The sequence below is a fragment of the Paraburkholderia sp. GAS333 genome (genome assembly GCF_050435665.1).
Classification (GTDB): Bacteria; Pseudomonadota; Gammaproteobacteria; order Burkholderiales; family Burkholderiaceae; genus Paraburkholderia; species Paraburkholderia fungorum_A.
This window is the reverse complement of record NZ_JBNDKS010000004.1, coordinates 57,672-173,014: the sequence shown is the minus strand read 5'-3', so window position 1 is coordinate 173,014 and position 115,343 is coordinate 57,672. Positions and strand designations below refer to the sequence as shown.

The following is a 115,343-nucleotide window of genomic DNA, read 5'->3' as shown; positions in this document are numbered from 1 at the left end:
TGAATCTGGCTACAACTGGAGCTATCCTATTCGAACCACCGATTTATCAATAGACGTCCCTGCCTCTGTCGACCCATTTGACACACGCATCCTTGATGGGCAGAAACTTCGAGCTCTCCCCCACAACGAACAGGTACATCTAGTCGAATCATTAATTTGCCTAAGAAATACAGAAATGAGCCTTATCTTTATCCTCGCACTACATACAGGTGCAAGGATTCAGACCATCCTGACAATGCGCGTGTCGCATTTCGAAACCGCGCCAGAGCTATTTGCGGGTGATGACATCCGCCTTAAAGCTGGACTAGGTACATCGATTGATACGAAGAAAGAAAAGCGAGGCACGATTCACTTGCCTCTTTGGCTATACGAGACGTTGCACACCTATGCGCTCAGCGAGCGCGCTCGCAAGCGCAGAAGCCGTGCGACCGATGGTGACCATAGCGAGCAACTTCTATTTCTTAGCCGAAGCGGAACGATGTTTTATCAACCACGAAACACAAGACATCGCTCCATCAGTCCACATACAGTCCGACATTTAAAAACGGGACAAGCGGTACGGCAATTCATTAAGGAAAAGCTCTTACCCGAGATGAGAAAACGTCTCTGCGACGACAGCTATACGTTCAAATTTCATGACCTCAGAGCAACATTCGGCCGAAATTTTCTGGAGGCATTACAACCTGCAATCCAGAGAGGTGAAACATCCCAATCCACAGTATTAGACTTCTTGCGACAGTTGCTGTGGCACTCGAGCGTCACTATCACGGTTCGATACCTTAAAGGGAGCACAGGCGCCGCGGCTCTGAAAGCAGCACAGGAAGGCTGGAATCAAGAACTCAACAACCTGGCAAAACAGGCCTTCAATTCTTCCGTAGCTAACGATGCCAATTCTTGAAGATATTGATATGCCCTTAGCAAAAGGAACTATCCTTTTGCATCCTGAGAGAGCCTTGCTAGTCTTTGAAGGCATAAATCACCGAATTTTCATTGGACAACTTTGCTATCTGGCTCGAAATACATCTTCACCAGCACGAAAAAAACAGACATTTGATGAAGATAGCTTAAGCCAAGAGCGAATCACTGCCGTTCGACGAATTATTTGCATACTCAGCGATGAACTCGAAATCAACTATCTACGGCCAATTACCGTACGGAATCACGCACAGAAAATCATCGAATTCTTGAATTGGTCTGATAACAATGAAAAATCTTCAGTGCTTTGTGACGAGGCCGAAACAGAAGTAGCTCTATCAATCTACTTCAAATTACTGAATAGAGAAGTCAAGGTAGGACTAAGAAAAACAAATGGCACATCAGATACACAAAGCACTCTCAAGAATTTTTTTACTCTATTTTTCGAAAATGAAGATTTCGGCGCCGACTTGCAGCCAACAAAGAGAGACGCTCGCGACACAAAAAACTCTGAGATTCCTAGAGCACATGACCAGGGCATTGTAATTTATTGGTGTCAGACATGGTATAAAGTCATCACGGATTTATTGCTCGAATTCAAATCATATCCAATTTCAATCAAAAGCGCTCCGGGTCACCCCGACATTGTCATACATCCGCTCTATTATAATGAGGATGCCAATATAGTTAGCGGATGGGATTTTAAGAAATGTGAAGTAAAAAGTATTAAAACGCTGACCCTAGAGTACGAAGAAAATCAGGGATTTAACCCTCTCCTTCAAGCGAAAAACAGTCGGGCATCCGCCATCGCGATGCTTAGAGAGGCAAACAGCAATAGAAATTCTTCAATTCGGATGTTCCATTCCGCCATCGCGATATACTGCTTTGCGGCGTTGTTTTTTATAGAGCTTGCGATGAATCTTGCGCAGTTCCTTGAGCTTCCATGGAGCAATGAATTAGAGACCAATATAGATTCTGGTCAGATATTGAAACAGTCACTCCGCCGCATAAAATATCGAGCAAAAGGTCGACTGGTTAGCTTTGATGTTTCATTGCAATTCATCCCTTCTCTGAAATTATTCCTTAAACTTCGAAAATACATCCTCGGCGGAAAAAAATTTCCATACCTTCTTGTGATGCTAGGCCGAGATAACAGGCCGACCAAGCTCAACCGGGATATGTTCAAGATGTTGGAGCAACGCCTACGCGAGTTCGGTATTACGTTGCCCCATATAACATCTAGGCAGTGGCGAGCCACAAAAACCCATTGGGTTGCTCGTAATTATGGAATTCCAGTGGCCGTCGATATGGCACAGCACTCGCTCGCAGTGGCGCTGAAGAGCTACTCAAGTGGTACCGATACCGAGCACAAATCCGAGATGGGGGTTCTTTACGATGCTATTGACCAAATCATTACTCGACCAAGATACAGCGAAACCGGCGGCAAGGAAAATGGCATAGGTATTTGTAAAAGTTTCAAACAACCCGAGAAAATAATTGACAACCCGCCGGTCACGCCAGATTGCAACTCAACAGAAGGATGTTTGTTTTGCAACAAACATCGTGCTTTTTCCGATGAAGTCGATATACGGAAAATTTTAAGTTGCAGATTTTGCGTTCGGTTAGTCAGCAACAGAGTTCGCTCGATGGAGCACTATGAGGAAACTTATAGCCCAATTATACGACGGCTTGATTTTCTCATCGAGGAACTGCGGAAGCGCGAACCTGCACTTGTTGCAAAAGTGCAGGAAGAAGTGGAGACGACGGGAGAGTTGGACCCTTTTTGGAGTAACAAACTAGAAATGCTCATTGAACTAGGACTAGCATGAAAAATAATACAATCAACAAAAACATATTGCGCACGCCATCTGCGAGCGATGAGAGCTGGCGAAAAATTTCAGATGAATCCTGTGCAACAATTGACGAAAAAGGTCGTCCGAGGTCATTATTTGGCGAATCAATTTGGAACATCGAAGCATATGGAAACTACCGGGCGATTAGTTTTTTATATTTTACTCAACTTACACCGCTCGGCACAGATGATTCGATTTATCGCGCATCCGCGATTCAAGTTAAACAAGTAATGTTTTTCTTGATTAACGACAATGGCCCGAGCGGCGTGGCCCCAAGTACGCTTCGTGAGAAGTTAGGCGCAATCAGAGATTTTTGCATTTTTTCTGCTTTTCGTGGACAAACTCTGTATGAAGCGATGGGTGATATTGACTCAATAAAAGATTTTGCATCAATCCCGGGAGTCGAAAACAAATGCAGCAGATTGCATAAAATATTTAAAGATTTATCAATCTTAGGGAAGGACCACACTGGCGTTGAAATACCATTCAAACAAGCGCAAAAAATTTTTGTTAATAAAATAAATCAGAAAAAGGAATCCCGACAATTCGCGGTTATCCCCACCAGAATATACAGCAAGATTCTTTCGATTTGCAATATAGAGTTAGATATCATTGAAGCGGCTGCATCCGACTTGGTTTCACAAATCAAACATGTTCGGTTAAATAAACAACCAAATTCCCTAGCGTCAGACGTACTGGTCGAGCTTTTCAATTATCATCAACAACCAATTACAACGAAGGGTTTATTTAGGGTTATAGGGGAAGTAAAAAATGTTCTGCAGATTTTGATTTTGGCTTACACAGGCATGCGCCACGATGAGGTCGACAGTCTTCCTTACGATTGTCTGAAAGTTGAGCCCCTCGATGGCGTCGTTCATTACATCGTTGAGGGCGTTAGCTCAAAAACTAAAGGCCGGAACATCCGCCGCGCCCGTTGGGTCACCAGTCGCTCAGGCGCTCGCGCAATAACAATCGCGAAGCTCATTTCGTCTGAAACTCACAGTCATTTTGGAAGTACCAAATTCTCTGATTCCATTGACGGTTCACACCTTCTTTTCTGTCGCTCTGGTCTATCTCGTTCAACCTATTTCGCCAATTTACCTCAGACTGGAATGGACCGTTATCTCGACGCACTATGCGCGCGCGCCGAGCTTGTCATCACGAAGGAAGATGTCATCGAACTTAAGCGTATCGATTTCTTTCGTGCATGGGATTCTGAAAAGGAGTTTTCCGTTGGAGCAGCGTGGCCCTTCACAAGGCATCAACTGCGACGCACACTTGCGGTGTATGCCCACCGAAGTGGACTGGTCACGCTCGATACATTGAAGCGCCAATTGCACCATCTAACAAATGAGATGGCGATGTATTACACCAACGGCTCGGCTTTCGCCGAAAATTTCATCGGTGAAATTGAGGACCATTTCGCCTTCGAATGGCGAAGCGCACTGGCAGGAGCACAGTTTCTCGGTTACACGATAAACGTTCTACAGTCAGAAGAGAAACTGTCTGGTGGACATGCGAAATGGGTTCAAAGTAACGCGGTAAAAACCTCACCTGTCTCGGTTTATTCGAGGGAAGAGGCACGACGGATGTTTAAGGAGGGATTGCTTGCTCATCAAGATACACCTCTAGGCGGATGTGCGAGCACCACTCCCTGCAAGATGCCACCGCTAGAGTGGTTACAGCTCGAATGCCTAAAGAAAGATTGCAAGCACCTCATTATTCACCTCTCTCGCTTGCAGCGCGTTGCGAAAGCACAAAAAGCGCGTGTAGAAGCGCTGCTCAAACATTCACCCGACTCCGTCGAGTACCGAATTGAATCCGAAACGCTTGAGACACTCCTCAACGTCGAAGCAAAAATTCTTTCGGAGGGGCAAGCATGAGGTCCTCACTTGACGACTACTTCGCCGCGCTCGACCGGCTTAGGGCACGGAAGGCAAAGATAAACAACGACACGGTCGCCATCGAGGCCGGGCGCAAGAAGGGAAGTATCAAAAAATCGCGCCCGCAGTTCGCCGCCTTGATTTCAGCCATAGAACAGGCTAACCAAGAGATGCAGTTGGTCAATGATGATGGGGCTATGCGACTTGAGGAGCTGAAGGGGAAAATCGAAGAACTGCGCCTACGCTACGAGGCAGCAATCTCGCGCGAAATATCGCTACTACGACAGGTTCGAGAGCTAAAAACAGAACTCGTCAATCTAAGAGGCGGGAGCGTTGTTCCGATTCGCAGTAGATGACTACGAACATTGGCATACTTCGAAAGTGCAGTTCTCTCTGCGCAGAGGGGCCCGCGAACCACTGGGTAACGCGACACTGGTAGTGAAGCTCAATGATGTATCACTACGAGGCCGGGATAGCAAAATAGTGCATCTTTTTGAATGGACATGCCGTGCGTGCTTACGTCCATTTTTTGTGCCAAACAGGTGGACAACTCCAAAAACCTAACTCATTGATATGCAAGAAATTCCAACTGTCCATTTCGTACGTACTTGTGCATATACGAACAGTTGATGATCGCGTTCGTCGTGCCCAACGTGGTCGCGTGAGTCGTGAAGCCGCCCGACAACGCACCCGCAAAAATCTCGCACATCGCCGCAAGGCCGAATCCCTTGTGACCGCCGAACGGCGTCAGCGAACCGAACGGCGCTTCGTGCATGACTTTCGGATCGCGGGTCGGCATGCCTTCGTGATCGATCAGCGAGCCGGGGGGCACCTCTTTGTGCTGGTTGTACGCGACCCGCGTCTTGCCGTAGGCGACCGTGCTGGTCGCAAAGTCGAGCACGAGCGGCGGCTTTCCGGGGCGCGGATAAGCCGCGCAAAACGGATTCGTGCCGATGCGCCGGTCCACACCGCCGAACGGCGCAACCAGCGGATCGCCCGCCACGTTGACGAAGTGAAACGACACGAGACCGGCGCGCGCGCACTGCTCGGCCCAATGCCCGATGCGGCCGATGTGATGCGCGCCGCGCAAGCCGACCGCGCAAATACCGAGCCGTTTCGCGCGTTCGATGCCCTGCTCCATCGCCTCGAACGCGACCACCTGACCGAAGCCCTTGCCGCCTTCGACGCTCAGCACCGCACCTGCGTCTTTCACGACCTCGGCATGCAGGTTCAGTTTCAACTCGCCGTCGGCCAGCGACGCGACATAGCGCGGCGTCATGCCCACGCCGTGCGAGTCGTGACCGGTCAGATTCGCCGCCACCAGATGATCCGCGACCAGCGCCGCCTCGCGCGGCGTGCTGCCGGCCTTCTCCCAGATCGCCTCGATATAGGCGTGCAGTCGATCGGCTGGAATCCGGGGCGTGGCGGGCTGAGCAGTCGCGCGGGTGGTCATTCGGTCGGTCATTCGGCGTGTTGAAGTTGGCGTGTCAGTTGAAGTTGCGGACGGGAAACAAAACCTCCTCGCGACTTCAAAAACTCACGGCGCGGCGGCGATCACCTCGGCCACCGCTGCCGTCAGCTTCTTGCCGTACGGCACGTGCAGGAACTCGTTCGGCCCGTGCGCGTTCGACTTCGGCCCAAGCACGCCGCACACCATGAATTGCGACTTCGGGAAGCCCGCCTTCAACACGTTCATCAACGGGATCGTGCCGCCTTGGCCCATGTAGGCGACGTCCGCGCCGTAGTGCTGGCGCGACGCGTCGTTCAGCGCGGTGGCGAGCCACGGCGCGAGGTCAGGCGCGCTCCAGCCGCTAGCCGCGCCCGCGTCGGGCCTGAACGTCACCTTCGCGTTGTACGGCGGATCGACTTCGAGCAGCGCCTTCAGTTCGGCGACGGCCTTCTCCGCTTCGATCGTCGGCGGCAGACGCAGCGACAGCTTGAACGCGGTACGCGGACGCAGCACGTTGCCCGCATCGGCGAGCGCGGGCAAACCCGCCGCCCCCGTCACCGACAACGACGGGCGCCACGTCGAATTCAGCAGCGCCTCTTTCGGATCGGTCGTGGTGGGCAGGACCTGACCGCCATCCTGACCGCACGCCCACGGCAGTTTCTTCCAGACGTCGTCGCCGAGAATCTGCGCGGTGGCTTCCGCTTCACGCAGACGGTCGGCGGGGATCGGGCAATGAAAACCCTTCGGCAACAACGTGCCGTTCGCGGCGTCTTCGAGACGATCGAAAAGTTGACGCATGATGCGGAAGCTCGACGGCGCAATACCGCCATAGCCGCCCGAGTGAATGCCTTCGTCGAGCACGTGAACTTCGAGATCGCCGGCGACCAGGCCGCGCAGCGACGTGGTGAGCCACAGTTGATCGTAATTGCCCGCGCCCGAATCGAGACACACGACGAGGCCGACGTTGCCGAGCCGGTCGCGCAACACGTCGACGTAGGGCAGCAAGTCGTAGCTGCCCGACTCTTCGCAGGTTTCGATCAGACCGACGCAGCGCGGACGCTCGACACCTTGCGCGTCCAGCGCGGCGAGCGCGGTGATGCTCGCGTAGATTGCGTAGCCGTCGTCCGCGCCGCCGCGGCCGTACAGCTTGTCGTTTTCGAGCTTCGGCGTCCACGGGCCGAGGTCGTTGCGCCAGCCGTCGAATTCCGGCTGCTTGTCGAGGTGACCGTACAGTACGATCGTTTCGTCGCTACCCGAACGCGTGGCGGGCGTTTCGAAAAAGATCACCGGCGTGCGGCCCGGCAAACGAATGACTTCGAGCTTCAGACCGCGCACGGATTGCTGTTCGGCCCATTGCGCGGCGTCGGTGATCACGCGCTCCAGGTAGCCATGCTTGACCCACTCAGGATCGAACGCCGGGCTCTTGGCCGGCACCGCGATGTAGTCCGTCAGCGCGGGCACGATCTCGTCGTTCCACTTGCGGTCTACGAATTCGCGTAGCTTGTCCGGGTTGATGCGCTGGGCCTGCTGGGTCGTATCGTCGGAGATCATGATGGCGTCCGTGGGGGATCGGGTCAGTCGAAACGATCATGATAGTCTGGATGCGGGATCGGCTGAACCCCCTGCCATATATCCGGGCTGGCGGAGGGGCTGCTGGCTTGGGATAGCGTGCGCGGCGGCGGTGCCTGACAATGCGCCCTTCGAAGCCGCGCAATTGACACCGGTTCGCGCGACAATCGGAGCATCTTTCACACATCGGGAGCGGTTTCATGAGCGGCAACATCATCGTTCAGGCTATCGCCGCCGTGCTCGCGCTAACGCTGTATTTTCTGCCGGCCATACTCGCCGACCGTCGCCAGCGCCATGACGTGCTGACGCTGGCGCTGTTCAACGCGTGCCTCGGCTGGACCGTGTTCGGCTGGCTGCTCGCGCTCTACTGGTCGCTGCAACCGAATCCGCCGAAGAACGTCGCGGGCGAAGTCGTGCAGACGCGGAAAATCGTGCGGATGCGGGCGTTTTCGTCCGCCTTGATGGCGCGCGTGCAACGTCGCGAGGCGACGCGGGACCATCCGGAAAATTAAGCGAGTTGCGGCGGGCGCTGCATGGGGCAAGCAGCAAACGGCATGCGGCAAAACACGCGCAAAAAAAAGCCGGCCGAGTAACCGGCCGGCCAGGACAAAGATCGGGTTTAAGCGTGTTGCGCGGATTATCGGACCACTTCGCCGTACAAGCTGTCAGGCAGCCCGGCCTACGCGATTCCACAGCACGGAACCAGCCGGAATGGACCGGGGCTCAGCGCGCATGTTGGCGGGCGCGAACATCTCGCGGCGCAGTTCGCCGTGTTCGTCGAACCACTCGCAAATCAGCCAGTCGCCGGGGTTGAGCGCAACCGGACCTGCATAGGTCACGGTCATGCGCGGGCCTCCCTCCTTCAACGTAACGACGTCGCCGACGTTAAAGCGTGCGGCTGGCGGTGTCTCGAATGCGTCAATGGTAGCGGTCAGCATAATTACCCCCTACGGAACCGTTGAGCTTTATTAAGTCATTGCACCGGGTTTCTCGACTTTAGCCCTACTGAAGGAAAACTCTAAAAGTTCGCCAAGATTAACAATTGAATTTATTCGCAGCAAGCGCTTTTTATAGATACCGTTTTCAGATTCACGGGAATAACGATCCAGCCGAAGCTGCACGAGTTGAAACCAGGAAAATCCCTGAATAATCCGCCAGATGCGGCTATGTGCGGCACCGCACGATCGCCAAGCCTGCCGTATGCACGCTGTCACCCAAGGTGGAAAGCGCGCCCGGTTTCTTCATATCCAAACTCCCGGAAAACCGTAGGGTTTATTCCCGGCCATCTAAAATTGAAACTTACCTATGAACAGCCGACTCATCGGTAAATACGTGGCGCTTAATTATGTTTTTGTTTAAACCGGATAATATTTTCCGCAATGCAACCACTGAAAACGATTACGGTCCGGTTATTTTTCAAACGGCTTGCGTGGCGCGACGCAACACAAATTGCTGATGCCGAACCAGTAGCACGCTCAAACCAATACATATAAACATCAGCAACGCGTTGATTGCGAGGCTCACCTGAAAGCCGTGGGCATACGCGGCAGGCGCGGTACTGCCGCCAATCGCGCCGAAGAACGCGCCGCTGATCGCCGCCGTGCCGAACGCCGAGCCGATCTGCAAGGTCGACGACACCACACCCGAGGCCAGCCCCGCCTTTTCCGGCACGACTTCCAGCAAGACGATGCGCATGATCGACGGCAGCAGCAGGCCGTGGCCGACGCCTGCGCACAACAGCCCGCAGTAAAACAGCAGGTCCGGGGACACGGTCTGGGTCGAGGCCCAGCCGGTCACGGCGAAGCCGACTGTCATCATCGAGAAGCCCAGCGTCAGGACGTGGCTGCCAATCCGTTTGACCACCGCCGGCGATGTCAGCGGCCCGAGCACAAAACCGATCGCAAACGGCATGATCGCGATACCTGACGCAAGCGGCGTCCAGTGCAGACCGGTCTGCAGGAAAATCCCATAGGTCAGGAAAAACGCGCTGTTGCAGTAAAACAGGAACGCGAGCACAAGACCCAACGCGAAGGCCCGGTTGCGGAACAATTTCAGATCGACCAGCGGATGACCACCGCCGCGTTCGACCCGACGCTCGGTCGCCACGAACAGCGCGAACACAGGCACCGCGAGTGCGAACATCACGAAGGTCCACGTCGGCCAGCCGGCTTCGCGGCCGTGCGTCATCGGATAGATGACGAGCAGCAATACCGCCGACAGCAACGCCACGCCTTTCAGATCCACACCCGTGCTTGTCGCGGGCTGGTTCTCCGGCACGAACTTCCATGTACCGATGAACGCCGCGATGCCGATCGGGATGTTGATCAGGAAGATGATCCGCCAGTCGAGTCCGAATGGGTGGTATGTGATCAACGCGCCGCCGCCGAGTTGACCGACGATCGACGACAAGCCGAACACGAAGCCATACAGGCTCATCACTTTGGTTTGCTGATGCAGCGGCACCACCGCGCGGATGGTCGCGAGCACCTGCGGCGCCATCACGGCGGCCGCGATGCCCTGCACGATCCGCGAAATCACCAGCATGTGGCCGCTGGTCGCGAAACCGCACAGCGCCGACGCAACCACGAACGCCGCCATGCCGGTCATGAACATGCGGCGCCGGCCGAACAGATCGCCGAGACGCCCGCCGGTGATCAGCAGCACCGCATAGGCCGATGCGTACGCGGACACCACGAGTTGCAATTGCGCGTCGGTGGCGTTCAGGCCGGTGTGAATCGAAGGCAGCGCGAGGTTGACGATGAAGTAATCGAGCGGCGCGAGGAATGCGCCGACGAACAGTACGGCAAGCGCGAGCCCTTGCCGCTCGAAGCGAGGCACGGCCCTTTCCACGTGCTTTTCCGCCGATCGCGCCATGCCCGCAGCGACCGCGCCCGGACAGGTCGCCACGCCTGCCGTCGCGTCGGCGGGTCCAACGAATGCCGCCGCAGCGGACTTGAGGGATTCGTCTTTCATGACCGATCGTTCAAAAATTCGACAAAAAAATTTAGACGAGGGCGCGCATTGCGACGTCGACTATTCCGATTAACGCATCTTCCTTGTGGGCGACCCGCCCTAACACGCGCAGACCCTGCATCACGCACAGCAGGAAATCGCCGACCGCTTTTTCGTCGAGCGTCGAATTGAATGCGCCGCTCGCCTGCCCGCGTATCACCGATGCCGCGAGCAACGTGGCCATGCGACGCTGGATCGCGGCGACGCGCGTGCGTAATTCTTCGTCGCCGGGCTGCATTTCCAGCGTGGTATTCGTGATGAAACAGCTACGCTCGCCGGTCAGCGCGCAAGCGACTTTCGCGTAGTGCAGCAAGGCGTTTCGTAGCGACTCTTCGGCCGGCACCGGCGCGTTCAGCCGTTCGGCCAGGCGCGCGACCGAACCTTCCGCATAGTGATCCAGCGCGGCGAGCATGATGCCGTGTTTGTCGCCGAATACGCCGTACAGGCTGCCGCGCAACAGGCCCGTGGCTTTGCACAGGTCGTCGATCGACGTGGCGTGGTAGCCATGGTTCCAGAACACCTGGCTCGCGCTGGTCAATACCGTGGCGGTATCGAACTCGCGCGGGCGCCCACGGGAACACACTTCACCCGCTTTCTTGGTGGATTGCTTTGGATTGCCAGATTGCTTCATGTGACGGATATTATGACTAACCGTTCAAGAAAGCAAGGGCGGGAGTTTGATACGGTACCCGCGAGGAAGTGTGGCCGTTGCGTAAACCGTTGATTGTCGGCCCGAAAAAATGGCTCACGTCGATCCATTTGTTTGCCGACGAAACGCCCCGTCCAGGCGTCCGCTAATGCAGTCAGCTGAAATAAAAACCGGCGACGGAGATAACCCCGCCGCCGGCTTCATCAAACTTGCGTCAACTCAAAAGCGCCTCAGGTTTCGAGTTTCGCATCCATCGTGATCGTCGCGTTGAGCACCTTCGACACCGGACAACCCGCTTTCGCGTCCGCGGTGGCTTTTTCAAAAGCAGCCTTGTCGCCGCCCGGAATTTTCACTGCCACGTCGAGATGCACCGCCGTGATCGAAAAGCCGCCGCCGTCCTTGTCGAGCGTGACGGTTGCGGTCGTGCCGATACGCTCCGGCGTGATGCCGGCCTTGCCCAGTTCCGCCGACAACGCCATCGAGAAACAGCCCGCGTGCGCAGCCGCAATCAGCTCTTCCGGATTCGTGCCGATGCCGTCCGCGAAGCGGGTCGAGAACGAGTACTGGGTTTCCTTGAGGACCCCGCTGTCGGTGGAAATCGAGCCCTTGCCGTCCTGCAGGCCGCCTTGCCAGACTGCTGATGCCTTGCGCTTCATCGCTCTCTCCTGTTAATGCCCTGCTTCGCGCGCAGCACGACGACGAATTGACACCCACCGCAACAGCCACGCCCCGGATGGTTTGCGGTTGGGCATCGGTCGCGAGTTCCTGCGCGGCGCCGCAGATGCGGGCGTGGACCGAACTCCATCATAGGCGCTTCCCCATGCCGGCGTGATGACGGTGAGCCAAACGTCGGCAAGGAAAATTACCCAAATCGATTAAACCTAAAAACGTAACAATCATTTCGAAAAAAGTTGCTTTATACCTTACCTTACAGAAAATAAACTGAATTCATCGGATCGGGAAACATGATTCAAACCGGTTCCATCAACAATCTAATTCTGGAGGTCATCATGAAATCACTTATTTCAGCCGTTCTGGTTGCGTCGACTCTGGTCGTTCCGGCTATCTCGTTTGCGCAGCAGGCCAACGCGCCGCTGACTCGCGCTCAGGTGCGCGCCGAAATCGTTACGGCGCAAAAAGCGGGCCTCCTGTATCAGAACGACACGCAATATCCGAAGGCCGTCCCGCAAAACGGCGCAGCGGTGCTTGCTTCGGCACAGGGTTCGCAGGATGTGGGCGGCGTGAACGCGGGTTCGTCGGAATCGGGCGCGTCGGCTTCGGTGCAACACGGTCCGCTGTCGATTTATCGCGGTCACTGATGCGCGCCGTGGCCTGGTAAGTGACAGGTCAGCCGCGCAGGTTGCGGCTTGAGTGGACGGGTCGCTGAAGATGGTTGAAGCGGGTGATGTCACTACTGCACCCTGAAGCGCTCCGGTTGCCGAGTTTTTTTTGCAACCGGGGCGCTTTTATTTTGCGCACTGCGTATCTGCGCGTTGAGTCGATAACCCGGAGTCGCAGCGAAGTAGAAATAACGGCGCGGTTTGAAAGAACTCCATCCAGATCAGACGCAATGCCCGACACGGCACTCCCGCGCGTCCGGTCATTCGGTGAATGGCAAACTCTGCTGCCCGATGGCCCGCATGTCGAACACGTTCAACGTCATCGCCACCAGCGCGTAGTAGCCCAGCAGGCCGACCAGGTTGATCACCACCTGATGCCCGAAACGATCTACAGCCTTCGCATACGTCGCGTCCGACACGCGTTTCGTGTCATACAGTTCGCTTGCGAAATCGTGGATCAACGCGTCGTCGGCATCTGCGAAAGTGGGACGGTGCCCCTGACGGATCGCCTCCGCGTCCTCCTCGGGGACACCGGCTTCGAGTGCGATCGGATAGTGAATGTGCCATTCCGCCTGCGCCTGCCAGCGCGCCGCCGTCACCAGAATCGCCAGTTCCGACAGACGCAGCGGCAGGCCAGTCCGATAGCGGCAAAACGCGCCGAGACGCTGTGCCTGCTGCGCCAGCTCCGGGCTATGAATCCAGCCGAGAAACGGCCCATTCAGATTGCCGCGCGGACCGGACAGAATTTCGTCCAGCACGGCCTGCTGTTCGGGTGTGGCGCCGGAGATGTCGAAGTGAGGCAAACGCGGGGTCATGATCGTGCTCCTGCTCGCGATAAACGACGTGTTCAGATTAACCGGCTGCTCAAAGGCCAGCGAGCGCACCGTCGATTGCATCGGCAAGCCGGCTGACGATCTCGTCGATATCGCGCGCGGTGCAGATGAACGGCGGCGCCAGCAGTACGTGATCGCCGACCTTGCCATCGACGGTGCCGCCCATCGGATACACCATCAGGCCGCGCGCGAACGCTTCACGACGAATCGCCGCATGCAGTTTCAGACCCGCGTCGAACGGGGTTTTGCTCGCGCGGTCCCTGACCAGCTCTACGCCGACGAACAGCCCGCGCCCACGCACATCGCCGATATGCGGATGCTGCGCGTAATGCTCGCGCAGTCGTCCGCGCAACTGCTCGCCGCGTGCCTGCACGTTTGCCAGCAGTTTCTCTTCATCGATCACGCGCTGCACTTCAAGCGCCGCCGCGCAGGCGGTAGCGTGGCCGATATACGTATGCCCGTGCTGAAAAAAGCCCGATCCGCCGACGATCGCCCGATAGATCCGGTCGCTCACCAGCGTCGCGCCGATCGGCTGATAACCCGCGCCGAGCCCCTTCGCGATGGTCAGGATATCGGGCGCCACGCCGTCTTCTTCGCACGCGAACAGATAGCCGGTGCGGCCCATGCCCGACATGATTTCATCGAGAATCAGCAGCACACCGTAGCGGTCGCACACCGCGCGAATCTTGCGGAGGTACTCGCGCACCGGCGGCACTGCGCCGGCCGTCGCACCGACTACCGTTTCCGCGACGAACGCTGCGACCGTGTCCGCGCCGAGTTCGAGAATCTTCTGCTCGAGTTCATCGGCGAGACGCTGTGCGAACGCCTCTTCGGTTTCGTCGGCGCGTTGCTCGCGATACGCGTAACACGGGCTCACGTGATGCGCTTCGATCAGGATCGGCAGAAACGGCTCGCGACGCCATGCGTTGCCGCCGATCGCCAGCGCCCCCAGCGTATTGCCGTGATAGCTCTGCCGACGCGCGATAAAGTGCCGGCGCTGCGTTTGCCCCGTCTCGACGAAATACTGGCGCGCGAGCTTCAGCGCGGCCTCGATCGCTTCCGATCCGCCCGACACGAAGTACACATGCTCCAGCCCTTGCGGCGCGCGCGAAACCAGATAGTCGGCGAGTTCCTCGGCGGGTTCGGTCGTGAAAAACGAAGTGTGCGCGTACGGCAGCTGTTGCGCCTGCCGTTTGATCGCGTCGATCACACGCTGGTTGCTGTGGCCGAGACACGAAACGGCCGCGCCGCCGGATGCGTCGATGTAACGCTTGCCGGTCGAGTCGACGATTTCGATGCCGTCGCCTGCAACGGCCACAGGCAACGTCTGCTTCGGCGAACGATGAAAAACAGTGGACATGATGGGCTATTCCTTATTGTTTCGGGTCGCGCTGAGGCCGGGCAATGAAGGTGTCGAACGCACATTGCTGCTGGCGGAATACGTTCATCGACACCCCTGCTTCGCCAATGTCGAAGAGCGCGGTGGCGAGCGTGTTTTCGTCGTCGGGATCGAGCGGATCGTCGCGGTAGATCGGCAAGCCTGTTGGCGCGCGATCGTGCAGCACGTCGAGCAATGCCGCAGGTTGCAACGACGTGGCGAGCGCGAGCGCTGGCAGCAATGCCTCCACTCGCAATTGCCGGTCACGCGACGAATCCGTGACGATTTGCGCTTCCGCTTCGCAGCCGGGATGAATCATGTGATTCGCGTGACCGGAGAGCCGCGAGACGCGCTGCACCGAACACCGCTGCGTGGTCGCTTCGACGCTGAACAAACGCGCGTCGCCCGCACAACCTAGCGTGTGATGAAAACCGCTCGCCGACGGCACCGTACGCAGGATTCGCAATGCTTCGTCGAGCGAGGCTGCGTCGAGCACGGCGCGCGCGAGGATCATCCTGGGCACGCCGACGCGTGGCATGCGGATACGCAGATTGTTGATCGCCTGCGCAATGCCAGCGCGATTGGCGGCGAAGGTATGACCCGGCAACGAACCGGGATAGTAGAAACTGACGAAACCGGGTTTGCCGACAGGCTGCACGTCGACCATCGCACAGCGCTCGCGCAGAAACGGATCGCCGTCTTCGTTGTGCGCGATGAAAAGTGCGGTAGCGTTGGTTTCAGCCGCCGCCAGTGTCGTGCAGCCGTCCGGCGCGTTGTGGATCAACTCGCCACGGCAATTCCACAAAAACACATCTTCCGCCGACCACTCCAGACCTGCCGCCATGCCATCGAGTTCGGCCAGTAAGGCTGGAAACTGCACATGTGCCGCCTCGCGCATTTTCTGCACGAAAGGATCGCCGCGCCAAGACCGCACCGCGCGCCACGCGCGGCTTTGCTCCATGTAATCGGCGAATACCGGCCGCGCGATTGCGCCGAGCCGGTAGCCGATTTCATACGGCTCGCCGATCACCTGAAAAAGATTCAAATCCTGCTTCGACGTCACGACTCGCACCCAATCAACAATCGGTACATATTTATACGTCAAAACAACATTTGTTGTCAAATCACGCGATGCGACTCCAAACGATGACACCGCTGATTTCAAGCCGGATCGTCTGAAGGTCTAAACGGAAAGACTCAAGGCACGTACGCGCCCTTCGCGTGCAACGACTGTTCGGCAATGGCAAGCTGCTCGACCGCGCCCGCGCCTTCGAGCGCAAGCAGATGCGCGACCAGCGATTCGGCGATCGCGGTTGCCGCCACCAGCGACGGAAAAAACGAAGGACTCTCGTGCGAGAAGATCAACACCTTGTCGGCGTTCAGCGCGATCGGGGAGACCGCGCTATCCGTGATCGCGATCAGCTTGCTGCCCTTTTCAAGCGCGGCCTCGGCGACCCGCGCCGCTTCGACTGAATATGGCGCGAAGCTGACAACAATTGTTGCGCTGTCTCGCTCGACGGTGCGCAGTTGCATTTCGAGCGTACCAGCCTCGCCGTTGAGCAGCGACACCGATGGCCGGAACAGCCGGTAGCCGTACACGAGGCCGAAAGCCACCGCATAACACGACCGGAACCCGGCCACGTGCACATGCGATGCGCGCCGCAACAGACGCGCGGCTTCGACGATCACGCGACCATTGTGCGCGGCCGTGACATCGAGATTATGTTGCTGCGCAACGAGCAGATCGTTCGCCAATGCGTCTTTCGATTTGACCAGCGAACGCGCGCGGCTCGTAAGCGGTTCGGGCCGCGTACGCACGCGCGCGACGAACAGGTTGCGCAACTCGTTCCAGCCGGGAAAACCCAGTTGCTGGGACAGACGCACCAGCGAAGCCGGTTGCACCTGGGCGCGCTCGGCGACCTTGCGCATGGACGAGACCGCGACCTCGTCGGGATGATCGAGCAGGAAACCCGCTCCCATCTGGAACTGCGGACTCAGTTCGGCAAAGCGTGCCCGGATCAGGGCGGCGAGCTGGTCAAAACTGTCTGGCATGCGATGGTCCGGACGAGCCGTCGATATGGATGACAACAAATGTTACCACCGGGTCTGGTGGGGTCAACAGGTGGGAAAAACGCTGGTGGTGAGAGGTAAACGAAAGCTGGTTTGCGACAAACAAAGTTGATCTTGCCTTTTGATGCAATTAAAACTGGTCTGGCAACTCGCCTGCAGATCACAGCTCCTTGTGCGATAAGGTATTCGAGCCAACTCTATTCTGCGTTGCGGATGCGTTTTCTAGCGTTGAAAAACCTACGAGCGTCTTTTTAGAAAACCTTCGCATGCCGGATAAAAACATGGTTCTTTAAAAATCAAACTCTAAGAAAAAATTTAATCAAACATATCTGATCTTGAGATATCCAGCTTGCAAATAATTCTGGCATGCCTCGCGTGCCCGTCAAAGCGGCTCCGGGTGCGCCTCCGCCTAAACCTGTGACGCTCGCAGTCGCTGTACTTTCAGACGCGGACTCGATCTCCTGACGTAGCGCTTGCGCTGCCTTGCGCGCAACAGTCTGCTCCTCGTTGACGAGATCGGCTATCGGCCTGTTGACCTGATTCGCAATAATCCTGACATCAAAACTAAGCTTCGATGAATGAGGCGACGTGTTCGGCGACGGCGTGGGAGCAGCTGTGTGGTTCGAGCGTCTACTGCGTCACGTAGTCGTGGTGCACATCGAAGAATCGTCATATCAGTTGGCTGCTTCACTTGGCTCTGTTGCCAGTTTCGAGATGACATCCAGCACGCCTGTCTGGAGCCAGACGGATGGCACGAGGAACCCTCGATGGTCAAGCCGGTAGACCAAAGAAAAGCTGTTGAAAGAGTGGCTGGACCCGGCGAGCGCCTTCGCGACTGGCTGCGACGTCGATGGCGGCGCGACTGTCGAGGAGGGAGTATGCGGGCAATGCAGGAAGGTCAATGCATCTTGGGGGCGTCCCAGATGAACTCCGCAATAGCGGTCACGGACGATCGCCGCCTGGCGCGGGAGAGAGCAACCGGTAGAACGTAGTTCAAGCGGCGCCCCGGGGGCGGGCGGTAGGTGCGATGCTAGACATCAGGTCCGTCCCCAGAAGGGTTAGCTTCCAAGCGTTGCCATACAGGACGGTGGTCAAGCTGCAGGATACTGGGCGCACCGATAAACCGGCTTTTATCACCGGTCGAGCTGGTGGGAGCGGATCTGCCGGGCTCGCTCACTTCAGCAGATTTTCGGGGCGCCTCGATCGCACGGCCAAGGCTCATTCACCGAAAGGGAAATCAACGTCAACTTGCAGATGCAACGTTCGTTCGCGCAGTTGCGCGAGTTGGAGGGCGGCCATTGCCGACGGCTGCCTTCCGAGACAGGTACGGCGTAGAGAGTGCTTTGCCAACATTCGTCGCTCAAGTGCGGTCGATATCGGCTTTCCGCAATGGCGAATGGGTCTGTGGGCAAGTTCCCGCCCCTCGACTGGAACGTACAACGGTCATTGGACCGTTCAGTTCTGTTTGAAACCAGTCCGTTGCTCAACCAGTACATATAGGCCGAAGCGGACACTGAGAACGGCAGGCAGCTACGTCGGCAGTGTGGCTGAAGGCAGTCGGTGGCATGGTCAGGTCAGGCAGCCAAATTGCCGCTATTTCAATGAATGAACTCACCCTTCCGACCCACAATTGTCATTCAACACAATAACGCTTGATGTCAGCAACTTGACTATAACGGTCACTCGCAGGGGTACGTCTGCGGACATGTTTGCCCACTACAGTTGCCGCAGCGCGGTCGCTATCCACCGATCTTTTTCGCGCGCCGTTTTATGCACCCTAAAAAACACAAATTTTTATTCGTATCCGGTGGAGTGGTAACTAAACCAGGCTATCAATCCACCGCCACAAGTCAGTGACAAATCGATGCCTTCACCGCGAGCAGCGCCGGCCTACTTAGGCACAAGATAGTGCTGAGGAGAGTCCCCAGTCGCTTGCCGGAACATGGCGATAAAAGCGCTGGATGTACTGTAGCCAAGGTCGGCCGCCACTTTCGCGACAGTCTGCCCGTTCGCAAGCCGGGTGATGGCCTCCGCGACCCTCAACTGCCGCTGCCACAGACCATACGTCAGCCCAGTTTCCTCGCGAAAACGGTTCGCTAGCGTGCGCCCGGTGGCGCCGAATTTCTCGCCCCACACATCGAGCGATTGATTGCTGGCCGGATCGTTCAGCAAGTGCGCGCAGATTTCCAGCAGACGCTCGTCGCGGGGGAGCGGAATTCCGCTTTCGGGCAGCGCAGGCTGCTCAGCGAGGATTTCAAGTAGTAACGATGCAGCACGAGCCGCGCGACTGTCCGGACTGTACTCTCCCCCGCCCTCACTCACCAGAATTGCCAACTCGCGCAATAGCGGGGTAATTGCAATGATGGTCGGCTTTGTCCAGGACCATGGGAACAACTCAGGTTCGATATATACATTGCAAAGCTCGGACTTTCCCACTGCGTGCAATTCGTGGTCGACATAGGACGGAAGCCAGATCGCACGCGACGGCGGCAACGTCCACGTGCGTGTCGGCGTCAGCATCCGCACGACACCGCGAATCGAAAACGCCAACTGGCCGTAGGAATGCTGATGCCAGACCGAAACGTCCTTATGTTCATAGCGGGAAACCGCAGCAAATACGGGCCGCGAGATGCGCTCCCGGCTTCTTGGATACTGCCTTACAAGGAACTCTTTCACGGTTTATTCCGCTTGGCCGACAAAATTCGCTATGGTAGCTCAAAATGGAATAAATGCTTCGAAAACTCACTACTTCATTTCAACCTATCGGGACCGCGAGCCGCTATCCTCTCGTACGGTCGCCAAGGCGCCATGGTCGCCTCAATAGTTAATGGTTCTCATTACATATCTGTGCGCCAATCATGGTGTCAAGTCGGCATAGCGTACGAAGGCGGCTTGAGGCCTTCTCCGTCGTCATGCGAGGTAGCGGGGCGTCGGGGCTGAGCCCATCGATAAAAACAAAATTGTTCCTACAAACAAAGCTCGTTTCAGTGGAGGGTCGTCGCAATGAGCCGACTCATTTTGATATTGAAAATCTGTAGGACGGGGAATGAAAAACAGGAAAGTTGGGCAATCGCGGGGCAATAAGGGCAGGCGGTATGGGCTGACGGCGAGCGCGCTCGCGGCAGGCATCGCGTTCACGGCAGCAGCTCACGCGCAATCGGGTGATACGTCGACCACGCCAGCCTCACAGGCGGCACAGCCAGCGGCGGCAACATCGGCTCAGGCTTCGGCCGCCCCTACCCTGCCGGCCATCAAAGTGAGCGCGGATCAGGACAAACTCGCGCAGGCGGTCAATCCGGCGACCACGGTTGGTTCGAAAATACCGTTGAGTCAGCGCGAAATCCCGCAGTCAGTCACGGTGATTCCCCAGGAGCAGATCCAGCAGCAAAGCATGCGAACGCTCGACGACGCGATGACCTATGCGCCCGGCGTCACCGTCTTTCATGGCGACTCCGACCGGTCGAACTATTACGCTCGCGGATTCCCGGTCGACACCTGGCTGCTGGACGGCGTGCCCACCACGCAGAACCTGGCATCGATTGCCCCCAGCCTCGTGATGTATGACCGCGTCGAGGTGCTGACCGGTCCGGATGGCCTGCTGAACGGTTTCGGCAGTCCCGGCGGCTCGATCAACCTGGTGCGCAAGCGCGCGCCGTCGACGTTCAGCGCCAACGCGGAACTCTATGGCGGTACCAGTAGCCATCTGGGTGCGGATGTCGATATCGGCGGTCCCATCAATGCAGCGGGAACCTTGCGCGGCCGGGTCGTGGCCAGCGAAAACTATCAGGACCTGTTGCAGGACTCGACCTGGCAGCGCAACAAATCGGTGTACGGCACGCTCGAAGCGGACCTCACGCGCGACACGACGGTTCGGGTCGGCGCGAGTTACGACCGGACCGACAAGAAAGCGTCCTGGAACGGCGATCCGGTCTATGACAACTACTCGCCCGTGCCAGTGTCCCGTTCTGCCTATTTCGGTGCGCCATGGAATCACGCCTCGTCGGATATCGTCACGGCATTCGCCGGCGTCGAGCAAAAGCTCGGCGGCGGCTGGAAAGCGAATCTCGACTTCAACTATCTCGAGAACCGCTACTCGCTGATCAACGAGACCTTGCTCACCACTGTCAGTCCGGACAACCAGGTGACGTTCAGTTCGGATAAGTTCAGGTTCGACGATCAACAGGAGTCGATCAACCTGATGGCGAACGGGCCGTTCACGCTGTTCGGACGCGAGCACCATTTGACGGTCGGCGCCAGTTATGAAAGAGAGAGCCTGAAGCAGACCAATTACTATTGTGGCGACAGCGACAACGCGCTGCTCGGCAGCTCGGGGAATTTCTGCGAGTTCACCGGCAGCCTCTATTCGGATCTCTCCGCCGAGCCGGCATTCGATGGTCCTGTCTATGGACGCACCACGGTGACGAATCAGTATGGTCTCTATGGCAACGCGCGCATCAGCCTGCTCGATCCGTTGACGCTGGTGCTCGGTCTGCGCGGAACGTGGTGGAACGAAACCTACACGCCCAACGCATCGGAGAATCCGTTTGGCGATACCGTCACGCATAGCAGCATTACGGGCAAGATCACGCCTTACGCGGGGCTGATCTACGACATCGACGATCACCACTCGGTCTACGCGAGCTACACGTCGATCTTCGTCCCGCAAACGGAAACGGATGCATCGGGAAACATTATCAAGCCGATCGAAGGCGAACAATATGAAGTCGGCGTGAAGGGTGACTATATGCACGGTCGCCTGAACACTTCGCTGGCCCTGTTCCAGTTGACGGAGAGAAACCGCGGCATGGCTGATCCGCGTTACCCGGATCAAGGTTTCTATATCGCAACGGGCAAGGCGCGCAGCCGTGGCGTCGAAATGACGGCAACCGGCTATGTCACGCCGAACTGGTCGGTATTCGCGGGGTACACCTATACGGATACCTATTACATGGACTCCAGCTCCAACCCCGACTACATCGGTTTCTCGGCCATTTCACCAAAGCATCTGCTGAAGCTGTGGACCAACTATCGTCTGCCGGGCGAGTTCAACAAGTTCTCGGTAGGCGGCGGGACGGTGGTGTCGAGTGGCATTAGCGCGACGGACGGTACGGGAACGGTTGCCCAGGGCGGACACGCAACGGTGGATCTGCGGCTTGGCTATCAGATCAACAAGAACCTGTCCGCGGCGATCAACGTGACGAATCTTTTCGACCGCCGCTATTACGAATCCATCGCGAGTACCGGGAGTCTTTTCTACGGCGATCGCCGCCAGGTGTTGTTTACTTTGCGGGCCGCCCTGTGATGCAAGCTTGAGTCCAGGGCAGCGTGGATGTACTGGCTGAACCCGTCGTATCGCTTTGCCCTGCCTGATGCGCAACCAGGCAGGGCTTTTCTGCTTGATTGACTGCATGGCGTGAGTGGACATCGAATCGTAGATGAAGTGCATCAATGAAATGGGAGTCCTGAAATTGACGAGGCGCGATGTATTGCGCGCGCTGATGCTGTCGGCGGCATCACCTGGCGTCTGGGCTATGCCGCCGGCACGGCCGGCCGCTGCGGGCATTCGTGTCGCGACGCCCGACCGGATCGGCACCGAGACGTTGCTGTCGCTCGGCGTCTCGCCGGTAGCGGTCGGCTCGCAGGGAATTTATGCCGCTATCGGTGGAACGCCGGCGCTACCGCCTGGCGTGATGGATGTGGGCTACCCTTTCGAGCCCAATCTGGAGATACTCCGCGAGCTTCGGCCCGAGCTGATCGTTATCGAAGCAATGAGCGCGAGTCTTAAGGGCGTACTCGAACAGGTCGCGCCAGTGTTGGTGATGGAGATTTACACCGGCAGCGGCCGCGCGGATTTTGTCGAACACGCCAGCGCAGAGATGTTTCGCGTGGCGCAGCGTATCGGACGAATCGACGCCGCGCGGAAGTACCGGCAATGGACAGACAAGCGCCTCGAAACTATCCGCGACCGGATGCGTGGCGACGCGAAGCGACCCGTGCTGATCGCACAACTCGATCCGTCGGGACGAAGCATTCTGCTGTATGCGCGTAACAGCGTGTCCAGTGACGTGTTGCAGCGGATCGGCTTCGAGAATGCGTGGACGGGGCACACGAACGCCTACGGTTGCGCGCAGATCGGACTTGATCGTCTGGCGACCGTGCCCGAGGCCGACCTGCTGTTTATCGACTACGGCGAACAGACTCAGGCCGCTATGGCGCAACTGTCACAAAGCCCAATCTGGAGCCGTCTACCGATGGTGCGCGAGCGCCGAGTCTATCCGATCGCGCTTTTCGACCCGATGGGCGCATTGCCGACAGCGGTCCAGTTCGCAGAGCACTTTCAGGCTGCGATGCTCGCACGGGGGCACGCATGATGAGCGCCACGACCGGAAGTCGATACGCTGCCGCGCGCTTGCTACGACCCGCTTATGTCGTCCTGATTCTGATGACGCTCGCGGCGTGGCTCGCAGCCGTCGATCTTGCGCGTAACGTACCTGTCGCGCAGTGGGCCACGCTGTTCGCGTTTAAAGAGGCAGACGACCTGCGCGTGCTGACAGCGCAGTATTCGTTCCTCCCGCGCTGCGTCGTCTGTCTGATTGGCGGCGGCATGCTCGGGCTGTCCGGCGCGATCCTTCAGCACGTACTGCGCAATCCGCTCGCCGATCCGACGACGCTGGGCGTATCGGCAGGGGCCAGCCTGTCGCTCGTCATCATCTCGCTGTGGTTTCCCGCGCTGCTCGTCCATGGACAGGAAGGGGTGGCGCTGATCGGTGCACTGGCGGGGCTCGGTATCGTGATGTCGATTGCGTGGCGGCACGCGTTCTCGTCGATCGGCGTCATCCTGGGCGGATTGCTCGTCACGCTGTCGGCAGGCGCAGCCACTTCCGTGCTGATGCTGTTCTTCGGCGAAGACCTTGTGTCCGTTTTTCTCTGGCAAAGCGGCAGCCTGTACCAGAGCGGCTGGACGACAGCCGCCCATCTCCTCAAGGAGTGGCTCGCGGGCGTGCTGGTCGTGGCTTTGATCAGCCGTCCTCTCGCCGTGCTGGAACTGGGAGACGAAAGCGCGCGCAGCATCGGACTATCGCCCCGCCTGATTCGCGTGGCGGCGTTGGTAGTGGCGTCTGCGCTGGCTGGCGCTGTCGTGAGTTCGGTCGGGATGATCGGCTTCGTCGGCCTGACCGGACCGTGGCTTGCGCGGCTCAGCGGCGCGAGGAGATTGCGGCAGCGACTGGTCTGGGCGTCCCTCGTCTCGGCCGCGTTGCTCTGGCTGGCCGATGGCTGCGTGCAAGTGTGGAGCACGCCCGGCAATGAACTTCCGACTGGCTCGGTGACGGCTCTCGTCGGCGCGCCGCTGCTGCTTGTCATGATGCGTAGCCTGCGTGAAACCGCGCCGTCGTCAACCGGGCCGATGCCTTCGTCGCGCATCGTGCGGCGGCACGGCGGAATCTGGGCCATCGCGGGCGTCGGTACGCTGATCGCGCTGATCGTGACGGCTGCGTCGTTCAATCGCAGCGTGAGCGGCTGGGGCTGGGACACCTGGTCACACGTCCGCTTCATGTTTCCTTTGCGCGGTCCGCGGATCGGTGGGGCAGCAGCGGCGGGCGGCCTGCTGGGTCTCGCAGGCGTGCTGATGCAGCGCATGACGGGCAATCCGATGGCGAGCCCGGAGATCATCGGTGTGTCGTCCGGCGCGTCGCTCGGCATGATCGTGCTGATGTTCGTCATGCCAGGCTCCGCTCAAGGAATGCAGATTGCCGCCGCCAGTTGCGGCGCAGCGCTGGCGACTGCCGCCGTGTTCGCGGTGGCCTGGCGTCGCGCGCTGTCGCCCGAACGGCTGCTGCTGACCGGCGTGATGACAACGACCGTGCTCGGCGGCATCGTGTCCGTGCTGATGGCAAGCGGCGATCCCCGTACCTTGTTTCTCACTGCATGGATGTCCGGCTCGACCTATCCCGTGCAGGCGCAGGCCGCGTTGCTTGCGCTGGCCCTGCTTCTGTTTGTCGCTGCGTCGATTCCGTTTATCGCGCGGCCCATGGACATACTGATGGTGGGCGAGCCGGCGGCGCTTTCCGTTGGCGTCGATGTCCGCCGCTACCGGGCATGGATGCTCGCGCTATGTGCAGTCACGACCGGCGCGGCCACGGTGATCGTCGGCCCCATTTCGTTTATCGGCCTGATGGCGCCACACATGGCAAGGATGGCCGGTTTCAGACACAGCGCGACCCAGGCATGGGGCGCGGCGCTGCTCGGCTCCGCATTACTGGTTCTCGCCGACTGGCTGGGCCGGAACCTGCTGTTTCCGAACCAGGTGCCGGCGGGACTGCTGGCCATGTTTGTCGGCGGTCCCTATTTCCTGATCCTCTTATGGAAGCAGAAATGATCTCCGCTGCCTATGATCTTCCGCTCGACGCCGACGTTGAGCGCCGTTTGCCCACGGACCACGCCGTATTCGCGCTCGATAATGTCGGGTTCTCAATACAAGGGCGTCCGCTGGTCGAGGGGCTTTCGTTGTCGTTGTATGCGCGGCGCGTGACGGGACTGATTGGACACAACGGATCGGGCAAGTCCACGCTGGTCCGGATGCTCGCCCGGCAACTGCGTCCCACGCACGGCGCGATCCATTTCTGTGGACGCAAGCTGGAAAACTGGCCCATCCGCGAGCTCGCACGTAGGCTCGCGTATCTTCCGCAAACACCGCCTCCCGCGTGCGGGATGCTGGTTCGCGAGCTGGTCGCGTTTGGCCGGTACCCGTGGCGTGGGCCGTTAGGCCGGTTTAGCGTGACAGACTGGAACAAAGTGGACGACGCGATGCACGCCACCGATGTCTGCCGTTTCGCCGATCAGCAGGTGGACACGCTGTCCGGCGGCGAGCGGCAGCGCGTCTGGCTCGCGATGCTGATCGCTCAGGATGCCGAGTGCCTGCTGCTGGACGAGCCGACCTCGGCGCTGGACGTAGCGCATCAGGTCGACGTGCTGTCCCTCATCAGGACACTCGCGACGGAACGCGGGCTCGGCGTGATCGTGGTGCTGCACGATATCAACATGGCCGCGCGCTACTGTGACGAACTCGTCGCCCTGCGCAACGGGCGGCTGATTGCACAAGGCACGCCTCAGCAAATCGTCACGGCCGGGCAGTTGCACACCATTTATGGCGTCACGATGGGCGTGATGCCGCACCCGGACACCGGCGAGCCATTGAGTTTCGTCCGCTAAGACCGCCGGGGCCGCGTCGACACTTCATACCAATCACAAAAAAATCGTCAGGAATCTCGATGAGAGAAGATCAGGCTTCAATGCCGTCCCCCAGCTTTGCAAGCGAGACATTCCGGCTGCTGCGTCCGTTCTGGCCCATCATGCTGCTGGCGACCACGCTCGGCGTGGTCGGCGGACTCTGCACCGCATGGCTGCTGGCTGTCGTCAATGACGGCCTGCACGCGCCAGGCGTCATCAGCCCCAAAATGATCGCGACGTACGCGGGCCTGTGCGTCGTCACGCTGTCGTGCAATGCTACCGCCGGCATCGTGAACAGCATGATCGGACAGAAGATCATCGCCGCGCTGCGCAAGGACATCTCGGCGCGGATCGTCTGCGCGCCCATCGCCGCGATCGAGCGCTACCGTATGCACCGGCTGCTCTCCACGCTCAACAGCGATGTCGAAACAGTCAGCGCAGTGACGTTCAGTTTTCCCAGCTATGCCGTCGCTTTCGCGGTCACGCTCGGCTGTGTCGTCTACATGATCGCGCTGTCGCCCGTGCTATCCACTCTCGCGGCGGCGGCGATTATTGCGGGCACGCTGATCAACCAGTACGCAATCACGAAATGGCAGCAGCACTACAAGGGCGTGCGCACCGCACAGGATGAACTCCAGAAGCAATACCAGGCGATCACGGAAGGTGCGAAGGAACTGCGACTTAACCGCGAGCGCCGCCTGAGCGTGTATGGCGCGCGTCTTTCTGGCGCCGCCGACCGGGTCGCCGATCTGAAGATTCGCGCAATGCGTCTGTTTTATGGCGCCAACTCCACAAGCGCGACGCTGTTTTTTATCGTCATCGGACTAATCCTTTTGTGTCAGCAGCGACTCGGGTCGCCGGCCAGCGTGGTCAGCGGCTTCGTGATCGTGCTGTTGTACGTGCGCGGGCCGGTCGAAGTCCTCGCAGGCAGTCTGCCGCTGTTGAGTCAGGCGAAAATCTCCTTTCAGCGCGTCGCCGAATTGAGTGCGCAGTTCACCAACCGCGAGACACGTCTGCTGGAAAGCACCGCGGCCAAACCACTGCCCGAGATCCGGACAATCGAACTGGACGGCGCGACGTGGGCCTTTCCGCAAGCCGAGGGACAACCCCTTTTTCAACTGGGGCCGCTGGATCTGCAAATCCAAAAAGGCGAGACGCTGTTTGTGATCGGCGAGAACGGCAGCGGCAAGACTACGCTAATCAAGCTGCTTCTGGGCCTGTATGCGCCCGAACAGGGTCAGTTGCTTCTGAACGGTGAGCCGGTGCAGGCCGACGCGATGGATGACTACCGGCAGCTTTTCTCAGCCGTGTTTTCCGACTATTACCTGTTCGATGATCTGGTCGTGCAAGACCCGGCCTTGCTGGCGCGCGCCTCGACGTACCTCGAACAGTTCGAGATTGCTCACAAGGTTCAGATCAAGGATAAGGCGTTCTCGACCGTCGATCTGTCGACTGGGCAGCGCAAGCGTCTTGCGCTTATTCACGCGATGCTGGAACAACGGCCTGTCATGATGTTCGATGAATGGGCCGCCGATCAGGACCCGACCTTCCGGCGCGTGTTTTATACCGAGTTCCTGCCGGAGTTGAAAAGGCAAGGCAAGACGCTAATTGTTGTGTCTCACGATGACCGCTACTTTGATATGGCGGACAGGCTAATTCGCCTCGAAAGCGGGAGAATTGCGCAGCTGCCTGAAGCGCCATTGCACTCTTATGCAGATCGCGCCGGGCGTGGCGGCAGGTGGGCTGATGTCGGCGAATAACATCTAACCCCTTTTGCATTTTATGAGGCCGGGTTGGTATGGCGGTATTTCAGCGCTAATCGGCGATCTGGTGACATACAAGGTCTCGGAAACTTATATTTTGAGTTCCAACACTGGCACCGCAAGTCTCGTATCGCATGAGCCGCCCTCGCTCGCACATCAACTTTCCAGCCGCTAATATCATGCGACGTCCGATTGAGAACTCAAAGCGGATGTCTGAATGTCGATTCATGCTGAATGCTGAGCGGCCGCTGATGGCCGACAGATATCGGATTTTTGACCGCTGGCAAGCTGGCAAGCTGGCAAGCTGCAGCAACGTTGCGGGAGCCTGCGATGAAGCCGGACACAACTCTGGTGAGTCTGAACATGCGTGAACTGGACAGGCTGAAGGTCATTCAGGCTTCAACGAAGGTCGCTAATTCATCTGCATACCGATCGCCCATGGTGTTTGGCTCGGAGGATGATGCTTCTCGCTCCCTGAACCAGGCGGAACCGGAAATAGATGTCTCGACGTAGCTTCTATGCCGCGGGATCGCTCCGCCGGATCCATTCTGAACCCGGACGAGACTCAGCCACGCAGCAAATGCGCGACGTGACCAAGAGGAGAGCTCAGCGTTAGCCCCGAAATTCAGAGCTACTGTGCCTTCTTCTAGCCTCTCCGCGACCAAACCACCGGAAACAAAGGACTTTCCATCTGTGCCCCTTCTCGCAGGGTTTCGACGAGGCCAGGAAACTCCGGCGATGTGCGCCATTTCCGCGGTGCATGACGGATATCGTCGCCAATGAAGCGGACCGAAAACGCACGGCGCCGCGACGCCCCGCCGACGCCGCCCGACGCGTGCAGCGTCAGCATGTTGAAGCACACCATATCGCCGGGTTCGAGCGCCCAGCCGATGATCGGAAACGCGTCCCGATTTGCTTCGATATCCGGGAGGTCGGCGAGGCTTCCTTCCGGAAACCACTTCGCCTGATTGTCCATGAACGTGCGCGGCATCAACCAGGGTCCGAGATGCGAACCTGCGACAAATTCGAGCCGCGACGCGTGGGCGACCGGATCCACTGGAATCCACATGCTGACGTTGTCGCCGCCGCTGATGTTGTAGTACGGCTGGTCCTGATGCCAGGGTGTACGTTGCCGCGTGTTCGGTTCCTTCACCAGCAGATGATCGTGATATAGACGCACCGTTTCGCTGCCCGTCAATGCAGCGGCGACCGCGGGCGCGGCCGAGTCGAAAATGAAGCGGCGGTATGCATCGATTTCCGACCAGTTGCAGAAATCTTCGAAGAACCAGCCGGGGTCGTCGGGACGGCTAGCCACTTTCGCACGCGGACTCGGCGAAGCGATATTGCACTCGATGCCGGCGCGCAACAGCTCGATCTCGTCGGCGGTGAATATCTGCCGGACACACACTGCGCCATCGCGGCGAAAATCGTCGATCAGCTGCGGCGTGACCGCGCGCGCGATGCGCTCGTTCAAAGACTCAGCCATTGTTTTTCTCCTCCTGAAATAACGTGGCCCAGCGGTTCAATCGCCGAAGATATTGAAATTGAAGTATTTCGCGGCGACTTTCTGATAAACGCCGTCCTGCCGGATCGCCACGATCGACTGATTGATCTGCGTCTCGAGTGCAGTATCGCCCTTGCGCAAGCCGATCGCGACATCGCCCGCCACACGGCTGTCGCCAACCGGCTTGCCGACGAGCGCGAAGCCCGCGCCACGCGGAGTCTTCAGAAAACCGAAATCCGCCTGCACGGCTGCCTGGAACGCCGCATCGATCCGGTGCGTCACCAGATCCTGATAGATCTGATCCTGCGTCTGATACGCGACCACCGTCACGTTTTTAGGCGCCCATTCGGCGTTCGCGTAACTTTCCTGCGTCGAGCCCTGCACCACGCCCACGCGTTTGCCCTGCAGCGCCTGCGCCGTCGGTTGAAGACTCGAACCCGCAACGGCAATCAGCGCCGAGCTGCTCATGTACAGGCGATCGCTGAAGTCGATCTGCTGACGGCGCGTCGGTGTTGCCGACATCGCCGACAGGATCGCGTCGAACTTGCGAGCCTTCAGCGCGGGAATCATGCCGTCGAAATTCTGCTCGATCCATACGCACTTCTTGTGCAATTGCGCGCACAACGCGTTGCCGAGATCGATATCGAAGCCGACATACGATCCGTCCGGCGCTTTCGATTCGAACGGCGGATAACTCGGATCGACGCCGAAGCGCAGCGTTTGCGGATCTTGCGCATGCGCGGCGAACGACGCCATTGTCAGCGCGCAGAGGGTTAAGTAGATCGCTTTTTTCATGGCATTCCCGGTGGGGTCGTGTCGAAAGTAAATGGGCATCCATTTGCCTGCGGCGCCCGATGGCAATCAGCGCAACAAACTGGACAATGCAGGCCTACGGCTCAGACGAGAAAGTGCTCGACCAGTTCGACCCAGTAGCGTGCGCCGGTCATCAGAATGCTGTCGTTGAAATCGTATCCCGCGTTATGAAGCATGCAACTGCGTTCGCCTTCGCCGTTGCCGATGATCAGATAACAGCCTGGGCATTGCTGAAGAAACCACGCAAAATCTTCGCTGCCGGTGAACGGCTCTACATCGTTAAGCACAGCGTCGGCGCCGAACACTTCGAGCGCGACATCAAGAGCGAAACGTGTCATGTCCGCGTCGTTGACGAGCAGCGGATAACTACGCTCGTAGTTCAGCTCGGCGTGCGCGCCGTACACGGCGGCCTGCGCATGAATCACTTCGATAATGCGGCGCTCCAGCGTTTCGCGCACCTCCGCGCGCAATGCGCGCACGGAAATCTTCATATGCGCTTCGCCAGGAATCACGTTCGACACTTCGCCCGCGTGAATCGAGCCGACCGTGATCACCGCCATGTCGAGTGGCGCGACGTTGCGCGACACGATGGTCTGCAACGCGAATACGATCGCCGCACACACCACGACAGGATCGACGCTCTTGTGCGGCATCGCGCCGTGACCGCCGTGCCCCGTTACGCGCACCGTCACCTGATCCGCCGACGCCATGAACGGCCCGGCGCGAAAACCAAGCTTGCCGGCCGGGAATCCCGGCATGTTGTGCATCGCGAACACTGCGTCGCACGGATGCTGTTTCAGCACGCCCTCTTCCAGCATGCGGCGCGCGCCCGCCAGTCCTTCTTCCGCGGGCTGGAAAATCAGGTTCAGCGTGCCGTTGAAGTTGCGCGTTGCGCCAGATGCGCGGCGGCGGCAAGTAGCATCGCGGTATGGCCGTCGTGACCGCATGCGTGCATCTTGCCGGGATGCACACTGGCGTACGGCAAACCGGTTTTCTCGGTGACCGGCAGCGCGTCCATGTCGGCGCGCAATCCGATATTGCGAGCGCCATCGCCTGCCTTCAGCGTGCCGACGAGACCGGTCGCGCCAAATCCGCGTTCGACGCTGTAGCCCCATTGCGTGAGGCGCTCCGCGATCAGATCGCTGGTCATGAACTCTTCGTAGCCGAGTTCGGGATGCGCATGGATCCGCTGGCGCAGCGCAATCATCTCGTCGCCGCGGGCGAGAATATCGGGAGTAGAGGTCATTCGCGCTGGGTCGCCTTGTTTCGAAAAGTGAACACGTAGCGCTAACGTAGCCTGTCAGAAAAAGGTCCGGGAGAGCTAGAATCGTGAACGCGTCAACCAAAAGTGAACACTTCGTCGCCGAAGGTTCGGCGTGCGGCGTGCCGCCTGCGCGCCCGGGCGTGCAGGTCGTCTGGCTGCCGCCGGATCCTGTTCAAGGAAAAGCATGAAACTGCACCACCTGCGAACCCTCGTCGCGATCGCCGAAGCTGGCGGCGTGCGTGGCGCGGCGCGCGCGTTGAACGCGTCGCCGGCTGCGATCACCAAGAATCTGCGGCAGCTCGAAGAAAGCGTGCAGATGTCGCTGGTTACCCGGACTTCGTCCGGTGTGACGCTCACTGAGAGTGGCCAGACGTTGCTGGTTCATGCGCGGCTGATGGTCGGTCAGCTCGCGCGTGCGCAGGAAGCAATGGATACGTTGCGCGGTGTCACGCACGGCAAACTCACGATCGCGGTGACGCCATGGATCGCGATGACGTTCCTGCCAGACGCCGTGACGCGCTTCTGCGAGCGTATGCCGAACATCCGCCTCGAATTTTTCGAGGGGTTGCTGTCCAATGCGAATCCGCGTTTGCGCGACGGCAGCCTCGATCTGTTCATTGGCCGCCCGACGCCGGGCGCATCGGGCACAGAATTCGACTGCCGCCTGCTGTTTTCGTCGACGTGTGCGTTGGTCACACGCGACCGGCATCCGCTCGCGAACGCCCGCTCGCTCGCTGATCTGGTCGATCTCGACTGGCTGTTGACGTGGGATCCGGAGACCGACACGCCCGGCTCCAACTCGATGTTCCACCGCTACAACGTCGCGACGCCGCGCAAGATTCACGTCACACATTCGTTGTCCATCGCGCTGTCGTTGCTTAGGAAAACGGATATGGTCAGCGTGTTTCCGTGGCCGCTGGTCGAGGTGACAGCGGCTCGCGAAGGACTGTGCGCAATCCCGCTGAGAGAGGACGTCGAAGACGCGATGGTTGGTGTGATTTACCGTAGCGGCCATCCGCTGAGCGCCGCGTCGACGTGCTTTCTGAATTGCATGATCGAGACGATTCGAGAGGGCGTCGCATCGACATCATCGGAGACGCAGCACGTTCTGCGATCGGTGGAATTGTTGATCTGATTTCGACCTGGCCTTGCCGACCCAAGTCTTTGACACGTGTGCAGTTGCTGTGTCACAGCGTCGATGCAAGGTCGCGGATCGACTCGCGCAGGACAAGTCCGGTGACGTGGCGATGCATACCCTGGTTCGCGTTCACGTCGGCAGCCGCCTTACTGCCCCAGGTAGGACTGAGCCGGGTATGTCAGACGTCCTGCGGCGCCGACCGGATCTCGCAGTCAAATAAGCGGGCATGTCTACACGCTTACAGGTGTTGATCATTTGAGAAATTGCGAATGGGTTTTGTCGACGGCGGATTCAACAGGTCGATGCAACATCTGAAATCTGCGTGAGCAGCGGAGAGGTTGCAAATCAACCATCGGGCCTTCTGGGGCAGGATGTCCCCGGCGGCTTCGAATTGCAGCCACTGCCACGTGCGCGTCGATCATTTTCTTCATGGCCCATTCCTGCCGATCAGGGATGAACGCCGCCGGCCAGGCCTGCCGTTCAGGCCTCGCCACCGTGAGACAGTTTCCGACTTCTTTTCAGCGGTTCAGCCAGCCGTGATATCGAATGTCTCGCTTATAGCCGACAAATGAGAACTCAAGAGCCAAGTCGACCTGTTAAAGCACTGACCGGAACGCTCGACTGCAACAGCAAACTCCTCTCATCAGACGTCAACAAGTAGTCCGGTCAGTCATACAGATCAGGCCACAGCACTTAGTTTCTTGAAATATACAGCATTGCTGTATATTATCGTCATGCGCTCTCCTGCGGGAGTCGACGAATTTCCAAGGTAGTTAAGGACTGGCATGTACACCAACGACCCCAAAGCTGTTGTCAAGCGATTCAATTACGAAGTAATCCGCGACGGCAATCGAGAAAGCTTCGAAGCACTCATGGCACCCGACTTCGTCAACTGGTCTGCGCCAAGTGAAGCGACGCGAGGCGCCGAAACCATGTGGGCGACATTTGCTTCGGTGTTGCGCCCAGCAATCGCGGGCCTGGAGGTCCGCATCCATGAGCAACTTTGCGACGGCGATAAGGTCACGACGCGAAAGTCGATCTCCGGCAAGCATGTTGGGACGCTGCTTGGCGCGGCGGCCACCGGCGAAAATATTTCCATCGACGTAATCGATATCGTCCGTATTCGGGACGGACAATACGTCGAACATTGGGGCGTGAATACGCTTGCAGCTGTCGTTGCGCGACTTCACAAACAGTGAGTGCACCCAACATGAGTCGAAGTGACGTCTCAACCGTCCGCGCCGATGACCCCGCATTCCTGGGCGAGTCAATTCGCGATGTCGTGAGCCGCCTCGTTAAGGTTGTCCGCGCGCAGAGTGGCACGCACTCGAACGCGCAGAACGAGACACTTTCGCTGCTGGAGCGGTCCGGCCCTGTCAGTATTTCAGCCTTGGCCGTGGCGAGGTCGGTGACACATCAAACGATGCGGCTGGTCGTCATGAAACTGGTCGAACAAGGGGTGGTAATCCTGCAACAGGACGCTGAAGACCGCCGCGCTTACGTCGTGGACCTGACCGACCAGGGACGCGCACAGATTGCGCATGACCGGTCTGCACGTTCGCAATGGCTGACAGAGCAACTGATAAAAAAGACGAGTCGTGAAGAGCGCGCGGCATTGGCAGTTGCCGTTCGAACCCTTCACAAGCTGGTTGACTGATCCGACCTCGCGGCGACTCCGTTGGAGCTAACCCGAAGTTGCCGGAGAGTTGGAAACAGGAGATGACAAGGAAGGTTGCTAGCAGCGATGACCGGTAGGTCGATACGGCAACCAGGATAGTCCGTCTGGCAGGGCGAAGAAATCATCCAGCGATTCAAAGGGACGCCGATGCACATTTGAGCTATAAAACGACAAGACGTCCTCCATATTTCGTAGAGCTTGTCGAGACTCGCGAGCCATTACCTCGATTGGATTGCAGGTCGGATCGCGGAAAAACATGGTTGCCCATTAATCTGGCTTGCCATCGAAACGTATCGTGGGTCATGTTCAGACGCGCGAGGCTCGACTCGCTCAAGATGAGCAATGTCGGCTCGCACGAGTGCCGACGCTCTCTCACTAGTCGAGCTCTCTCAAACTATCGTGCATGATCTCGATACGCTGCAAGTGATTACTGCCGTGCTCGAGCAGTCGCTGCGCAACCAGCGAGCAGATCAGATTCACGACTGCCGTCAGACCAATCAGGCTATCGAACAGCATCAGGCCGTCGGTCTGGCATCGGATAACCCATCGCGCCAGTTTCGCCGGTTTTCCCGCAATCACGTCGGACATGTAAAGGATGGGAACGCCCGCCTGCGCCAGCGCCGTAGCGATATGGCCGACAGCGGGCAGCCAAAAGCGTTGTTCGACGGTGTCGATGAACTTCACAACGACCGGCCGTCGAAAATGCACGGTTCGACGGATGTCGGCGATGTGAGCTGGGTCACGCCGACCGTGCAGTGCATGACGGCGTGCTTCGCTTTTGGGACGTCACCGCATTCGTGGCAGTGGGTCTCGCAAGGCAAAAGTGCACTGGCGCACAAGGGGATGACGCTGGCCGCGAAAACGATGGCCGCCACCGCACTCGAGCTATATACGAACCCTCTGCTGCTCGCGGCCGCGCGAACTGAGCTGATGGAGGGTCTGGCCGAATAGCTGTATGTGTGCCCGATCCCGGCAGAGGTGCAACCGCCGGTTCCCGGACGTGCCGCCTGATTTTGTAGGGCTGTCAAACCTCCCTCAATTTATCGGCGGAGTATCAGGCTCGGCAGCAAATGCGGGCCCACGTCGGCGGGCCCGCTCGATCTCGACGTGGAGGTCACGGGCGTGGTGGACAATCACACAGGAGGAGCATGGGGAGGCCGAATTCCGATGGGATTGTCCGTGTGGCTGCGCACCGGCGGCATCGACATTGCGGTGTGCTCGATCCGCACGCAGCTAATCGAACGCGATTCGCTGACAGGGCTGGGCATCGATCTCGACGGCAAGCGCCTCATCGTCGTGAAGTCCAGCAACCACTATCAGACCGGATTCCGGCCTGGATCGGACGCGCTCTGGCATGTGAATTCGCCGGGCGCGTTGCCCTCAGACTTCTCTTCCCTTCCCTACACGAAGCGCGATACGAACTACTACCCGCGCGTCCAGAATCCATGGGCGGAAGACGGCACGCCGCCCACCATTCTGTTCGGAGGCAAGACGGTGACGGCGAACTGACACCTGTTGCTCTGCACGGTCGTATTTTGTCCCGCTAAGCTATGCCCTTGGCAATGAGAATAGAGGGCGCTTGTGAAGTTGAGACAACTCGATTCGCTGCGTGCGGTCGCCGAGGCCGGCAGTCTTCATGAAGCCGCCCGGCGCCTGTTCCTGACGCAACCGGCAATCAGCCGCTCCATCCGCGAGCTGGAAGTCGAACTGGGCATGCAATTGCTCACCCGATCGGCGAATGGCGCCACGTTGACGCCATTCGCCCACCAGGTGCTGAAACGCGCGCTCGTCGTCCAGCGGGAAATCGGTCGCATCGCGGAAGATGCGCAGACAGCGCGTGGGGAACTCGGTGGCCGCCTGACGCTCGCGATCACCCCTCCTGCCTCTACCCGTGCGCTCGCCGACTCCCTGCTCGAACTCACGAACGCGCGCCCGGACGTCAAACTCGAAGTGATCGAATGGCGTGGCGCAAACATCTCGGACGGACTGCGAAACGGCACGATCGATGTAGCGATTTTCACGCAATATGGCGAACCTAAAAACGCGGCGTTCGAATGGACCAGGCTGTACGAGCTCGACGTGCAATTGACGATTGGGGCTTCATACCTGGGTAGCGAGTCTTTATCGATCGAGCAGATTCACGCGCTGCCGTGGCTTTTGCTCGATTCCCCGACCGATGAATCGAGCTTCGTGGCAACGCTATTCGGCGAGTACGGTATGCCGCCGCCGGAGCGGATAACGCGGTGTTCCTCGATGAACCTATACCTCGAACTGTCGATGCAGATGCAGGCGGTCGCGGTCTTTACGTCGCTGGCTACGCCGCTGCTATCGCAGCGTGCAAACGAGGGCATGCTCAAACTACTGCGGCTGACCGAGCCGACGCCGAAGGTCGGCATGTACCTCGCCTACTCCAGCGAGGAACTGCTGACCGCGACCGCCGAGGATTTCATCCGGCGCCTGCGCGCCAAGCTCGATGGCCGCGACGCGGGCCGCTTGCCGGCTGGCATTCCGTACGACGACAACCGGGTTAGCGCTCGCTAGTCACGAGATTGCCGTCATTTGCAGAGCGGCCGACAAGAACGTTGGCGCGCGGATGAGGCCATCTCGCACGATGCACAGGACATATGCCACGAGGCGATACCGCAGCACGCGCGGTATCGCCCAATCGACAGCGAGCGGCGATCATCGCATCACCGGCGGTAACGCCGCCCGATGGTGGCGCCACGCCGACCGACAACGTAGCGGGCCACACGACTCAGCGGCGCGGCCCTCTATACCGCGCTTGCGACGACCTGTGCCGTGGCGGCTGACAAGGTCCACCCCAGATGCCCGTGCCCGGTGTTATAGAACACGCCAGGCCGTTTGCCTCGTCCCACCTTGGGCAACATGCTCGGCATCATCGGCCGCAGACCTGCCCACGGAATGACGCGCGAAGTCGACACCTCGGGAAAATGCCGACGCGTCCAGTCCACCAGCGGAGCAATCCGGTCCGAACGAATGTCGCGGTTAAAGCCGTTGATTTCAGCCGTACCGGCCACCCGAAAACGATCCGCACCGAGCCGGCTCGTGACAATCTTCGCGCTATCGTCAAGCAGACTCACCCATGGCGCGCGCTGCTGACTCGTCTCGTCGTCGAGACAGACGGTGATCGAGTAGCCCTTCACGGGGTAGATATTCACGTGGTCCCCTAGCATCGACGCAAACTCGCGGCTCTTCACACCCGCACACACCACGATCCGTTCGAACGTGAAGCACTGTGACTCGCCTTCGAGATTGACCATTAGCGAGAAGCGTCTGTCAGCGGCTGGCTCGATCGACGTGATCTCCGCGTCGTAGTGAAATTCGACGCCCTTCCGCGCGCATGCTTCAGCAAGGCCGCGCGTGAATTTGTGAATATCACCGGTCGAATCAGACGGGGTAAAGAAGCCACCGAAGAAGTCGCCATGCAGCGTAGGTTCGATTCGTTGCAGTTCACTTGCGCTCACCGCGCTGCGGTCGAGTCCACCTTCGCGCAGCATTTCGTTGACCTTGCTGGCGGCGTCGAATTCCTTTTGCGTCTTGTAGATATGCAGAATGCCGCGCCGCTCCAGATCGAAGTCGATGCCTTCTTTTTCGGCGATCGAAAACAGATGCTCTCGTGCGGCGATCGCGAGCCGTACGGTTTCGACCGTGTTGGCGCGGTAATGCGGAATCTGCCGCAGGAACTCGCCCATCCACGAATACTTGTGCCATGTGGGCGTGGGGTTGAGCAATAGCGGCGCGTCGCGCGTAAGCATCCAGCGCAACCCTTTTATGACGGTGGCGGCACTGTTCCAGACTTCCGCATTACTCGCAGACAACTGACCGCCATTCGCGAACGAAGTCTCCATCGCCGCATAGCGATGGCGTTCGAATACGGTGACGTGGTGGCCGAGCTGCGCGAGGGCGTGAGCCGTGGTGACGCCGGTAATGCCGGCGCCGATGATGGCGATTCGTGACATGACATGGTCCAGAGTAGTTGAGCATCACCGGTGTCGATTTCATATCGAAACCGGCGCTGATGCCCCATCTGTCCATGTACCTGAGAGTTTCTTCCCAGCGTTTTTTCGACGGCATGCGAGCCGTGGAAGCCGGGAATCCCCTTCGGTGGGCGCGCATGGCACCGCTCTCCAGATGTTCTCGCGGTGCGGTCCTTTTGCCTGAGAGTTTCCGGGGCGGTTGCTCCGTCGGCGTCGTCACGGCCTCTGACGATCTCTCCCGCACTGCATGACTGAACGGTTCGACAATACCGTGTCAAATTTTTTACCGCAAGTATTTCGTGGATCGCAATGCGTGCGCGGTGCTCATGTCTGCGCATTGAAATCACCGGATCGCCAACCGGTATTCCCAAGATTGATCGATCGCGTTTCCAGGATTGGCGTGAGTACACCCTTCAATGTCGAGGCGATGGTCGTCACCTCGCGATGCGCACTGAGTCATCATTCTTTCATGGGTTCACTCCAAATTTACACCCTTAAGTGGGTCAGTTCTGCGTGAACATCAACAGTCCGACTTGCTGGAAAAAGAGCCTCAGCGTCGACGACAGTTATCGGAAGGATTGCAGTCACTTGAGTGACTTCGTGTCGTCAATGCTGAATGGCGGAAATTGGCCGACTGCTATACGACCAAAGGCTCATTGTGACCAGGTGAATCGAGGTCCAATAATAAAAAAAGCAGTGAGACCAGTAAGCCAGAGTTCGACTCTGCATCGCGACGGCGTTCATTAGCGAATGAACTGAAAACCGGCTCCTGCCGAGGGCGACAGTTTGCTTCGTTTACTGCCCCATTTCGCTTGCTGCCCTGCAACGCGTCATCGCTTTCTGATCGTGTTGCCTCGAGTATGAGTCTGGACGAATGCGGTCACCAGTCTCTGACAAACCCGCCTACAAAAATCCGCATACCGTCTGACAGTGTGTTCAGTTGGGAGAACCAGCCATGTATCGGTGGACCAAGAGACTGGTGCGAGCGCTCTGCCTGGCGCTCGCCGCGATACTGATGATGGGTTCGATCGATGCAGTCGCCCAGGACCAGGCGGCGAAACCCACATTTAAACCCGAGGAAATCGAAGCACTGGTTGCACCGATCGCCCTTTATCCGGACTCCGTGCTGTCGCAGGTACTGATGGCCTCGACTTATCCGCTGGAGATCGTGCACGCCGCGCGCTGGGTCAAGGCCAATCCGAAACTCAAGGGCGATGAGGCGGTGAAAGCGGTACAGGACCAGTCGTGGGATGTCAGTGTGAAATCACTGGTCGCATTTCCGCAGGTGCTCGAACCGATGAACGACAAACTCGACTGGACCCAGAAGCTTGGCGACGCATTCCTCGCCCAGGAGAAGGACGTCCTCGCTGCCGTGCAGCGCTTGCGCGCGCGGGCGCAGGAATCGGGCAACCTGAAGTCCAATGAGCAACAGAACGTCAGCGTCGAGCCAGCGCCGGCGGGCGCCCAGGCAACGCAGACGATCGTGAAGATCGAACCGGCGAATCCGCAAGTCATCTACGTGCCGGCCTACAACCCGACTGTCGTGTACGGCACATGGAGCTATCCAAGCTATCCGCCGTACTACTGGCCGCCGGCACCCGCCTATTACCCCGGGGCCGCGCTCGCCACGGGCCTCGCCTGGGGCGTCGGACTGGCCGCCGCAGGCGCCATCTTCGGCAACTGCAACTGGGGCGGCGGCGACGTCAATATCAACGTCAACAAGGCCGCCAATATCGATCGCAATTTCGATCGCAGCAAGGTTCAGGGCGGCAAGTGGCAGCATGATGCAAGCCATCGCCAGGGGGTTGCCTATCGCGACAATGCGTCTCGTGAAAAATATTCGAGAAACGTCTCCGGCTCCGATGCACGGGGTGATTTCCGTGGTCGAAATGGCGACGCGGGTGATCGGGGTGATCGCGGTAACGCAGGCAATCGCGGAAACGGACGCGATAACGGTGGCGTGGGCGATCGCAACAATGGCGGTGCAGGCGATCGCAACGGCGGTCGGGGTAACGCCGGGGTCAGCGACCGCGCGAGTACACGAAACAACGCAGGCGGAGCCAACCGCAACGGTGGCGCAAACCAGGCCGGCATAGCTGACCGTGCCGGTGGCGGCAACGCAGCCGGCAACGGAAACCGGGCCGGCGCAGCCAACAATGCCAGCGTCGGCAATCGCTCCGCGGCGTCCGCACGGCCCAGTACCGGAGGCGGCAACCGCGACGGAGCCTTCCAGGGTGTCGGCGGCGGTGGCCGTTCACAGCAGGACTTCAACCGCGGCCGATCCAGCGCGCAGTCGTCGAATTTCAGCCGGCCGAGTGGTGGCGGCGGTGGCATGCGGGCGGGTGGCGGTGGCGGACGCGGCAGGCGCTAAGGAGACATCAGCATGAAGTCATCACTACGATCTCTGGCGGGCCGCCTGATCTCGCTCGGCGCCGGAGCCGCGCTTGTTCTGACGCTCTGCGTCGGCGCACCCGGTACGGCCTACGCGCAGAAGCACTTCGAATCGCCCCAGGAAGCGATGACCGCATTTGGCAACGCGGTCGCCGGCAGCGACGAAGCAGGCCTGAAGGTCTTGCTCGGCGACCGGTTTCGCGACCTCATTCCGCCGGTCGGTTCGGACATTCGCAGCCGCTTCCTGACCGCCTGGGAGGACTCGCACACGATTCAGACTGTCGACGACGACCATGCCGACATCGCCGTCGGCAACGATGGTTGGACACTCCCCATCCCTTTGGTGAAATCGGCGCAAGGCTGGCATTTCGACACGCGCGCCGGCGTCGAGGAGATGCGCCTGCGCCGCATTGGGCGCAACGAGCTGGCCGTCATCCAGACGATGCTGGCCGTCTACGATGCGCAGCGCGAATACGCGCAAGTGGATCACGACGGCAGCGGCGTCCTCGCTTATGCCAGGAAGTTATCGAGTTCGCCCGGCAAACGGGACGGCCTCTACTGGCCCACCGGCCCGGACGATCCGCCAAGCCCGTTAGGGGTCGCATTCGCCAGCGCGGGCTCGCGTCAGGCCGATCACGCCGGCTACTACGGCTACCACTTCAAGCTGCTTACCTCGCAAGGCCCACACGCCCCCGGAGGCGCGTACGACTATGTCGTGAACGGCAAGCTGTTTGGCGGTTTCGCCGTCGTCGCGTGGCCCGTTCGTTACGCGGATACCGGCATCAAGAGCTTCATGGTCAGTCACGATGGACAGGTCTACGAGCGGGACCTCGGACCCGACGGTGCAGCGAAGGCGGAGGCCATGCAATCCTTCGATCCCGGTCCGGGCTGGGTAAAGGTTTCACCTTGACGCGCGCCCTGCTCGCCGTCGCATGTAGCGCCCAGTTCGTTTTGTCGGCCTGCGCTGACTACGCCGCACCCGCCGGCACCGTGGTCATGACACCGGCCAGCTTTGATCGCTCGTTTTCCGCTGCGGCCGGGGCCATGCGTGACGAGGGGCTGGCCATCACGGTCCAGGATCCGGCGCGTGGCGTGGTGGTGGGCAACAGCAACGGCAGCGTCGTGATGGCCAGCATCAGTCAGCAGGCCGATGGCAGCGTGCAGGTGCGCTTCGACGCCAGTGACTCACGCGACCCGATCCTGCTGCAGCGCATCTCACGAAATTACGATCGGCGGATGGGTCGATGAGTGCGCGGCGTCTCGACGCGCCAGAGGAGTAACCGCCCCCTTAGCCTGCGAATACTGGTCCAGCGAGTCGCGCCCCATGAAGCCCGACTCATTCCTCGCGCAGTCAATCCCCAAAAAATGAGGAGCAACCATGCAGCGCGAAGTTCTGCTTGATCCGATCGATCGGGTATCCGAAATACTGTTTGGTCTGATCATGGCAGTCACGATCGTCGGCTCCGCGTCGATCGCCTCCACGTCGGCGACGCCTGGGCAAGTCGCGACCGTTGCGGCGCTAGGCTGCAACATCGCGTGGGGCCTGGTGGATGCGGTGATGTACCTGTTACGCACGGCGACGGAGCGATCGCGTCTGCGGAACCTGGGCTATCAGGTCATCCAGTCCGACAAGGAAGCCGCACGCGATATCATCAAAACAACCCTGCCCGACTATGTACGCGCGATCGTCGGCGAAACAGAGATTGAAGTCATGCGCAGCCGGATCCACACCCTGCCGCCCAATGGCCGCCTCACGCTCGAACCACGGGACTTTCTCGAGGCCCTGGGCATCTTCCTGCTGGTGGTCATCGCCACCTTCCCCGTCGTCCTGCCCTTTCTGATGCTGCGCTCCACGCCGCTGGCACTGCTCTCATCGCGTGTGATCGCGATCAGCATGCTGTTCATTCTCGGCTTCGCACTGGGACGGTACGCGGGTTATCGCGCCCCGCTATACACCGGACTGGCGATGGCCGCTCTCGGCATTGCGCTGGTTGCGGCGGTCATTGCGCTCGGCGGATAGTGCGAACGTGGTGGCAGCACATGGACACCAACACACGGGCGCTCCGCACTGTACGTGCGGTGCAGCGCGCCCTCCCGGAGTCGAACACCAGCGCATGACCGAAGGACCACCCCCTCACAAATTCATCCGCGTCACCTTGGTGCCGTTGAGCGACGCGTCGGCCATCAGCCCGGTATTCGTCAGCACGAGGGCGACGACCTGAGAGGATGCCGACGTGCTGTCGATCGTACCGTTCGCGCCGACCTTGATGACCGACACGGCGGCGTCCCCGCCAACCGACCACCCGGCGGCGTTACGGAACGAATCGAGCTTGTCACGCGTCATGAACATGAAAATGATGGCCGTCGACTGCGCTCCTGCCTGAAATCCAAAAGAAGCCGCCGCCGTGCTGTAGTAGCCGACTGTCGCGCCGCCCACACGCAACGCGCCTTCGCCATACGCCGCCCCGACGATGAAGGCCGCCTTCTTCACATCCGGAAACACCAGAATGCCTTGGGCCTTCGCCGCGAGTTCGTGAGAACCCTGGACCGTCGAGAAAAGCCGGCTGAGCGTGCCGTCGACACTCGCGTCGATCGCCTGACGCTTCGACGCATCGGTTTGCGCGCTGTCGCCGCTGCCCGACGTCGTGGTGCAACCGGCGAGCATCAATCCGCCAGCGATGCCGGCCACCGCTGCCTCAATGACGAAATTCCTTCTGTTCACGATCCACCTCCAGTGAGTTTCCGAGGTGCGTCCCCGGGTGAGCAAGTCTTGCGGTTGCCTCGTTCGATCCGTGTTCGGACTGAGCGGCCATCGCTGTGGGCGATACGGCGAGCCGCATCGCGTCGTGCCGCAACGGAGTGATTCAACGGAACCGCACGTCGCCAAAGCCGATGCGTACGTCTGGATTGCCACATATCCCCGGCTCACTTGCCGCCTTCTTTCCCTGGCCTGAGAAAGAACACGAAACCGGCGATGCCGATTACCATCGCAAACACACCGAATTCGGCGAGCTTCGGCCGTTCGTACAACAGCCCCCGGATCGACGAGGCAAGCCCTCCCAGCGTCACGAACACGGCAATCGCCGCCAGAACGATCCTGCCTTCCACGCGGGCCATAACGGGTTCTCCTGCCTCACACGCTACAGGACCCGGTTCTTGTCCAGCTTCTTGCCGGTCGCCGCGTTGTAGCGCTCGACATAGTCGGACAGCAGCGAGCGAATCGCGCGGCCGATCTTCCGGTAATCCGATTCGTTAAGATTGGCGAGCGACACCCGCCCGGACGGATGCGGCGTGCCGAAACCACGTCCCGGTAACAGCACCACGCGCGCTTCTCTGGCGAGCCTGAAAAGCAGTTCGGCCGGCTCGGTGTGCTTCAGCAGCCATTCGACGAAATCGCGGCCATAGGCGCGTTCGCCAAGAAATTCCATGTCGAGAATCGGGTAGTAATCGACCTGATTCACGTCATCGTCGTCGAACGAAATGCCGATTTCTTCATAGAGCGCACGCTTGCGGTTGCGAATCAGCTTCTTCAGCGCGCGCTTGTACGCGTCGGGCGTATCCATCAACGAAAACAGCGAGAACAGCACCATCTGCACCTGCTGCGGCGTCGACAGACCCGCTGTGTGATTCAGTGCGACGGTGCGGCTGTCTGCCACCAATCGGTCGATGAACTTGAGCTTGTCCGGTTCGGTCGTGATCGATTCATAGCGGTGATGCAACTGCTTTTTCGCGTCTTTCGGCAACTCGCCGATCAACCTGTCCAGCACGTTGTCGCGATGAGTGGCGATTGCGCCGAGCCGCCAGCCCGTTGCGCCGAAGTACTTCGAATACGAGTACACGAGAATGGTGTTCTTCGGCGCCAGCGCGAACAGCGAAACGAAGTCGTCGGCGAACGTGCCGTAGACGTCGTCGGTCAGGAGAATCAGGTCCGGCCGCTCTTTAACGATACTGGCAATGTAGTCGAGACTTTCGTCGCTGATTCGAACCGACGGCGGATTGCTCGGATTGACCAGGAAGAACGCTTTCACCGCAGGATCACGCAGCTTGTCGAGTTCCTTGTTCGAGTACTGCCAGTTTTTCTCGACGCCCGCATTCAGTTCGACGACTTTCAACTGATAGTCGTTCAGGCGCGGTATCTCGATGTACGGTGTAAAGATCGGCATGCCGAGCGCAATCGTGTCGCCCGGTTTGATCAGGAAGTTCTCGCGCATCGTGTTGAAGATATACGTCATCGCGGCGGTGCCCCCTTCGACCGCGAACACGTCGAACTCGCCAACGAACGGATGATTGCCGATCATTTCGCGGCGCAGATACTGCCCGACGATGAGTTCAGAGAGCTTCAACATCCGGTCCGGCACCGGGTAGTTCGATGCCAGAATGCCCTCGCACATCTCGTAGAGAAAATCGTCGGCCGAAAGACCGAGTTGATCGCGCACATAAGACACAGCGCTCGCGAGAAAGTCAACGCCCGGCACCCCTTTATTGCCGCGCAAAAACAGTTCGAAGCGCTCGATCAGTCCGTCGCGCCGGGGGAAGCCGCCAAGGCCCTCAGGCATATACGCGAACGACCGCTCCGCCTCCTGCATCGCAAACAGGCCGAGTTGCCAGAATCCGTGGCGCGGTATGGTGGCGAGGAAGTTCGGATTACCGCGACCGGCGTTGAGCATGGAAAAGTTCGCGGCCCGCTCCACCGCGCCGCCGCCCGCGGCCTTGATCAATTCGTCTTTCAACTCGAACGGACTCAGCGCCGCGAGGCTCGCGGCATGTTCCGATTCCGATTTATCCCGCTTGGCCATGTGCTCTCTCCAGTATGAAGTTGACCGGCAACGCGCGGTCGATTGCAAAGCGCCGGACTAGGCCAGAATCATCACGATCACCATGCCCCAGATCGTGAGGAGCGTATTGCCGACTGCGTACGTGACGGTGTATCCCAACCCGGGTATCTGGCTTTCTGCCGCGTCGCAGACCATGCCCAATGCAGCGGTGGTGGTTCTTGCGCCCGCGCACACACCGAGCAGGATGGCCGGATGAAACTTGAATACATAACGCCCGATGAACATGCCGAGGATCAGCGGAAGCGTGGTAGCGACGATGCCCCAGATAAACAGACCGACCCCAAGACGCTGCAGCCCCGCGACGAATCCAGGCCCCGCCGTCAGACCGACAACTGCAATGAACACGTTCAGACCGACCGAGTTCATGAACCACACAGTCGGTTCCGGGATCCGGCCGAACGTGGGGCGGATAGCTCTCAGCCAGCCGAAGATCAGACCGGCGATCAACGCGCCGCCCGCTGTCGACAGCGTGATCGGAATGCCCGCGACGTTGATCACAATGGCACCGATCATCGCGCCGACGGTGATCGCGAGACTCACGAAAGCCACATCTGTTGCGCTGGTCGGACGGTCCAGCACACCCATTACTTTCGCGGCTGCGCTGGTGTCCTGAGTTCGTCCGACGATCGTGATCGTGTCGCCGCGATGCAGCTTCGTGCTGGGCAGAACGGGAATCTGTGTTTCCGTCGGTCCGCGCTTGATTTTTCGAAGGAAGACGCCACGCGACAGCGGCATCGCAGCCAGTTCGACCAAGGTCTTGCCGTCCACTTCCTTGCTGGTGACGTAGACGTCCACGCCTTCTGCGGGTACGGCGAGCAGTTCGGGGTCGTCCACTTCCACGGCCTTGACCTCGCGAACCGTGCCGGAATGATCGCCGGTAGCAGGCACTGTTCTGCCAGCGGCGCCGAGCACGGAAACCAGCTGGTCGCGAGGACCGGCGATCGCCACCACGTCGTCGGCTTGCAGTACCTGGTCGAGCGTGGCGTCCTGGATCGTGCTGCCGCGTCGGATCCGTTCAATGAACAGTCGGTTGCCTGCGGGCTGAAGCGCTTCCACCTGGCTCACGTTCAGGCCGCAAACCGGGGCGTCCGGCAGCACGCGATACGCGCGCAGCTCATACCGGTGCCATGCCTGGTCTGCACCGCCCATCTCCTTCGTGGCGCCGAGACTTGCTTCGTATTCCTTGCAGGCGGCCACCAGGTCGATGCGCAGCAGTCTCGGCCCGAGCGTCGCGAGAATCAGCGCCGAGCCGACCGTGCCGAAAATGTACGAGATGGCGTAGGCGGTCGGCATCGCATCGAGCATGGCTTTGGTCTGGTCCGCCGGTAGTCCGAGCCGGTTGATGGCATCCGTCGCGAGTCCCATTGAAGCCGAAATGGTTTGCGAACCCGCGAACAGCCCCGCTGCCGAGCCGAGATCGTAGCCGGCCACCTTCGCCGCCAGAACCGCTGCCCCCAACGACAGCACGCATTGCACGACGGCGAACAGCGCCTGCGGCAAGCCGTCCTTGGCAATGCCGCGGACGAATTGCGGCCCCACGCCATAGCCGACGGCGAAAAGAAAAATCAGGAAGAAGATGGACTTGACGTTAGGCGAGACGGTGATGTTGAGCTGCCCGATGACAACCGCCGCCAGTAAGGTCCCGGTGACCGCGCCCAGACTGAAGCCCCTGAAACTTTTTCCGCCCACCCAGTAGCCGATGGCAAGCGAGAGGAAAATAGCAATCTCGGGATACCGTTGAAGCGTTCCAGTGATCCATGCCATTGTCGCCCTCTTCTACGGTTCGCCCGTCGACACCGATGTGCGGGCAGGTGTGTTGTCGATCCATCACGGCCGCGAACCCACGCCAGGAGATTTGCAAGGTGTCAGCGGCGGTCTCTCTGACTCAATACAATGGTTCTTCTGCCCGCTTCGAACAATACGACCTTGGTCCCATGAATCGAACGCACCTGTTGCAGGGCTTGCAGCGAGCCTCGGACGATGGCAAATCGCAGCGTCACAGGTTATGGCCCGAGGTTATTGCCTGAGAATCTTCCAGGGTCCACTGCCCTGTTTGCACACCGTCGGTGTCCAGGTCTGGGTCTGGCCCCTGGCGATCGCGACAAGCGTCGCGGCGCGGCAAGTGCGATCGCCCTGCTTCGAGGTATCGTGCGGTGTCACCGTGCCGTGAATCGATACGGAATTGCCGGTGCCCGCATTGCTCCATGTCAGCGACTCGCCATCCTTCTTGGTTTCGAGCGCCACCTGACCCGCGTCGTTGAGCGCTCTGCGATCGGCCTCTCTCATGTAGCTGATGGGCGTGTGCCTCAGGAAATTCAGGTTGCTCGCATGGCATGGAATCACGGCAATCAGCAACGCGATGGCCACGAACGATTGCGGGAACATCTGGACGAACGGGTCGGTATGCAAGCGCATAGCTCATCTCCATTGATAGCTGATCCGGTCACGCGCCCCGGCCCCGACCGTCAGGTCGCGTCGTTGACGAGCCATCGGCGCCGACAGGAGCGCAACCATCGAGCGGGAGGGAATACGTTGCGCCATCCGCACTCTGCACGATCGGCGGAGTCCGAATCTGTCACGCGGGATTCATGGATCAACGTAGCGCCTCGCATGGGAAGCAGACTCGATTGAGATACGGGCGAGATACTGGCGCGATACGGGCGCAATACGGGCGCACGCCGTCCGGCGATCCGGTCGATGCCGTCCTGTGGCCACTCCGTTCAGTCTCAAGCGTAGTCAGCGACCTGCGCGATTCACATCGGACCTTGGTCCTAGGTTTTTTCGACACGGCTGTGCCCCAAAACCGTCCGCTCTGGCCTCCTGCCGGATCGCACATACGACCTTGGTCCGATTGCGTCCGGCCTGCCCCCACGCAATGATGAAAGTGAACATCACCACGGCGCACGCACCGCACCCTGCGCAAGATCAGGACGGGATGCTACGGTCCACCCAGAGCTGAAGTTCGCGCGTGCCGCCACGCCTCGAGGGCGCAAATAGCGGTCCACCTGGGCGAAGGATCACGCAAGGAGTCGCTGTGAACATCACCTTGACAAAGTATCTCTTCGTCGCCGCTGTCGCCGGTTCGATGTCAGTCGACGGCCTGGCGCAAGGCAAACCCATTGCCTACCCCGCGAAGGGACAAAGCCAGCAAAAGCAGCAGCAGGATGACGGCGCCTGCTATTCATGGTCAAAAAGCCAGACCGGCGTAGACCCCGCTGCGGTGGCCAACGCGCCGCCTCCTCCATCCGGACCGGCGGTCGGCGGCGGGGAGCGTCTGCAGGGCGCCGCACGTGGCGCGGCGGGCGGCGCGGTGATCGGCGCGATCGCGGGCGACGCGGGCAAAGGCGCCGCGATTGGCGCCACGACCGGGACCGTGGTCGGCGGCTCTCGCGCGCGCCAGAACCGGCGCGCGGCCGCTGCGTCGAACCAGGCGCAGAGCCAGGGCGCGATGGATACCTTCAACCGTGCCTACGCCGCGTGTATGGAAGGTCGCGGCTACACGATCAAATGAACGACGACGCACCTGGGCATTCAAGGAGAGCAGCATGAGAAGCAGCGCGAATAGCGGCAAACTCATCCTCATGGCGGCAGTCGTGTGTCTGACGAGCGCCGTCTTCGCGCAGACAGCGCCCGACATCAAGACGACGAGCACGCCAGGCAAAGTCTCCGTGGCCGGCACGCTCAAGACGACCTCGACAATCGTCGGGATCGAACCGGCCACGCGAACCGTGTGGCTGAAAGACCCCAAAGGCAAGGTTGTCGAAGTCGTGGTCGGCGACGAGGCCCGCAACTTCGAGCAGCTCAAGATCGGCGACGTGGTCAAGGCAGAATATTCGCAGGCCATTACCGTCACGCTGAAGAAAGGAGGCGGCGCCGCGTCCGCGAACGAAAATCAGACGTTGGAACGCGCGCCGATGGGCGCCAAACCCGGCGGCGCAGCGAGCCGGGAAGTGACGATCATGGCCAACGTCACGGCTGTCAATCACCAGACCGGTGCGATGACGCTCAAAGGTCCGCAAGGCAATTCGCTGGATGTCGTCGTGGAAGATCCCGAGCAACTCAAACTGATCAGGAAAGGAGATCAGTTGGAGGTGGTCTACCACGAGGCCCTTGCGATTTCCGTCGAACCGCAAGCGAAATAGCCGCGCAGCGGGGGCAGCCATTCGTACTCGGCCTGCACCCCGCCAACCCATTCGCCGAACCTCGCGAACTACGATTCGTCGCGATCCGGCATCAACAATGCGGTGATCACGCGGCTCTTCCAGTACAGGTTGTGAACACGCGTCTGAAGTACCCGCAAGCGGTCCGCGGGGATGTCGTCGAAAATCACCATTGCGGCAGGCCTCGAACCTGCGCCGGGAATACGCCGGATCGAGCTGAACTGGGGAAATCCATACCGGATCAGGAACTCGCCGATTTCCTCGTCGGCGACACTTTCTTCCACGTTTCCAAGCAGTAGTTCAGCCATGATCCTGACTCCTCGACTGTCGCAATCGCTTCATTCCCGATGAAACAAACAGGCGCGTATCCAACTCGCGCCACGCCACAAGCGGTAGCGATCGCGCTCCTTGGTACGCCCTTTCCCACTTTCCACGTAACGAAGACGATCACATCGCCGCGTGCCGGACTCGCAGGACAGCAGGCTTCACAGAGACCGCGGCGCTGCACGCCATATCACTGGACCGGAGCCGAATCCACCGCCGCCGCGATATCGCGGCTGACCGCCGCCAGCGCCCGGTCGTGCGCGGCGATCAACGGCGCGAAGCCCGGCTCCGCTACCGGCTCATGAACCACCGAGCGGCCCGTTACCGCGCGACCCTTGCCAGGTGCCCGCACGACCCACTGCACGTCGACGGTCACATCCCGCCCCGGGACGGACTCGAAGCGCATCACGTCGATCCGCACATGCCATACGCCGAGCGGATCGTGGGTCGCGTCGTACACCGATATCTGCGGCGAGTCGAGCAGCACGGCAAGATTCGCGGCGATCACGCGGCCAATGTCGCTGCTCAACGGTTGCGCCCACCGCGCAAATTCGTTGATGGCGACCTCGCCATCGCCGACCCGCGTCACGATCTGCGGACGATTCACTGTCTCCGGTATCGTCACCGGACCGACCACCGCAACCACCGGCCGGGCCGTACCGGAAGAAGTCAGCGAAGGGGCCGGGTCCAGCGTATAGAAACTGGCCGGCGGCGACTTGCATCCCCCGAGAGCGGCGCCGACGAGTGTCATGACAAAACATGCCGTCGCAGACTTCATGGCGTGTCCTCCGGCTTGCCGCGGACCAGCGCTTCAGGATGCCGCGCCAGGTAGTCGGCCAGCGTGCGCAATGTCGCGGCAGTGCGGGTCATTTCCTGCATGGCCTGCTCAGTCGATTGCTGCAGGGACGAATCCGGCTGCAGCATGCTGTTCGCGGAATCCAGCGTGGTTTGCGCCGAGTTGAGCGTGCTCTGGGCCTTGGGCACGACCTCGGAATTGATCTGCGAGATCAGCGCGTTGGTCGTGCGCAGCGTGGTGCGCGCATCGTTGCCGATGCCCTCGAACGGAATGCTATTGAGCTTGGTCAGCAGCCGCGTGACCGAGTCCTGAATCGATTGAAGCGTGCGCGGAATAGCGGGCAATTCAGGCGGCGACGCGGTCCAGTCGATGGCCGCTTTGGGTGCATCCGGGAAGTAATCCAGCGCAATGTAAAGCTGCCCCGTCAGAGGATTGCCGCTCTTGAGCTGAAAGCGGAAGCCGTGCTCTACCAGATAGTTCGCGATCCCGCGCGGATCGTCACTGATACGTCCGCCTGCGTGACCTTTCTGATAGCGCGACGTAAAGCGTTCCGGATAGATTTCTATTTCGACGGGAATGCTGAAACGATTGTGCGCCTCGTCGAAGCGCGTATAGATCGCCGTCACTTCTCCAATCACCACGCCGCGAAAATCGACCGGCGCACCCACCGTCAAACCGCGCACCGAATCCAGAAAATTGACCACATATCGATCGACGATCCGGTCGTGCTTCTTCATCGCGTCGGCACGCGTGTCGTATAGGCGGAACTGCGTATCGGGCGTGGCGGCCGTCTCGTTCTGCAAGCCGGTGGCCGACTCGGGCGGCGACTCGAATGCCACCCCGCCGATGATGATCGACACGATCGACTGGGATTCGACCCGCAGCCCGTTCGTATCGAACGCCATGTCCACGCCGCTGGCATGCCAGAAGCGCGTATCCGTTTTCACAAACTGGTCGTACGGCGCATTGACGAACACCTTCAGCGTGACACCGCGCCCGTCCGGGTCCAACTTGTAGGAGGCGATCTGGCCGACCCGCAGCCGGCGGAAATAGACTGGCGTGCCCACATCCAGCGAGCCGAGCCCCGTCGACTTCAGCGTGAACTCGCGCCCCGGCACGTCGCTGGCAAAGACCGGCGGCTCTTCGAGTCCGACGAAATCACGACGCGCCTTGCTTGCGTTGCCGACATCCACATCGATATACGAACCGGAAAGCAGCGTGCCGAGCCCCGACACCGTGCCGCCCGAAATGCGCGGGCGCACCACCCAGAAGCGCGTATTGTCGACCAGCAGACTCGCGACATCGCGCGCCACTTCCGCCGTGGCCAACACCCGCTTGTGATCGGCCGAGAGGTTCACGGTTTCGACCACGCCGATATCCACATCCTTGAACTTGAGTTTGGTTTTGCCCGCTTCCAGACCTTCACCGGTCTTGAAGCTGATCGTGACTTTCTCACCGCGTTCGAGAATCGCCTTGGTCGCCAGCCATCCGCCGATCAGCACCGCGACGATCGGCACGAGCCACACCAGTTGCATGCGCCAGCGCGAACGCGGAATCGTCTCCGCCGAGGGCAGCCCGGCGCCATCAGGCTCGTCATTCAACCCGGACATGTCGCCTCTCCGCTGCGTCCCAGATGAGACGCGGGTCGAACGACATCGCCGCGAGCAGCGTCAGCACGACGACTGCCCCGAACGCTATCGATGCCGGCCCGGCTTCGATCGTCGCCAGCGCCTGGAATTGAACCAGCGCGACGAGCATCGTAATCACATAGATGTCGAGCATGGACCATCGCCCGACCAGTTCGATCACCCGATAAATCCGCGTGCGCTGCTCGGGCAGCCATTGCGAACGAAGCTGCGTCGAGACGATCAGGTACACGAGGCCCAGAATCTTGAGCATCGGCACGACGATGCTCGCGATGAACACGAGAACCGCCAGTAGCCACGAACCGGAGGTCCACAGATAGACCACGCCGCTCATGATCGTGTCTTTCTGTGCGCCGAATAGCGAACTGGTGTTCATCACGGGCAGCACATTCGCGGGGATATAGAGCACGATCGCCGCCACCAGATACGCCCATGTCCGCGAAAGGCTGGCAGGTTTGCGCAGATGCAGGGGCGATTTACAGCGCGGGCAAACCTGCGCTCCCGAACGCGCCGGATCGCGAACCAGCAGGCCGCACTTTTCACATAACGCCAACCCTTGAGCGGATGCCGTGACCGCACCGCGCGACGGTTTCAGGTGCGGATGCACCCCTGCATGGCTGACGTTCCTGAGGGCGCAGATGCGCGCCCATATCTCGCGTGGGTCGAATGCCGACGACGCGGCGGCCAGCAACAGCATCAGCATGACGAACGACCACAGCGCTGTTCCCGGCACGACCTTCGCGATGTGCGCGAGCTTGACGAGTGCGACGAGCAGGCCGAGGATCAGCACTTCGGTCATGCCCCAGGGACGCGCCAGTTGAAACAGCCGGAAGCCTTCGATCGCGTTCGGCGGCACGCGTCCCAGATGCAGGGGCACGAGCAGCCAGAGCATCGACAGCGTTTGCAACGAAGGCATGACAATCGTCGTCAGCGCGACCAGCACGGCGAGCGGCCACGTCCCATGGCTGTACAGCATGCGGACCGAGCCCGCCAGCGTGGTTTGAACCAGATTGCCGTTGACCGATAATCCGACGATGGGAAACACGTTCGAGATCACGAACAGAACGGCCGCTGCCACGGTGAAGGCGAGTGCATATTCCGGCCCGTTGCTGCGCCCTCTTCGCAGCTCGGCGTGACAGCGCCGGCAGCGCAGCGAACTGCCGGGGGCCAACGGTGCCGCGAGCTGAAGCAGATCGCACTCCTCGCACGCAATGATCTCCGGTCCGCTCATCTCGCCTCCAATGCAACGGGCGTCGTTTCTGCCGACGCCGATGCTGGAGCCGAAGCCGCTGCGGGCACGGACGCGGCGACCGGCGGCACCGACAGCTTCTCCGCCTCGAGCACCCAGCCGCCCCCCATCGCCTTGTAGAGACTGACGAACGACGTCAGTTGCGCGCCCTGCGTCTGCGTATAGCTGAGTTGTGCATTGAAGAGGCTACGCTCGGCGTCGAGCACTTCGATGTAGCTTGTATAACCGCCTTCGTAGCGCAGACGCGCGAGCCGCGCGTAAGTGTGCAACGCCTCGACCTGTTTGCCGACCACGTCCAGCTGTTCGCGCGTTTTCTGCACGGCGACCAGCGCGTCCTCGACTTCCTGAAACGCCACCTGAATCGCCTTCTCATAGGCGAACAGTGCTTCCTGCTGACGCGCCTCGGCCTGATGCACCTGGCCCGTGATATTGCCCGCCGTGAAAATAGGCTGCGTCACGCTCCCCGCAAACGACCACACTTTCGCCGGCCCGGTAAAGAGATCGGAGAATTGCGAGCTGACCGTGCCGAACAGGCCCGTCAGCGAGATCGACGGAAAATACAACGCCCTGGCGGCGCCGATCAGTGCGTTTTCCGCTACGAGCGTCTGCTCGGCTTGCAGCAGATCGGGACGTCGTTCCAGCAACGCGGAGGGCAAGCCGTCGGGAATGGGCGGCGTGCCCATCGTTCCCAATTCGCGGCCACGCAGAATCGCGCCGGGATTCGTGCCGATCAGGACGGACAGCGCGTCTTCCTGCTGCGCGATCTGCATCTCGAGAAGGGGGATCGTCTGCTTCGCCGCTTCGTACTCCGACTCGCTTTGCGCCAACTCCATTTGCGACACTTCGCCGCCCTTGAATCGCAGCGTGAATACGCGTACCGATTCGTCACGGCTCTTCACGGTTTCATTCGCGATTTCCAGTTGCCGATCGAGACTGCGCAAGTTGATATAGGACGACGCGACTGAGCCCACCAGCGTCAGGATGGTGCCCCGGCGGCCCTCCTCGCTCGCCAGCAGATTGGCGCGTGCAGCCTCTGTCTGACGGCGGACCTTGCCAAACAGGTCGATCTCCCACGCCACCGACACGCTTGCGTCGAACTGGTTGTAGATCGGACTCACGCCATTCGGCACAGGGATTCCCGCTGCCTGCGACGCACGTTGGCGCGACGCATCCGCCCCCGCGCCCAGTTGCGGGAAAAGCGCGGAACGCGTCGTGACGAACTGGGCCCGAAACTCGTCCACCCGCGCGGCCGCCATCTTGACGTCGCGGTTTTCCAGTAGCGCCGTGGCAATCAACTGATTCAGCACGGGGTCCTGAAACTGCTCCCACCACGCCATGTCGGCAATCTGCGCGGACTCGCCCTGCGCGAAACGGTAGGTCGCCGGCACATCGATTTTGGGCCGCGCATAGTCGGGGCCGAGCAGGCAACCGCCCAATGCCAGAACCAGCGCCAACACCGGCAGCGCCAGCACGACGGCGCGAGCGGGCAGACGCGGCAGCGCTCTCCCGTCCATTTTCAGTGACCCTCTTGAGATGACGCGCCAGGCGGCACGCCAGGGTCCGCCGGACCTTTGTCCGGCGTCTGCTTGCCGCTTTGAGAGCGCGACGACATCGATTCAAGCAGGTAATAGAACATCGGAATGAAGAACACCGCGATCACCGTTGCGCCGAGCATGCCGCCGATCACCCCTGTGCCGATCGAATGGCGGCTGTTGGCCGACGCACCGGTCGCGATGGCGAGCGGCACGCAGCCGAGAATGAATGCCAGCGACGTCATCACAATAGGACGCAAGCGTTCCTCGGCTGCGGTCATCGTCGAATCGAATACCGACGCGCCCGTCTCCCGGTTCAGCACCGCGAACTCGAAGATCAGGATCGCGTTCTTCGCGGCGAGCGCGACCAGCATGGTCAGCCCGATCTGGAAGTAGACGTCGTTGCTCAGGCCGCGTATCAGAATCGCCAGCAGCGCGCCGAACAGTGCGAACGGCACCGCCATCAGCACGCCAATCGGCAGGCTCCACTTCTCGTACTGGCCGGCGAGGATCAGGAACACCATCACCAGACCGAACACGAACACCAGTCCCGAGGTGCCGCCCGATTGCCGCTCCTCGTAAGCCTCACCGCTCCACGCGACGTCGTAGCCGGGCGGCATCTGCGTCGCCAGTTCCTCGAGAGTCGAGATCACCTGACCGGAACTGAAACCGGGGGCGGCACTCGCCGTGATCTTGATCGCCGGAAAATTATTGAAGCGGGTAACCAGATCCGGCCCGACGACAAAGCTGTAATTCGCCACCGATGTGACCGGCAGCATCGAGCCTGTCTTGCTGCGCACGAAAATCTGGTCGAGGTCGTCGGGCTTCAACCGGTACGACGGCTCTGCCTGAAGGATCACCTGCCATAGCCGGCTCGAACGGTTGAACTGCGAGACATAGAGCGAGCCGAACATGGTCTGCATCGCGCTATACGCATCTTCGACCGGCACGCCCAGCGTCTCGGACTTGTCGCGGTCCACCTGAAACAGCAATTGCCGGGACGACGCGTTGAAGGTCGACGTCACCCCGGTGAGTTCCCGCCGCTGCTTCGCCCGCAGGAGGAAGTCCTGCGCGACCTCCGCGAGTTGCGCGATGCTCGCGTCGCCCTTGCTCTGAATCCACACCTCCGTGCCGCCCGTGGTGCCGAGACCTGGAATCGACGGCGGATTCACCGGAATGACGACGCCTTGTTTCACGTTCGCGAAATACCGGGCCGCGTCGACTAAAACAGAGCGCGCATTCTGCGTTCTGATGTTCGCCGACGAGTAGCGCTCGTCGAAACTTTTGAAGCCGACAAAGAACGTTCCCGAGTTGTTTTTGTTCTGGCTATCGAGCAGGCTGAATCCGTCGACCACGGTGATGCTGCCTACCGCAGGCTGCTTCATGAAGTAGTCGGTGACCTGCTGGGAGACTTCGCCGGTACGGTCGAGGCTGGCCGCGTCGGGCATGATGACCGCGCCGAGCAGATAGCCCTGATCTTCCGGCGGCAGGAAGGCCGAAGGAACGGAGCGCAGCATCAGTACCGCGAGCACGATCATGCCCACGAAGAACAGCAGGCCAAAGATGAAACGCTTGATGATCAGCCTGACCGCACGCGTGTAGCCCGAGGTCATTTTCGCGAAAGCATTGTCGAACCAGCGGAAAAAGCCCTTCTTTTCGTGATGGGAACTCTTCAACAGCAACGCGGCGAGTGCCGGCGACAAAGTCAGGGCCACGACGCCGGACAACACCACCGAGATCGCGATCGTAATGGCGAACTGCTTGTACATCTGCCCCGTGATGCCGCCGAGAAACGCCACCGGCACGAACACTGCGCACAGCACCAGCACGATGGCGATGACCGGTCCGGCCACTTCGTCCATGGCCTTTTTCGACGCATCTTTTGGATTCAGCTTGTGGACCACCATGTTTCGCTCGACGTTCTCGATCACGACGATCGCATCGTCCACCACGATCCCGATCGCGAGCACCATCCCGAACAGGGTCAGCATATTGATCGAAAAGCCCAGCAGCAGCATGAACATGCAGGTGCCGACAATCGAGACCGGCACCGCGACGATCGGAATCAGCGTTGCCCGCAGGCTTTGCAGAAACACGAACACGACGATCACGACAAGAACCAGCGCTTCGAAAAAGGTATGAATCACATCGGAGATGGAGGCCCGGGTGAACTCGGTCGTGTCCATCGCGATTTCGTAGGTCAGCCCCTCGGGAAACGACTTTTTCAGCTCGGCCAGCGTCGCGCGAACCTGCTTCGACACGTCGAGTGCATTGGCGCCCGGTTGCTGATAAACCGCGAGGACGGTCGCAGGTTTTCCCTGAAACCGGCTGCGAATCGAGTAATCTTTTTGCCCGAGTTCAGCCCGCCCGATGTCCTTGATCCGCACGATCGCCGCACCTCCGTTCGCCGCGCGCACGATGATGTTCTCGAACTCTCTGGGCTCGGTCAGACGGCCTGTCGTCGTCACCGCGAAGGATTGCTCGACCGACTTTCCTGTCGGCGACTGGCCGATGCTGCCGACGGCAAACTGCTGGTTCTGATTGGCCACAACCCGTTGAACATCGGCGGCGGTCACACCCAATTGCGCCATGCGATCGGGCTTCAGCCAGATACGCATCGCGTAGTCCGGGTTGCCGAAAATACTCGACTGGTTCGCACCCGGCACGCGTTTGATGGCATCGAGCACGTACACGTTGGCGAAATTGGCGATATAGACAGGATCGTAGCGATCGGTAGGCGAATAGATCGAGATCACCATCATGAAAGCGGACGACTTCTTCTGCACCTGAATGCCCTGCGCCTGGACCGATTGCGGCAGTTGCGGCAGCGCCAGATTCACGCGGTTCTGTACATCCACCTGGGCCAGTTCGGGGTTCGTGCCGATCTGGAAAAACGCGTTGATCGTCAGGTTGCCCGTCGATGAACTCGACGAGTTCATATAGATCATGTTGTCCGCGCCATTGACCTGCTGCTCGATCGGCGCGGCGACATTGTTCGCCACGACCTCCGCATTGGCGCCCGGATACGTCGCGGAAATAGTGATCTGCGGCGGCGTGATGTCAGGATATTGCGAGACCGGCAGAGAGAACATTGCCAGTGCTCCACCCAGCGTGATGACGATCGAAATGACCGACGCAAATATCGGGCGATCGATGCAGTAGTGCGAGATGCTCATATCGGTTGCCCTTTCATTGGGTCGCACCGCTGCTACTGGCTCCCTGCTCCTGCCCCCCGGCCTGCGAGGCAGACGCTGGCGCCGTGCCGTTCGCTTCAGTCAGCGCCTTGACGACCTTGACCTGCACCCCGGCCGCGACCCGCAGCGCACCGTCCACGACAATGCGCTCGCCCGCCTTGAGTCCTTCCGACACGAACCAGTCGTCGCCGTGCCAGTCGCCGACTTCGATCACTCGCTGACGCGCCTTCGACTGATCGTCCACGACCCACACGAAATGGCTCTTCGCGCCCTGCAGGACGGATCGCTGCGGCACCAGAATCGAATTCGGCCGGATCGCCCCGGAAATGCGCGCCTTCACGAATTGGCCCGGCCGCAGGACGCCCTTCGGGTTATCGAAGACCGCGCGCACGAGGAAGGTGCCGGTTTCAGTGTTGAAAGCAGGATTCGCAAAGTCGATGTGCCCCCTCTGCCCGAACTCCGAGCCATCGGCGAGAATCAACTGCACTTCAAAATCGTTGTGTTCGGGAAACCGCAATTGCCCCGCTGTGATCTGATCCCGGTACTTCAACATTTCATTTTCCGAAATACTGAAGTTCACCCACATCGGGTTCAGTTGATAGACATAGGTCAGCAAGCCGTTGGCATTCGCCGTGACATAACTACCGTCCTGCTGGCGGGCAAAGCTCGACAGACCCGTGAGCGGCGACTTGATCGTCGTGTAGCCGAGATTCAACAGCGCCGAGTCGACTTCGCCCTTCGCCGCGATAACTGCCGCTACCGACTGCTTTTCGTTGCCGACGGCATCGTCGAGATCTTTCTTGCTCAACGCGTTCTGCGCGGCCAGCGGCTCAACGCGCGCGAGATTCGCCCTGGCGACTTCGAGCCGGGCCTGCTGCTGCGCCAATTGTCCTTTGGCGGTTTGCAGCGCGGCCTCGAACGGCTTGCTGTCCATCTGGAACATCGTCTGACCGGCTTTCACTACCTGCCCTTCGACGTACAGACGTTTGTCGAGAAAGCCATCCACTCTCGAACGGATCTCCACCTCGCGGGAACTCTGCGTTTGCGCGGTAAATACGAAGTCGACCGGGGTGTCCTGCTGAACCACCGTCGTCACCGTCACCTCCGGTTCGACAGCCGCGGGCGCGGCGGGTGGTTTCCTGCATGCAGCGAGCAACGTGACGCTTGCGGCGATCAGCAGCAACGCGTGTCCTGCCCGCCGCCGCAAGACCGATGCATGCGCAAGCGTGCCTATCTGCCACCACGACGCGCGGCGAACAACAGGAGGGGTTTTCATGGCGCGGCCCGCATGATCACGAGGCCGTCGAGTTGTCGAACGGCACTTGTGTTGCCCATAGATCGACTGCGGCAACACCGGGCAAAATCGCAAGTACAACGGACTTGAATTTCATCACGCACGCTCCCGGATTTTCTTTCGAACGATGCCGCCCAGCGCACCGAAAACCGCGTTGGCTACGTGAAGAATGGATGGCTGGAGAAAACGCGACAATCGGACCTTAGTCTCATATCGCTTTGCTGAACGGTCGCGCGTCAGTCCGACGATGCGCCACCAAGCGCCGTCTCCACGGCCCTGATCAGAATCGCGCCGTTCAATGGCTTGCGCAGATAGGCTTTAGCACCGGACGCCATGGCAGCCTCCCGGGCGGAAGTTTCGTCGTAAGCGGTAATCACGATGACGGGCAACGACATCGGCAAAAGTTGACGCTGAACTTCGAGGCCGTTGATGCCCGGCATCTGGACGTCCAGAATCACACACGCCGGCCGGTACGATGGGGCGGCGGCGAGAGTATCGAGAAACTCGGAACCGCTGGAAAACGTCTCGGCTTCGATTCCAGCCGAGCGCAACAAACGCTTGATGGAGCGGCAGACCGATTCGTCGTCGTCGATAACAGCAACGATAGGCTTGAGAGTGGCCATATGAGGGCGCGTACGGTTCCCCGTAAATGAGCTTGCGACTCAAGCGTAGCGGCAGATGACAAATTGCGATATAGGGCTTTGGTCCGCTGTCGCATCTGACGAAGTGAGCCCGCCCCGGGCAGGTTAACTGACAGGCGTCGGGTTGAACGCAGAAGATTGACGGAGCGCCTTTCTGCGGGAACAGCGAGGAAGTTAATCGTCGTCGGCTGCGTGCACGCCGCCTTTTTCCGCCAGCCGGACAAGTTCGACGATCGATCTCGCTTTCATCTTCTCCATCACCCGCGCGCGATGAATCTTGATGGTCTTCTCGGCGGCGCCGAGTTCGCTCGCGACCTGTTTGTTCAGGCGCCCCGTGAGAACCAGCGCCATGACTTCGCGCTCGCGACGGGTTAGATGATTGACGCGCTCTTCGATTTCGGTTCGCTGCTGCCGCTTCGCGCACTCTGCCCTTGCACGCGTGAGCGCCCGCTCTATTGCGGCAAGCACGAGCGATTCGCACACCGGCTTGACCAGAAAATCGACCGCGCCCGCTTTCATCGCATCGGCACACGAACCGACGTCGCCGTGCCCGGTAAGAAATATGATGGGCAGTAGCTGATTGAGCTTGGACTGCACTTCGAGCCCCGTCAAACCGGGCATCTGCAAATCGAGCACAACGCAGGCGGGTGTCTTCGTCAGATCCGTTCTTTGCAGCAACGATTCGGGGCTCTCGATGGCTTCGACGTGGTAACCATTGGCACGGAGTAACCGGGCCAACGCGCATCGCACGGGTGCGTCGTCGTCGACGATAAAGACGCGCGCAGCGGTCTCATTCATTGCGGCCGGGATCTGCTGTCCTGTTGTGCACCGGGTGCCGCCGGCAACGTCAGGTGAAACGACGCCCCAACACCCTCGTTGTTCTCCGCCCATAATCGGCCTCCGTGACCAGTGATGATCGTGCGACTAATGGAAAGACCCAGCCCCAGTCCCAGAGGCTTCGTTGTGTAAAAGGCTCTGAAAATCTTGTGCATCTTGTCGTCCGTCAGACCCTGTCCCCAATCTTTAACCGTAATCCGTACGCCGCCGCCCGGCTCTTCCCGCACGATCGTCTCGACCCGAAGTCTTTCGGGTGCGCTCTGCCTGACCGCATCGAATGCATTCAGCAATAGATTCAGTACGACCTGCTGAAGTTGTACTTTGTCGCCGTACACCAGCGCCAGATTGTCGGCAATGTCGAAGCGGGTTTGAATGCCGCGAGTTATTGCGTCGCTATGAACGAGCTTCGCGGTATCGCGTATCACCTCGCCAACATCCAGAAGACGAAAATCAATATCACCTTTGCGCGCAAACGTGCGGATCTTATGGATCACTTCACTCGCGCGACAGTTGTCCGTCACGATGTCTTCTAACGCGTCGTGCAATTCGGCGGCGTTGTCCGTCTTCGATTCCATGAACTTCTGCGCCGCCTGAGCATTGAACAGCATTGCCGTGAGCGGCTGTTTCAACTCATGGGCAAGAGACCCTGCAAGCTCGCCCAACGAGGACACTCGCGCGAGATGTTCGAGGTTCTCACTGCTTCGATCCACTTCCGCGCAAGCGCTGCGATCCAGTACCACGACAATCTTGACTATGTGGTTCAATCTTCCATGTCTCGTGGTGTTCACCTCAGTGGGAAAGTCGATTCCATCACGGCGGCGCGCGACGAGTATCTGGGTCGTTGCCGTCTCCTCCATTCTGTTTTCGACGTTGTTGTCACCGCCTGTCAAATGAGAGTCACAAACGGCATGAATGGGGAAAAGCATTTCCGTCGATGCCGCCGTTAGCTCTTCCCGGCTATAGCCGAACAGTTTTATTGCTTTAGCATTGGCAAAGAGAATACGAGTGTTCTGGTCGGTCATGACGACCGCCACAGGCATCATTTCAAGTGCCTGCCTGAATGGCATCTTTGAGTCCAGGGCCTGGCGGGCGCGACGGCTGCTTCCCCGGAGCCAGGCCGCACATGCCCCCACATTCGCCAGCCATTTCAACCTTGATTCAGCAAACACATAGGTACGGGACATTGGCTGCCTCTGCGACAGTTAAGTACCACGGCGGACAGAAGATAACGAGACCCATGTACATTTCCAGGGCGATTATCCGCGAAACTAGTCGTCTGACCGCTGGTTCGCAAAGCAGAAATCATTTGGGGGATGACTGTCGGGAAATCTACTCTTTCGCAGAACCTGGGCTATGAGATGTTCTATTACGTCTAGCCCGAGGTATCTGACCTGCTCGATCAGATTGATCATCGGAATCTCCGAACCCGGTTCACACAAATGCGATGGTGCCGGGCTTCTGGTCTATGAGATTGAACGAACTGATTTGACTGCATGGTGGATTGCCGTGGCCAGCGGCAACTGCACCAAAGTATAGATGATGCAAAACAAATTACGTTGTGCCAACGTCATTTTTTTAGACCGCCTCGATTTCCGTATGTATAGAGATAGTTAATTATCAAAACATCGGAATTCATGCCGAAAGCGTCGAAGTTGGAGCCTTTAATTTATCCGCATTTTGCGTGTACGTTTAATAAAAATTGCTTCAGCCGACACGTTAAAAGTACTTGGAGATGCCCTCGAATTATGCAAAATGAATTTGCTTGATGATCGTCGACACAGTCTGTTCTAGTGAAAGATGCTCAAGCTGCTATTAAAAATAGCTTCAGGGTTATCCCGGAACAGATACACGGGTTGGCGATAACCCTTAGAGTGCTAACGCACAGATAACGATATTTTTTTGGCAGGCTCTCGTACAGATTCGAACCAGGCGTATGACCAGCTATGTATAGAGCCGCGATTCTCCAGACCTTGCGTTTACCCTCGTGTCGGCTTCCATCTGCAGCCTCCTCAAACAAGGCCCACTTATCCTTTGAAATCCGTCAATACTCGCATCAAATGGAAAGATTAAATTTTTAATTGCATCGGATAATCGTTCTATCGATGCGTTAGCAAATCCACGTCAGGTGAGAACCGTACTCAATTGACTCCTGGAGAAAGCCGCACGCCAGTCGCGTCTGTTTGTCTGGAAAACAGAAGTGTTCGTTGATGACAACATCGACTATTGGCAAATAATGCAGACCACAGGGCCGATTTCAGCTACGTCCATTTGCCCACGCGTTTCGCGAGCATCTATCAGTTCAGCCCAACAAAACCAAAGCGGGATTGAATCGTCGTTGTCCGCGCAACACTACGATCCAACGCCGCTTATTGCAGTTCGCACGTAACATTTATGGAGCAACTCCGCGCGCGGCAATGTATAGGACCGTGGCTTAGTAAACTGTCCGAAGTGGTCCCACGCACAAGCAGAACATAGCTGCAGAATTTTGCACCACTGTCGTACTTATCGGCTCTTCTGATCGACGGAAGCATCATCTGCCAGTGACGACGGGCCCCGGCTTCCGGCCGATGTATTGAGCAGCATCTGCGGCACTGGAATTTCAATTCCAGCCTCGTCCATCTTCCGCTTGAGTCTCGCGTTGAAAGCGCGCGCGACGCTCCACTGCTGCAATGGCCGCGTCTTGATCTGCGCTTTCACCACGATCCAGTTGGCTTCGAAGCGGTCGAGCCCCCACACCTCGACGGGCCCGAGAATTTCCTTGCGAAGGTTAAAGTCGGTGACCATCTCGGCACTCACCTCGACAATCATTCGCGTGACGTTTTCCAGATCGGCATTGAACGGCACGCGTACCTCGAAGACCGCGTTGGCAAAGTCGCGCGACAGGTTCTTTACGATCTTGATCTGCGAGAAAGGAATGGTGTGAACCGCGCCTTGTCCATCGCGTAACCGCACGGTGCGGATTGTGAGGTCCATGACCGTGCCGGCATGCTCGCTGCCGACCTCGATCCAGTCTCCTACCGAAATCGTCTCCTCGACAATGATAAAAAGCCCCGTGATCAGATCGGTGACGAGCGCCTTCGCACCGAACCCCACGGCAAGACCGATCACGCCGGCGCCGGCAAGCAGCGGCGTCAGATTGATGCCCAGGCTAGCCGCGGCGACCACGGCAGCCAGGCTCGCCACCGTTGCGAACACGCCGTTACGCACGAGAGGCAACATCGTGCGTGCGCGCACGCCGGGATCAAGTGTCCTGTTACGCGAACTGTTTGGCCCGATTGCCTTGAGGATGACGGTGTCGCAAATGATCCACATGAACCAGGCGCCGAATACCGTTGCAATGACGACGATCAATCCATGTCTGAAGCCAGGTGTCATCGCACTGTGCCTGATCGTGCGCGCGATCGGACCGCTCCAGAGGTCCAATTCGAACCGGATGAAGGCGAGCCACGTCGCGAAAACGACCAGCGTACTGGCGAATCGCAACAGCCTCATCAGATGCGGCGCACGGCGATGTATGCGCGTGTCGCTTCGCCGCGTCACGTGCAGCAGCAGCGCGGAGATGAAAAGCGTGAGCACGAGCAGGAGCGCACTGAGCAGTGACGGCTGCAAAACGCTCTCTTCCGAGCCGCGTGCATCGATAATCGCCACCACCGACGCAATCGCGATCAACAGGATTGGAATATGCCAAAGCGAAGCGAGTATATCGAGCGCTTCCGTGGCGAGTTTGTGATCGCGCCTTTGCGCATACGGACGATTGCGTATCAGATGCGTAACAGGCCGTCGGAAAGCGAGCGCGAAATATCCGATCAGAACGGCCGCCGTCACATTGGCGGAGGCCGACACGACCCCGGCGAGGTTCGCACCAAGCAGGCGAATGACGTCAGGATTAGCCGTCGCGTCGCCAAGTGCACCCGATGCTCCGATCACAAAAAGCGGCCAGCGGCTTCGGGTGAGCAGCTGATGTAATGCAACCCGCCGATGCGCGGTGTTAAAAATCGAGAAGGTGATCATGCAGATCGCCGAAAAGATCGCGCCCGCGACGATCGCGTAAGCGATCACGAGTCCCAGCGTGCTGCCCAGCGTGTCGAGCACCTGTTGCACGAACAGCACGACCGCCACAAATGCGACGACCCACGGCGCCGTTCGCCAGACAGCGAAGATCAACAACTCGAGTGATGTCGGATTCGGTTCGAGTGCGACCTTCCAGCGATACCTCGCAACAATGCGCGTCTGCAAATAGATCAACAGGCCGGCGCACGCGCCCCAGCACGCGAGCGTCGCGGTCATCCAGAGCAGGACATGGCCGAACGACTCCCCGTTCCTGCCGGCCAGAATGGCCCGCAGCTCGCCGAGCGCGGCGGAAGAACGGGTTGCCCAATAATGCAAGGGTGTGCGGCCCTCGCTCAGGTCCGTCTCGACAGACGCAATGCCCGAAGCAATGGCTCCGAGCAGATCGCTACTGGGCTGAGCGGCGGACGCGGGCGCCTCGGGTGCGGCGCTGCGCGAACCTGCGCGCAGTCCCTTCAAATGGGAGACGAGCGCTTTTCGTTGCGTATCGTTTTCCAGCGTGGCGATCAGGGTATCGAGCGCGCGTGCCTGCTCGGCCTGACTGGCCGCCGACGGTGCCGACGCAGCTTGCGCGGTCGAGGCTGACGCGTTACCGCTCAGTTTCGGCAGGCCGGTGGCCAGTGGCGCAGCAACCGCTCCATGCAGACCCAGTAGACACAGAACCAGGAGGCTGACTAAAGCCAGACGCACGGCCCAGATCGCACTCGATCCAATCTGTAAAACAGCGCAGGTGTACGGCCGGGTGAACGCGTGAGCATGGTTGGATTCTCGCTGCATAGGATATGACGCGCATGCGGTCCCCGTACGAAACAGCGTTGATATCGGTGCCCCCCGCGCCCGGTCCACGTCCGCGCGGCCACGGTGACCGGCCTACGCCATCAACGCGACCATGATCGATCCACCGGTGGTCAGCAGGATATTCGACGTGGCATAGGGCACCGTGTAGCCCAGCACCGGAATGCGGCTGCCCGCCTTGTCCTGCACGGCAGCCAGCGCGGCGGTAAAGGTCTGTGCGCCGGCCAGTGCGCCCAGCAGCATCAATGGGTTCATCCGCAATACGTAGCGGCCCACCAGAAGCGCCACCGCCTGTGGCACCAAAGTCACTACCGCACCGGCCAACAGAATGCCGAGTCCCAGTTCCCTCACCGCGCGCACGAACTCGGGACCCGCCTGGAGACCCGAGCACGCAACGAAGGCTGCCAGCCCGAAGTTGATCATCAGATCGAGTGCCGGCTGGGGAATGTCGCCAAGCGTCGGCCGCAGCGAGCGAAACCAGCCCAGCAGCAACCCGGCGACCAGCGTGCCTACGCTCACGCTCAGCGTCAGCCTGATGTTGCCGAGCACCACGTAAGGCAGACCAATCAGCGCACCGCACACTATGCCGAGCCCGAGTATAGACAGACTGGACGCATGGCTGGGACGCAGTGCGTAGCCGATCTCCGTCGTCGCCCGTTCGACCGCGCGCTGCGGGCCGACCAGTTCGAGCACGTCGCCACGGTCCAGGACAGTTCCAGTACCGATCGGGATCTGCTGGGCTCCCCGCATGATCGAGCGCAGCCCGACGCTGCGAAAGTCGAATTCCGGTACCCGCATCAGCGCTTCGAGCGGAACCCCGCACAGTGCTTTATTCGTCACCGTCACTTTCAGTATTTCGATGGGAAACTGCAGCAATTCCGGGTCGTGCAACTCGGTGCCGAATCGCGGACCTATCTTCACCAGAGCAGGCATCTGTCCGTAGAGGGTGACCGTGTCGTCTGTGTGCAGCACGGTTTCCGGGCGAACCTCGATCGCATTGCCGTCGCGCAGGATGTGCTCGACGAAATAACGCAGCGGTGCTTCGCTACGCTCGGCCTCGTCGACCCGCCTGCCTGCGAATCCGCTACTGGAAAGACGATACGAACGCACCGCAAATTTCTGGTGTGCTGTAAATACGCCCGCCGTGTCGCGCCGGATACCGAATTTTTTCTCCAGCGCGGCCGCCTCCTCGCGCAGGTCGACGCGCAGAAGACGCGGCGCCAGCGAACTGACAAACAGGATCATGCCGATAGCACCGAAGAGATAAGTCAGCGCATCGGCGACGGCCACGTGATTGGCCAGCAGTTTGCGTTCAGCAAGAGGCAAAGGCAGGTTCATGATGGCATCGGTTGCGGTACCGATTGCGGCTGACTGCGTGAGTCCACCGCAAAAGATTCCGGCGGCTATCCCCAGGTCGAGCCTGAACAGACGCGCCATCGACCAAGCGGTGGCAAGCCCCACCACCATCACCGTGACGGACAGAAGCATTGGCTTGACGCCGTCTTCCTTGAGTGCCTGAAAGAACTGCGGACCGGCAGCATAGCCATTGGCAAACAGAAATAGCAGGAACAATCCCCAGCGGAGTTCGCGGCTGACTTCCACATGCAGTTGCCCGATCCCCAACGCGACGATCAGCGACGCGGTGACCGTACCCAGTGAGAACTTGCCGAACCTGATACCGCCGACCCAGAAGCCGATGCCCACGGCGAGGAACATCGCCAGCTCCGGCGAACCCTGCAGCGACTTTGTCAGCCAGTCTATAAGCACTTTAATCAACGCCTCGACATGCGATGAGGTTCGTCCTCAAACTGCAGGCTGAGCCCGTTATTGAACCGGCGCGTTGGCCACGATGGCCGAGGCCGTCGTCGATAAACCGCAACTTGCGTGGCCCTACGGCGATGCCCGCGATAAGGAACGGCAGGCTTTAAAAACTCGCCGCCAGCCGCTTGAGTCGCCGCTCCATTACACCCCTCGCGTCGCGGTGCAGGTATGGCTGCGGTCGGCGCATCTAGCGCCGAAGTGCGTCCAACGCATCCGGCTTGAGCAGTTCCAGTCCCCGCGCGGCGTTGTAGCCGTGAATTTCCTTCACATCCAGCTTGCGCATGAACGCAATGGTTTCCGGCGTAATGACCTGACCGGGGACCATGATCGGGAATCCCGGCGGATACGGAATCACGAATTTGGCCGACACCAGTTCCGGACCGTTCTTCAGACGATCGTCGATCAGCCCGTCATTCAAACGGATCCACTCGCATGCCTCCGGGTTGTAGGCGAGATAGAACGCTGCGCGCATGTCGCCTTCGGATGTCGCGCTCGCGCTGTTCTCGCGCAACGCATTGTGGAAGCGGCTGAAGTTCGGCAGTTCCGGGACATCCTCGACGAGCGCCTTGACGCGCGCCTCGAAGCCCGCGCGCACGCTTTCGCCGCCTTGATCCAACTCCCGTTCAAGCGAGCGTGAAATGTCGGCAAGCGCCTTGATCAGATGCGCCATGTCGCTGCGGGTGTTATTGATATTGATCTGCACCAGCACGCTGTTGCGCGAGGTCTTGTTGATCTGGATGTCGTAAGACTCGGCGAGCAATCCCTTGAAACGGGTACCGTCGTAACCCGCGTTGCCGCACAGTAGTGTGATGCGCGTGGGATCGAGAAAGAACTCGTCCTCGCGCAGCGCTCGCGTGGCATCGGAGATGGTCTTTCCGGCCATTCCGTAATCCGCGAAGCCGGACCTCCGATACGCGTCGGGGATCATCTCCGCCGGGGTGGCCGCACGGAAGAAGCGGGAAATCAGCGGATGATGGTTGATTTCCTTGCGGATCTCGATCGCCAGTTGAATCGCGCGTTGTACGAGTTCGTATCCCTCCAGCTCCATCTGCCGCCGGGCCACGTCGATCGACGCGATGATCTGCAGGTTCGGCGAAGTCGACGTATGAGTAAAGAAGGCCTCCTTGAACTGTGCCTCGACGGTGTGAAAAGCTTCGTCGGCCACGACGATGATCGACGCCTGGCGCAAAGCCGACATCGACTTGTGAATCGAGTCGGTCTCGTAGACCCGGATGCTGGCCAGATCCGGGTCAGGCAGAAGCGGCATGTCGAGCAGCCGGGAGTCGGTCGGTTCGAAGTCGGCAGAGGATCGTTTGAAGGCTTCGTATTTCTCCCGGTACGCGGGATCGCGCATCAGCTCGCGCAGTTTCGCGGCCCCGCCCATCGCCGTGCGCATGCGCAGCAGCGGCGAAAAGCGGGCATAGCCGAACCAGGCTTCATCCCAGAGGAAAATCAGGTCGGGCTTGATGGCCAGACATTCGAGCATGGTCTGTTCGACATTGGCCACGTGGCCATCGAAGGTGCAATTGGTCAGCACCAGCATCCTGGCCCGATTGAGCTTGCCCTCGGCCTTCAGCGCGAGCAGCGCCTGTTTGATGGGGCGTATCGCCAGGCTGCCGTACATCGAGTACTGGGTGAGCGGATAGGCGTCGATATAGAGAGGCTGCGCACCTGCCAGCACGATGCCGTAGTGATGCGACTTGTGGCAGTCGCGGTCGATCAGCACGATATCGCCCGGCGTCAGCAGCGCCTGATGCACGATCTTGTTGGCCGTGGAGGTGCCGTTGGTCACGAAGAAGGAGCGGTCTCCCCCCAGCGCACGCGCAGCCTTGTCCTGCGACGCCTTGATGTTGCCGGTGGGCTCGAGCAGGCTGTCCAGCCCGCCCGTGGTGGCCGACGATTCGGCGAGGAACAGGTTGGCGCCATAGAACTCGCCCATGTCCCGGATCCAGTTCGATTTGAAGATCGACTTGCCTCTTGCCACCGGCAGCGCGTGGAAGGTTCCGATCGGTCGTGCGGCGTAGTGCTTGAGGTTGTCGAAGTACGGCGTTTCATAGCGGTCCCGGATGCCGTCCAGGATGGCCAGATGAATCTCCATCGGTTCTTCCGCGCCGTAGAAGATCCGGCGCAGGGGGGCGGCGGCATCCGAGCCCGCCAATTGGGCCACGTCGCGATCGGTGGAGAGAAACACATCGAGTTCCGGGCGCAGCCCCCGCACGAGCCGAGCCAGCGCCGAACCCATGTCGTCCATCCGTGCGCCCGTTCCCGCAGGCGTATTGCGCACGATGATGTCGCGCAATGCAGGAGACGTATATTGCGACGCGAAGCTGAAACCATCGACAATCACCACCGACTGCAGGTTGTAGTTGAAAATCGTAGCGAGTATCGCGTCCTCGAAGCTGCCGACCACGACCATTTCGTAGACGAAGCTATCGTCGTTGCGACGCAGGCGGTGAAAGCTCTCGCGGATATCAGGCCACGTAGACCGTTCGCCGGCGGCCACCACGAGCGTTTCGAAATAGGGCTTACGGCTTTGCCCGTGGCCGATGGAAGGCGGAAGAAAATCCGGCAGGCGCAGTTCGCCTTCCTCCTCCGCTTTCCACGCTTCCTTGTCGTCCCGGTAGCTGTTCGACATCAGTGCTGCACTGATTCGCTGCACGAGACGCGACAGGGTATCCCACTCGCCCGCTGCGAGTCGTTCATGCAACTGCGCCATCAGATAAGGGCCCGGATAGCCGTTCAGATCTTCCAGCGGCGCGAGGTCATTGAGCACTTCCAGCGCCTGATCGCGCAGGCCGACGGTATCCTGCTGCGGCTGGGTGGCCAACGCACGCACGATCCGGTTCAGGCTGCGCCAGTGATCGACCCGCGCCTCCGCAGCCGAAAAGAACTGATTGAGGCCGAACGCCGGTACAAGCCTTGCGGCGGATTCCATGTCGAGTCTCCTGATATTCCCTGAGCGATGACAGCCTGTCGTTCACGGGGGTGCTGGGAGCAGTGAGTGTTCGTGGGTCACTTTTGACCTCACCACGATGACGACTCTCTGCCGACGCGTAAATCGGCCTTTGGTCTTATGCCCGCACCGAGCCGGCCGCACCCGCTGCGAGGTGGACAGACGTTCTGTCCCAATGTCGTTTTCGACCGGCAGCGTGGATGCACTGGCGGCCGAACCCCGTCATCGTCAGCCGGGTGTCGTTTCCTTCAGGCGCTCCGGGCTGGCGTCGTCTCTGACCCAGCGCCAGAAAAGCTGATAGCCCACCGAGAGCATCACGGGACCGATGAACAGGCCGATGACGCCTCCCGTCACCATGCCGCCGAGCGCGCCGATCAGCACCACCGGCATCGGCACGGCGACCCCGCGGCCCAGCAGCAACGGCTTAAGGACGTTGTCGGCCAGACCCGCGACGAACACATACACGGCGAAGATGACCGTCACGGTGCTCACCCCTTGCGTGGCGATCACGAAGACAATCACCGGAATCGTGATCAGGGTGGCGGGCAATTGCATGATCCCGAGCAGCAGCACGGCGAGCGCAAGCAGGCCCGCTCCCGGAATACCCATGACGACGAATCCGATACCGATCAACAGCATCTGGATAAACGCAATGCCGACCACGCCCTGAGCGACCGCGCGAATGGTGGCGGTGCACAGGTCGGCGATCTGCGGGCCGTTCTCCGGGCCTGAGATACGCGAGGCAATCTGCACCGCGCTGTTGTGGCCTTTCTCACCGTGCGCCATCAGGATCCCGGCGACAATCAACGCGACAAAAAAGAGCAGCAGCCCCGCGCCGAGCCCGGTGACCATTCCGAGCAGCGCGAGTCCGGCATCCTTGAGTTGGGGTGCGAACTTCTGCGCGAGGCCGGTGAGGTCTGTCGTGGCCTGCAGCCAGTAGTCGTACAGGAGCTTGCCTACCAGCGGCCAACTGGCGATTGCCTGCGTGGGTGGCGGAACGCGGAAAGTGCCGGCTTTGAACGCGGCCATCGCATGATCGATCGATGCAGCGACAGCGACGCCCAGCAGATAGGTCGGCACGAGAATCACCGCAAACGCGACGAGAACGATCAGCGAGGCGATCAGGCCTTCCTTGCCGCCGAAGGTGCGCCTGAGTCTCACCTGAACCGGATACAGCGTGATCGCGAGGATTAACGCCCAGACCATGAGGTTGAGGAACGGAACGAAAATCCGGAAACAGAAGATGGCCAGAACAGCGACGAGTCCCGCGCGGATCAGAACATCGAGCAATTCTCTGGCCCATAACCGTCGGGTAGCCGGTGCGATCAACATAACTTGTCTCCCCCGCAGGTGACCACAACCCTCTCTCTGGCGACCAGTCGTGGCGGGCCCAGGACCATGCAGGCCGCGCAGTCGAACCACGCTGCGACGTGCGTCGGCAAGCAATCACGTCAAGAATGAGCCTCCCGGGCGCAGACAGGCATCGGACCTTGGACCTATATCAAACAGGGAATGCTTTGCGATATATGAAAGGCGGGGTATTTGAAGCATGACGGGATTCCGTGCCCGGACCGGCCGCCTACCGCCCGCGATAAGGTCAAACAGATGACACGCCCGCTCATTAGCCACCGCGCGATAGTCCGCGAAACCGACTATGTTCGGGGCCGATCATGTTAGCGGAGTACTTCCATGCTTAACCGACTCGCATTTCTCAGCGCGTGCACTGCGGCGTTAATGCTCGCCAGTTGCACCGAGCCGCATCAACGGGTCGAGGCGGGAGCAGACCAGTCCGAACTGATTGCCCGGCTGGGACCGCCCAAGGAAACCTACGATCTGCCGGATGGGGGAAAGCGGTTGATGTGGCCGACCCAGCCGATGGGTTCGACGACAACGGCGGCCGACCTCGACGCATCCGGCAAAGTGCTAGGAGTTCGACAGGTACTTCGCGACAGCGAATTCCATCGCGCCGAAATCGGCAAGTGGACCCGGAACGACGTGCTCGTCAACTTTGGCCGCCCTTTCGAAACCGGCTACTTCAAGAGAACGAACCGGGAGGTGTGGTCATACCGGTACATGGAAAACAACATTGAACATCTGATCTATCACTTTTACTTCGACGATCAGGGCGTGCTCCGCCAGACACAAAGATCGCCCGATCCGAAATTCGATCCGAGCCAGCGCAACCGGTTCTAGCGGCGGCGGGCTCTTTGCGCTGCGCGGCGCGTCAGTTTGTCAGCGGGTAGTTCTCGAGCTGTTTTCCAAGCCGGTTATCGGGCGTCCAGCGATTCGCTATCCGGCCATCAACGCATTCGAGCGGCTTGTCGCGACCTGATGCGCCTGGAAATTCTGGCTTTCTGATCATCGCGCATCCGCCTTCTTGCCGCGAATCAGCGACTCTGGATGCTGCTCCAGATAGTCCGCCAACGAGCGGACCGACACAGCCGCACGCGACAACTCCTGCATCGTTTCGACCGTGTTCTGCTGCAGCGGCGAATCACTTTGCAATGCACGATTCGCGGATGTCAGCGTCTCGCGCGCCGCCGCCAACGTTGCCTTGGCATCGGGCGCAAGATCCGAATTCATCGTATTGAGCAGTCCGTCCGCGTCATTGAGTGTCTTGCGCAAATCCTTGCTGATTCCGTCGAAAGGAATGGCATTCAGCTTAGCGACCAGACTCGTGATGGATTCCTGCAAACCCTGCAGATTCCCCGGTACGGTCGGCAACTGCGGCGTTTCTTTGTGCCAGTCCACAGCCGCCTTCGGCGCTGACGGAAAGAAATCGATGGCGACATAAAGCTGCCCCGTCAGCAGACTTCCGGTACGCAGTTGCGCACGCAATCCCTTCGACACCAGATAGTCCGCGAATTGCTTGCGCTCCGATGCCGTGTTCTTGCGACTAGGGTCCCAGTTCTCTCGCGAGATCAGACGCTCCGGAAAAAGTTTGACCACGACCGGAATATCGAATGACTTTTTCACAGGATCGAAGCGCGCGGAAATAGCCGCCACTTCTCCCACTACGATGCCCCGGAAATCTACCGGCGCACCGACAGTCAATCCGCGTACCGACTCGTTGAAATTCAGCACGTACTGGTCCACTATCGTGTCATGCTGTTTCATTGCATCAGAGCGGTTGGCGAACAGCACATACTGATGTCGTGTATCCGCTTCGATTTTTTCGGTCGATTCCGGCGGGTTTTCAAAAGCGAGCCCACCGATCAACACCGATGCCATCGACTCCGTATCGATCTTCACGCCCGACGTGTCCAGCGTGACATCAACGCCGCTCGCATGCCAGAAGCGGCTGTCGTTCGTGACGTATTTATCGTACGGCGCATTGATGAAGACGTGCAGCGTCATCCCTGCGCCGTCGGGATCGAGCGCATACGAGATCACCTGGCCGACCTGGAGCCGCCGGAAAAATATCGGCGAGCCAATGTCGAGCGAGCCGATATTTGCGCTCTTCAGTACATACTCCCGCCCCGGCGTGCCGGATGCGAGCACAGGTGGCGACTCCAATCCTGTGAAGTCGCGCCGTGCCTTGCTGGAAGCGCCGATATCCATCCCTATGTGAGAGCCGGAAATCAACGTGCTGATGCCCGACACCGTGCCGCCTGCAATACGCGGACGAACGACCCAGAAGCGCGTGTCGTCAACCAGCATGCTCGCCGCGTTTCGCGACATATCGGCCCGCGCCAGCACGGTTTTGTGATCGTCGGAAAGCGCGAGACTTTTGATCACGCCAACATCGACATTCTTGAACTTGATTTTGGTTTTACCGGCTTCGATGCCATCTCCGGTTGTAAAGCGGATGACAATAGTCGGTCCCTCGTTCATCACGGACTGAACCGCGAGCCACCCGGCAATCAGCACCGCGACGATCGGCACAATCCATATCAGCTGGATACGCCACTTCGATTGCCCGGTCGCAACCGCCGTGGGGAAGTCGGGCATCTCGCGATCACTGTTCTCTTCGGATGCCTTATCCACGTTTCGTCTCCACGGCATCCCATATCAACCGTGGATCGAACGACAATGTCGCGAGCATGGTCAGTACGACAACCGCGCCAAACGCTATCGCGCCGGGGCCTGCATTGATCGTTGCGATAGAACCGAATTGCACCAGTGCGGCCAGAATCGTAATGACGTAGATATCGAGCATCGACCAGCGGCCGATCCGTTCGAGCAAACGGTAAATGTGCGTCCTTTGTTTTGGAATCAGCGTGGAACGTAGCTGGACGCTGCCAGCGAGAAAGGCCAACGAGAAGATCTTGAGCATGGGTACCACGATACTTGCGATGAAAACGATAGCGGCGAGCGACCACGATCCCGAAGTCCAGAGAAATACGACACCACTGAGTATCGTGTCGGACTGGGTTCGGAACAGGGTTTGCGTCACCATCACCGGCAACGAAACAGCAGGGATATAGAGAACGATGGCGGCGATAAGAAACGCCCACGTTCGCGTGAGACTGCGCGGTTTACGAACGTGCAGGACGTTGCTGCAACGCTGACATTCCGGGCGTGGAATGGAACCGAACGGTGCGCACAGCGAGCCGCAGTCGGTACACGCGGACACGCCCGCGCGCGCTGCAGTTTTCTGCGCACGAAGTCGAAGCTTTTCTGCAACCGGCCCGGAATCTGAAGTGCGAGTGCGCGTCAGACGAACCCAAAGCTCGCGGAAGTCCAGTTCAGCCGTGGTCGCCGTCAGCAGTACCGCAACCGCGCCGAATGAGCACAAACCCACACCCGGAACGACAGTCGCGACGTGCTGGAGTTTGACCAGCGCGATCAACATCGCAAGCATCAGTACTTCGATCATTCCCCACGGAGCAACATGCTGAAGCAGACGCAGAACAATGTCGGGGCGAAGCGGCAACGCCCGGCGACGCGTTGGAAAAAGCAGCGGGAAGCGCATCGATAAAAGTAGATAGATCACCGCCAGCATGTGGACCGAAGGCATCACGATCGTGGTCAATACGACGAGACCGGCGATTGGCCACATCCCTTCCGTACAGAGCGCCGACGCTGCGCCAGCCAGCGTGCTTTCCATCAGTTCGCCCTTGACCCAAACTTCCACGACCGGGAACAGATTCGCCACGACGAACAGAATCGCGGCGGCCACCGTAAGTGCGAGAACGCGATCGTGGTTGGCCGTGCGACTACGGTAGAGCGCTGCATCACAGCGATGGCAACCCACGCGACCGCCGTCCGGCGGCGAGACTTTCCACTGCAACAGATCGCACTCCCGACACGCGATCAAGGTGGCTTTACTCATTCTGGGCATCCGCTTCCACGCGTCGGTTGACCGCGTGCACGCCCTCTTGCAGGCGCCGATTTATATGAGGCGCAAGACTATCATCATGAAAAATCTTTGTAAACCGTCTGTTTGGTTTGTTTTTATATAAAAATCAACTTTGGCGCTCCCCAACCGAAGTAACACAGAAAAAAGACAAATTTCACGGTTCAGCCAATTTCATAAACAGACCGGGCAGACGGTTTACATCTTAATTCGACAGTGTTACTGTGCGGGCTTCGATGGATCCTCCATGTACCGAACCACTCGTTCGGCATCCAATTCGCCCATCTGGAACAGACAAAATGATGAACACCCGACTCGCCGCAGTACTCGTGACTGGCGCCACTGCCTTGACGCTTTCCGCCTGCGCAGGCGTGCAACCGGTTGCTTATAGCGGCCTTTCGTCCACGTCGCAAATGACGAAGAACCGCGCGGGCGATTCAGACAAGGTGCCGTACCAGTACGCCGCGCCGGTCGTGTGGTCGCGATACACCAAGGTCACGGTGGACCCTGTCGTTGTCTATCAGGGCAGCGACAATCAGTTTGGCGACATGAAGGCCGAGGACAAAACCGTACTGGCCGAGTACATGCAAAAAACCTTCTCCGAAGCGCTATCCAAACATTTCGACGTCACGGCGCAGGCGGGTCCGGACAGCCTGCGCGTCAAGCTGACGCTCACCGGCGCGGAAACGACCACGCCATTCGTTGGACAGTTCACTCACTTCGACATTGGCGGAAATGTTTATAACGGCGTGCAGGCGATTTTTGGTGGGAAGGCCGCATTTAGCGGCTCCGTTTCTTATGCCGTCGAAGTGTATGACGGTACGAACGGTCGTCTGTTGAAAGCGTATGTGTCGAAACAGTATCCGAATGCGATGAACCTGGCCGCCGCGTTCGGCTCGCTGGGCGCGGCAAAAACCGGCCTGGACAAGGGCGCTGACGCGTTGGTGGCTCAACTGCACTGACCGGCATCGGCGGAATACCTGGAACGCCGGGTTTTGTCTCTGCTAAAGAGACTGCGGAGTTGCGCGACTGCCGGTCGCCGATGCATGGGCCGGATTGCGAGGGGCCTGTGTGATGTCGTCACTGGCCGGCTTTAAACCTGCGTAGGCGTGGGCGTGAGCGCCCTATCAGGCTGAGTTATCTCTCACTGTCGCCGCAAGCATGCGACAGAAGCACGATCGAACGCAGTGGTTCGCAGCGCGTCCAGCCTGCCCCTATCGATATCAAACCTGATTCCCGATGTGATTCCCGTGCGGGTCAATCTGTTAATCTCGCGGTTTTGACCCGGGCGGCACAGTGACCGCCGTTGGTGCGTACACTTTTACATCACACAGGAAGACATGGACAACGCGACCCGTTCAGAGCGATCCCGCAGCGCCGCCATCAGGGCTGCTTTGGCAATCTTGACGCGCGATGGTCCCGGTGGACTGACTTTCGACTCGCTCTCGCGCGAAAGCGGAATCAGCAAAGGCGGCCTGCTGCATCAGTTCGGCACCAAAGCCGGCGTCCTCAAAGCCCTGCTTGCTTATCAGCGGGAACATTTTGAGTCGTTCGCAGCCGGTTTTCTCGCTGCCAAAGGGGAATCGCTCCCTCATCCCGTGCTGTCTTCGCAGATCGCTGTCATGCGGGAGACCATCAACCAGCCGAATTCGGTCGCGCGATCCATTCTGGCCGCACTCGTAGAAGATCCCGCTTTGCTGGAGGAGATTCGCGTGCAGGATCAGGTGAACATGCGCAAGATTCGTAGCGAAGCGGAAGATCCCGATATGGCGCTCGTGCGCCTGGCCGCGGCGCGAGGTCTCGCTTACACCACCTTGCTCGGAATGAGTTCGTTTTCCGATGCGCAGCGCGAGAGACTTTTCAAGCTGCTGATGGATGACAAGCGCTGGCAGTCTCTCGAAGAGTCCCAGGCGAAATAGAAACTGGGGGCACTGTTAGTGCAATTCGCGAAGGCAGCCGAGTTGCCTGAACATGACCCAGCCAGCGCCTTCCCTTCCAATTCAGTTACCAGAAGAAGTCCGCGCACGATTGCCGGAACACCATCGTGCATCGAGCGCGGAACCACTCACGCCACCATCCGCGCGCTACTCCAGTACCACAGTTCAGCAGGCGACAAAGCTTTCGAGAACAGGAAACCCTGCAGTTCATCACATCCGATATTGCGCAGAATGCGCGCCTGATGCTCGCTCTCGACACCTTCGGCAACCACCCGAAGACCCAGTTCATGTCCAAGCTCGACGATCGCCCGAATGATCGCGAGATCGGCCGGTGCATCGAGCATGTCCTGTACGAACGCACGGTCGATCTTCAGGCGATCGAGAGGAAACCGGTTCAGATAGTTGAGACTCGAGTAACCAATACCAAAGTCATCGAGGGAAATCTTGACGCCAAGCTTGCGGATCGCCTGAATCGTTTGAAGATAGTTCTCCGCGTTGTCCATCAGCACCGTCTCGGTAATCTCGAGTTCGAGCCGCTCGGGTGCGACGCGATATTGCGCGAGACTGTGCGCGAGAGTCTCCAGCAGATCTGGATCGCGCAGTTGTATCGCCGACAGATTGATCGACACGCGCAAATGCATCCGCCCCTCTTCATCCCACTCGGCGAGTTGCCGGCAGGCTTCGTCGATCACCCATGCACCGATCGGGATGATGAGCCGCGTATCTTCCGCGACCGGAATGAATTGCACCGGCGACACCGTGCCAATCTGCGGACTGTTCCACCGCAATAAACCTTCGACCGCAACCAGCTCGCCCGTGCGCGCATCGACGCACGGCTGATACGCAAGCCGGAACTCGCGCTCCGTAATCGCCGTGCGCAGACACGCTTCGAGCGTCAACCGGTAGCGCGCGCGTTCGGCCATATCGGGCGAGAAGAACTTGACGAGATTGCGGCCGGCCGCTTTCGCCTGATACATCGCGGCGTCCGCGTTCTGCATCAGGGTTTCGATGTCTTCGCCGTCGTCCGGGAACAGCGCGACGCCGACACTGCACGACACCGGCAACGCAGCGCCGCCGAGTTCATGCGGCTGCCGCACGAGCGGCAACAGGCGGTCTTCGATGGCGCGCGTCACGTCCGCCGTGTTGCTCACACCGTTGAGGATCACGGTGAACTCGTCGCCACCCAGCCGGCTAACCGTGTCGTTGCTGCGCACGGCTTGCAGCAGTCGTCGCGACACCGAGCGCAACAGATTGTCGCCAATATGATGGCCCAGCGAATCGTTGATGTTCTTGAAACGGTCCAGGTCGATGAAGAGCACCGCAGCGCGTTGGCCCGTGCGCCGCGCATTGGCGAGCGCGACGCCCAGGCGCTTCACGAATAGCTCGCGGTTCGGCAATTCCGTCAGCACGTCGTGCTCGGCGAGAAACTGGATGCGCGCCTCGCTTTTCTTGCGGTCCGTGATGTCGATCAACGTGCAGATGTAGTGCGACAGATTCGCCCGGCGGTCGCGCACGGCGCTCACCATCAGCCACGCCGGATAGTCGCTGCCCGCCCGCCGCCGCACCTGCGCTTCGCCGTGCCACGCGCTCAGACGGTCGACGGAATCGATGACGGACGGGAAAATATCGCCCTGCTCCTGTGCGCCGAAAAGGAAAGCCGGCTCCTTGCCGGCGACATCGTCGGCACGGTAGCCAGTGGCCCGATAAAACGACGCGTTGGCGGTCACGAGCCGTCGTTGTGCATCGAGAATCAGAATGGCCTCGGATGATGCTTCGAACACCTTGCCCCACAACTCCAGCCGCTGCTCCATCAGCTTGATCTGGTTGATGGGAGTGAAAGCCGTCAATACTGCGTCGCGTCCCTGGAAGTCGAGGCGCCGCGCCGACAGCATCGCCCACGTGGGTTCACCACTGGCCAGCCAGCGCACCTCGAATTCGTCCACGGCGTCGCGGTCGGAGAGTTGCTGGAAAAACCGCGCGCGCACTTCGGAGTCGAGCCCGTAGCCCCACGGGTCGACCGTGCAGCCGTTCAGCCAGGCCAGCGCGGGCCGGTTCGCATGCAGAACCTCGTGACCGGGAATCGCGGTCACGACCATCGGCACCGGCGTCGCCTCGACGAGCGCGTATTGCGCCGCCGACGCGCGCGCGGTCGCGGCGAGTTCCTTCTGCACGTCGCGCTCGCGGTCGAGCTGCGCCAGCATGTCGTTGAAGCCTCGCACGAGCTGGCCGATTTCATCCTGACTGTGCCAGTTGGCGCGCAATGAATGGTCGCCTGTGCGGCGTACGGTATCCATCACACGTGCAAGCTGGCGCAACGGGCGCGACACCTGCTGGGCGACGAAATACACCATGCTGAGAATCGCGCACAGCAGAAAAAATGCCGTCCCGAGGTGTAGCCACATGCGCTGAAAGAGACCGCGCACGCGGGCATGCAGAAGACTTTCGAGTTGACTGCCGGTCATACTCCACGCGTCGCTCACGCTCGTGATGACCTGCTGCTGCGCGGCATCGAGCGCGGCCAGCGTGGCCGTGTCCGCGCCATTGTCGACCGCTGCGCCCGCCACATGGCGATAGGTTTCGATGGCGGCGAGCATGCGTGCAATCGACGGTCCGATCGTGCCGCTCAGCGTGCCGTTCGCCGCCGAAGCTTCCGCGTAGTCGGAGCGTAGCCCCTGCAGTACTGCATCGAGTTGCCCCTCCAGCACGAGGTAGCGGGTACGCATCTCGTCGCGGCTCATCGGTGCGTCGTGCAATCTCGCGCCGGCATTGTGCAGATGACGGCCGATCCGGTTGATGTCGTTGAGCAGTTCCGGGTAACGCAGAATCGACAACGACATCGCGTAATAGCTGTCGAGGTCCGGGTCCAGAATCAGGTTGGACTGGTTGCCGATTCGCGTCACCAGCGCGCGCGTCGCTTCGAGTCCATCGTCCACCGTCGCTGCGCTCGCGTGCGGTGTCGAGATCGCGGCGAGTGCCGTGCGGACCTTTTCGTTTATCTCCGCACTTTGCATGTTCGCGCCAAAGCGGCGCTCGGCGTCGGCGAGCTTACTCGCGGTTTCCTGCGAGTGAGGCGTGGTCCGCGGCTGGCCCGCCCCCGCCATTGCAAAGTCGATGACCGCATCGTGCACGATTGCAACGTAGGCATTGCCGACCAGTTCCTTGTCGGAGAAGTCGATCGCAATGTACTTCTCGTGGATCAGAATGCCGCTGATGTAGACCACCGCGCTGAGGTCGAGCAGATAGATCAGCAGCAACTTGCGGCCGACGCGAAGACGTCCGAGAAATTGGAAGAACGGGTTGCGATTCATCGACGAAAGCACTCGATCGCAAAGCGTTTATTCAGGGTGCGGTATGCCTGACGTTTCACTGCTTGTCTCCGTGCAGGGAACGTCGAACCCGGGTTGGGTCCGACTGAGGGAACCCCCTCAGTCATCCTATCGACCAGCGGAATTTTTTCTTTAGCATTTGCTTAAAATTCGCCAGAACGGTGCCTGAAATGCGACAGCACGGTGCGAAAAAGCCAGCGCACGCCTTGTTTTGGGTCGATCGCTGGAGCGGTTTTCGAGGGGCGGTCTGTAATGAGACCTTCGCTCGATGAGGAGCGAAGGCGCACGTCCCATCCTGATCCGAGCGTTCGATAGAAAGGCGGGAGATCTTCACGCACAGGCTCAGCGCACGACCTGACGGCCACGCGAATATGACGGCTGAGTACGCGGATCTGACACAGGTACCGCCTTGCGAACCGAACGCGTAGCCAGTTGCAGTTCGACGGCAACCGGCGCAGTCTTCTGATCGGGAGATTCATCAATCTGATCGCCGCAGCAGTGCGAGCAAGCGGATCTTGCAACGGAGCAGCACATGGCTATTTCCGAAGACCGTAGCGCCGCCGAACCCGACACGTCCAGTGACGTCTCTGGAGTCGAACTCTCACTGGTGCGTGACGACTTGGCGTTTCGCTTCCAGCGCAAGCTTGGACTGATTCCCGCAAAAGGGATGGGGACGGCCCGCCGCGCCATCATCTTCGCTGCGATCACCTGGCTACCACTCGTGATATGGGCCGTCGCCACCGGTCGAGGCAACTCGATCGACGGCGCGGACACTCTGTTCGGTCATTTCGGCATTCACGTGCGCTGTCTCGTGGCTATTCCGCTATTCATCTTCGCAGAAGACGTAGCGCAGAAATCCGTACCGCCGTTGCTGCGTTACTTCGTCCAGTCGGGTCTCGTACCAACGGAGAAGATTCCGCTATTCCGGGCCTTGATTGCCAGCGTGATCAAGCTCAGGAACGGTGTTCTCCCGTGGGTGCTCATTATCGGCGCAGTGATTGCATGGTCCAGCGCGGGCGCTGTCTTCCGGCAATTCGAGGACATATCGTGGGCGACTGCCGGTGGCGAAGGCAGCGCGGAGATGACTTTCGGCGGCTGGTGGTTCGTGCTGGTAATCCGCCCGATTTTCACCGCGCTTCTGCTCGCCTGGTTATGGCGCGCGTGCCTCGTCTGCGTGCTCACTTTCAGACTCGCGCGCTTTCCGTTGGCGCTGGTGCCCACGCACCCGGATCGCGTGGGCGGCCTCGGCTTTTTCGAGCGCATCATGTTCGTCTTCAGCCCGGTCGCGTTTGCTGTCTCCGCAGTCACAGCCGCGTCGTTCGCGCACGAAGTCGTGTATCACGACGTGCAGGTAATGGCGATCAAAGGCGCCCTGGTGGCTAGCACAGTATTGGTCACGATCGTTTTTCTTCTGCCGATGGTGCCGCTTGCGCTGGTGTTGGGAAGCACGAGGCGCAAGGCAATGATGGACTACGGCAGCCTGGTGGGACACCACGGCAGGCTGGTGCATCGACGTTGGGTGCAGGGTGAAGAGATCGGCTCGCCCGCTATTCTTGACGCAGCCGAACTGGGCCCTGTTGCCGATGTGCAGACCATCTATGCGGCGGTCCAGAATATGCGCTCATTTCCGATTGGCAAGCGCGGCATCGTTGCTATCGCCGTTCCGGCTGTCTTGCCCATGTTATTTGTTGCAGGCATGCAGTTGCCGATGCAAGGCCTTGTATTGAAGGTTCTCAAGACGCTGATTTAATTTGTGCCTGACTTATACCGTTGCCTTCTGCCAGCGTCCCCATTGCCTGAATAGAAATGCGATGCCGGCTTTTCATAGAATCACGTCTCGAACCAATTCTTTAGTTACTGAATAAAGCAAAACCATTCCCCATTTCATTCTGCCCCCACAAAGCACCTTGTCATTATGTAAAGGACTAATATAGGATGATATGGATACCGTAACGGCACTACTTCGCAAAACCAAGTGATTAAAAAATCACTACTCTGCGAAGGAAAAATCGACCAGAAAAACGATAAGACCACATTGTCACGATGTTAAATAAGCTTACAAGCCGCCCGGACATAGCGTGGACATGCGCGACTTCCCTGAATTCGTGTACGAGGACATTAGCAGGAAAAATTCGGCCCAAATAATGCGCCAGGGCAGAGTATTGCCGCGACACATCATTTGCCTTTTTCTGGTTGCGCTGATATTGAACGCCTCACCCGGTGCTTACGCGCATCCATGGCGGGTGGTTATTTTGCCAGGTGCCGACCCCTCTCTACCGGCGGCCTTCGAACAGATCCAGACTCTTCGTAGCACGCTCTCCGCAGTTGCGCCCGACGGTGTGGATTTTTATACCGATTCGCTCGACGGCTTGCGCTTCGACAGTGCCGCGCTAATGCCCGACTTCCTTGCCTTGATGAGACGGAAGTACGAGCACCGGCAGGTCGACATCGTCATTGGACTGGCCGACTTCGCGCTGGAGTTCACGCGCAAATATCACGCGGAAATCTGGCCTGGCGTGCCGGTCGTGATTTCCAGCATCGATGATCGCCGGCTCGCGGGGCTGCCCCCCGACTTCGCGCATGTGCCGATGCGACTCGACATCGACGGTACGCTGGCCATGGCCGAAACGCTCCAGCCCGATGCGCACCGTCTGGTGGTAGTAGGCGGCGTCAGCGAGTTCGACCGCGACGGCGCGGACCGGGCTGCTGCCGTCGCGGCGCAACGCACTAGCCACAAATGGCTGGTCGAAGTCTGGCGAGGTCTGTCGTTGCCCGAACTGCGCCAGCGTCTCGCAACGCTCGACAGGCACAGCGCGGTCCTGTACGCAGGCATGTTCCGCGATCGTGAAGGCCGTACTTATTTTCCCTACGAAGTCGTCGGCCCAATGGCCGAGGTGTCCGGCGCACCCATCTATAGCTGGTATCCCACGTATCTTCCGTACGGCCTGACAGGCGGGTCCGTTATCAGCTTCAGGAAAAACGGCCAGATCACGGGCGAACTTGCTGCGTCGATATTGCTCGGCAAGCAGGCGGCACCGGGTGCCATGACGTCGATGGGAGCGTCGCATTGCGTCGCGAACGTGACACAGCTGGAAAAACTCGGGCTTCGCGCCGATTCGTTGCCGCCGGATTGCGAGTTGATCGACGTACCGCCGTCGATCTGGCGTCAGTACCGTGGCGCCGTCGTGCTCGCGCTGGCAGTTTTAGCCATGCAGGCCCTGACGATTGCTGCACTGCTCTGGCAGCGTCGCGGGCGGCATGTCGCGGAGGATGAGGCCACCCTTCGGCGCGCAGAACTGGCGCGTGCAGCGCGCTTCGCGGCTGCAGGCGAACTGAGCGCGTCGATTGCGCATGAAGTCGGTCAGCCGCTCGGGGCCATTCTCAGCAACGCAGATGCCGCGAGCATGATGATCGACAAACCCGAGCCGAATCTCGAGGAATTGCACGCCATCCTGGCCGATGTGCGGCGCGACGCGCTGCGCGCCAACGAGGTGGTGCAACGTCTGCGTACCCTGCTGCAAAAACAGTCGGTGGCATTCGGTCCGGTCGGTATCGACGATACGGTCGCTGAAACGCTCGCACTGCTCGGCCCAGAATCGCGGCGCCGCAACGTGACAATCGAAGCGAGCCTGGACGCGGGCGGGATTCAACTTCAAGGTGACCGGATCCAGTTGCAGCAGGTCCTGCTCAACCTCGCCATCAACGCACTGGACGCGATGCAGGAGACGCCGCCGTCTGCACGCATCCTGTCGATCTCGACACGTAAGAGCGGCAACGGGCTCGAAATAACCGTGGCCGATCGCGGCCACGGCATTCCGGCGGGAGAAAAAAAGCGACTGTTCGAGTCGCTTTATACGACCAAGCCGCACGGCATGGGCCTAGGCTTATCCATCGTCAGGACCATCGTCGAGGCCCACCGTGGCCGCGTCACCGTTGCAGATCGGGACGGCGGGGGCAGCGTCTTCAGGGTGTGGCTGCCGGAGCGCGGCACGCCGGCTCATGCTGCAAACCGCCGGGCCAGCCGGCATGGCGCCGCCGAGACGAACCTGACTCAGCAGCATCCAACGATACAGGGAGGACGGTTGTGAGTGACCCTATCGACACCGTCGTTCACGTAGTCGACGACGACGAATCCATGCGCACCGCGCTGACCCGACTGCTTACGCACGCCGGCTATCGGGTAAAGGCTTACTCGTCAGCCGGAGAGTTTCTGGTGGCCGAGCCCGATGTGCGGTCTGCGTGCCTGATTCTGGACCTCGAGCTTCCCGGCCCCGGCGGCCTCGAATTGCAGCATGCGCTTCATCGGCTGGGACGCGAAATGCCGATTGTTTTCATCAGCGCGCATCGTGATATTCCCAGTACCGTGCAAGCGATCAAGGCAGGGGCCCGGGATTTTCTCCTCAAGCCGATCAACACGCAGATGCTTCTTGCTGCGGTCGAGAGTGCGATCGCAGTAACGGCTCCAGAGTCGCCCCCGGAAAGCACGGCCGAACCCTTCGCAACGCCCTTGACCGATCGCGAGCGGGCGGTGCTGCGTGGCGTGGTGACCGGGCGGCTCAACAAACAGATCGCCGCCGAACTGGCATTGAGCGAGCGGACCATCAAGACATGCCGGGCTCACCTGATGCACAAGCTGAACGCCCATTCGCTTGCCGAACTCGTGAGGCTGGCCGAGCCGATCTTCCATATCGGAAGGAGCAGGCCCGGTCAGATTGCCCCAACGGGCAATTTCGTTGCCCCTTCCCCGGATAGCGTAAGCGTCCCGCCGCTCCGATACTGATGATCCGTACGAGGCGCTCCCGACGCTAGTCGAGCGGACTCGCCATACGTGTATGGCGAGCTTCGTCTTGCCCGTTCCGTCGTTGCAATCCAACTTGCTGGCTGATCATGGTCCATCCCTCACCCGACGCGACCAACGACAACATCGAGCCCAATTCGCCCGCCGCGCCACCGGGTATGGTCCGGATTGGCGGCGACCTCTTTGTCATGGGATCGGATCATCATTACCCGGAAGAAGCGCCGGCGCACAAGGTGCGCGTGAACGACTTCTGGATAGACCGCCATGCCGTGACGAACGCCGAATTCGGGCGCTTCATCGAGGCTACCGGACACGTCACGACAGCCGAGCGCCCCGCTAATCCAGACGACTATCCGGGCGCGCTGCCCGAGTTGCTGCAGCCGTCCTCGGTCGTGTTCGCCCGCCCCCCCGGGCGTGTCGATCTGCGCAATCACTACAACTGGTGGACCTATATGCGCGGCGCCGACTGGCGCCACCCGCGCGGCCCCGCCAGCTCGCTTGACGGGCTCCTCGATCATCCCGTCGTGCATGTCACTTACGAAGACGCCGAAGCCTACGCAAAGTGGGCCGGCAAGGACCTGCCCACCGAAGCCGAATGGGAGTTCGCCGCGCGCGGCGGTCTCGACGACGCCGAGTTTGTCTGGGGCGCCGAATTCACACCCAACGGCCGGCAGATGGCCAACACGTGGCAAGGCGAATTCCCGTGGCAGAACCTTCTTGAAGACGGCTACGAATGGACCGCGCCGGTCGGCTCTTTTCCGCCGAACGGCTATGGGCTGTACGACATGGCGGGCAACGTGTGGGAGTGGACCAGCGACTGGTATCAGGACCACGGGAAGATCGTGAAAGCATGCTGCACGCTCGACAATCCGCGCGGCGGAACGCGGGAGGCAAGTGTCGATGCGCGCTCCCCTCAAGTCAGGATTGCACGCAAGGTGATGAAAGGCGGCTCGTACCTGTGCGCGCCGAATTACTGCAGGCGCTATCGGCCGGCCGCCCGGATGGCGCAACCGGTCGATACATCCACCTGCCATGTCGGCTTTCGTTGCGTCGTTCGCGACACGGTTCCCGGTTAAGCCCGACAGCCAATACGACCTCTTGCAGACCCGTCGACGACAGGGTCGCGAGAGTTCCGCTACCGGTTACGGTGGCTCTACGCAAAGGAGTTTTTCATGGCGGCGAAGAAGAAAACCAACTTCCTGATCCTTTGGGGAGACGACATCGGTCAGTCCAACCTCAGCATCTTCAGCAAGGGCGTGATGGGATACCGCACGCCCAATATCGACAGCATCGGCGAGGACGGCATGGTGTTCACCGACTATTACGGCGAACAGAGTTGCACGGCCGGTCGCGCGTCGTTCATCACGGGACAATGCGGATTGCGCACGGGACTGACCAAGGTCGGCCTGCCTGGCGCTCCGCTCGGCATGAGCGCCGAAGATCCGAACATTCCCGAGTTGCTCAAGGGTCTCGGGTACAGCACGGGCCAGTTCGGCAAGAACCACTTCGGCGATCGCGACGAGCATCTGCCGACCGTGCACGGCTTCGACGAATTCTTCGGCAATCTCTATCACCTGAATGCCGAGGAAGAGCCTGAATTGCCCGATTATCCCGATCCCAAAGAGTTTCCCGACTTTCACAAGAAGTACGGCCCGCGCGGCGTGCTGCACTGCTGGTCGGACGGCAAGGGCGGCCAGAAAATCGACAATACCGGTCCGCTCACGCGCGAGCGGATGAAAACGGTCGACACCGAGTTTCTCGCGGCCGCCAAGGAATTCATCCAGAAGGCGCACAAGGAAGACAAGCCGTTCTTCGTCTGGTTCAACACCTCGCATATGCATTTCCGCACGCATATCGAGGACCGGATTCGCGGTCAGGCGGGACGCTGGCAGTCGGAGTATCACGACTGCATGATCGAACACGACAAGCATATCGGCGAGATGCTCGCGCTACTAGACGAACTCGGCATCGCGGACGACACCATGGTCATGTACAGCACCGACAACGGTCCGCACATGAACTCGTGGCCCGATGCCGGTATGACACCGTTCCGCAACGAGAAGAACTCGAACTGGGAAGGCGCATACCGGGTGCCCTGTCTGGTTCGCTGGCCGGGCGTGATCAAGCCGGGCACGGTGTGCAACGAGATCGTCAGTCACCTCGACTGGCTGCCTACCATCGTCGACGCGGCGGGCGACCCCGACGTCAAGGACAAACTGACGAAGGGCTTCGAGGCCAATGGCAAGACCTTCAAGGTGCATCTGGACGGCTTCAGTCTGATGCCCTACTTCACCGGTAAGGCGAAGAAACCTGAACGTAAGGGCTTCTTCTATTTCACCGACGACGGCGACCTCGCCTGCCTGCGCTTCGACAACTGGAAAGTCGTGTTCATGGAACAGCGCACGGCAGGCACGTTGCGAATCTGGGCGGAGCCACTGGTCACGTTGCGCGTGCCGAAAATCTTCAACCTGCGAACAGATCCCTATGAGCGGGCGGATATAACGTCCAACACCTATTACGACTGGCTGCTCGACCACACCTTCATCCTTGTGCCGGCGCAGGCTGGCGTGGGCGAATTTTTGCAGACGTTCAAAGCCTTCCCGCCAAGGCAGAAAGCGGCCAGCTTCGGCGTGGATCAGGTGATCGACAAGATGACCGACGCCGCCGGCGGTGGTCATCGCTGATTGCTCCTTCGTGCTCATTGCGCACGGCCAGGCTCGGGTGACGTGGTTGCTGGCGTCGCCCGAGTCCGTTCTTCCCCGGACACCAGGATAGGCCATGGACGCCAAGGCCCTGATTCTCCTCGCGCTCAAGATCGCGATCGCAGGGACGGTGTTGACCTACGGCCTTCAGGCCAAACGCGACGATATGCTGTATATCGTCCATCGGCCCGGGCTGCTTCTACGCTCGCTCATCGCGATGCTGGTGCTCATGCCGCTGCTAGTGGGCGCGTGCGTCTATTTTCTCGATCTGCGGCTGCCGACAGCCGTCGTGCTCACGGCGCTCGCCATTTCGCCCGTGCCGCCGATGCTACCCAAAAAGCAGGAGAAAGCGGGCGGCATCGCACCCTATAGCCTCGGCCTGCTCGTCGTGCTCGCGCTGGTGTCGATCGTCACGGTGCCGCTTACGCTCGTGCTCCTCGACTGGCTTTTCGCGCTGCCACAGGGCGTCGGACCGGTCGCGATCATGGCAATCGTCCTGAAGATGATCATCTCGCCGCTCGCGCTCGGGCTCGTCGTCGCGAAGCTGATGCCAGGTATCGCCGCGAGCGTGAGCCAGCCCATCCACCGCTTCGCCACCGTGCTGCTGCTCGCGGCGTCGCTCGTCCTGCTCGCGACGACGTGGCACGCGATCTGGCTGACCACCAGCCTGTGGACCGTGGTGTCCATCGCGGCGTTCGTGGTGGTCGGTCTTGCCGTCGGTCACTGGCTCGGCGGTCCGGCGCCGGAGCATGCGTCGGTGCTGGCGCTGTCGACCGCTTCGCGCCATCCCGCCATTGCGCTGGCCATCTCGACGGCCAGCTACCCTGGCGAGCAGTTTGCGCCCACGCTCGCGCTTTATCTTCTGCTGTGTACCGTGCTGGTCATTCCTTACGTGAGATGGCAACGCCGCCGTTCGGTCGTCCGCCCCGGCTCGCCATGAAGGAGACGACATGACCTTGCCTGGCGGCCGCGATCCTGCGGCGATACCGAGCACCGATGCCGCCGCAGTCGTGAAGCCCGACGAGGGCACGCTGCAAACGCGGGCGAGAACCTCGCTGGCGGTCGAGCGCACCTTTCTCGCCGTCGAACGCACGCTGATGGCCTGGCTGCGCACATCGCTCTCGATGATCAGCTTCGGCTTCACGCTGGCGAAATTCTTCGAATACCTGGTGCACGAGAACGGCGCGCCCATCGTCGGCCGATTTGGTGGGACCTGGTCGCCGCGCATGGTGGGCACGGCGATGGTCGTCATCGGTACCGTGGCCCTGCTTGCCGCCGTCGTTCAGCACGCGCGCCGGGTCAGCGCGTTACGTCGCGAGGGGCTCGTGCCGCAATGGAACCTCGCTTTCTGGATCGCCATCGCCGTGTCGGCTCTCGGCACGTTCGCTCTAGTCTCTATCGTGCTCGACTGAAGGCGGCAACGTACGGCCGCGAAAGCGAAATGCACATGCGCTTGCTGCGAGTACGCGCGGCGGGTGTATGAGGCAACCACGCCCGACTCGCAGCGTCGTTTGGTACGGTCCTTTGCGAATAGACTATTTCGCGCCTAGAAGCTGAGCGCCAGCCCCAGCGATGCACCCGTCACGTCCTTGCCGAACGCATAACGCGCGACGATTCGAAAGCGCGAGAAGAGCTTCGTCACAGCGCCCGTATCGATTTCAAGACCCGCGCCCAGCGACGTGAGCTGATTGAAACCGAGGATATTCGCCTGACTGCCGAGGTAGGTGGAATGGGACAGCTCGAGCACGTAACGCAGTGGCCGATGCAATGCGAGCAAGCCGGTCGGCGCGCGCCAGCGTGCATAAAGGTTGGTGGACTGCGCGCTGGCCGAGCCCCGCACCGCACTGGAAGAGCCAAAGCTTTGCAGATAAATGTTCGTGTAGCGCAGTTCCAGATCGAACTCATAAGGCTCCTGGCGAGGGTACCAGCCGAGCATCAGCGAGCCGCCAAGGCCATACGCACTGAGGGAACCGTTGCGGATGAAGTCGATGTTGCTGTCCGTCTTGTGGTTGATCAGGAATTGCGCGGCGCTCGCATCGCTCAACACCTCGCCCAACGAAAAATTGAAGATCGGCCGGATGACCAGATCCTTCTTTTCGTTCAGCGGAAAGTCCCAGCCGATTCCGCCCGTCGCTGCCACGTTTGTCCAGCGTGTAGGCAGCGCGCGCTGCTCCTGCCCGTTCGAGGTGACAAACGTCGGATCGTAACGAGACCCGCCGAGCGCGCCTTCCAGGTACAGCGGAAAGCTCTGGCTCAGCGTAAAGCCGCCGCCGAACTGGGTCATGTTCAACGAGGGGTTGCCGGTCGAACCATTGCGAATGCCCAGCGTACTCGCCGACAGATCGGGCGTGACTGAGAAAGACAGTAGCGCGAGCACGGCGTTCGCGCGACGTTGCACGTCCGGCCCGGTAAAAGTCGACGCGCTTTGTGCCAAGGCACTGCCCGGAACGAGCCATTGAGCGCTCGCCAAAAGCAATCCTTGAACGAGAAGCCGGATGCACCGGTGGCGAGCACGTCGATGGCAATCGATAGTCGCGATTTGCGAACCGGTGTCAGGCGCTGTGCCGCTTTGCGACACGAATCGCACGACGGCGCGGAGGATGGAATGCCGGCTCAGCTGCATGGACGAAACAGACCGCAGTGATCGATTGCGTTAGGCAATATCTTTCCCGGCAGATGGCCTGGATCCAGATGCGCGGACGGCTACGACTTTTTCCAACGAGCTGTTCGGAGTGTTGTTCATCCACCCGCACGTCACCATAGGTAGTTAGGGCAATCCGGTTGCCCCGTGGGGCAACATTGGATCCAGTCCTTTCCTTTCAGGGGGATGATCATTTACATTGGTTGCGCGATCGCGCTTTTAAATCGCACCTCTGGTGTCGTGCGTTCCGACCGCTGCCGGTGTAAAACGCGGTAACCGGACCACCGCGATGCGAGCCGCCCGCTCGCGCATGGCGCTGCGAGCAACCAGCAACTTATGGGAGGACGCATGCAGCAACTCATAAGACATCCCATCGTCCTGTTCTTTATTTCGCTCGTGCTGATGTCGGCTGCGGGCTGGATCGGCAGCGCGGTGCTGCGTCCGCGCATGCCGATCAGCGATACCTCGCGCGACGACTTCAAACTGGTTCAATCCGCGACGTTGACGCTGCTCGCGCTGGTCATCGGTTTCAGCCTCTCCATGGCGGTGAACCGCTACGATCAGCGGAAAAATTATGAAGAGGAAGAAGCCAACGCCATCGGAACCGAATTCATTCGGGCCGATCTTCTGCCGGCCAGCGCGGCCGCGGCGATTCGCACGGATCTCGCCCGGTATCTCGACTTGCGCATCCAGTTCTACCAGGCCGAGGACGAACAACGACTCGCGGAGATCAACGCCGCCACGGCGAATCTGCAAGGCAAATTGTGGAACGCGGCGGCCAGCGGAGCCCTGACCCAGCCGAATCCTGTTTCCGCGCTCGCGGTCGCGGGCATGAACGACGTCATCAACACGCAGGGCTATACGCAGGCTGCGTGGTGGAATCGCGTCCCGGTGGCCGCGTGGATATTGCTGCTCTCGATAGGCGTGTTCGCCAATATGCTGGTGGGCTATGGCGCGGAAAATTCGAAACACCAGGGACGTCTTCTGCTAATCATGCCGATCACCGTATCGCTGTCGTTCATGCTGATCGCGGATATAGACAGTCCGCGACACGGCATCATTCGGGTAGTGCCGCAAAACCTGATAAGTACGACGTTATCGCTGCCTAAGCCCTGATTCTGCGAGGGGCGGTGCTGCTGCCTGTTCACTCGTTGGCCGACCCCGCGCGACAGGCTCCATCGGGGTGCAGCCAACGCCGGGGACTGGTCGTGGTTTGCCCCGAGGGGCAATCGGATTGCCCGATTCCCGGATAGCCCCGAAGATTGGCGCACGCGATACTTGACGCAAGGATCTTGCGGCCAATGGAAGAAATCAGACACCTGATCGTGATCGTCGAAGATGACGCGGGCATGCGTCGCGCTCTGCAACGCCTGTTGCGCGTATCCGGGTTCGACACGCTGCAATTCGACAGTGCTGAGGCTTACGCGCAGTCGAACGAGCCTCGCGTGCCGCATTGCCTCGTACTCGACGTTCAACTGCCCGGCTTGTCGGGCCCGCAATTCTACGAACAACTCGCTGATCCACGGCCGCCCGCCGTGTTCATCACGTCTCACGACAACCCGGCGACGCGCAGCGCGGTCGCGACCGCCGGTTCCCAGGAACTCCTGATCAAGCCGTTCATCGCCAAGGCATTTCTGGATGCTATTGCAAGAGCCGCGCAATGAGATTCGCCACTTCGAGCCAATGGACACGTCATCAGGACGATGTGCACAACACTGGCCGTATTGCCTGCGAATCAATGCCCGAATCAGACAAAGGATAAAGGAGACCAGCATGGCCACAGTCCAGTCGGTAGCTGACAGGCAGGCAGCGGGAAAGCAGGCGCGTGAACGTTCGCCACGCTCGAATAACGCGATGATCGGCAATGTAGACCGGGATCCCGTCCAGTTGTTGCAGGAGAATAGCGAGGGGCGAGTCGTCTCGCTGGTTCCGTTGCGCTATGGCCGCATGTCCGTCTCGCCGTTCACGTTTTATCGCGGCAGCGCCATCCTCCAGGCTCATGATCTGTCCGGCACGACCTATTCGGGCATCACGATTCCCGTTTGCGGCGACGCCCATCTGATGAATTTCGGCGGCTTTGCGACGCCCGAGCGGCAACTGGTTTTCGATCTCAACGATTTCGACGAAGTCGCACCCGGCCCGTGGGAATGGGATGTCAAACGGCTCGCGGCCAGTTTTGCGGTGGCGGGCGAACAGATGGGTGTCGATCGAGGATCGATCAAGGACATCGTCGCGACGGCCATTCACGAGTATCGGGACCGGATGCACAAGTACGCCGAATGCAGCGCGCTCGAACTCTGGCACGAGATCGTCACGTTTGAACGGATGCTCGAGACTGCCGCCACCAGCGAAGGACGCCAGTTGATCAACCGGGCCATGGAAAAGGCCGCTGGCCGCACGCACGAGAGCATGTTGGGCAAGATGGCCACCGAGCGCGACGGCCGCTGGACGATTCAGGATGCCCCGCCGGCCCTGTTCCATCCCGGCGGCCCGAATTCGTTGCTCGGCACCGAGCAGAAATGGACCGACAGCGACGAGTGGAAAGGCGCACTTGCCAGCGCGTTCGATCGCTATCTGCAAACCATTTCGCCCGAACGTAGGCAACTGATCGCGCAGTTCGAGCTTCAGGACACCGCGTTCAAGGTCGTCGGCGTCGGCAGTGTCGGCACTTTCTGCCTGGTCATGCTGTTTATCGACAGCCATGGCAAGCCGCTTTTCCTGCAGGTGAAAGAGGCTCGACAGTCGGTCGTTGCACGCTATTTCACGAGCGATATCCAGGCGCACGAAGGCGAGCGTGTGGTGACCGGTCAGCGCCTGCTGCAAGCCGCGAGCGACTCGTTTCTCGGCTGGACGACGGGTCCGGCGGGTCGCTATTTCTATTTCCGGCAGTTGCGCGACATGAAAATATCGGCGGAAGTCGAGCGGATGAGCAGCACGATCCTGCAGGGCTACGCCCGCCTGTGCGGCTGGGCGCTGGCTCGCGCGCATGCCAAGGGCGGCGGCAAGGCCGTGGAAATCGCGGCTTACCTGGGCAGCGGCGGACGGTTCGCCGACGCGCTCACGGATTACGCGCTGGCCTACGCCGTCCAGAATCTGAAAGACTATGAAACGTTCATTCGGGCATGCCGGAGCGGCAAGCTGGAAGCGCGCAGCGACGAAGACATGGCGGCGGATTTCCGCGTCTGATGATGTGGAGCGTGTCGGGCGTGCTGGCTTGCTTATCGCTCAGCGGCGCAGCACGCAGCCCAGAACGTTCAGGAGAAGCGCGATGACCAGGCCGACCTCGTGGCTCGCCGCGCTGAGTTACCTCGCGCTGTCGTCGATCGCGATGGGCGCCGGGCAAACGCGTTCAGCACCGTTGATGCATGACGGACTGACCTACCCAAGGCACGTCGCTGCCGTCGCCTACGCGACCCAACCAGACGCCTCTCCGGCCGCACGCCCAGGCAACCCGTTGCGCGTCGCGATTGCCCCGGTTGCTCCCTTCGTTCTGCCGCAAACCTCGACGCCGGAAGGCTTCAGCATCGACCTCTGGAACGAGATAGCACGCCGCCTGCACCTCGACTTCACGTGGAAGATCCTGCCGGAGCAGCCGGCGCTATTGCCCGCGCTGCAACGCGGCGACGTGGATGTCGCCATCGCCGCGATCACCATGACTCAGGATCGGGAGAAGAAGGTCGATTTTTCCCTCCCCTATTTCGATTCCGGCTTGCAGATCATGGTGCGCACGCAGAACGAAAACTCGTTCACGAGCACGATGTTGTCGATCCCGTGGCTGGCTCTGGCTCAACTCGTGGGCATCACCATTGCCATCGTCTTTGTTCTCGCCAACCTGGTCCTGCTTACCGAGCGCAAGCGCGATCCTGCTTTCCAGAAGCCCTATTGGCGCGCACTCGGCGAGGGCTTATGGGTCACGATGCTGATCATTGCAACGGGCGAACACGGCGAACGCGACGTCCCGGGTGTATGGAAGCGGATTCTCGTTCCGTCGATGTGGCTGATCGGCGTCGTGCTAATTGCCCAACTGACGGCGACAGTCACGTCATCGCAAACCGTTGCGCGTCTGCAGTCGAACATTCGCGGTCCCGACGATCTGCCAGGCAAAAAAATCGGCACGGTGCCTGGCACCGTCGCGGCGGAATACCTGATTCAGCGCGGCATTCCATACCTCGACGTGCACACTGCCGCCGACGGCATCCGAATGCTGACACAGGGAGACGTGCAGGCCATTGTGTATGACGCACCCACCTTGCAGTACTGGACCGCGAGACGCGGCAATGGCGCGCTGGCCATCGTGGGGCCGATATTCAGGCCCGAGAAATATGGCATCGCGGTGGCGAATGGCAGTCCGTTGCGCAAATCGATCAACGAGACCCTTCTTGCCATGTACGAGGATGGAACTTACGAACAGATATACGGAAAGTGGTTTTCCTCGAGCAAATAGTGGCTTGGCGATAAAGATATTTCGGATATCAGAAGATATTTATTTTCAGAACGGATTTAAATGCCGGGATAAAAAACAGGCAACATTAACGCCAATAAACAGGCACTAATGTTGCATTGACAGAGGCATTTTTTCCGACATGCCAATTCGTCATCGACCAATCATTGTTGCGTGAAAAAAATAATTCCTGGCGTTGCCCTTTATCCCTATAGAAACACGCCTCCGTTTAACTAAAACTGATGTGATCAGCCACTGGGCAGAATGGCCTGAATACAGCGAATGGGTCTGAACCGGCAGACCCCACGACTTGAGGAATCGCGGCTGGCGACGAGGCTGGCGCAATGTCGTGGCTGTCATGTCCATTCTGCCGTCGAGGATGGGCGATACCATGAATCACATTTATCGCTTGTGCTGGAGCCGTTCGTTGAGGCAATGGATCGTCGCATCGGAGCTTGCGCGTCGACGCTCCGGCAACGGCGGGAGCACGGTCCGTCACGGCGCGCGACATGTGATTACCGTCCTCGCGACCTGCGCCCCGTTCCTGTGGTCCGGTACGGTGTACGCGGCGGGCGGTCCGATTGGCGGCCAGATCACCGCAGGCAGCGGCACGATCAGCCAGTCGGGCACGAAGACCACTATCCAGCAAGGCAGCCCTACCCTCCAGCTAAGCTGGCAGAGTTTCAACGTGGGCGCGGCCCAATCCGTGGATTTCGTTCAGCCCGGACGCAGTTCAATTGCCGTCAATCGTATTTTGGGCAGTACCCCCAGTCAGATTCTCGGACGCCTGAGCGCTAACGGGCAGGTGTGGCTCATCAATCCGAACGGCGTGCTGTTCGGGCCGTCGGCGCAAGTGAACGTTGGAGGAATCGTCGCCTCCACGCTCGATCTCGACTCAGGCACGCTCAACAGCAATAACCGGGTGTTTGCGGGTAACGGCAAAGGCGCGATCGTCAATCAGGGCTCGATTGTCGCGGCCGACGGCGGTTACGTGGCGCTGCTCGGCAATCACGTGTCGAACCAGGGCATCGTCAGCGCGCGGCTTGGCACGATTGCACTGGCTGGCGGCAGCGCGGCCACGCTCACCTTTGACGGCTCGCAACTCGTTCACATACAGGTGAGCGCCAGCACGCTCGACAATCTCGCCGAGAACCGCCAGCTTCTGGTGGCCGATGGTGGTCAGGTCATCATGACCGCCGGCGCGAAGGATGCGCTACTCGCCAGCGCGGTGAACAACACCGGCAAAATCCGCGCGCAGACCGTCGCGGATCATGACGGCAAAATCGTGCTGCTTGGCAGCATGACGGCGGGATCGGTCAACGTCGGCGGCACGCTGGATGCTAGCGCGCCGAATGGCGGCAACGGCGGGTCGATCGAAACATCGGCGGCGCAATTCAACCTCGCGCCTGACGCGCACATCACGGCGGCGGCGCCGTCAGGACGCGCGGGCACCTGGCTGGTCGACCCAACCGATCTGACCATCGACGCCACCGCCGCGAGCCAGATTTCGAGCACGCTGAACGGCGGCACAAACGTGGTCGAACAAACCACGGCGTCGGGCGCGACAGGCGCTGGCGTGCAAACGCCGGGCGCGGGCGACATCAACGTCAATTCGGCGATCGGCTGGACCAACGCGTCGGCGAGCCTCACGCTGCAGGCGCTCAACGCAATCAACGTGAATGCGGCCGTCACCGGCGCGGGCGCGGTGACCATGCAGGCGGGCACCGGTAACCTGACGATCGCGGCGGGCGCGGCGATCACGGGAGGCGCAGGCGTCACGCTGGCGACGAACGCGAATTTCATCAACAACGCGGGCGCGGCGGCGGTCAGCACAGGCACTTCGGCAGCGTGGCGCATCGACTCGACCGACCCGCGGCTCGACACCGCAGACGGGCTCACGCCCTCGTTCATCCAGTACAACGCGACGTCCAGCACGACCCCGGCAGCCTCCGGCAACGGCTTTCTCTACAGCCTCGCGCCCACCATCACCCTGACCGGCCTGACCGGCAGCGTGACCAAGGTGTACGACGGCACGCCCACCGCCAACCTGACCAGCGCGAATCTGCAGACGACCGGGCTCGTCAACGGCGATGTCGTGGCCAGCGCAACGGGCACGTATGCGACCTCCAACGCCGGCACGGACATCGTGGTGAGCTCGCCGACGACCTTCGCCGGCGTCGTCATCCATACGTCGACCGGCATCACGACGTATGGCTACCAGGCGAGAGGCCAGGCGTCGGCCGACATCGGCACCATCACGCCGGCACCGCTCACTGCAAGCATCGTCAACAATCCGACGACGGTGTACGACGGCACCACTTCGGCGTCGCTCACGGCCGGCAACTATAGCTTTACGGGGTTTGTTGCCGGCCAGGGCGCAAGCGTCAATCAGGCCAGTTCGGTTGCCTACGCGAGCGCCGACGCGGGCACCGGTATTGCCGTCAACGCCGCGTTCACGCCGAGCAATTTCGTCGCGAATAGCGGCACCAATCTGGCCAATTACACGTTGCCCACTGCGGCGACCGGACCCGGCACCATCACGCCCGCGCCTTTGCTGATCAGCGGGCTCATCGCCAGCAACAAGGTCTATGACGGCACCCGCGCCGCCACGCTCGACTCGACCGGCGCGTCGCTGTTCGGCGTGATCAGCGGGGACAGCGGACAGGTCGCGCTGCAAACAGGCGGCGCAACGGGCACCTTCGTTTCGCCCAACGTCGGCAACCACATCTCCGTGGTGCCGTCGGGCTTCACGCTGACGGGTGCCAAAGCAGGCGATTACGAGATTTCGCCACCGGCCTATCTCGCCGCCAACATCACGCCGAAGACCGTCACGATTACCGGTGTCACCGCCAACGACAAGGTGTATGACGCCACCACCACGGCGACGCTCAACCTGGGCAGCGCCACGGTCTCAGGCCTCGTGCCGTCCGACGCCGGCACTGTCACGCTCTCGACGCTCGCGGCCACCGGCACGTTCAGTCAGTCCGATGTCGGCAACGCGCTGCCTGTTTCGGCCAACGGCTTCTCTCTGGGCGGCCCGGGGGCCGGCAATTACACCGTGGCCGGAATCAGCGGCCTCGCCGCGAACATCACGCCGGCACCGCTGACGATCACGTTTGTCGGCTCGCCGACCAAGGTGTATGACGGCAGCGCCACTGCCACGCTGACCCAGTCGAACTACACCATCTCGGGTTTCGTGGGCGGACAGAGCGCCGCGATCGGACAAAATTCGGCTTCCTATGCGACGGCTAACGCAGGCACCGGCATTACTGTCACCGCTGCGCTCAGACCTTCTGATTTCGTGCCCGCCGCTGGCACATCAATGTCGAATTACACGTTTCCGGGGAGCCTGTCGACGCCGACCGGCATCATCACGCCCGCGCCCGTCGAAGTCGACATCATCAACAATCCCACCAAGGTATTCGACGGCACAGCGACCGCGTCGCTTGGGGCCGGCAACTATCAGGTGCTCGGCGCGATTCCGGGCGAATCCATCGCCCTGAATCCGGCTCCGGCGACCGGTGCTTATGCCACCTCCAACGTCGGCTATCAGGGCGTGAGCGCGACACTGGGCATGGGCAATTTCCAGGCGGGCGCGAACACCCTGCTCTCCAACTACGATCTGCCGGCCACCGCAACCGGCATGGGCACCATCGTGAAGCGGCCGATCAACGGTGAAGTGACGGCGTCGATCACCAACAATCCGTCGAAGACCTACGACGGCAACACGATCGCCACCATCCCCGCCAACGACTTCACGTTCAGCGGCTTCATCGGCACGGACAGCGCGACGGTGTCGAACACCATCACCGGTCAGTACGCGACGAAGAACGCGGGCTCGCAGGCAGTGACAGCTTCGCTGGCGCAAGCTGATATCACCCCGGGGGCGGGCACGAACCTGAACAACTATTCGTTCCCGATCTCGGCATACGGGACGGGCACCATCCTCCCGGCCCAACTCGTCGTCACGATCATCGGCAACCCGACCAAGGTCTATAACGGCGACAACGTCGCGCGAATTGGCAGCAGCAACCTGCAGACCACCGGATTCGTCAGCGGCGAAGGCGCGAGCATCACGCCGAGCGCGCAATTCAGCTACGCGCAGGCCAACGCGGGCACCTGGACGATTAATGGCTCGCTCGTGCCGGGCAACTATACGGCCAACAGCGGCACGCTCCTCACCAACTACCTGCTGCCGACGATGGCCTCCGGTCCCGGCACGATCACGCCTGCGCCGGTTTTTATCCTCAACACCTTCGCGAGCAACAAGGTCTATGACACGACGACCGCCGACACGCTCAATGTCAGCAGCGCGTCGCTTTCGGGCGTGATTGCCGGCGACACCGGCAACGTCACACTCAATACCTCCACCACGGGTACGTTCGCGCAATCCAGTGTCGGCAACGGAATTGCCGTGGCGGCGAGCGGCTTCAGCATTTCGGGCAGTGCGGCGGGCAATTACACCTTGCAGCCGCTCACCGGGCTCACCGCGAACATCACGCCCGCGCCGTTGATCGTGAACGGCGCCGTGGCGAATAACAAACCCTATGACGGCACGACCGCCGCCACGATCAACAGCAGCAACGCGACGGTGTCCGGCGTGCTCGGCACCGACAGCGTCACGCTCGCGTCAGGCAGCGCCAGCGGTCAGTTCCCCACGTCGAACGTGGGCACCAATCTTCAGGTCACCGCGAGCGGCTTTACGCTGAGCGGCGCCCAGGCGGGTAACTACGCGGTGTCGCAGCCGTCGAACCTGCTCGCGGACATCACGCCCGCGCCGCTCACGGTGACGATCATCGGCAACCCGGTCAAGGAATACGACGGGACGAAATCGGTGACGCTGGGCGCGTCCGACTTCGCGATTACGGGCTTCGTCGGCAACCAGAGCGCCACGGTCACGCAGACTGCATCGAGCGGCTATCTCTCGCCGAATGTCGGCACGAACGTCGGCCTCGGTGCGACGCTGGAACCGTCGGACTACACCTCGGCGCTGGGCACCAACCTGTCGAACTACAACCTGCCCACCCAGGCGAGCGGCACGCTCGGTCAGATTACGGCAAGGGTCATCAACCTGACCGGCACGCGTGTTTACGACGCCACCACCAATGCCGATGCCAGCCTGTTCTCGAGCGCCGGTCAGGTTAGCGGCGTCAATGGCGAAACATTGACGGTGAGCGGCGTCGGCACGCTGTCGACGAAAGACGTCGGCAGACAGATTCCTTTCTCCAACTTCGGCACGCTGGCGCTGGGCAACGGCACCGGGCTCGCGGCCAACTACACCCTCGTGGGCGGCACCGACTGGGTGACCATTACGCCCGCGATGCTCACGGTGCTCAATACGATTGCGCTCAACAAGACCTACGACGGCACGACCACGGCAACTTTGCAGAACGCACTGCTGAGCGGTGTGCTGGGCAGCGACAGCGTCGTGCTGGGTAACAGCGCAACCGGCAACTTCAACAACAAGAATGTGGGCACGGGCAAGCCGGTAAGCACAAGCATGACGATCTCCGGCACGGACGCGGCCAACTACACGCTGGCGCAGCCCACTGGCATCACGGCCGATATCACCGCCGCGCTCATCGGCGTGACGGCCACCGGCATCAACAAGCAGTACGACGGCACGACGGCCGCCCAGGTCAACCTGGCGAGCCCCGGACTGGTGGCGGGTGACAACGTGAGCTTCTCCGGCTACACCGCCACCTTCTCGCAGGCCAATGTCGGCAGCAATCTGCCGGTTGCGGTGATAGGCATCGGACTGAGCGGCGCCGATGCAGGCAACTACACGTTGCTGAATTCGACAGCCAACACCACAGCCGATATCACGCCGCGCGTGCTGAACCTTCAGGGCACGCGTGTCTACGACACCACGACCAATGCTGTCTCCAGCCTGTTCGCGACGAGCGGCTCGATCAATGGCGTCAACGGCGAGTCGTTGACCCTGAGCGGCACCGGCACGCTCCCCAGCAAAAACGTGGGCAACCAGGTGGCGCTTTCCAGTTTCGGCACACTCGCGCTCAGCGACGGCACCGGCCTTGCGAGCAACTACACGCTCACCGGCGGCACGGATTGGGTAACGGTCACCCCTGCCACGCTGACCGTGGCGAATACGGTGGCGCAGAGCAAGCAGTACGACGGCAACACCAACGCCCAGTTGACCGGGGCCACCCTGCAAGGCGTATTGGGATCGGACAATGTCGTCCTCGGGAACGACACAGTGGGTCAGTTCAACGACAAAAACGTGGGCACCGGCAAGCCGGTCACCACCAGCATGACGACCTCGGGCACCGATGCAGGCAACTATCTGCTGGTGCAGCCGGCCGGCCTCACCGCGAGCATTACGACGTTGCCGATCATCGTGGTCAGCGCGACCGGCAGCAACAAGGTCTACGACGCAACGACGACCGCCACGGTCGCACTGACAAGCGCCAACGTCGTGCCCGGCGACAACGTGACGTTCAGCGACAGCGCCGCGAATTTCGCCACGAAAAATGTCGGTACCAACATCGGCATTACGGTGTCGGGCATCACCGTGAGCGGTGCCGATGCGGGCAATTACGCGCTGCAGACCACCTCCGCGACCACCAGCGCCAACATCACGCCATTCGTGCTGAACCTGCAGGGTGCGCGTGTTTATGATTCGACGACCAGCGCAAACGCCGCGCTATTCGGCAGTAACGGCGTGCTCACCGGCACCGGCGGCGAAACGCTGACGCTGTCCGGCACCGGCACGCTGGCCAGCAAGAACGTGAACGCGGCGCAGCCGTTTGCCACGAACGGTCTTGGCGGCTTCACGCTCACCGGCAATAGCGGCGCGCTGTCCAGCAACTACACGTTCGCGGGCGGGACAGACTGGGTCAACATCACGCCTGCGACGCTCGGCGTGACCGGCACAACGGTCAACCCGAAGGTCTACGACAGCACGACGGCGGCCACACTCAGCGGCGCGAGCCTCACCGGACTCTTCGCGGGCGACGCCGTCACGCTCGGCAACGACACCACCGGCACGTTCGCCGACAAGAACGTGGGCAACGGCAAGGCCGTCACGCCGTCGACGATGACCATCAGCGGCAACGACGCCGACAATTACGTGCTGACGCAACCGGGCGGCCTCACCGGCAACATCACGCCGCTCGGCATCACCGTGAACGCAACGGCCCAGAACAAAACCTACGATGGCACCACCGCCGCCACCACGAGCGTCGCGAGCACCGGCGTGCTGCCTGGCGACACCGTCAACTTCAGCTTCACGCCCGGCAACGCGAACTTCGCCACGCCGAACGCGGGCAACGGCATCCTGGTCACCGTCAACGGCATCGCAGCGAGCGGCGCCGACGTGGGCAATTACACGTATAACGCCACCGCGACGACCACCGCAAACATCCTGCCCTTCGTGCTGAATCTCACCGCCACGCGCACTTACGACAGCACGGCGAGCGCCAGCGCCAGCCTGTTCGGCAACAACGGGGTGCTCACCGGGACGAATGGTGAAACGCTGACGCTCTCCGGCACCGGCACGCTCATCACGAAGAACGTGGGCTCGCAGATACCGTTCACCGCCACCGGCCTCAACGGCTTCACGCTCACGGGCAACAGCGGCGCGCTGCCCGGCAACTACACGTTCGCGGGCGGCACCGACTGGGTGACGATCAACCCGCTTGCGATCACAGTCAACGCGAGCGCCGAGAACCGCTATTACAACGGCTTGACCAGCGCCACGGCGGCGATCATTGCCACCGGCGTGCTGCCAGGCGACACCGTGAATTTCGCCTTTACCGGCGCGAACTTCGCCACGCCAAATGCGGGCAACGGCATTCCCGTCACTGTGAACGGCATTTCGGCGACCGGCGCGGCCGCCACGAATTACACGTACAACACCACCGCGACGACTTCGGCAAACATCCTGCCGTACGTGCTGGGCCTGCAGGGAACGCGTGTCTATGACGGCACCACGGGTGCCAACGCCGCGCTGTTCGGCAACAACGGCGTGCTGACCGGCGCGGATGGAGAAACGCTGACGCTATCGGGCAGCGGCACGCTCGCGGGCAAGAACGTGAACAGCCAGCAGGCGTTCGCGGCGAACGGCATCGCGGGCTTTACGCTCAGCGGCAACAACGGCGCACTGGCGAGCAACTACACGCTCGGCAACGGCATCGGCGACTGGGTCAGCATCACGCCGAAGCCGATCTCGATCACCGCCATCGGCGACAACAAGATCTATGACGGCACGACGGCAGCACAGCTCGCGAGCTTCAACGTGACAGGCCTTATCGCGGGCGACAACGTATCGGTCGGCTATACGGGTGCGAACTTCATCACGCGCAATGTCGGCACGAATATTCCGATCACGGTCGGCCTTTATGGCGACGGGACGGACATCGCCAACTACACGTTCGGCAGCACGGTGGTGGTCACGAGCGCGAACATTACCCCGCGCGCATTGACGATCACGGCCGGTGCGCAGAACAAGACTTACGACGCCACCACGACCGCGCTGCTCAGCGGACTGACCGTGAACGGCCTCGTGGCGGGCGACAGCGCCGCCTTCACGGCCGGCAGCGCAAACTTCGCCACGCCTAACGCAGGCGACAACATCAGCGTGACCGTGGCGGGGATAGCGGGCACCGGCAGCGACCTCGGCAACTACACGTACAACAATACGGCCACGACCTCCGCCGACATCCTCCCGGCCGTGCTGAACCTGACAGGCAGCCGTGTCTACGACGGCACGAATCAGGCAGGCGCGAGCCTCTTTGGCAACGGCGGCCAACTCGCGGGTGTCGCTGGCCAGACACTGACGCTGACCGGCAGCGGCACCGTATCGAGCCACAACGTCGGGCAACAGCAGCCGTTCGCGGCGGGCGGCCTCTCCGGCTATACGTTGACCGGCAACGGCTCCACGCTCGGCAGCAATTACACGCTGGCTGGCGGCGTCGACTGGGTCAGCATCACGCCGCTGGCGGTCACCGTGACAGCGACAGGTGCAAACAAAATCTATGACGGCACGCGCACGGCGACAGTCAGTCTGGGCAGCGGAGGAATTTTGAGCGGTGATAGCGTGAGTTTTAGCGCGCAGTCGTCCAACTTCGTCACGCCCAATGCAGGCAACAACATTCCCGTTCTGGTGACGGGAATCGCGGGCAGCGGCGCGGATGTGGGCAACTACACTTTCAACAGCGTGGCAACCACCTCGGCCGCCATTACGCCGTTCGTCGTCAACCTCACCGGCAGCCGCGTGTACGACGCGGGCACCAGTGCGACGGCAAGCCTGTTCGGCACGCAAGGAACGCTGGAAGGCGTGAACGGCGAAACCCTGACGCTATCCGGCACTGGGACGCTGTCCACGAAAAATGTCGGCAACCAGGTTGCGTTCGCGTCCGGCGGCCTCGGCGGGTACGCGCTCACCGGCAACGGCGCGGCGCTCGCGAGCAACTACACGCTGCTGGGCGGCGTTGACTGGGTCAGCATTACGCCCGCGACACTCACCGTACTGGGAACCCGGACAACCAACCGGACCTACGACGGCACCGTCCTCGACGCGCTTTCCGGCGACCGGCTTTCCGGCGTGCTGGGCAGCGACGGCGTGGCGCTCGGTAACGATAGCGTGGGCTATTTCAAGGACCCCAGCCCCGGCATCAACAAGCCGGTCGGCACGGCAATGACGATCAACGGTCCCGACGCTGGCAATTACGTCCTCGTGCAGCCTTCGGGCCTGAGCGCCGACATCGTGACGCCGGTCGCACCGGTACCTTCAGGAGCGCTCGCGAATGTACTGGCGCCGCTCGGGGCAAACGGCGTGGATACGCCCTACGGCACTGCCTCTGATTCCGCGCGGGGCCATTACTCCGGCAATCAGATGGAGTCGGATCAGTCCAACCAGCGCAACGTGTCACGGTCCGACTTTCAACCGGGCCTGGCGCTGACAGTGCTCAACGGCGGGGTTCACCTGCCCGCACATTGATGAAGTCCGAACGCACGCAATCGACCCGGCGCGCGCTGCGCGGCCCACGACATCTTCGAACCGTCGACATGACCGAGATTCGCACGAACCGCTTACGCAGAACCCGAATCTGTGTCGCCATGGCTCTTGCCACGGCCGCGCTTGCCGCGCAAGCTCAGGTCCGCGCGACGACACCCCCGAACAGTGGCAGCGGCCAGCTGCTTCAGCAGGTGCCGCAACGCCCGGTTCAGCCGCCGCCCTCGAATCTCGACCTGACGATCCAGCCGCAGAACGCGGCCCCGGCGGACAACACGAAAACTTTCCCGGTCCGCACGATCGAGATCACCGGCAACACGGAACTGCCGACCGAACTGCTGCATCAGGTCGTGGCGTCGAGCGAAGGCCGCGACCTCACGCTGAGCGATCTGAATGCGCTAGCCGAGCGCATCAGCGACGTGTATCACCAGCATGGCTTTCCGCTCGCCACCGCCTACGTGCCGGCGCAAACGATCGACAACGGGATCGTGCGGATCGACGTTGCCGAGGCACGCTATGGCGCGGTGTCGATGAACAATCAGAGCGCGGTATCGAACCGAGTACTGAACAGCACGCTCGCGGCTCTCCAGTCCGGGCAGCCCGTCAGCGAATTCACGCTCGAACGCACGTTGCTGCTGCTTCAGGACATCCCCGGGGCGCAGGTGAACTCGACGCTACGGCCAGGCGACGAGGTGGGCACCTCCGATCTGCTCGTCGGCGTGACGCCGGCGCAGCGTTTTACCGGCGACGCCGGGGTCGACAACTTCGGCGACCCATACAGCGGGCGCGTGCGCGGCAGCGCCAATCTCAACATCAACGGGCCGTTCAATCAGGGCGATCTGCTCGACTTCAGCGCGTTGACATCGGGCCACGGCATGACCTACGGACGCATGGACTATCGCTACCTGCTCAACGGTCAGGGCACGACGCTCGGTGCCACGGTGTCGGCGCTCGACTACCACCTGGGCAACGATCTGTCCGATCTCGAATCGCATGGGTCGGCCTTCGTGGGCGGCGTGGTGCTCGCGCAGCCGCTGATCCGCAATACGCGCGGCAATCTGTATGGACAGGTCGAGTACGACTTCAGAAGACTCAACGACAACATCGACGTGATCGGGCTGCAGAACGACCGTCACACGAACAGCGTGACGACCACGCTGGCAGGCGATGAACTCGATGCAACCGGCGTGATCAACGCGCATCTGGCGATGACGTATGGCGTGCTCTCCGCGAATAATCTCCAGACTGACATCATCGATCAGCTCGGGGCGGACACCGCGGGTCATTACGTCAAGCTCGCATTGTCGATGTCGCGTCTGCAGCAACTCGCGCGCGACGACGCCCTCTACTTCGGCTTCTCAGGACAACTGGCGAGCAAGAACCTGGACACGTCGGAACAGTTCTACCTCGGCGGCCCGGATAGCGTGCGAGGCTACGACGTAGGTGTCCTGTCGGGTTCGCGCGGCTATTTCGCGACGCTTGAATACCGGCACGATATGACGTTTCAGCAGATCCCCGGTATCTGGCAGTTTTCCGCGTTCGTCGATACCGGCTGGGTGCAGCTGTTCAAGAACACGTTCGTGCCGGGGCCCAACACGGGTCAACTGAGCAGCGCGGGGTTCGGCGTGCAGTGGAACGGGCCTTACAAGCTACTCGTTACGGCCAGCGTCGCGTTTCCGTTCGGACGCACGCCGGAAATACTCGGCACGAATGCCAACACTTCCGTGCATTGCTGGTTGCAGGCGCGCAAGTCGTTCTAGTCTGACGTTGTCGTGACATTCGCGGCGTGCGGGAGGTTGATCGCCGCTCCCGTTTCCCGCGCATTGATTTCCCGCGCATTGCCCAGAAGCACCTCGCGAAATATCGCCACCAGCGGCCGCAGATTCACCTTATGCCAGGCGGCCCATAGCGGCGTGCGATACGTCATCCACGGGACCTCGCGCAGCACTACGCCCACAGGCGCCTGACGACGCAGCCCGCTCTGGATCATCGTCGAACCGAGTCCGGCGGCAACCAGCCCCAACGCGGTGAGCGGCTCAGTCGCTTCCATCGAAATCCTCGGCGTGAAACCGGCTCGCGCGCACGCGGCGACAAAGTTGTCGTGCTTCAACGCGCCCTCTTTCTGCAAAACCGCTATCCAGTCGAGCGCGGCCAGTGAGTCGGGCGTGAGATCGCGCGCCGTCGCCAGCGGATGCGAATCCGGCAGCGCGAGCAACATGGGATCGTTGAGCAACAGCGCGCTGTCGAGGTCGGGATCGTCGCCGACCGGCGGCTCGCACACCAGTGCGATGTCGAGACTGCGCTGCCGCAAGCCCTCCAGTTGATCGACCGACTGCATGTTGTAAAGCGCGATATGCACGGCAGGCCGCGTTTCCCGAAGCGTGCGCAGTGCGTCGGACAGCACGCCGGAGTGCATCGCGTTTTCCAGATAGCCGATGCACAGCCCGCCTTCGTCGCCCCGCCCCAACCTGCGCGCGAGCGATTCGAGACGGGTGGCGTGCGTCAGCAGCGCACGCGTTTCGGCCAGGAACGTGCGGCCGTCCGCAGTGAGGCGAATGCGCTGCTGGCTGCGCTCGAACAGCGTCAGACCCAACCGCTCCTCCAGTTGCGCAATCTGGCGGCTCAACGGCGATTGCGAAATGTGCAGACGTTCCGCGGCGCGGCCCACGTGCTCTTCTTCCGCGACGGCGACGAAATATTGAAGCTGACGAATATCCAGCACTTAAGACTCCACAGGACATAACCTTAGCCAATTATGTCTTGGACGGACTGACAGCGCCACCCTAAACTTGCCTCACCTTCACAGAGTTATCAGGCAGGGAAACATCATGGGAATCAGAAATCGACTGCAAGGCAAGCTGGGCTTCGGCACGGCGCCGCTGGGCAATATGTACCGCAATATCCCCGAAACCGAGGCGATGGCCACCGTGGACGCCGCGTGGGATCACGGCGTGCGCTTTTTCGACACCGCCCCGTTCTACGGCGCGGGTCTGGCCGAAATCCGGCTCGGCGCGGCGCTGCAAAAACACCGTCGCGACGACTATGTGCTGAGTTCAAAAGTCGGCCGTCTGATCCTCGACGAAATCGAGGAACCGGCCAGCCGTGATCTCGGCGAGAAAGGCGGCCTGTTCGAGCACGGCCGCCCGAACAAGATAGTCAACGACTATTCCGCCGACGCCACGCTGCGCTCGATCGAAGACAGCCTCAAGCGCCTGAATACCGACCGCCTCGACATCGTCTGGGTCCACGATATCGCGCAGGATTTTTATGGCGACGAATGGCTCGCGCAATTCGACATCGCGCGCAAGGGTGCGTTTCGCGTGCTGACGCGTCTTCGCGACGAAGGCGTGATCAACGCGTGGGGACTCGGCGTCAATCGCGTGGAGCCGTGCGAACTGACGCTCGACCTGAGCGAAGCGCAACCCGACGCGTTTCTTCTGGCCGGCCGCTACACGCTGCTCGATCATGAGCGTGCGCTGCAGCGTCTGATGCCTGCGGCTGCGCGCCACGACGTGGATATCGTGGTCGGCGGTCCGTACAGCTCGGGTGTGCTCGCTGGCGGCACGCACTTCGAATATCAGAAGGCTTCGCCGGAGATTCTGGCGAAGGTCGCGCGCATCAACGCAATCGCGCAGCGCCACAACGTGAGCGTGAAAGCCGCTGCTTTGCAGTTCTCGCTGGCTAATCCCGCTGTCGCTGCGGTTATTCCGGGCGCTAGCCGTCCCGAACGGATCACGGAAGATTTCGCCGCGCTGTCGGCGATCATTCCGGCAGGCTTCTGGCATGAATTGCGCGAAGAAAAACTCATCGCGGCCGATGCGCCTGTGCCTTCGCCTTCGCCTTCAAACGCAGCGGGAGTATGAGATGGCGACTACCTTTGCTTCTATCGAAGTTCCCGTTTCCGCGAGCCGTGTATGGCAGTTGATTGGCGGATTCAACTCGCTGCCGGACTGGCTGCCGTTCGTCCCGCATAGCGAGTTGAGCGAAGGCGGTCGAGTGAGGAATCTGAAGACGGTCGACGGCGAGACGATTGTCGAGCGCCTGGAGGCTTTCGACGAAAAAGGCCGCTCGTACAGCTACTCTTTCGTTCAAGCACCGTTTCCCGCGAAGGACTATCTCGCCACGCTTAGCGTGCAGGACGTTGCGGGCAAGGAGGCATCTGTCGTGCAATGGTCGGGGAGTTTTACGCCTGTCGGCGTCAGCGACAACGAAGTGACGGAACTCTTTCACGGTATCTACGTGGAAGGTCTTGCCGCGTTGAAGCAGTCGCTCGCGACTCGATCATCGATCGACTAAAAACTGCTTTTTGTAGCGGGCTGGCGCAGATATAAAAAGACCGTCCATGATCTGGACGGTCTTTCAACCCGCTTCACTTCAGGCTCAAAGCAGCGCCACTACCCGCACATCGCCCTGTTCCGCCGACGCCACCACCTTCTCGCCAATCCGGCGGAACGTGATCGACACCGACGAATCGCCGACCCGCAAATCGCCGATTTCGAGCCAGTCGATACCTTCGGGCAGCATCGGCTGTTCGATCACGACTTCGCGCCGTTCGGCATCGATCGTGATGCCGAGACACGCTTCGAGCATCATGAACGGCGACCCCGCCGCCCACGCTTGCGGCAGACACGCGACCGGATATGCGGTAGGCGGCTCGCCCCGTCGACGCGGAAAGCCGCAGAAGAGTTCGGGCAAACGCATGTCGAAATTCACGGCTGCCTGGAACAGCGCCTGCAACAGCCGCACCGCCGACGCCTTGCCGCCGTAATGCGACAAGCCGCGCGCACACAGCGCATTGTCGTGCGGCCAGACCGAGCCGTTGTGATACGCCATCGGGTTGAAACGCGCCTGGCTCGCCGCCAGCGTACGCACACCCCATCCGGTATGAAACAGCGTGGAATCGAGCGCGCGCACCACCGACTCGCCGCGCTCCCGCGAAGGCAGCCCGAAAGCCAGCAGATGCCCCGCATTCGACGCCATCACGCGACACAGTTCGCCATGACCGTCGAGCGCGATGCCGTAAAAGCCGGACTCTTCCATCCAGTACTTTTCTTCAACGCATTGACGGATTTTCTTCGCGCGTTCGCTGTATTGCGCCGACTGTTCGCGCAAGCCGCGCAACTTCGCGAAGCGCGCCATCGTGTCGAACGCAGCGCTCGCGTAGGCCTGCACTTCGACCAGCGCGATCGGGCCGTCGGGGAAGCGTCCGTCAGCGTGAAAGACCGAATCGTGACTGTCTTTCCAGCCCTGATTCGCGAGACCGCCATCCGACTCGCGCTGGTAGTCGAGCAGGCCGTAGCGGTTCTTGTCGCACACGCCCGCGACCCACTGCGTCGCGCGTTCGAGTGCCGGCCACAATTCGTCGATCAGCGCGAGGTCGCCCGTGCGGTCTGCGTACGCGCCGGCCAGCACGACGAACAGCGGCGTGGTATCGACGCCGCCGTAGTACAGCGCAAACGGCACTTCGCCGGCGGCGGCCATTTCGCCCTTGCGCATCTCGTGCATGATCTTGCCGGGCGCGGCATCGCGGAACGGCGAGTTCTCGCGCGCCTGATGCTCGGCCAGAAAACGCAGCACGCCTGCGGCAAGCTCCGGTTGCATCCACAGTGTCTGCAACGATGTGATGACCGCATCGCGGCCGAACGGCGTCGAGAACCACGGAATGCCCGCATACGGATACGGACCGGTGGCGAGGTCGGTGGTCAGCAGGCCGAGGTCGGCGAGCGACCGGTCGATCCACGCGTTGAACAGCGGGTTGCTGGAGCGCACGCGCGCCGTGGCGCGGCGACGTTCGCGCATCACCAGGTGCGCGTCGACCAGCGCGGCGCGCACGGCGGCACGGCCCACACGCGGACGCTCCGCATCGATTTGCGACAGATGACCTTCGCTTAACGCATGCATCGGTTGCGAGACGTCGGCACCGGGCCGGTCGGCGTTATTCGCGACCACCTGCACCGACACCGACAGATAAATCGACACACACGCCTGCGCCGGCAGTTTCACCGTGTAGTCGGCGCGGTCGGCGAACAGCTTGTCGGGTTCCGGCGAGAACGCGATCTGCACGTTACGCGTGACATCGTCGAGGCCGAGATAGCTCAGCAGCACCTCGCGATTCTCGATACGCGCCGGCTCTATGCGCCCCTGTTTGTCGCGCTTCAGACCGCGCACTTCGAACATGTCGCGGAAGTCGCTGGAAAACGAAATGGACAGCGGCACCACGGCGTCGCTCGTGCCGTAGTTCGTGAGTTCGATGGCCTCGTTGAGCACGGTGCCCGACAGTACGCGCACCCGCTCGACGTGGATCACGCCTTCCGGCGTGCTGTCGCCGCCGAGCGGCGGCAACGGACGGTTGGTCAGATGGGCGGTGAATGACGTGTTGTCGCTGCTGACGCTGCCCGACAGCAGCGACGGCGCGCGTCCGCCGAAGGTCAGACGCAATTGCGACAGAACGCGGGTGTCGTTGACGAACAGGCCGTCGTCATGACCGGTGATATCGCCGAGCGGGTCGTTGACGATGAAGGTATCGCCCGACTTCAGCACATGTTGGGCCGCACTCGCGACATTGAGATTTTCCGTCGGGATGAATACGCCGTCCGGTTCGGGCTCGCGGTGATCGATACCGCCCGCAAGGGACACGCCACCGAGGGCTTCTGGCTGCTGCATCAGGGTCACTCCTATGAATTCGCTTGTACGTTCGCGCTTGTGCGTCCGGCCTCACATTCGATTACCGCTGGGTGTGCCGCCTGGCGTTGTCTGCTGCTGCCTGCTGCCTTGTAATGCCGCGCCGCACCCGGTCGCTTCCGATTGTAGAGGGTCTGTTCGCGTCAGACGAACTTATCACAGGGGAGTTTCAGTTTTTTTAGTGGCACAGGACGTGCAGGGATTTGTGCGCGTAAACGCAGCGCGGCGCTCCTTTGTGGGGAGCGCCGCGTGGATGCCGGGCCGGTGGCAGCCCGAGCGTTTGAAGCGTTAAAAACGCGCTAGAAGCGCATTGAAAGCCGGTTTATCGTTGTGCGATCGGCTTCGCTTCACGTTGCGTTTCGCCGACGAACAATTGGCGCGGACGGCCAATTTTCTGTTCGGGATCGGCGATCATTTCGTTCCATTGCGCAATCCAGCCCACCGTACGCGCCATCGCGAAGATGCAGGTGAACATCGCGGTCGGAATGCCCAGTGCGCGCTGCACGATGCCCGAGTAGAAGTCGACGTTCGGGTACAGCTTGCGCGACACGAAGTATTCGTCTTCCAGAGCGATCTTTTCCAGCGCCATGGCGAGCTTGAACAGCGGGTCGTCATGCAGACCCAGTTCTTCCAGCACTTCGTGGCAGGTTTCACGCATCAGCTTCGCGCGCGGATCGTAGTTCTTGTACACACGGTGACCGAAGCCCATCAGCTTCACGCCGGAGTTCTTGTCCTTCACCTTCGCGATGAACTCGGGGATGTTGTCGACCGAGCCGATTTCTTCGAGCATGTTCAGCGCGGCTTCGTTCGCGCCGCCGTGCGCCGGGCCCCACAGACATGCAATACCCGCTGCGATACACGCGAACGGATTCGCGCCCGACGAACCCGCAAGACGCACGGTCGAGGTCGACGCATTCTGTTCGTGGTCTGCGTGCAGGATCAGGATGCGGTCGAGCGCGCGCACCAGCACGTCGTTGACCTGGTACTCTTCGGCCGGATTCGCGAACATCATGCGCATGAAATTCGCGCTGTACGACAGGTCGTTCTTCGGATAAACGAACGGCTGACCCACCGTGTACTTGTACGCCATCGCGACCAGCGTCGGCAGCTTCGCGATCATGCGCACGGCCGAGATTTCGCGGTGCTCTGCGTTATTGATGTCGAGCGAGTCGTGATAGAACGCCGACAATGCGCCGACTGCAGCGACCAGAATCGCCATCGGATGCGCGTCGCGACGGAAGCCGCGGAAGAAGAAGTGCATCTGGTCGTGCACCATCGTGTGATTCGTCACGGTCTTGACGAACTCTTCCTTCTCTTTTGCGTTCGGCAGTTCGCCCTTCAGCAACAGATAGCAGCTTTCGAGGAAGTCGGCGTTCTGCGCGAGGTTCTCGATCGGGTAGCCGCGATACAGCAACTCGCCCTTGTCGCCGTCGATGTAGGTGATGGCGGAGTTACATGCCGCCGTCGACATGAAGCCCGGGTCGTACGTGAACTTGCCGGTCTGGCCGTACAGCTTGCGGATGTCGATCACATCCGGTCCAAGCGAGCCTTGATAGATCGGCAGTTCGATTGTCTGGTCGCTGTCGGAAAAGCTCAGCGTTGCGTGTGTCTTCGAATTCATCAATGCGTTCCTTTTACTTTCACATCGCACTCGTGCCGGCATGCGCGGCCTTCGTATCGTATGAACTTGCGATACATGGATTGGCGCAATGCATGCTCAGGCTCCGGTTGGCATTCTAAGGTCCAGAGGGCCTTTGATTGCGACGAAACGTCGCAACAATCCATCTCGGCTGGCGCAACATTCGTTGCCTGGCAAGGCTCCGGATACATCGCCTGCAAAAGAAAGCAGCAGCTTGAGCCCGATTGCCAGCTAAATGAAAGTTAGAGCATTGCCAGCAACAATGTTTTGCGGTAGTCAAGCTGCGTTTACCCGTGTGCATCTGCGATACTGGTTGCGTGTTTTGCTTCCCCTAGTAACTCACACGCTGTCTTTGGCCCGCCGTCCTACGGCGGGCTTTTTTAATCAGCTAAAAGAACAGGATGGACCAGATGAATGCCTCTCTCGAAACGCTGTTTCCGGATCATGTCCACACGGAAGACAACATTGTCACCGCGCTGAATCACCAGGACATCGTGGTTGCTTTGTCGGCAGCGCTCAAGAAGCAGGACGTTGCGGTACTGCACATGCTCTACCCGCGCACCGACGCACGCACGCATCGCAGTCTCGATACGCTCGTGAATGTCATGCGCGGCCACGGTCTGCATGAAGTCGCGGATCTGATCGCTGAAGAAGCGCACTATCTGCTGTTCAGGGACCCTGTGAAGGCGTGGAAAGCGTTCCACGAAATTCGCAACGACTCGCTCGCGATCGGCGTGCATCTGTACTATCACGGCCTCGTTGGCGAAGCAGCGGAAGTCGCGCTCGATAAGGACGCGCATCGCAAGGCCTGAGGTTTGGCGCTGACAGGCTAGCGCCAGCAATCGGAAAGATCGGGCACTCGGGGTTGAGTGCCCGAGTTGAATAGCGCGAATAGATCGAGTCGTTTGATTGTTTGAATGAGCGACTCAAGCGGATCGACACGCGTGCATTAAAAGCAGGCGCGCAGTGCATTTGCAGCGCGCGCTTTCACTGCATGAACTGCACGACCGAGCTGCAGTTCATCGCGTC

Annotated in this window: 83 protein-coding genes, 2 pseudogenes and 1 riboswitch (1 of these 86 only partly in view); of the genes and pseudogenes, 42 read left to right on the top strand and 43 right to left on the bottom strand. The window is 60.4% G+C overall.

Annotated features, from left to right (window positions below):
- The 4 genes in view from ABH945_RS22820 to ABH945_RS22805 are tightly spaced (each overlapping or abutting the next) and all read left to right on the top strand, a layout consistent with a single transcriptional unit that may run on beyond the window.
- A protein-coding gene (locus tag ABH945_RS22820; protein WP_429252036.1) for a site-specific integrase crosses the window boundary here: on the top strand, window positions 1-898 show its 3' portion. The gene continues 329 nt to the left of window position 1, outside the view; only the last 898 of its 1,227 coding nucleotides appear in the window; the start codon falls outside the window, past its left edge; its stop codon occupies window positions 896-898.
- On the top strand, window positions 885-2,744 hold the full coding sequence (locus tag ABH945_RS22815) for a hypothetical protein (protein WP_143026352.1): 1,860 nt from the start codon (window positions 885-887) through the stop codon (window positions 2,742-2,744). Before ABH945_RS22820 ends, ABH945_RS22815 begins: the two co-directional genes overlap by 14 nt.
- Window positions 2,741-4,651, top strand: a complete 1,911-nt coding sequence (locus ABH945_RS22810) for an integrase (RefSeq protein ID WP_429252035.1) — start codon at window positions 2,741-2,743, stop codon at window positions 4,649-4,651. Before ABH945_RS22815 ends, ABH945_RS22810 begins: the two co-directional genes overlap by 4 nt.
- Window positions 4,648-5,007, top strand: a complete 360-nt coding sequence (locus tag ABH945_RS22805; RefSeq protein WP_074769050.1) for a hypothetical protein — start codon at window positions 4,648-4,650, stop codon at window positions 5,005-5,007. Before ABH945_RS22810 ends, ABH945_RS22805 begins: the two co-directional genes overlap by 4 nt.
- Before the next feature lie 266 nt (window positions 5,008-5,273).
- Here the strand turns inward: ABH945_RS22805 and ABH945_RS22800 are convergent.
- Window positions 5,274-6,104, bottom strand: a pseudogene (locus tag ABH945_RS22800) (malate/lactate/ureidoglycolate dehydrogenase); the annotation flags it as partial.
- 84 nt (window positions 6,105-6,188) lie between these two features.
- The gene (locus ABH945_RS22795) at window positions 6,189-7,652 is read right to left on the bottom strand and encodes a M20 family metallopeptidase (protein WP_429252034.1); all 1,464 of its coding nucleotides are present in this window, start codon (window positions 7,650-7,652) and stop codon (window positions 6,189-6,191) included.
- Between the two features lie 218 nt (window positions 7,653-7,870).
- Here ABH945_RS22795 and ABH945_RS22790 point away from each other — a divergent pair, with 218 nt between their 5' ends.
- Window positions 7,871-8,182 carry a superinfection immunity protein gene (locus ABH945_RS22790; protein WP_429252033.1) on the top strand — a complete coding sequence of 104 codons (312 nt, stop codon included), beginning with the start codon at window positions 7,871-7,873 and terminating at the stop codon, window positions 8,180-8,182.
- Between the two features lie 153 nt (window positions 8,183-8,335).
- On the opposite strand, the gene ABH945_RS22785 is transcribed toward ABH945_RS22790, so the two are convergent.
- The 4 genes from ABH945_RS22785 to ABH945_RS22770 form a co-directional block, all read right to left on the bottom strand.
- On the bottom strand, window positions 8,336-8,608 hold the full coding sequence (locus ABH945_RS22785; RefSeq protein ID WP_074769056.1) for a YodC family protein: 273 nt from the start codon (window positions 8,606-8,608) through the stop codon (window positions 8,336-8,338).
- Between the two features lie 478 nt (window positions 8,609-9,086).
- The gene (locus ABH945_RS22780) at window positions 9,087-10,643 is read right to left on the bottom strand and encodes an MFS transporter (RefSeq protein ID WP_429252032.1); all 1,557 of its coding nucleotides are present in this window, start codon (window positions 10,641-10,643) and stop codon (window positions 9,087-9,089) included.
- 31 nt (window positions 10,644-10,674) lie between these two features.
- A complete protein-coding gene (locus ABH945_RS22775) occupies window positions 10,675-11,313 on the bottom strand; it encodes a TetR/AcrR family transcriptional regulator (RefSeq protein ID WP_429252031.1) in 639 nt (212 codons plus the stop codon).
- Between the two features lie 248 nt (window positions 11,314-11,561).
- On the bottom strand, window positions 11,562-11,987 hold the full coding sequence (locus ABH945_RS22770; protein WP_074769062.1) for an OsmC family protein: 426 nt from the start codon (window positions 11,985-11,987) through the stop codon (window positions 11,562-11,564).
- A gap of 354 nt (window positions 11,988-12,341) precedes the next feature.
- Between ABH945_RS22770 and ABH945_RS22765 the strand changes: the two genes are divergently transcribed.
- Window positions 12,342-12,650 carry a DUF4148 domain-containing protein gene (locus tag ABH945_RS22765; protein ID WP_429252030.1) on the top strand — a complete coding sequence of 103 codons (309 nt, stop codon included), beginning with the start codon at window positions 12,342-12,344 and terminating at the stop codon, window positions 12,648-12,650.
- Window positions 12,651-12,931: 281 nt separating this feature from the next.
- On the opposite strand, the gene ABH945_RS22760 is transcribed toward ABH945_RS22765, so the two are convergent.
- The 5 genes from ABH945_RS22760 to ABH945_RS22740 all read right to left on the bottom strand — a co-directional run bounded on the left by ABH945_RS22760 (window position 12,932) and on the right by ABH945_RS22740 (window position 19,628).
- Window positions 12,932-13,486, bottom strand: a complete 555-nt coding sequence (locus ABH945_RS22760) for a carboxymuconolactone decarboxylase family protein (protein WP_429252029.1) — start codon at window positions 13,484-13,486, stop codon at window positions 12,932-12,934.
- A 49-nt stretch (window positions 13,487-13,535) separates the two neighbouring features.
- Window positions 13,536-14,864, bottom strand: coding sequence for an aspartate aminotransferase family protein (locus ABH945_RS22755; RefSeq protein WP_429252028.1), 1,329 nt, complete (start codon window positions 14,862-14,864; stop codon window positions 13,536-13,538).
- Between the two features lie 13 nt (window positions 14,865-14,877).
- Window positions 14,878-15,927 carry a C45 family autoproteolytic acyltransferase/hydolase gene (locus ABH945_RS22750; RefSeq protein WP_429252027.1) on the bottom strand — a complete coding sequence of 350 codons (1,050 nt, stop codon included), beginning with the start codon at window positions 15,925-15,927 and terminating at the stop codon, window positions 14,878-14,880.
- 152 nt (window positions 15,928-16,079) lie between these two features.
- Window positions 16,080-16,934, bottom strand: a complete 855-nt coding sequence (locus tag ABH945_RS22745; protein WP_074769066.1) for a MurR/RpiR family transcriptional regulator — start codon at window positions 16,932-16,934, stop codon at window positions 16,080-16,082.
- A 1,908-nt stretch (window positions 16,935-18,842) separates the two neighbouring features.
- Window positions 18,843-19,628 carry an AraC family transcriptional regulator gene (locus tag ABH945_RS22740; protein WP_429252026.1) on the bottom strand — a complete coding sequence of 262 codons (786 nt, stop codon included), beginning with the start codon at window positions 19,626-19,628 and terminating at the stop codon, window positions 18,843-18,845.
- 370 nt (window positions 19,629-19,998) lie between these two features.
- Here ABH945_RS22740 and ABH945_RS22735 point away from each other — a divergent pair, with 370 nt between their 5' ends.
- The 5 genes from ABH945_RS22735 (at window position 19,999) to ABH945_RS22715 (ending at window position 27,940) form a co-directional block, all read left to right on the top strand.
- Window positions 19,999-22,254, top strand: coding sequence for a TonB-dependent siderophore receptor (locus ABH945_RS22735; protein ID WP_429252025.1), 2,256 nt, complete (start codon window positions 19,999-20,001; stop codon window positions 22,252-22,254).
- Between the two features lie 151 nt (window positions 22,255-22,405).
- Window positions 22,406-23,323 (top strand): ABC transporter substrate-binding protein, encoded by a 918-nt coding sequence (locus ABH945_RS22730; RefSeq protein ID WP_429252024.1) that lies wholly within the window; start codon window positions 22,406-22,408, stop codon window positions 23,321-23,323.
- Window positions 23,320-25,329: a Fe(3+)-hydroxamate ABC transporter permease FhuB gene (gene fhuB / locus ABH945_RS22725; RefSeq protein WP_429252023.1), complete on the top strand. Its 2,010-nt coding sequence runs from the start codon at window positions 23,320-23,322 to the stop codon at window positions 25,327-25,329. The genes ABH945_RS22730 and fhuB overlap by 4 nt, the downstream gene beginning before the upstream one ends.
- Complete coding sequence (locus ABH945_RS22720; protein WP_429252022.1) at window positions 25,326-26,162, top strand: ABC transporter ATP-binding protein; 837 nt, start codon at window positions 25,326-25,328, stop codon at window positions 26,160-26,162. The genes fhuB and ABH945_RS22720 overlap by 4 nt, the downstream gene beginning before the upstream one ends.
- An 80-nt stretch (window positions 26,163-26,242) precedes the next feature.
- Window positions 26,243-27,940 (top strand): cyclic peptide export ABC transporter, encoded by a 1,698-nt coding sequence (locus ABH945_RS22715; protein ID WP_429252021.1) that lies wholly within the window; start codon window positions 26,243-26,245, stop codon window positions 27,938-27,940.
- A gap of 649 nt (window positions 27,941-28,589) precedes the next feature.
- Here the strand turns inward: ABH945_RS22715 and ABH945_RS22710 are convergent.
- The 3 genes and pseudogenes from ABH945_RS22710 to ABH945_RS22700 form a co-directional block, all read right to left on the bottom strand.
- Window positions 28,590-29,429: a phytanoyl-CoA dioxygenase family protein gene (locus ABH945_RS22710; RefSeq protein ID WP_429252020.1), complete on the bottom strand. Its 840-nt coding sequence runs from the start codon at window positions 29,427-29,429 to the stop codon at window positions 28,590-28,592.
- Between the two features lie 36 nt (window positions 29,430-29,465).
- Window positions 29,466-30,242: an ABC transporter substrate-binding protein gene (locus tag ABH945_RS22705; RefSeq protein ID WP_429252019.1), complete on the bottom strand. Its 777-nt coding sequence runs from the start codon at window positions 30,240-30,242 to the stop codon at window positions 29,466-29,468.
- 101 nt (window positions 30,243-30,343) lie between these two features.
- A pseudogene (locus ABH945_RS22700) lies at window positions 30,344-31,506 on the bottom strand (M20 aminoacylase family protein).
- Between the two features lie 202 nt (window positions 31,507-31,708).
- On the opposite strand from ABH945_RS22700, the gene ABH945_RS22695 reads away from it, so the two are divergent.
- Complete coding sequence (locus tag ABH945_RS22695; RefSeq protein ID WP_074769080.1) at window positions 31,709-32,659, top strand: LysR family transcriptional regulator; 951 nt, start codon at window positions 31,709-31,711, stop codon at window positions 32,657-32,659.
- A 254-nt stretch (window positions 32,660-32,913) separates the two neighbouring features.
- Here ABH945_RS22695 and ABH945_RS22690 read toward each other — a convergent pair whose 3' ends face one another.
- Window positions 32,914-33,093, bottom strand: a complete 180-nt coding sequence (locus ABH945_RS22690; protein ID WP_143026354.1) for a hypothetical protein — start codon at window positions 33,091-33,093, stop codon at window positions 32,914-32,916.
- Between the two features lie 354 nt (window positions 33,094-33,447).
- On the opposite strand from ABH945_RS22690, the gene ABH945_RS22685 reads away from it, so the two are divergent.
- Together ABH945_RS22685 and ABH945_RS22680 are read left to right on the top strand one after the other, a co-directional pair.
- Window positions 33,448-33,861, top strand: coding sequence for an ester cyclase (locus tag ABH945_RS22685; protein WP_429252018.1), 414 nt, complete (start codon window positions 33,448-33,450; stop codon window positions 33,859-33,861).
- 11 nt (window positions 33,862-33,872) lie between these two features.
- The gene (locus ABH945_RS22680; RefSeq protein WP_429252017.1) at window positions 33,873-34,319 is read left to right on the top strand and encodes a MarR family winged helix-turn-helix transcriptional regulator; all 447 of its coding nucleotides are present in this window, start codon (window positions 33,873-33,875) and stop codon (window positions 34,317-34,319) included.
- 396 nt (window positions 34,320-34,715) lie between these two features.
- Here the strand turns inward: ABH945_RS22680 and ABH945_RS22675 are convergent, their stop codons facing one another.
- Complete coding sequence (locus ABH945_RS22675) at window positions 34,716-35,024, bottom strand: hypothetical protein (protein WP_429252016.1); 309 nt, start codon at window positions 35,022-35,024, stop codon at window positions 34,716-34,718.
- An 18-nt stretch (window positions 35,025-35,042) separates the two neighbouring features.
- Between ABH945_RS22675 and ABH945_RS22670 the strand changes: the two genes are divergently transcribed.
- The 3 genes from ABH945_RS22670 (at window position 35,043) to ABH945_RS22660 (ending at window position 36,881) form a co-directional block, all read left to right on the top strand.
- Window positions 35,043-35,291 carry a hypothetical protein gene (locus tag ABH945_RS22670; RefSeq protein WP_429252015.1) on the top strand — a complete coding sequence of 83 codons (249 nt, stop codon included), beginning with the start codon at window positions 35,043-35,045 and terminating at the stop codon, window positions 35,289-35,291.
- Window positions 35,292-35,378: 87 nt separating this feature from the next.
- Window positions 35,379-35,849 carry an MlrC C-terminal domain-containing protein gene (locus tag ABH945_RS22665; RefSeq protein WP_429252289.1) on the top strand — a complete coding sequence of 157 codons (471 nt, stop codon included), beginning with the start codon at window positions 35,379-35,381 and terminating at the stop codon, window positions 35,847-35,849.
- A 72-nt stretch (window positions 35,850-35,921) separates the two neighbouring features.
- A complete protein-coding gene (locus ABH945_RS22660) occupies window positions 35,922-36,881 on the top strand; it encodes a LysR family transcriptional regulator (RefSeq protein ID WP_429252014.1) in 960 nt (319 codons plus the stop codon).
- Window positions 36,882-37,111: 230 nt separating this feature from the next.
- Here the strand turns inward: ABH945_RS22660 and ABH945_RS22655 are convergent, their stop codons facing one another.
- Window positions 37,112-38,320, bottom strand: coding sequence for a D-amino acid dehydrogenase (locus ABH945_RS22655; protein ID WP_429252013.1), 1,209 nt, complete (start codon window positions 38,318-38,320; stop codon window positions 37,112-37,114).
- 176 nt (window positions 38,321-38,496) lie between these two features.
- Window positions 38,497-38,589, bottom strand: a riboswitch (glycine riboswitch).
- A gap of 704 nt (window positions 38,590-39,293) precedes the next feature.
- On the opposite strand from ABH945_RS22655, the gene ABH945_RS22650 reads away from it, so the two are divergent.
- The 4 genes from ABH945_RS22650 to ABH945_RS22635 all read left to right on the top strand — a co-directional run bounded on the left by ABH945_RS22650 (window position 39,294) and on the right by ABH945_RS22635 (window position 42,749).
- Window positions 39,294-40,709 (top strand): DUF3300 domain-containing protein, encoded by a 1,416-nt coding sequence (locus ABH945_RS22650; RefSeq protein ID WP_429252012.1) that lies wholly within the window; start codon window positions 39,294-39,296, stop codon window positions 40,707-40,709.
- A gap of 12 nt (window positions 40,710-40,721) precedes the next feature.
- Window positions 40,722-41,639, top strand: coding sequence for a DUF2950 domain-containing protein (locus tag ABH945_RS22645; protein WP_429252011.1), 918 nt, complete (start codon window positions 40,722-40,724; stop codon window positions 41,637-41,639).
- The gene (locus ABH945_RS22640) at window positions 41,636-41,977 is read left to right on the top strand and encodes a hypothetical protein (RefSeq protein WP_429252010.1); all 342 of its coding nucleotides are present in this window, start codon (window positions 41,636-41,638) and stop codon (window positions 41,975-41,977) included. The genes ABH945_RS22645 and ABH945_RS22640 overlap by 4 nt, the downstream gene beginning before the upstream one ends.
- Before the next feature lie 130 nt (window positions 41,978-42,107).
- Complete coding sequence (locus ABH945_RS22635) at window positions 42,108-42,749, top strand: hypothetical protein (RefSeq protein WP_429252009.1); 642 nt, start codon at window positions 42,108-42,110, stop codon at window positions 42,747-42,749.
- A gap of 114 nt (window positions 42,750-42,863) precedes the next feature.
- On the opposite strand, the gene ABH945_RS22630 is transcribed toward ABH945_RS22635, so the two are convergent.
- From ABH945_RS22630 to ABH945_RS22610, 5 genes are all read right to left on the bottom strand, one after another.
- Entirely contained in the window at window positions 42,864-43,451 is a 588-nt protein-coding gene (locus tag ABH945_RS22630; protein ID WP_074769122.1) for a BPSL1445 family SYLF domain-containing lipoprotein, read from the bottom strand.
- A gap of 203 nt (window positions 43,452-43,654) precedes the next feature.
- On the bottom strand, window positions 43,655-43,846 hold the full coding sequence (locus ABH945_RS22625) for a DUF2964 family protein (protein ID WP_429252008.1): 192 nt from the start codon (window positions 43,844-43,846) through the stop codon (window positions 43,655-43,657).
- 23 nt (window positions 43,847-43,869) lie between these two features.
- Window positions 43,870-45,525, bottom strand: a complete 1,656-nt coding sequence (locus tag ABH945_RS22620) for a bifunctional aspartate transaminase/aspartate 4-decarboxylase (RefSeq protein WP_429252007.1) — start codon at window positions 45,523-45,525, stop codon at window positions 43,870-43,872.
- Between the two features lie 57 nt (window positions 45,526-45,582).
- The gene (gene aspT, locus ABH945_RS22615; RefSeq protein ID WP_429252006.1) at window positions 45,583-47,328 is read right to left on the bottom strand and encodes an aspartate-alanine antiporter; all 1,746 of its coding nucleotides are present in this window, start codon (window positions 47,326-47,328) and stop codon (window positions 45,583-45,585) included.
- A gap of 252 nt (window positions 47,329-47,580) precedes the next feature.
- The gene (locus ABH945_RS22610) at window positions 47,581-47,979 is read right to left on the bottom strand and encodes an RT0821/Lpp0805 family surface protein (RefSeq protein WP_429252005.1); all 399 of its coding nucleotides are present in this window, start codon (window positions 47,977-47,979) and stop codon (window positions 47,581-47,583) included.
- A gap of 670 nt (window positions 47,980-48,649) precedes the next feature.
- Here ABH945_RS22610 and ABH945_RS22605 point away from each other — a divergent pair.
- Together ABH945_RS22605 and ABH945_RS22600 are read left to right on the top strand one after the other, a co-directional pair.
- Window positions 48,650-49,075, top strand: a complete 426-nt coding sequence (locus tag ABH945_RS22605; protein WP_074771136.1) for a glycine zipper family protein — start codon at window positions 48,650-48,652, stop codon at window positions 49,073-49,075.
- Window positions 49,076-49,109: 34 nt separating this feature from the next.
- Complete coding sequence (locus tag ABH945_RS22600; protein ID WP_074769130.1) at window positions 49,110-49,706, top strand: hypothetical protein; 597 nt, start codon at window positions 49,110-49,112, stop codon at window positions 49,704-49,706.
- A gap of 68 nt (window positions 49,707-49,774) precedes the next feature.
- Here ABH945_RS22600 and ABH945_RS22595 read toward each other — a convergent pair whose 3' ends face one another.
- From ABH945_RS22595 to ABH945_RS22530, 14 genes are all read right to left on the bottom strand, one after another.
- Entirely contained in the window at window positions 49,775-50,032 is a 258-nt protein-coding gene (locus ABH945_RS22595; RefSeq protein WP_429252004.1) for an RNA-binding protein, read from the bottom strand.
- 206 nt (window positions 50,033-50,238) lie between these two features.
- A complete protein-coding gene (locus ABH945_RS22590; protein ID WP_429252003.1) occupies window positions 50,239-50,826 on the bottom strand; it encodes a PqiC family protein in 588 nt (195 codons plus the stop codon).
- On the bottom strand, window positions 50,823-52,454 hold the full coding sequence (locus ABH945_RS22585; protein WP_074769136.1) for an intermembrane transport protein PqiB: 1,632 nt from the start codon (window positions 52,452-52,454) through the stop codon (window positions 50,823-50,825). The genes ABH945_RS22590 and ABH945_RS22585 overlap by 4 nt, the downstream gene beginning before the upstream one ends.
- Window positions 52,438-53,721 (bottom strand): paraquat-inducible protein A, encoded by a 1,284-nt coding sequence (locus ABH945_RS22580; protein WP_429252002.1) that lies wholly within the window; start codon window positions 53,719-53,721, stop codon window positions 52,438-52,440. The genes ABH945_RS22585 and ABH945_RS22580 overlap by 17 nt, the downstream gene beginning before the upstream one ends.
- Window positions 53,718-55,253: an efflux transporter outer membrane subunit gene (locus tag ABH945_RS22575; RefSeq protein WP_429252001.1), complete on the bottom strand. Its 1,536-nt coding sequence runs from the start codon at window positions 55,251-55,253 to the stop codon at window positions 53,718-53,720. The genes ABH945_RS22580 and ABH945_RS22575 overlap by 4 nt, the downstream gene beginning before the upstream one ends.
- Window positions 55,254-55,255: 2 nt before the next feature.
- On the bottom strand, window positions 55,256-58,447 hold the full coding sequence (locus ABH945_RS22570; protein WP_074769140.1) for an efflux RND transporter permease subunit: 3,192 nt from the start codon (window positions 58,445-58,447) through the stop codon (window positions 55,256-55,258).
- 13 nt (window positions 58,448-58,460) lie between these two features.
- A complete protein-coding gene (locus ABH945_RS22565; protein WP_429252000.1) occupies window positions 58,461-59,741 on the bottom strand; it encodes an efflux RND transporter periplasmic adaptor subunit in 1,281 nt (426 codons plus the stop codon).
- A 254-nt stretch (window positions 59,742-59,995) separates the two neighbouring features.
- The gene (locus ABH945_RS22560) at window positions 59,996-60,382 is read right to left on the bottom strand and encodes a response regulator transcription factor (RefSeq protein ID WP_429251999.1); all 387 of its coding nucleotides are present in this window, start codon (window positions 60,380-60,382) and stop codon (window positions 59,996-59,998) included.
- Between the two features lie 192 nt (window positions 60,383-60,574).
- Window positions 60,575-61,198 carry a response regulator transcription factor gene (locus ABH945_RS22555; RefSeq protein WP_074769146.1) on the bottom strand — a complete coding sequence of 208 codons (624 nt, stop codon included), beginning with the start codon at window positions 61,196-61,198 and terminating at the stop codon, window positions 60,575-60,577.
- Entirely contained in the window at window positions 61,195-62,421 is a 1,227-nt protein-coding gene (locus ABH945_RS22550) for a PAS domain-containing sensor histidine kinase (protein ID WP_074769148.1), read from the bottom strand. Before ABH945_RS22550 ends, ABH945_RS22555 begins: the two co-directional genes overlap by 4 nt.
- A gap of 1,318 nt (window positions 62,422-63,739) precedes the next feature.
- The gene (locus tag ABH945_RS22545) at window positions 63,740-66,082 is read right to left on the bottom strand and encodes a mechanosensitive ion channel domain-containing protein (protein ID WP_429251998.1); all 2,343 of its coding nucleotides are present in this window, start codon (window positions 66,080-66,082) and stop codon (window positions 63,740-63,742) included.
- A gap of 93 nt (window positions 66,083-66,175) precedes the next feature.
- Window positions 66,176-67,867, bottom strand: a complete 1,692-nt coding sequence (gene aspT / locus ABH945_RS22540; RefSeq protein WP_429251997.1) for an aspartate-alanine antiporter — start codon at window positions 67,865-67,867, stop codon at window positions 66,176-66,178.
- A gap of 241 nt (window positions 67,868-68,108) precedes the next feature.
- Entirely contained in the window at window positions 68,109-70,856 is a 2,748-nt protein-coding gene (locus tag ABH945_RS22535; protein ID WP_429251996.1) for a decarboxylase, read from the bottom strand.
- Between the two features lie 246 nt (window positions 70,857-71,102).
- Window positions 71,103-72,206 carry an AI-2E family transporter gene (locus ABH945_RS22530; protein WP_074769152.1) on the bottom strand — a complete coding sequence of 368 codons (1,104 nt, stop codon included), beginning with the start codon at window positions 72,204-72,206 and terminating at the stop codon, window positions 71,103-71,105.
- A 357-nt stretch (window positions 72,207-72,563) separates the two neighbouring features.
- On the opposite strand from ABH945_RS22530, the gene ABH945_RS22525 reads away from it, so the two are divergent.
- Window positions 72,564-73,067, top strand: coding sequence for a hypothetical protein (locus tag ABH945_RS22525; protein WP_429251995.1), 504 nt, complete (start codon window positions 72,564-72,566; stop codon window positions 73,065-73,067).
- Between the two features lie 165 nt (window positions 73,068-73,232).
- Here ABH945_RS22525 and ABH945_RS22520 read toward each other — a convergent pair whose 3' ends face one another.
- Window positions 73,233-74,825, bottom strand: coding sequence for an intermembrane transport protein PqiB (locus tag ABH945_RS22520; protein WP_429252288.1), 1,593 nt, complete (start codon window positions 74,823-74,825; stop codon window positions 73,233-73,235).
- Between the two features lie 28 nt (window positions 74,826-74,853).
- Window positions 74,854-76,149 (bottom strand): paraquat-inducible protein A, encoded by a 1,296-nt coding sequence (locus ABH945_RS22515; protein WP_429251994.1) that lies wholly within the window; start codon window positions 76,147-76,149, stop codon window positions 74,854-74,856.
- 323 nt (window positions 76,150-76,472) lie between these two features.
- Here ABH945_RS22515 and ABH945_RS22510 point away from each other — a divergent pair, with 323 nt between their 5' ends.
- Together ABH945_RS22510 and ABH945_RS22505 are read left to right on the top strand one after the other, a co-directional pair.
- Window positions 76,473-77,135 (top strand): DUF3313 domain-containing protein, encoded by a 663-nt coding sequence (locus ABH945_RS22510; protein ID WP_429251993.1) that lies wholly within the window; start codon window positions 76,473-76,475, stop codon window positions 77,133-77,135.
- A gap of 378 nt (window positions 77,136-77,513) precedes the next feature.
- Window positions 77,514-78,092, top strand: coding sequence for a TetR/AcrR family transcriptional regulator (locus ABH945_RS22505; protein WP_074769159.1), 579 nt, complete (start codon window positions 77,514-77,516; stop codon window positions 78,090-78,092).
- Between the two features lie 146 nt (window positions 78,093-78,238).
- Here ABH945_RS22505 and ABH945_RS22500 read toward each other — a convergent pair whose 3' ends face one another.
- Complete coding sequence (locus ABH945_RS22500; protein ID WP_429251992.1) at window positions 78,239-81,418, bottom strand: EAL domain-containing protein; 3,180 nt, start codon at window positions 81,416-81,418, stop codon at window positions 78,239-78,241.
- Between the two features lie 550 nt (window positions 81,419-81,968).
- Between ABH945_RS22500 and ABH945_RS22495 the strand changes: the two genes are divergently transcribed.
- From ABH945_RS22495 to ABH945_RS22465, 7 genes are all read left to right on the top strand, one after another.
- Entirely contained in the window at window positions 81,969-83,186 is a 1,218-nt protein-coding gene (locus ABH945_RS22495) for a hypothetical protein (RefSeq protein WP_429251991.1), read from the top strand.
- 454 nt (window positions 83,187-83,640) lie between these two features.
- Window positions 83,641-85,524 carry a sensor histidine kinase gene (locus tag ABH945_RS22490; RefSeq protein ID WP_429251990.1) on the top strand — a complete coding sequence of 628 codons (1,884 nt, stop codon included), beginning with the start codon at window positions 83,641-83,643 and terminating at the stop codon, window positions 85,522-85,524.
- On the top strand, window positions 85,521-86,216 hold the full coding sequence (locus tag ABH945_RS22485) for a response regulator transcription factor (RefSeq protein WP_429251989.1): 696 nt from the start codon (window positions 85,521-85,523) through the stop codon (window positions 86,214-86,216). Before ABH945_RS22490 ends, ABH945_RS22485 begins: the two co-directional genes overlap by 4 nt.
- Before the next feature lie 107 nt (window positions 86,217-86,323).
- Window positions 86,324-87,310, top strand: a complete 987-nt coding sequence (locus tag ABH945_RS22480; protein ID WP_429251988.1) for a formylglycine-generating enzyme family protein — start codon at window positions 86,324-86,326, stop codon at window positions 87,308-87,310.
- Window positions 87,311-87,406: 96 nt separating this feature from the next.
- A complete protein-coding gene (locus tag ABH945_RS22475) occupies window positions 87,407-88,918 on the top strand; it encodes an arylsulfatase (RefSeq protein WP_074769169.1) in 1,512 nt (503 codons plus the stop codon).
- A gap of 94 nt (window positions 88,919-89,012) precedes the next feature.
- The gene (locus ABH945_RS22470) at window positions 89,013-89,876 is read left to right on the top strand and encodes a bile acid:sodium symporter family protein (RefSeq protein ID WP_429251987.1); all 864 of its coding nucleotides are present in this window, start codon (window positions 89,013-89,015) and stop codon (window positions 89,874-89,876) included.
- A 10-nt stretch (window positions 89,877-89,886) separates the two neighbouring features.
- Window positions 89,887-90,348: a YidH family protein gene (locus tag ABH945_RS22465; RefSeq protein ID WP_074769171.1), complete on the top strand. Its 462-nt coding sequence runs from the start codon at window positions 89,887-89,889 to the stop codon at window positions 90,346-90,348.
- A gap of 134 nt (window positions 90,349-90,482) precedes the next feature.
- Here ABH945_RS22465 and ABH945_RS22460 read toward each other — a convergent pair whose 3' ends face one another.
- A complete protein-coding gene (locus tag ABH945_RS22460) occupies window positions 90,483-91,406 on the bottom strand; it encodes a hypothetical protein (RefSeq protein ID WP_429251986.1) in 924 nt (307 codons plus the stop codon).
- Between the two features lie 519 nt (window positions 91,407-91,925).
- On the opposite strand from ABH945_RS22460, the gene ABH945_RS22455 reads away from it, so the two are divergent.
- The 6 genes from ABH945_RS22455 (at window position 91,926) to ABH945_RS22430 (ending at window position 107,754) form a co-directional block, all read left to right on the top strand.
- Window positions 91,926-92,693, top strand: coding sequence for a hypothetical protein (locus tag ABH945_RS22455; RefSeq protein WP_429251985.1), 768 nt, complete (start codon window positions 91,926-91,928; stop codon window positions 92,691-92,693).
- Window positions 92,694-92,878: 185 nt separating this feature from the next.
- Window positions 92,879-93,241 carry a response regulator transcription factor gene (locus ABH945_RS22450; protein WP_074769175.1) on the top strand — a complete coding sequence of 121 codons (363 nt, stop codon included), beginning with the start codon at window positions 92,879-92,881 and terminating at the stop codon, window positions 93,239-93,241.
- Between the two features lie 109 nt (window positions 93,242-93,350).
- The gene (locus ABH945_RS22445) at window positions 93,351-94,763 is read left to right on the top strand and encodes a DUF2252 domain-containing protein (RefSeq protein ID WP_429251984.1); all 1,413 of its coding nucleotides are present in this window, start codon (window positions 93,351-93,353) and stop codon (window positions 94,761-94,763) included.
- Window positions 94,764-94,845: 82 nt separating this feature from the next.
- The gene (locus tag ABH945_RS22440) at window positions 94,846-96,021 is read left to right on the top strand and encodes a transporter substrate-binding domain-containing protein (protein ID WP_429251983.1); all 1,176 of its coding nucleotides are present in this window, start codon (window positions 94,846-94,848) and stop codon (window positions 96,019-96,021) included.
- A gap of 388 nt (window positions 96,022-96,409) precedes the next feature.
- The gene (locus ABH945_RS22435) at window positions 96,410-105,979 is read left to right on the top strand and encodes a YDG domain-containing protein (protein WP_429251982.1); all 9,570 of its coding nucleotides are present in this window, start codon (window positions 96,410-96,412) and stop codon (window positions 105,977-105,979) included.
- Between the two features lie 119 nt (window positions 105,980-106,098).
- Window positions 106,099-107,754: a ShlB/FhaC/HecB family hemolysin secretion/activation protein gene (locus ABH945_RS22430; protein ID WP_429251981.1), complete on the top strand. Its 1,656-nt coding sequence runs from the start codon at window positions 106,099-106,101 to the stop codon at window positions 107,752-107,754.
- On the opposite strand, the gene ABH945_RS22425 is transcribed toward ABH945_RS22430, so the two are convergent.
- Entirely contained in the window at window positions 107,751-108,716 is a 966-nt protein-coding gene (locus ABH945_RS22425; protein ID WP_429251980.1) for a LysR family transcriptional regulator, read from the bottom strand. The genes ABH945_RS22430 and ABH945_RS22425 overlap by 4 nt on opposite strands.
- Before the next feature lie 106 nt (window positions 108,717-108,822).
- Between ABH945_RS22425 and ABH945_RS22420 the strand changes: the two genes are divergently transcribed.
- Window positions 108,823-109,857: an aldo/keto reductase gene (locus ABH945_RS22420; RefSeq protein WP_429251979.1), complete on the top strand. Its 1,035-nt coding sequence runs from the start codon at window positions 108,823-108,825 to the stop codon at window positions 109,855-109,857.
- Window position 109,858: 1 nt separating this feature from the next.
- On the top strand, window positions 109,859-110,290 hold the full coding sequence (locus tag ABH945_RS22415; protein WP_429251978.1) for an SRPBCC family protein: 432 nt from the start codon (window positions 109,859-109,861) through the stop codon (window positions 110,288-110,290).
- Between the two features lie 84 nt (window positions 110,291-110,374).
- Here ABH945_RS22415 and ABH945_RS22410 read toward each other — a convergent pair whose 3' ends face one another.
- Window positions 110,375-112,657, bottom strand: a complete 2,283-nt coding sequence (locus tag ABH945_RS22410) for an amylo-alpha-1,6-glucosidase (RefSeq protein ID WP_074769189.1) — start codon at window positions 112,655-112,657, stop codon at window positions 110,375-110,377.
- Between the two features lie 340 nt (window positions 112,658-112,997).
- Window positions 112,998-114,296 carry a citrate synthase gene (gene gltA, locus ABH945_RS22405; RefSeq protein ID WP_074769191.1) on the bottom strand — a complete coding sequence of 433 codons (1,299 nt, stop codon included), beginning with the start codon at window positions 114,294-114,296 and terminating at the stop codon, window positions 112,998-113,000.
- A gap of 428 nt (window positions 114,297-114,724) precedes the next feature.
- Between gltA and ABH945_RS22400 the strand changes: the two genes are divergently transcribed.
- Entirely contained in the window at window positions 114,725-115,126 is a 402-nt protein-coding gene (locus tag ABH945_RS22400; RefSeq protein WP_074771145.1) for a hypothetical protein, read from the top strand.
- Window positions 115,127-115,343 lie beyond the last annotated feature (217 nt).

Excerpts from the sequence above, each read along its gene's own strand:
- ABH945_RS22795 (WP_429252034.1), bottom strand. The coding sequence starts at position 7,652 with ATGATCTCCGACGATACGACCCAGCAGGCCCAGCGCATCAACCCGGAC.
- ABH945_RS22420 (WP_429251979.1), top strand. The coding sequence starts at position 108,823 with ATGGGAATCAGAAATCGACTGCAAGGCAAGCTGGGCTTCGGCACGGCG.
- ABH945_RS22515 (WP_429251994.1), bottom strand. The coding sequence starts at position 76,149 with ATGAGTAAAGCCACCTTGATCGCGTGTCGGGAGTGCGATCTGTTGCAG.
- ABH945_RS22775 (WP_429252031.1), bottom strand. The coding sequence starts at position 11,313 with ATGAAGCAATCTGGCAATCCAAAGCAATCCACCAAGAAAGCGGGTGAA.
- ABH945_RS22610 (WP_429252005.1), bottom strand. The coding sequence starts at position 47,979 with ATGCGCTTGCATACCGACCCGTTCGTCCAGATGTTCCCGCAATCGTTC.
- ABH945_RS22670 (WP_429252015.1), top strand. The coding sequence starts at position 35,043 with ATGCACGGTTCGACGGATGTCGGCGATGTGAGCTGGGTCACGCCGACC.
- ABH945_RS22435 (WP_429251982.1), top strand. The coding sequence starts at position 96,410 with ATGAATCACATTTATCGCTTGTGCTGGAGCCGTTCGTTGAGGCAATGG.
- ABH945_RS22625 (WP_429252008.1), bottom strand. The coding sequence starts at position 43,846 with ATGGCCCGCGTGGAAGGCAGGATCGTTCTGGCGGCGATTGCCGTGTTC.
- ABH945_RS22455 (WP_429251985.1), top strand. The coding sequence starts at position 91,926 with ATGCAGCAACTCATAAGACATCCCATCGTCCTGTTCTTTATTTCGCTC.
- ABH945_RS22430 (WP_429251981.1), top strand. The coding sequence starts at position 106,099 with ATGGCTCTTGCCACGGCCGCGCTTGCCGCGCAAGCTCAGGTCCGCGCG.
- ABH945_RS22760 (WP_429252029.1), bottom strand. The coding sequence starts at position 13,486 with ATGACCCCGCGTTTGCCTCACTTCGACATCTCCGGCGCCACACCCGAA.
- ABH945_RS22780 (WP_429252032.1), bottom strand. The coding sequence starts at position 10,643 with ATGAAAGACGAATCCCTCAAGTCCGCTGCGGCGGCATTCGTTGGACCC.
- ABH945_RS22525 (WP_429251995.1), top strand. The coding sequence starts at position 72,564 with ATGCTTAACCGACTCGCATTTCTCAGCGCGTGCACTGCGGCGTTAATG.
- ABH945_RS22575 (WP_429252001.1), bottom strand. The coding sequence starts at position 55,253 with ATGGACGGGAGAGCGCTGCCGCGTCTGCCCGCTCGCGCCGTCGTGCTG.
- ABH945_RS22440 (WP_429251983.1), top strand. The coding sequence starts at position 94,846 with ATGACCAGGCCGACCTCGTGGCTCGCCGCGCTGAGTTACCTCGCGCTG.
- ABH945_RS22590 (WP_429252003.1), bottom strand. The coding sequence starts at position 50,826 with ATGAAGTCTGCGACGGCATGTTTTGTCATGACACTCGTCGGCGCCGCT.
- ABH945_RS22715 (WP_429252021.1), top strand. The coding sequence starts at position 26,243 with ATGCCGTCCCCCAGCTTTGCAAGCGAGACATTCCGGCTGCTGCGTCCG.
- ABH945_RS22755 (WP_429252028.1), bottom strand. The coding sequence starts at position 14,864 with ATGTCCACTGTTTTTCATCGTTCGCCGAAGCAGACGTTGCCTGTGGCC.
- ABH945_RS22400 (WP_074771145.1), top strand. The coding sequence starts at position 114,725 with ATGAATGCCTCTCTCGAAACGCTGTTTCCGGATCATGTCCACACGGAA.
- ABH945_RS22745 (WP_074769066.1), bottom strand. The coding sequence starts at position 16,934 with ATGCCAGACAGTTTTGACCAGCTCGCCGCCCTGATCCGGGCACGCTTT.
- ABH945_RS22500 (WP_429251992.1), bottom strand. The coding sequence starts at position 81,418 with ATGAATCGCAACCCGTTCTTCCAATTTCTCGGACGTCTTCGCGTCGGC.
- ABH945_RS22560 (WP_429251999.1), bottom strand. The coding sequence starts at position 60,382 with ATGGCCACTCTCAAGCCTATCGTTGCTGTTATCGACGACGACGAATCG.
- ABH945_RS22605 (WP_074771136.1), top strand. The coding sequence starts at position 48,650 with ATGTCAGTCGACGGCCTGGCGCAAGGCAAACCCATTGCCTACCCCGCG.
- ABH945_RS22770 (WP_074769062.1), bottom strand. The coding sequence starts at position 11,987 with ATGAAGCGCAAGGCATCAGCAGTCTGGCAAGGCGGCCTGCAGGACGGC.
- ABH945_RS22650 (WP_429252012.1), top strand. The coding sequence starts at position 39,294 with ATGTATCGGTGGACCAAGAGACTGGTGCGAGCGCTCTGCCTGGCGCTC.
- ABH945_RS22655 (WP_429252013.1), bottom strand. The coding sequence starts at position 38,320 with ATGTCACGAATCGCCATCATCGGCGCCGGCATTACCGGCGTCACCACG.
- ABH945_RS22410 (WP_074769189.1), bottom strand. The coding sequence starts at position 112,657 with ATGCAGCAGCCAGAAGCCCTCGGTGGCGTGTCCCTTGCGGGCGGTATC.
- ABH945_RS22805 (WP_074769050.1), top strand. The coding sequence starts at position 4,648 with ATGAGGTCCTCACTTGACGACTACTTCGCCGCGCTCGACCGGCTTAGG.
- ABH945_RS22550 (WP_074769148.1), bottom strand. The coding sequence starts at position 62,421 with ATGTCCCGTACCTATGTGTTTGCTGAATCAAGGTTGAAATGGCTGGCG.
- ABH945_RS22565 (WP_429252000.1), bottom strand. The coding sequence starts at position 59,741 with ATGAAAACCCCTCCTGTTGTTCGCCGCGCGTCGTGGTGGCAGATAGGC.
- ABH945_RS22735 (WP_429252025.1), top strand. The coding sequence starts at position 19,999 with ATGAAAAACAGGAAAGTTGGGCAATCGCGGGGCAATAAGGGCAGGCGG.
- fhuB (WP_429252023.1), top strand. The coding sequence starts at position 23,320 with ATGATGAGCGCCACGACCGGAAGTCGATACGCTGCCGCGCGCTTGCTA.
- ABH945_RS22695 (WP_074769080.1), top strand. The coding sequence starts at position 31,709 with ATGAAACTGCACCACCTGCGAACCCTCGTCGCGATCGCCGAAGCTGGC.
- ABH945_RS22580 (WP_429252002.1), bottom strand. The coding sequence starts at position 53,721 with ATGAGCGGACCGGAGATCATTGCGTGCGAGGAGTGCGATCTGCTTCAG.
- ABH945_RS22595 (WP_429252004.1), bottom strand. The coding sequence starts at position 50,032 with ATGGCTGAACTACTGCTTGGAAACGTGGAAGAAAGTGTCGCCGACGAG.
- gltA (WP_074769191.1), bottom strand. The coding sequence starts at position 114,296 with ATGAATTCGAAGACACACGCAACGCTGAGCTTTTCCGACAGCGACCAG.
- ABH945_RS22710 (WP_429252020.1), bottom strand. The coding sequence starts at position 29,429 with ATGGCTGAGTCTTTGAACGAGCGCATCGCGCGCGCGGTCACGCCGCAG.
- ABH945_RS22730 (WP_429252024.1), top strand. The coding sequence starts at position 22,406 with ATGGGAGTCCTGAAATTGACGAGGCGCGATGTATTGCGCGCGCTGATG.
- ABH945_RS22465 (WP_074769171.1), top strand. The coding sequence starts at position 89,887 with ATGACCTTGCCTGGCGGCCGCGATCCTGCGGCGATACCGAGCACCGAT.
- ABH945_RS22570 (WP_074769140.1), bottom strand. The coding sequence starts at position 58,447 with ATGAGCATCTCGCACTACTGCATCGATCGCCCGATATTTGCGTCGGTC.
- ABH945_RS22685 (WP_429252018.1), top strand. The coding sequence starts at position 33,448 with ATGTACACCAACGACCCCAAAGCTGTTGTCAAGCGATTCAATTACGAA.
- ABH945_RS22535 (WP_429251996.1), bottom strand. The coding sequence starts at position 70,856 with ATGGAATCCGCCGCAAGGCTTGTACCGGCGTTCGGCCTCAATCAGTTC.
- ABH945_RS22635 (WP_429252009.1), top strand. The coding sequence starts at position 42,108 with ATGCAGCGCGAAGTTCTGCTTGATCCGATCGATCGGGTATCCGAAATA.
- ABH945_RS22475 (WP_074769169.1), top strand. The coding sequence starts at position 87,407 with ATGGCGGCGAAGAAGAAAACCAACTTCCTGATCCTTTGGGGAGACGAC.
- ABH945_RS22545 (WP_429251998.1), bottom strand. The coding sequence starts at position 66,082 with ATGCAGCGAGAATCCAACCATGCTCACGCGTTCACCCGGCCGTACACC.
- ABH945_RS22645 (WP_429252011.1), top strand. The coding sequence starts at position 40,722 with ATGAAGTCATCACTACGATCTCTGGCGGGCCGCCTGATCTCGCTCGGC.
- ABH945_RS22480 (WP_429251988.1), top strand. The coding sequence starts at position 86,324 with ATGGTCCATCCCTCACCCGACGCGACCAACGACAACATCGAGCCCAAT.
- ABH945_RS22520 (WP_429252288.1), bottom strand. The coding sequence starts at position 74,825 with ATGCCCGACTTCCCCACGGCGGTTGCGACCGGGCAATCGAAGTGGCGT.
- ABH945_RS22555 (WP_074769146.1), bottom strand. The coding sequence starts at position 61,198 with ATGAATGAGACCGCTGCGCGCGTCTTTATCGTCGACGACGACGCACCC.
- aspT (WP_429252006.1), bottom strand. The coding sequence starts at position 47,328 with ATGGCATGGATCACTGGAACGCTTCAACGGTATCCCGAGATTGCTATT.
- ABH945_RS22765 (WP_429252030.1), top strand. The coding sequence starts at position 12,342 with ATGAAATCACTTATTTCAGCCGTTCTGGTTGCGTCGACTCTGGTCGTT.
- ABH945_RS22600 (WP_074769130.1), top strand. The coding sequence starts at position 49,110 with ATGAGAAGCAGCGCGAATAGCGGCAAACTCATCCTCATGGCGGCAGTC.
- ABH945_RS22705 (WP_429252019.1), bottom strand. The coding sequence starts at position 30,242 with ATGAAAAAAGCGATCTACTTAACCCTCTGCGCGCTGACAATGGCGTCG.
- ABH945_RS22690 (WP_143026354.1), bottom strand. The coding sequence starts at position 33,093 with ATGAAGAAAATGATCGACGCGCACGTGGCAGTGGCTGCAATTCGAAGC.
- ABH945_RS22530 (WP_074769152.1), bottom strand. The coding sequence starts at position 72,206 with ATGTTGATCGCACCGGCTACCCGACGGTTATGGGCCAGAGAATTGCTC.
- ABH945_RS22810 (WP_429252035.1), top strand. The coding sequence starts at position 2,741 with ATGAAAAATAATACAATCAACAAAAACATATTGCGCACGCCATCTGCG.
- ABH945_RS22815 (WP_143026352.1), top strand. The coding sequence starts at position 885 with ATGCCAATTCTTGAAGATATTGATATGCCCTTAGCAAAAGGAACTATC.
- ABH945_RS22620 (WP_429252007.1), bottom strand. The coding sequence starts at position 45,525 with ATGGCCAAGCGGGATAAATCGGAATCGGAACATGCCGCGAGCCTCGCG.
- ABH945_RS22505 (WP_074769159.1), top strand. The coding sequence starts at position 77,514 with ATGGACAACGCGACCCGTTCAGAGCGATCCCGCAGCGCCGCCATCAGG.
- ABH945_RS22790 (WP_429252033.1), top strand. The coding sequence starts at position 7,871 with ATGAGCGGCAACATCATCGTTCAGGCTATCGCCGCCGTGCTCGCGCTA.
- ABH945_RS22450 (WP_074769175.1), top strand. The coding sequence starts at position 92,879 with ATGGAAGAAATCAGACACCTGATCGTGATCGTCGAAGATGACGCGGGC.
- ABH945_RS22510 (WP_429251993.1), top strand. The coding sequence starts at position 76,473 with ATGATGAACACCCGACTCGCCGCAGTACTCGTGACTGGCGCCACTGCC.
- ABH945_RS22495 (WP_429251991.1), top strand. The coding sequence starts at position 81,969 with ATGGCTATTTCCGAAGACCGTAGCGCCGCCGAACCCGACACGTCCAGT.
- ABH945_RS22445 (WP_429251984.1), top strand. The coding sequence starts at position 93,351 with ATGGCCACAGTCCAGTCGGTAGCTGACAGGCAGGCAGCGGGAAAGCAG.
- ABH945_RS22720 (WP_429252022.1), top strand. The coding sequence starts at position 25,326 with ATGATCTCCGCTGCCTATGATCTTCCGCTCGACGCCGACGTTGAGCGC.
- ABH945_RS22585 (WP_074769136.1), bottom strand. The coding sequence starts at position 52,454 with ATGTCCGGGTTGAATGACGAGCCTGATGGCGCCGGGCTGCCCTCGGCG.
- ABH945_RS22680 (WP_429252017.1), top strand. The coding sequence starts at position 33,873 with ATGAGTCGAAGTGACGTCTCAACCGTCCGCGCCGATGACCCCGCATTC.
- ABH945_RS22415 (WP_429251978.1), top strand. The coding sequence starts at position 109,859 with ATGGCGACTACCTTTGCTTCTATCGAAGTTCCCGTTTCCGCGAGCCGT.
- ABH945_RS22470 (WP_429251987.1), top strand. The coding sequence starts at position 89,013 with ATGGACGCCAAGGCCCTGATTCTCCTCGCGCTCAAGATCGCGATCGCA.
- ABH945_RS22785 (WP_074769056.1), bottom strand. The coding sequence starts at position 8,608 with ATGCTGACCGCTACCATTGACGCATTCGAGACACCGCCAGCCGCACGC.